The organism is Curvibacter sp. EU05-FHT14A10 (genome assembly GCF_058791075.1).
Genome location: NZ_JBYTDE010000003.1, coordinates 54,879 through 165,051, shown reverse-complemented (window position 1 = coordinate 165,051; position 110,173 = coordinate 54,879). Strand labels below are relative to the sequence as shown.

Annotated in this window: 100 protein-coding genes, 1 tRNA gene and 1 pseudogene (1 of these 102 running past the window's edge); 34 read left to right on the top strand and 68 right to left on the bottom strand. The window is 66.8% G+C overall.

What is annotated here, in order from left to right; translation table 11 throughout:
- The 6 genes from AC3WUT_RS06755 to AC3WUT_RS06730 form a co-directional block, all read right to left on the bottom strand.
- Positions 1 to 188: hypothetical protein (locus AC3WUT_RS06755; RefSeq protein ID WP_492346311.1), on the bottom strand; the 188-nt coding region annotated here is incomplete at its 3' end.
- On the bottom strand, positions 163 to 1,575 hold the full coding sequence (rimO, locus tag AC3WUT_RS06750; protein WP_492346310.1) for a 30S ribosomal protein S12 methylthiotransferase RimO: 1,413 nt from the start codon (positions 1,573 to 1,575) through the stop codon (positions 163 to 165). The genes AC3WUT_RS06755 and rimO, both read right to left, overlap by 26 nt.
- A 75-nt stretch (positions 1,576 to 1,650) precedes the next feature.
- Complete coding sequence (gene phaR, locus AC3WUT_RS06745; protein WP_492346309.1) at positions 1,651 to 2,181, bottom strand: polyhydroxyalkanoate synthesis repressor PhaR; 531 nt, start codon at positions 2,179 to 2,181, stop codon at positions 1,651 to 1,653.
- A gap of 311 nt (positions 2,182 to 2,492) precedes the next feature.
- Positions 2,493 to 2,569 (bottom strand) — tRNA-Val (locus AC3WUT_RS06740).
- Between the two features lie 84 nt (positions 2,570 to 2,653).
- Positions 2,654 to 4,867, bottom strand: a complete 2,214-nt coding sequence (locus AC3WUT_RS06735; protein ID WP_492346308.1) for a RelA/SpoT family protein — start codon at positions 4,865 to 4,867, stop codon at positions 2,654 to 2,656.
- A 5-nt stretch (positions 4,868 to 4,872) separates the two neighbouring features.
- Positions 4,873 to 5,793 (bottom strand): alpha/beta fold hydrolase, encoded by a 921-nt coding sequence (locus tag AC3WUT_RS06730; protein ID WP_492346307.1) that lies wholly within the window; start codon positions 5,791 to 5,793, stop codon positions 4,873 to 4,875.
- Positions 5,794 to 5,865: 72 nt separating this feature from the next.
- Between AC3WUT_RS06730 and AC3WUT_RS06725 the strand changes: the two genes are divergently transcribed.
- Positions 5,866 to 6,648 carry a 3-hydroxybutyrate dehydrogenase gene (locus tag AC3WUT_RS06725; RefSeq protein ID WP_492346306.1) on the top strand — a complete coding sequence of 261 codons (783 nt, stop codon included), beginning with the start codon at positions 5,866 to 5,868 and terminating at the stop codon, positions 6,646 to 6,648.
- Between the two features lie 77 nt (positions 6,649 to 6,725).
- On the opposite strand, the gene AC3WUT_RS06720 is transcribed toward AC3WUT_RS06725, so the two are convergent.
- Positions 6,726 to 7,439 (bottom strand): SIMPL domain-containing protein, encoded by a 714-nt coding sequence (locus AC3WUT_RS06720; protein WP_492346662.1) that lies wholly within the window; start codon positions 7,437 to 7,439, stop codon positions 6,726 to 6,728.
- A gap of 265 nt (positions 7,440 to 7,704) precedes the next feature.
- Between AC3WUT_RS06720 and ompR the strand changes: the two genes are divergently transcribed.
- Together ompR and AC3WUT_RS06710 are read left to right on the top strand one after the other, a co-directional pair.
- Entirely contained in the window at positions 7,705 to 8,436 is a 732-nt protein-coding gene (gene ompR, locus AC3WUT_RS06715; RefSeq protein ID WP_492346305.1) for an osmolarity response regulator transcription factor OmpR, read from the top strand.
- Positions 8,437 to 8,550: 114 nt separating this feature from the next.
- Complete coding sequence (locus tag AC3WUT_RS06710; protein WP_492346661.1) at positions 8,551 to 9,939, top strand: ATP-binding protein; 1,389 nt, start codon at positions 8,551 to 8,553, stop codon at positions 9,937 to 9,939.
- Between the two features lie 40 nt (positions 9,940 to 9,979).
- Here AC3WUT_RS06710 and ispF read toward each other — a convergent pair whose 3' ends face one another.
- Positions 9,980 to 10,456: a 2-C-methyl-D-erythritol 2,4-cyclodiphosphate synthase gene (ispF, locus tag AC3WUT_RS06705; RefSeq protein ID WP_492346304.1), complete on the bottom strand. Its 477-nt coding sequence runs from the start codon at positions 10,454 to 10,456 to the stop codon at positions 9,980 to 9,982.
- Complete coding sequence (gene ispD, locus AC3WUT_RS06700) at positions 10,453 to 11,139, bottom strand: 2-C-methyl-D-erythritol 4-phosphate cytidylyltransferase (RefSeq protein WP_492346303.1); 687 nt, start codon at positions 11,137 to 11,139, stop codon at positions 10,453 to 10,455. The genes ispF and ispD overlap by 4 nt, the downstream gene beginning before the upstream one ends.
- Before the next feature lie 161 nt (positions 11,140 to 11,300).
- Between ispD and mfd the strand changes: the two genes are divergently transcribed.
- The 4 genes from mfd (at position 11,301) to AC3WUT_RS06680 (ending at position 17,535) form a co-directional block, all read left to right on the top strand.
- Positions 11,301 to 14,792 carry a transcription-repair coupling factor gene (mfd, locus tag AC3WUT_RS06695; protein ID WP_492346302.1) on the top strand — a complete coding sequence of 1,164 codons (3,492 nt, stop codon included), beginning with the start codon at positions 11,301 to 11,303 and terminating at the stop codon, positions 14,790 to 14,792.
- Positions 14,793 to 14,807: 15 nt separating this feature from the next.
- Positions 14,808 to 15,449, top strand: coding sequence for a hypothetical protein (locus tag AC3WUT_RS06690; protein ID WP_492346301.1), 642 nt, complete (start codon positions 14,808 to 14,810; stop codon positions 15,447 to 15,449).
- Between the two features lie 70 nt (positions 15,450 to 15,519).
- Positions 15,520 to 16,236 carry a phosphoserine phosphatase SerB gene (gene serB / locus AC3WUT_RS06685; RefSeq protein WP_492346300.1) on the top strand — a complete coding sequence of 239 codons (717 nt, stop codon included), beginning with the start codon at positions 15,520 to 15,522 and terminating at the stop codon, positions 16,234 to 16,236.
- A 45-nt stretch (positions 16,237 to 16,281) separates the two neighbouring features.
- Positions 16,282 to 17,535 (top strand): MFS transporter, encoded by a 1,254-nt coding sequence (locus AC3WUT_RS06680; protein WP_492346299.1) that lies wholly within the window; start codon positions 16,282 to 16,284, stop codon positions 17,533 to 17,535.
- Between the two features lie 27 nt (positions 17,536 to 17,562).
- Here AC3WUT_RS06680 and trxC read toward each other — a convergent pair whose 3' ends face one another.
- The gene (gene trxC / locus AC3WUT_RS06675; protein ID WP_492346298.1) at positions 17,563 to 18,024 is read right to left on the bottom strand and encodes a thioredoxin TrxC; all 462 of its coding nucleotides are present in this window, start codon (positions 18,022 to 18,024) and stop codon (positions 17,563 to 17,565) included.
- Positions 18,021 to 18,389, bottom strand: coding sequence for a hypothetical protein (locus AC3WUT_RS06670; RefSeq protein WP_492346297.1), 369 nt, complete (start codon positions 18,387 to 18,389; stop codon positions 18,021 to 18,023). Before AC3WUT_RS06670 ends, trxC begins: the two co-directional genes overlap by 4 nt.
- Before the next feature lie 134 nt (positions 18,390 to 18,523).
- On the opposite strand from AC3WUT_RS06670, the gene AC3WUT_RS06665 reads away from it, so the two are divergent.
- On the top strand, positions 18,524 to 19,192 hold the full coding sequence (locus AC3WUT_RS06665) for a hypothetical protein (protein ID WP_492346296.1): 669 nt from the start codon (positions 18,524 to 18,526) through the stop codon (positions 19,190 to 19,192).
- Between the two features lie 11 nt (positions 19,193 to 19,203).
- On the opposite strand, the gene AC3WUT_RS06660 is transcribed toward AC3WUT_RS06665, so the two are convergent.
- Positions 19,204 to 20,046: a helix-turn-helix transcriptional regulator gene (locus tag AC3WUT_RS06660; protein WP_492346295.1), complete on the bottom strand. Its 843-nt coding sequence runs from the start codon at positions 20,044 to 20,046 to the stop codon at positions 19,204 to 19,206.
- Positions 20,047 to 20,243: 197 nt separating this feature from the next.
- Between AC3WUT_RS06660 and AC3WUT_RS06655 the strand changes: the two genes are divergently transcribed.
- Entirely contained in the window at positions 20,244 to 21,674 is a 1,431-nt protein-coding gene (locus AC3WUT_RS06655) for an aldehyde dehydrogenase family protein (RefSeq protein WP_492346294.1), read from the top strand.
- 51 nt (positions 21,675 to 21,725) lie between these two features.
- Here the strand turns inward: AC3WUT_RS06655 and AC3WUT_RS06650 are convergent, their stop codons facing one another.
- The gene (locus AC3WUT_RS06650; protein WP_492346293.1) at positions 21,726 to 22,727 is read right to left on the bottom strand and encodes an aldo/keto reductase; all 1,002 of its coding nucleotides are present in this window, start codon (positions 22,725 to 22,727) and stop codon (positions 21,726 to 21,728) included.
- Positions 22,728 to 22,903: 176 nt separating this feature from the next.
- Here AC3WUT_RS06650 and AC3WUT_RS06645 point away from each other — a divergent pair, with 176 nt between their 5' ends.
- Positions 22,904 to 24,181, top strand: a complete 1,278-nt coding sequence (locus AC3WUT_RS06645; protein WP_492346292.1) for a DEAD/DEAH box helicase — start codon at positions 22,904 to 22,906, stop codon at positions 24,179 to 24,181.
- On the opposite strand, the gene AC3WUT_RS06640 is transcribed toward AC3WUT_RS06645, so the two are convergent.
- The gene (locus tag AC3WUT_RS06640; RefSeq protein WP_492346660.1) at positions 24,182 to 25,372 is read right to left on the bottom strand and encodes an aminotransferase-like domain-containing protein; all 1,191 of its coding nucleotides are present in this window, start codon (positions 25,370 to 25,372) and stop codon (positions 24,182 to 24,184) included.
- Between the two features lie 197 nt (positions 25,373 to 25,569).
- Here AC3WUT_RS06640 and AC3WUT_RS06635 point away from each other — a divergent pair, with 197 nt between their 5' ends.
- The 3 genes from AC3WUT_RS06635 to AC3WUT_RS06625 all read left to right on the top strand — a co-directional run bounded on the left by AC3WUT_RS06635 (position 25,570) and on the right by AC3WUT_RS06625 (position 27,621).
- Entirely contained in the window at positions 25,570 to 26,397 is an 828-nt protein-coding gene (locus tag AC3WUT_RS06635; RefSeq protein WP_492346291.1) for an HDOD domain-containing protein, read from the top strand.
- Between the two features lie 95 nt (positions 26,398 to 26,492).
- The gene (nth, locus tag AC3WUT_RS06630; protein WP_492346290.1) at positions 26,493 to 27,131 is read left to right on the top strand and encodes an endonuclease III; all 639 of its coding nucleotides are present in this window, start codon (positions 26,493 to 26,495) and stop codon (positions 27,129 to 27,131) included.
- Between the two features lies 1 nt (position 27,132).
- Entirely contained in the window at positions 27,133 to 27,621 is a 489-nt protein-coding gene (locus AC3WUT_RS06625; RefSeq protein ID WP_492346289.1) for a DUF1294 domain-containing protein, read from the top strand.
- Here the strand turns inward: AC3WUT_RS06625 and AC3WUT_RS06620 are convergent.
- The 9 genes from AC3WUT_RS06620 to AC3WUT_RS06580 form a co-directional block, all read right to left on the bottom strand.
- On the bottom strand, positions 27,603 to 28,493 hold the full coding sequence (locus tag AC3WUT_RS06620) for a transglutaminase-like domain-containing protein (RefSeq protein WP_492346288.1): 891 nt from the start codon (positions 28,491 to 28,493) through the stop codon (positions 27,603 to 27,605). The genes AC3WUT_RS06625 and AC3WUT_RS06620 overlap by 19 nt on opposite strands.
- Positions 28,494 to 28,772: 279 nt before the next feature.
- The gene (locus AC3WUT_RS06615) at positions 28,773 to 29,735 is read right to left on the bottom strand and encodes a cation diffusion facilitator family transporter (RefSeq protein WP_492346287.1); all 963 of its coding nucleotides are present in this window, start codon (positions 29,733 to 29,735) and stop codon (positions 28,773 to 28,775) included.
- A gap of 39 nt (positions 29,736 to 29,774) precedes the next feature.
- A complete protein-coding gene (locus AC3WUT_RS06610) occupies positions 29,775 to 30,461 on the bottom strand; it encodes a class I SAM-dependent methyltransferase (protein WP_492346286.1) in 687 nt (228 codons plus the stop codon).
- Positions 30,462 to 30,576: 115 nt separating this feature from the next.
- Positions 30,577 to 31,581 carry a tripartite tricarboxylate transporter substrate binding protein BugD gene (locus tag AC3WUT_RS06605; RefSeq protein WP_492346285.1) on the bottom strand — a complete coding sequence of 335 codons (1,005 nt, stop codon included), beginning with the start codon at positions 31,579 to 31,581 and terminating at the stop codon, positions 30,577 to 30,579.
- Between the two features lie 185 nt (positions 31,582 to 31,766).
- Positions 31,767 to 32,642 (bottom strand): HpcH/HpaI aldolase/citrate lyase family protein, encoded by an 876-nt coding sequence (locus tag AC3WUT_RS06600; protein WP_492346284.1) that lies wholly within the window; start codon positions 32,640 to 32,642, stop codon positions 31,767 to 31,769.
- A complete protein-coding gene (locus AC3WUT_RS06595) occupies positions 32,639 to 34,042 on the bottom strand; it encodes an MmgE/PrpD family protein (protein WP_492346283.1) in 1,404 nt (467 codons plus the stop codon). Before AC3WUT_RS06595 ends, AC3WUT_RS06600 begins: the two co-directional genes overlap by 4 nt.
- A gap of 43 nt (positions 34,043 to 34,085) precedes the next feature.
- Positions 34,086 to 35,270 (bottom strand): CaiB/BaiF CoA transferase family protein, encoded by a 1,185-nt coding sequence (locus tag AC3WUT_RS06590; RefSeq protein WP_492346282.1) that lies wholly within the window; start codon positions 35,268 to 35,270, stop codon positions 34,086 to 34,088.
- A gap of 781 nt (positions 35,271 to 36,051) precedes the next feature.
- Positions 36,052 to 37,215 carry an acyl-CoA dehydrogenase family protein gene (locus AC3WUT_RS06585; RefSeq protein WP_492346281.1) on the bottom strand — a complete coding sequence of 388 codons (1,164 nt, stop codon included), beginning with the start codon at positions 37,213 to 37,215 and terminating at the stop codon, positions 36,052 to 36,054.
- Positions 37,216 to 37,267: 52 nt separating this feature from the next.
- Positions 37,268 to 38,155, bottom strand: coding sequence for an HTD2 family dehydratase (locus AC3WUT_RS06580; RefSeq protein ID WP_492346280.1), 888 nt, complete (start codon positions 38,153 to 38,155; stop codon positions 37,268 to 37,270).
- A 142-nt stretch (positions 38,156 to 38,297) separates the two neighbouring features.
- Here AC3WUT_RS06580 and AC3WUT_RS06575 point away from each other — a divergent pair, with 142 nt between their 5' ends.
- From AC3WUT_RS06575 to AC3WUT_RS06550, 6 genes are all read left to right on the top strand, one after another.
- The gene (locus tag AC3WUT_RS06575; RefSeq protein ID WP_492346279.1) at positions 38,298 to 39,191 is read left to right on the top strand and encodes a LysR family transcriptional regulator; all 894 of its coding nucleotides are present in this window, start codon (positions 38,298 to 38,300) and stop codon (positions 39,189 to 39,191) included.
- Between the two features lie 140 nt (positions 39,192 to 39,331).
- The gene (locus AC3WUT_RS06570) at positions 39,332 to 40,534 is read left to right on the top strand and encodes a multidrug effflux MFS transporter (RefSeq protein WP_492346278.1); all 1,203 of its coding nucleotides are present in this window, start codon (positions 39,332 to 39,334) and stop codon (positions 40,532 to 40,534) included.
- A 123-nt stretch (positions 40,535 to 40,657) separates the two neighbouring features.
- Entirely contained in the window at positions 40,658 to 41,152 is a 495-nt protein-coding gene (locus tag AC3WUT_RS06565) for a Spy/CpxP family protein refolding chaperone (protein ID WP_492346277.1), read from the top strand.
- A gap of 39 nt (positions 41,153 to 41,191) precedes the next feature.
- Positions 41,192 to 41,914 (top strand): response regulator transcription factor, encoded by a 723-nt coding sequence (locus AC3WUT_RS06560; RefSeq protein WP_492346276.1) that lies wholly within the window; start codon positions 41,192 to 41,194, stop codon positions 41,912 to 41,914.
- Positions 41,907 to 43,262 carry a sensor histidine kinase gene (locus tag AC3WUT_RS06555; protein ID WP_492346275.1) on the top strand — a complete coding sequence of 452 codons (1,356 nt, stop codon included), beginning with the start codon at positions 41,907 to 41,909 and terminating at the stop codon, positions 43,260 to 43,262. Before AC3WUT_RS06560 ends, AC3WUT_RS06555 begins: the two co-directional genes overlap by 8 nt.
- A 42-nt stretch (positions 43,263 to 43,304) precedes the next feature.
- A complete protein-coding gene (locus tag AC3WUT_RS06550) occupies positions 43,305 to 44,030 on the top strand; it encodes an SOS response-associated peptidase (RefSeq protein ID WP_492346274.1) in 726 nt (241 codons plus the stop codon).
- 16 nt (positions 44,031 to 44,046) lie between these two features.
- Here the strand turns inward: AC3WUT_RS06550 and AC3WUT_RS06545 are convergent, their stop codons facing one another.
- The 16 genes and pseudogenes from AC3WUT_RS06545 to AC3WUT_RS06470 all read right to left on the bottom strand — a co-directional run bounded on the left by AC3WUT_RS06545 (position 44,047) and on the right by AC3WUT_RS06470 (position 61,495).
- Entirely contained in the window at positions 44,047 to 45,069 is a 1,023-nt protein-coding gene (locus AC3WUT_RS06545; RefSeq protein ID WP_492346273.1) for a tRNA dihydrouridine synthase, read from the bottom strand.
- 158 nt (positions 45,070 to 45,227) lie between these two features.
- Entirely contained in the window at positions 45,228 to 46,304 is a 1,077-nt protein-coding gene (locus tag AC3WUT_RS06540; protein WP_492346272.1) for a Fic family protein, read from the bottom strand.
- On the bottom strand, positions 46,301 to 46,684 hold the full coding sequence (locus tag AC3WUT_RS06535; RefSeq protein ID WP_492346271.1) for a hypothetical protein: 384 nt from the start codon (positions 46,682 to 46,684) through the stop codon (positions 46,301 to 46,303). Before AC3WUT_RS06535 ends, AC3WUT_RS06540 begins: the two co-directional genes overlap by 4 nt.
- Before the next feature lie 367 nt (positions 46,685 to 47,051).
- Positions 47,052 to 48,182 (bottom strand): zinc-dependent alcohol dehydrogenase family protein, encoded by a 1,131-nt coding sequence (locus AC3WUT_RS06530; protein WP_492346270.1) that lies wholly within the window; start codon positions 48,180 to 48,182, stop codon positions 47,052 to 47,054.
- Positions 48,179 to 49,429 carry an ABC transporter substrate-binding protein gene (locus AC3WUT_RS06525; protein WP_492346269.1) on the bottom strand — a complete coding sequence of 417 codons (1,251 nt, stop codon included), beginning with the start codon at positions 49,427 to 49,429 and terminating at the stop codon, positions 48,179 to 48,181. The genes AC3WUT_RS06530 and AC3WUT_RS06525 overlap by 4 nt, the downstream gene beginning before the upstream one ends.
- A 74-nt stretch (positions 49,430 to 49,503) precedes the next feature.
- Positions 49,504 to 50,523: a tripartite tricarboxylate transporter substrate binding protein gene (locus AC3WUT_RS06520; RefSeq protein WP_492346268.1), complete on the bottom strand. Its 1,020-nt coding sequence runs from the start codon at positions 50,521 to 50,523 to the stop codon at positions 49,504 to 49,506.
- A 16-nt stretch (positions 50,524 to 50,539) separates the two neighbouring features.
- Positions 50,540 to 52,060: a class I adenylate-forming enzyme family protein gene (locus AC3WUT_RS06515; protein WP_492346267.1), complete on the bottom strand. Its 1,521-nt coding sequence runs from the start codon at positions 52,058 to 52,060 to the stop codon at positions 50,540 to 50,542.
- A gap of 6 nt (positions 52,061 to 52,066) precedes the next feature.
- Positions 52,067 to 53,047: a Bug family tripartite tricarboxylate transporter substrate binding protein gene (locus AC3WUT_RS06510; RefSeq protein WP_492346266.1), complete on the bottom strand. Its 981-nt coding sequence runs from the start codon at positions 53,045 to 53,047 to the stop codon at positions 52,067 to 52,069.
- A 27-nt stretch (positions 53,048 to 53,074) separates the two neighbouring features.
- Complete coding sequence (locus tag AC3WUT_RS06505; protein WP_492346265.1) at positions 53,075 to 53,548, bottom strand: PaaI family thioesterase; 474 nt, start codon at positions 53,546 to 53,548, stop codon at positions 53,075 to 53,077.
- Positions 53,545 to 54,711, bottom strand: a complete 1,167-nt coding sequence (locus AC3WUT_RS06500) for an acyl-CoA dehydrogenase family protein (protein ID WP_492346264.1) — start codon at positions 54,709 to 54,711, stop codon at positions 53,545 to 53,547. Before AC3WUT_RS06500 ends, AC3WUT_RS06505 begins: the two co-directional genes overlap by 4 nt.
- A gap of 22 nt (positions 54,712 to 54,733) precedes the next feature.
- Entirely contained in the window at positions 54,734 to 55,918 is a 1,185-nt protein-coding gene (locus AC3WUT_RS06495) for a thiolase family protein (protein ID WP_492346659.1), read from the bottom strand.
- Positions 55,919 to 56,044: 126 nt separating this feature from the next.
- A pseudogene (locus AC3WUT_RS06490) lies at positions 56,045 to 56,359 on the bottom strand (Zn-ribbon domain-containing OB-fold protein); the annotation flags it as partial.
- 27 nt (positions 56,360 to 56,386) lie between these two features.
- Entirely contained in the window at positions 56,387 to 57,292 is a 906-nt protein-coding gene (locus AC3WUT_RS06485; RefSeq protein WP_492346658.1) for an SDR family NAD(P)-dependent oxidoreductase, read from the bottom strand.
- Positions 57,293 to 57,359: 67 nt separating this feature from the next.
- A complete protein-coding gene (locus tag AC3WUT_RS06480) occupies positions 57,360 to 58,166 on the bottom strand; it encodes an enoyl-CoA hydratase/isomerase family protein (protein WP_492346263.1) in 807 nt (268 codons plus the stop codon).
- Positions 58,163 to 59,908: a long-chain-fatty-acid--CoA ligase gene (locus tag AC3WUT_RS06475; RefSeq protein ID WP_492346262.1), complete on the bottom strand. Its 1,746-nt coding sequence runs from the start codon at positions 59,906 to 59,908 to the stop codon at positions 58,163 to 58,165. The genes AC3WUT_RS06480 and AC3WUT_RS06475 overlap by 4 nt, the downstream gene beginning before the upstream one ends.
- A gap of 45 nt (positions 59,909 to 59,953) precedes the next feature.
- Positions 59,954 to 61,495, bottom strand: coding sequence for an AMP-binding protein (locus AC3WUT_RS06470; protein ID WP_492346261.1), 1,542 nt, complete (start codon positions 61,493 to 61,495; stop codon positions 59,954 to 59,956).
- A gap of 197 nt (positions 61,496 to 61,692) precedes the next feature.
- Here AC3WUT_RS06470 and AC3WUT_RS06465 point away from each other — a divergent pair, with 197 nt between their 5' ends.
- Positions 61,693 to 62,106 carry a DUF2306 domain-containing protein gene (locus AC3WUT_RS06465; protein ID WP_492346260.1) on the top strand — a complete coding sequence of 138 codons (414 nt, stop codon included), beginning with the start codon at positions 61,693 to 61,695 and terminating at the stop codon, positions 62,104 to 62,106.
- A 42-nt stretch (positions 62,107 to 62,148) separates the two neighbouring features.
- Here AC3WUT_RS06465 and AC3WUT_RS06460 read toward each other — a convergent pair whose 3' ends face one another.
- The 8 genes from AC3WUT_RS06460 to AC3WUT_RS06425 form a co-directional block, all read right to left on the bottom strand.
- The gene (locus AC3WUT_RS06460) at positions 62,149 to 63,306 is read right to left on the bottom strand and encodes an acyl-CoA dehydrogenase family protein (RefSeq protein ID WP_492346259.1); all 1,158 of its coding nucleotides are present in this window, start codon (positions 63,304 to 63,306) and stop codon (positions 62,149 to 62,151) included.
- 10 nt (positions 63,307 to 63,316) lie between these two features.
- Complete coding sequence (locus AC3WUT_RS06455; RefSeq protein ID WP_492346258.1) at positions 63,317 to 64,153, bottom strand: SDR family NAD(P)-dependent oxidoreductase; 837 nt, start codon at positions 64,151 to 64,153, stop codon at positions 63,317 to 63,319.
- 26 nt (positions 64,154 to 64,179) lie between these two features.
- Positions 64,180 to 64,602 carry a MaoC family dehydratase gene (locus AC3WUT_RS06450; RefSeq protein WP_492346257.1) on the bottom strand — a complete coding sequence of 141 codons (423 nt, stop codon included), beginning with the start codon at positions 64,600 to 64,602 and terminating at the stop codon, positions 64,180 to 64,182.
- A 1-nt stretch (position 64,603) separates the two neighbouring features.
- Positions 64,604 to 65,056, bottom strand: coding sequence for a MaoC family dehydratase N-terminal domain-containing protein (locus AC3WUT_RS06445; RefSeq protein ID WP_492346256.1), 453 nt, complete (start codon positions 65,054 to 65,056; stop codon positions 64,604 to 64,606).
- A gap of 13 nt (positions 65,057 to 65,069) precedes the next feature.
- Entirely contained in the window at positions 65,070 to 66,272 is a 1,203-nt protein-coding gene (locus AC3WUT_RS06440; RefSeq protein WP_492346255.1) for a lipid-transfer protein, read from the bottom strand.
- Between the two features lie 68 nt (positions 66,273 to 66,340).
- A complete protein-coding gene (locus AC3WUT_RS06435) occupies positions 66,341 to 67,318 on the bottom strand; it encodes a tripartite tricarboxylate transporter substrate binding protein (RefSeq protein ID WP_492346254.1) in 978 nt (325 codons plus the stop codon).
- A 120-nt stretch (positions 67,319 to 67,438) separates the two neighbouring features.
- Positions 67,439 to 68,461 carry a tripartite tricarboxylate transporter substrate-binding protein gene (locus AC3WUT_RS06430; protein ID WP_492346253.1) on the bottom strand — a complete coding sequence of 341 codons (1,023 nt, stop codon included), beginning with the start codon at positions 68,459 to 68,461 and terminating at the stop codon, positions 67,439 to 67,441.
- Between the two features lie 225 nt (positions 68,462 to 68,686).
- On the bottom strand, positions 68,687 to 70,567 hold the full coding sequence (locus AC3WUT_RS06425) for a methyl-accepting chemotaxis protein (protein WP_492346252.1): 1,881 nt from the start codon (positions 70,565 to 70,567) through the stop codon (positions 68,687 to 68,689).
- 302 nt (positions 70,568 to 70,869) lie between these two features.
- On the opposite strand from AC3WUT_RS06425, the gene AC3WUT_RS06420 reads away from it, so the two are divergent.
- The 3 genes from AC3WUT_RS06420 (at position 70,870) to AC3WUT_RS06410 (ending at position 74,574) form a co-directional block, all read left to right on the top strand.
- Positions 70,870 to 71,505 carry an NAD(P)H-dependent oxidoreductase gene (locus tag AC3WUT_RS06420; RefSeq protein WP_492346251.1) on the top strand — a complete coding sequence of 212 codons (636 nt, stop codon included), beginning with the start codon at positions 70,870 to 70,872 and terminating at the stop codon, positions 71,503 to 71,505.
- A 209-nt stretch (positions 71,506 to 71,714) separates the two neighbouring features.
- Positions 71,715 to 73,217 carry a Fic family protein gene (locus AC3WUT_RS06415; protein WP_492346250.1) on the top strand — a complete coding sequence of 501 codons (1,503 nt, stop codon included), beginning with the start codon at positions 71,715 to 71,717 and terminating at the stop codon, positions 73,215 to 73,217.
- Positions 73,218 to 73,269: 52 nt separating this feature from the next.
- Positions 73,270 to 74,574, top strand: a complete 1,305-nt coding sequence (locus tag AC3WUT_RS06410; RefSeq protein ID WP_492346249.1) for a serine hydrolase domain-containing protein — start codon at positions 73,270 to 73,272, stop codon at positions 74,572 to 74,574.
- A gap of 55 nt (positions 74,575 to 74,629) precedes the next feature.
- On the opposite strand, the gene AC3WUT_RS06405 is transcribed toward AC3WUT_RS06410, so the two are convergent.
- Positions 74,630 to 75,406, bottom strand: coding sequence for an IclR family transcriptional regulator (locus AC3WUT_RS06405; protein ID WP_492346248.1), 777 nt, complete (start codon positions 75,404 to 75,406; stop codon positions 74,630 to 74,632).
- 152 nt (positions 75,407 to 75,558) lie between these two features.
- Here AC3WUT_RS06405 and AC3WUT_RS06400 point away from each other — a divergent pair, with 152 nt between their 5' ends.
- Genes AC3WUT_RS06400 through AC3WUT_RS06390 form a run of 3 tightly spaced genes read left to right on the top strand, consistent with a single transcriptional unit; the run spans position 75,559 to position 78,571 of the window.
- Positions 75,559 to 76,662: a porin gene (locus AC3WUT_RS06400; protein ID WP_492346247.1), complete on the top strand. Its 1,104-nt coding sequence runs from the start codon at positions 75,559 to 75,561 to the stop codon at positions 76,660 to 76,662.
- Between the two features lie 14 nt (positions 76,663 to 76,676).
- Positions 76,677 to 77,594 (top strand): N-formylglutamate amidohydrolase, encoded by a 918-nt coding sequence (locus AC3WUT_RS06395; RefSeq protein ID WP_492346246.1) that lies wholly within the window; start codon positions 76,677 to 76,679, stop codon positions 77,592 to 77,594.
- On the top strand, positions 77,591 to 78,571 hold the full coding sequence (locus tag AC3WUT_RS06390; RefSeq protein WP_492346245.1) for a Bug family tripartite tricarboxylate transporter substrate binding protein: 981 nt from the start codon (positions 77,591 to 77,593) through the stop codon (positions 78,569 to 78,571). Before AC3WUT_RS06395 ends, AC3WUT_RS06390 begins: the two co-directional genes overlap by 4 nt.
- Positions 78,572 to 78,607: 36 nt before the next feature.
- On the opposite strand, the gene AC3WUT_RS06385 is transcribed toward AC3WUT_RS06390, so the two are convergent.
- The 3 genes from AC3WUT_RS06385 to AC3WUT_RS06375 are packed head-to-tail and all read right to left on the bottom strand — an operon-like array spanning position 78,608 to position 81,887.
- A complete protein-coding gene (locus AC3WUT_RS06385) occupies positions 78,608 to 79,681 on the bottom strand; it encodes an AraC family transcriptional regulator (RefSeq protein ID WP_492346244.1) in 1,074 nt (357 codons plus the stop codon).
- Positions 79,681 to 80,676, bottom strand: coding sequence for a tripartite tricarboxylate transporter substrate binding protein (locus AC3WUT_RS06380; RefSeq protein ID WP_492346243.1), 996 nt, complete (start codon positions 80,674 to 80,676; stop codon positions 79,681 to 79,683). The genes AC3WUT_RS06385 and AC3WUT_RS06380 overlap by 1 nt, the downstream gene beginning before the upstream one ends.
- 44 nt (positions 80,677 to 80,720) lie before the next feature.
- Complete coding sequence (locus AC3WUT_RS06375) at positions 80,721 to 81,887, bottom strand: CaiB/BaiF CoA transferase family protein (RefSeq protein ID WP_492346242.1); 1,167 nt, start codon at positions 81,885 to 81,887, stop codon at positions 80,721 to 80,723.
- Positions 81,888 to 82,152: 265 nt separating this feature from the next.
- Here AC3WUT_RS06375 and AC3WUT_RS06370 point away from each other — a divergent pair, with 265 nt between their 5' ends.
- On the top strand, positions 82,153 to 83,286 hold the full coding sequence (locus tag AC3WUT_RS06370) for a GGDEF domain-containing protein (RefSeq protein WP_492346241.1): 1,134 nt from the start codon (positions 82,153 to 82,155) through the stop codon (positions 83,284 to 83,286).
- 15 nt (positions 83,287 to 83,301) lie between these two features.
- On the opposite strand, the gene cobT is transcribed toward AC3WUT_RS06370, so the two are convergent.
- Positions 83,302 to 84,390: a nicotinate-nucleotide--dimethylbenzimidazole phosphoribosyltransferase gene (gene cobT, locus AC3WUT_RS06365; protein WP_492346240.1), complete on the bottom strand. Its 1,089-nt coding sequence runs from the start codon at positions 84,388 to 84,390 to the stop codon at positions 83,302 to 83,304.
- A gap of 85 nt (positions 84,391 to 84,475) precedes the next feature.
- Between cobT and AC3WUT_RS06360 the strand changes: the two genes are divergently transcribed.
- Complete coding sequence (locus AC3WUT_RS06360) at positions 84,476 to 87,034, top strand: DEAD/DEAH box helicase (protein ID WP_492346239.1); 2,559 nt, start codon at positions 84,476 to 84,478, stop codon at positions 87,032 to 87,034.
- Between the two features lie 15 nt (positions 87,035 to 87,049).
- Here AC3WUT_RS06360 and AC3WUT_RS06355 read toward each other — a convergent pair whose 3' ends face one another.
- A complete protein-coding gene (locus AC3WUT_RS06355; protein WP_492346238.1) occupies positions 87,050 to 88,426 on the bottom strand; it encodes a glycerophosphodiester phosphodiesterase family protein in 1,377 nt (458 codons plus the stop codon).
- 252 nt (positions 88,427 to 88,678) lie between these two features.
- Here AC3WUT_RS06355 and AC3WUT_RS06350 point away from each other — a divergent pair, with 252 nt between their 5' ends.
- The 4 genes from AC3WUT_RS06350 to AC3WUT_RS06335 all read left to right on the top strand — a co-directional run bounded on the left by AC3WUT_RS06350 (position 88,679) and on the right by AC3WUT_RS06335 (position 92,725).
- The gene (locus AC3WUT_RS06350; RefSeq protein WP_492346237.1) at positions 88,679 to 90,196 is read left to right on the top strand and encodes a class I adenylate-forming enzyme family protein; all 1,518 of its coding nucleotides are present in this window, start codon (positions 88,679 to 88,681) and stop codon (positions 90,194 to 90,196) included.
- Between the two features lie 156 nt (positions 90,197 to 90,352).
- Positions 90,353 to 91,654, top strand: a complete 1,302-nt coding sequence (locus AC3WUT_RS06345) for a UDP-N-acetylglucosamine 1-carboxyvinyltransferase (protein WP_492346236.1) — start codon at positions 90,353 to 90,355, stop codon at positions 91,652 to 91,654.
- Positions 91,655 to 91,766: 112 nt separating this feature from the next.
- On the top strand, positions 91,767 to 92,024 hold the full coding sequence (locus tag AC3WUT_RS06340) for a DUF3297 family protein (RefSeq protein WP_492346235.1): 258 nt from the start codon (positions 91,767 to 91,769) through the stop codon (positions 92,022 to 92,024).
- 17 nt (positions 92,025 to 92,041) lie between these two features.
- Positions 92,042 to 92,725 (top strand): GNAT family N-acetyltransferase, encoded by a 684-nt coding sequence (locus tag AC3WUT_RS06335; RefSeq protein WP_492346234.1) that lies wholly within the window; start codon positions 92,042 to 92,044, stop codon positions 92,723 to 92,725.
- Between the two features lie 63 nt (positions 92,726 to 92,788).
- On the opposite strand, the gene AC3WUT_RS06330 is transcribed toward AC3WUT_RS06335, so the two are convergent.
- From AC3WUT_RS06330 to AC3WUT_RS06275, 12 genes are all read right to left on the bottom strand, one after another.
- The gene (locus AC3WUT_RS06330) at positions 92,789 to 93,064 is read right to left on the bottom strand and encodes a type II toxin-antitoxin system Phd/YefM family antitoxin (protein ID WP_492346233.1); all 276 of its coding nucleotides are present in this window, start codon (positions 93,062 to 93,064) and stop codon (positions 92,789 to 92,791) included.
- A 99-nt stretch (positions 93,065 to 93,163) separates the two neighbouring features.
- Positions 93,164 to 94,096: an electron transfer flavoprotein subunit alpha/FixB family protein gene (locus tag AC3WUT_RS06325; RefSeq protein ID WP_492346232.1), complete on the bottom strand. Its 933-nt coding sequence runs from the start codon at positions 94,094 to 94,096 to the stop codon at positions 93,164 to 93,166.
- 2 nt (positions 94,097 to 94,098) lie between these two features.
- Positions 94,099 to 94,848 (bottom strand): electron transfer flavoprotein subunit beta/FixA family protein, encoded by a 750-nt coding sequence (locus tag AC3WUT_RS06320; RefSeq protein ID WP_492346231.1) that lies wholly within the window; start codon positions 94,846 to 94,848, stop codon positions 94,099 to 94,101.
- A 28-nt stretch (positions 94,849 to 94,876) separates the two neighbouring features.
- Positions 94,877 to 95,881 (bottom strand): Bug family tripartite tricarboxylate transporter substrate binding protein, encoded by a 1,005-nt coding sequence (locus tag AC3WUT_RS06315; protein WP_492346230.1) that lies wholly within the window; start codon positions 95,879 to 95,881, stop codon positions 94,877 to 94,879.
- A gap of 35 nt (positions 95,882 to 95,916) precedes the next feature.
- Entirely contained in the window at positions 95,917 to 97,836 is a 1,920-nt protein-coding gene (locus AC3WUT_RS06310; RefSeq protein WP_492346229.1) for an acyl-CoA synthetase, read from the bottom strand.
- A gap of 120 nt (positions 97,837 to 97,956) precedes the next feature.
- Positions 97,957 to 98,979 carry a Bug family tripartite tricarboxylate transporter substrate binding protein gene (locus AC3WUT_RS06305; protein WP_492346228.1) on the bottom strand — a complete coding sequence of 341 codons (1,023 nt, stop codon included), beginning with the start codon at positions 98,977 to 98,979 and terminating at the stop codon, positions 97,957 to 97,959.
- A gap of 80 nt (positions 98,980 to 99,059) precedes the next feature.
- The gene (locus AC3WUT_RS06300; protein WP_492346227.1) at positions 99,060 to 100,268 is read right to left on the bottom strand and encodes a CaiB/BaiF CoA transferase family protein; all 1,209 of its coding nucleotides are present in this window, start codon (positions 100,266 to 100,268) and stop codon (positions 99,060 to 99,062) included.
- Between the two features lie 28 nt (positions 100,269 to 100,296).
- Positions 100,297 to 101,106 carry an oxepin-CoA hydrolase, alternative type gene (locus AC3WUT_RS06295; protein WP_492346226.1) on the bottom strand — a complete coding sequence of 270 codons (810 nt, stop codon included), beginning with the start codon at positions 101,104 to 101,106 and terminating at the stop codon, positions 100,297 to 100,299.
- On the bottom strand, positions 101,103 to 102,239 hold the full coding sequence (locus tag AC3WUT_RS06290) for an acyl-CoA dehydrogenase family protein (RefSeq protein WP_492346225.1): 1,137 nt from the start codon (positions 102,237 to 102,239) through the stop codon (positions 101,103 to 101,105). Before AC3WUT_RS06290 ends, AC3WUT_RS06295 begins: the two co-directional genes overlap by 4 nt.
- A gap of 16 nt (positions 102,240 to 102,255) precedes the next feature.
- The gene (locus AC3WUT_RS06285; RefSeq protein WP_492346224.1) at positions 102,256 to 103,464 is read right to left on the bottom strand and encodes an acyl-CoA dehydrogenase family protein; all 1,209 of its coding nucleotides are present in this window, start codon (positions 103,462 to 103,464) and stop codon (positions 102,256 to 102,258) included.
- 13 nt (positions 103,465 to 103,477) lie between these two features.
- Positions 103,478 to 104,659, bottom strand: coding sequence for an acetyl-CoA C-acyltransferase (locus AC3WUT_RS06280; RefSeq protein WP_492346223.1), 1,182 nt, complete (start codon positions 104,657 to 104,659; stop codon positions 103,478 to 103,480).
- 22 nt (positions 104,660 to 104,681) lie between these two features.
- Positions 104,682 to 106,787, bottom strand: a complete 2,106-nt coding sequence (locus tag AC3WUT_RS06275) for a 3-hydroxyacyl-CoA dehydrogenase NAD-binding domain-containing protein (protein ID WP_492346222.1) — start codon at positions 106,785 to 106,787, stop codon at positions 104,682 to 104,684.
- 168 nt (positions 106,788 to 106,955) lie between these two features.
- On the opposite strand from AC3WUT_RS06275, the gene AC3WUT_RS06270 reads away from it, so the two are divergent.
- Entirely contained in the window at positions 106,956 to 107,876 is a 921-nt protein-coding gene (locus AC3WUT_RS06270; protein WP_492346657.1) for a LysR family transcriptional regulator, read from the top strand.
- Between the two features lie 3 nt (positions 107,877 to 107,879).
- On the opposite strand, the gene AC3WUT_RS06265 is transcribed toward AC3WUT_RS06270, so the two are convergent.
- The gene (locus AC3WUT_RS06265) at positions 107,880 to 108,254 is read right to left on the bottom strand and encodes a response regulator (protein ID WP_492346221.1); all 375 of its coding nucleotides are present in this window, start codon (positions 108,252 to 108,254) and stop codon (positions 107,880 to 107,882) included.
- 205 nt (positions 108,255 to 108,459) lie between these two features.
- On the opposite strand from AC3WUT_RS06265, the gene AC3WUT_RS06260 reads away from it, so the two are divergent.
- Positions 108,460 to 109,677 (top strand): patatin-like phospholipase family protein, encoded by a 1,218-nt coding sequence (locus AC3WUT_RS06260; RefSeq protein WP_492346220.1) that lies wholly within the window; start codon positions 108,460 to 108,462, stop codon positions 109,675 to 109,677.
- Between the two features lie 30 nt (positions 109,678 to 109,707).
- Here the strand turns inward: AC3WUT_RS06260 and AC3WUT_RS06255 are convergent, their stop codons facing one another.
- Both AC3WUT_RS06255 and AC3WUT_RS06250 read right to left on the bottom strand, forming a co-directional pair.
- Positions 109,708 to 110,133 (bottom strand): hypothetical protein, encoded by a 426-nt coding sequence (locus AC3WUT_RS06255; protein WP_492346219.1) that lies wholly within the window; start codon positions 110,131 to 110,133, stop codon positions 109,708 to 109,710.
- Positions 110,130 to 110,173, bottom strand: the end of a protein-coding gene (locus AC3WUT_RS06250; protein WP_492346218.1) for a DUF6172 family protein. 361 nt of this gene lie beyond the right edge of the window; the window shows 44 of its 405 coding nt (coding positions 362-405); the start codon falls outside the window, past its right edge — the gene reads right to left on this strand; it ends in the stop codon at positions 110,130 to 110,132. The genes AC3WUT_RS06255 and AC3WUT_RS06250 overlap by 4 nt, the downstream gene beginning before the upstream one ends.

Below are 110,173 nucleotides of genomic sequence, written 5' to 3'. Positions count from 1 at the left end.
TGGGCACCAGTCTTCGATAAATATAAGCAAAGAGCCGCTGTTTCAGCGGCTTTTTTGTTTTTCAGTTCAAAATCAAAAATAGTCGACCCACAAAAAAGCCCCGGGCACCATGCAATGCCCAGGGCGATACCATGAAGCCGAAAAGAGTTCGGCGTTTCGGCTTCAGATCGGCAGTGCGACCAGGTCATGCCCTTCGGCAGCCACAATGCGAGCCCGAGTGAACTCACCCACTTTCAGTGTCTTGCTGATCTTCTCGGGCGGCAACAGACGCACCACACCATCAATCTCGGGCGCGTCCGCATAACTGCGCCCCACCCCACCACGGCGCCCCATGGCCGGAGCAGAATCCACCAACACCTGCATGGTGGCCCCGACACGGCGCTGTAGGCGCTGGATCGATACCTCCTCAGCCACCGCCATGAACCGAGCACGACGCTCCTCCCTCACTTCAGGCGGCAACATCCCCGGGATATCGTTGGCTGCAGCACCCTCAACCGGGCTGTACGCAAAGCAACCAGCGCGATCAATCTGAGCTTCGCGAACAAAATCGAGCAGGTGCTGAAACTCTTCTTCCGTCTCGCCAGGAAAGCCAGCAATGAAAGTGCTGCGGATCACCAACTCCGGACAGATCTCGCGCCAACGCTGAATGCGCTCCAGGTTTTTTTCGCCACTGGCCGGACGCTTCATTCGCCTCAACACCTCCGGATGGCTGTGCTGGAACGGCACATCCAGATACGGCAACACCCGACCTGCCGCCATCAAAGGCAGGATCTCATCCACGCTGGGATAGGGATAGACATAGTGAAGACGAACCCAGGCGCCGTGCGGCTCAGCCAACTCACTCAAGGCCTGCACCAGCTCCAGCATGCGGGTCTTGACCGGCTTGCCATCCCAGAACCCAGTGCGGTACTTGACATCAACACCATAGGCAGACGTGTCTTGGCTGATCACCAGGAGTTCTTTCACCCCCCCCTCGAAAAGGGCGCGAGCCTCTTTCAACACATCACCGACAGGGCGCGAAACCAGATCGCCACGCATGGACGGAATGATGCAGAAAGTGCAACGGTGATTGCAGCCTTCGCTGATCTTCAAATACGCATAGTGACGCGGGGTCAGCTTGATGCCTGCCTCCCCAAAGGCATTGGGCACCAGATCAATGAAAGGATCGTGGGGTTTGGGCAGATGCTGATGCACTGCATCCATCACCTCCTGAGTGGCGTGAGGCCCCGTGACCGCCAGCACGCTCGGGTGCATTTGGCGCACCAGATTCTCCCCACCCTGAGCCTGCTTGGCCCCCAAGCAACCCGTGACGATCACCTTGCCGTTCTCAGCCAAAGCCTCGCCAATTGTGTCGAGACTCTCCTTGACGGCGTCATCGATGAATCCACAGGTATTGACGATGACGATATCGGCACCCTCAAAGGTTTTGGAGGTCTGATAACCCTCTGCACTGAGCTGGGTCAGGATCAATTCGGAGTCGGTCAACGCCTTGGGACACCCAAGACTGACGAACCCAACACGGGGGACTGGCTGGGCCGAACCGGCGGGAGAGGGGGGAACAAGAACTTCACTCATCGGCGTATTGTCCCAGTTCTTGCCGACAACAGGCCAGGGCCAGCGCAATACCCGCCACCCAGGCCTCGAAAAAACTCAGCGCTTCAGACCAAAAGCCCCCAGCATCTGCTCGGTCTGCTTCTGCATCTGCTCCTGCATCTGAGTGAGCAGAGATTTGGACTGCTCGGTGTACCCACCCATCATGCTCTGCAGCACGGGCGACTGCATGCTCATGAATTGCGCCCACATCTCCGGCGAAATACTCTTGGATTGAGCCGTCAACTGGGTCTGCATGTCAGAGAAGGCCTGGATGTTCTTTTCGATGTAAGAACCCATGAAGCCCTGCATGGCATGCCCATAGAAACGGATGATGCTGGACAACACCGCCTCCGTGAACATGGGGGCGCCACCCGCCTCCTCCTCGAGGATGATCTGCAAAAGGATGCTTCGCGTCAGATCATCATTCGTCTTCGCATCGCGAACCACAAACGATTCGCTGTCCATCACCAACTGACGCACCTCAGCCAAAGTGATGTAGGTGGAGGTGTCGGTATCGTACAGGCGCCGATTCGGGTACTTCTTGATGATCCGCTGAGACGGTTTGGCGGCTGCTTTCTTGCTTTGCACGTATGAGGCTCCTCGATCCTGGACAGACCGAAATATCGATGGGATCGTCACATTCTAGGGAGCACACCCGAGGCGACAGCCAAGGTTTACCCTGACCGTCTATTGTCAACCCGAACGCCACGAACAAAGACAATCTTTCCCGACCCAATGCTGCAGCACCGCCACAGCGCAACGCAGCGAGAATGCAGATCAAATCGAAAGCAGAAAAAGAAAAAGCCACCCATTGGGTGGCTTTTCAAGTTTGGAAGCTCTTGGGCTTCCGGGTCAGTTTACCGATGTTGCGAAGTCTGGTTATCTTCGCTCGGATAAACTGGTAGGCGCGATTGGACTCGAACCAACGACCCCCACCATGTCAAGGTGGTGCTCTAACCAGCTGAGCTACGCGCCTGTCTGTATTCGAGAATGTAGAGTATACAGCTGAAATTTCCTGTTTTTAGAAAAAACACAAAAAAGTTGAAATTCCCGCTTCAACTCAACGGCGCTTGGCCCACCTCACTCCTGGGACTGAAGCCACCAGCGACAACACCTTGCTCAGGCGCGCCGAATCCGAGACCTCCACCGTAAAAGTCATCCAGGCTGTTCCTTTGACGGACTGCGTCTGCACACCAATCACATTGGTCTTCTCGCGGGCGAAGACTTCTGAAATGTCGCGCAGCAACCCTTGTCGATCGGCCGCCTCGACGGCCACATCGACCGGATACCGAGCCAGGTCCTCGCCCTTGGCCCGCCCCCACTCCACCTCAATGACCCGCTCAGAACTGCGTGCAGCCATTTCACGGAAGTTGCTGCAATCAAGCCGATGCACACTGACGCCCTTGCCCCGGGTCACAAAGCCACCGATGGCATCCGGTGGTGCGGGCTTGCAGCACTTGGCCAGTTGGGTCATCAATGAATCAATCCCCACCACCAGCACACCGCCCTTGGGGGCCTTTTCAACGTTGCGCGATTTCTTCAGCAGCAGGTAATCATCGGGCTCCAGCACCGGTTCAGGCGGGCGCAGCAGGTTCTCGATGTTGCGCAGCGAGAACTCATCCTTGCCCACCACCTCGAACAAGGCATCGGCTGACTTGAACCCCAACTGCGACGCCAGGTCGACCAATTTGATCGCCGTCTTGCCTTCGCGCTGCAGCAGCTTCTCGACGGCTTCGCGCCCTCGGGCGATGGTCTCATGCGTGATCTGAGCGTTGAACCAGGCCCGCACCTTGGCGCGGGCGCGGTTGCTGTTCAAGAAGCCGAGTTCGGCATTCAACCAATCCCGCGACGGCCCGCCCTCCTTGGCAGCCACGATCTCAACCGTCTGACCGTTTTGCAACGAGGTGTTCAAGGGCACCATGGCGCCGTCGATGCGGGCGCCGCGACACCGGTGCCCCACGTCGGTGTGCACCGCGTAGGCAAAATCGACCGGCGTGCCCCCCTGGGGCAGCTCGACGATGGCGGCATTGGGTGTCAGCACATAGATGCGATCTTCAAACAGCCCACCACTGGGCTGGGTGCCCGACAGGTCGCGCTCCCAGGCCAGCAACTGCCGCAGCACGGCGATCTTGGCGTCGTACTCGCTGCTGGCCGACACCCCGGCATAGCCCTTGGTTCCGGCTTCTTTATAGGCCCAGTGAGCGGCCACGCCGTGCTCTGCGTGGTCGTGCATGGCCTGGGTTCGGATCTGGATCTCGATCGCCTTGCCAGCCTCATCGCGCACCACCGTGTGCAGGGACTGATAGCCGTTGGGCTTGGGCTTGGCGATGTAGTCATCAAACTCGGCATCAACGGGCGTGAAGCGGTCATGCACCCAGCCCAGCACGGTGTAGCAGTCCTTGATCGAGGACACGATCACACGCAGCGCCCGCAGATCGAACACCTGCTCGAACCCCAGGCCCTTGCCACGCATCTTCTTGACGATGCTATAGATGTGCTTGGGGCGACCCTGCACACTGGCCCGGATGCCCTGGGTCTGCAGCTCCGACTCGAGACTCAGGCGCAACGCGGCCATCGATGCCTCGCGCTCGGCACGCTTTTCATCCAGAAGGCGCGCCACCTCCCGGTAGGTATCGGGCTCGATGAACCGAAAGGCCAGGTCTTCCAGCTCCCACTTGATCTGCCAGATGCCCAGCCGGTTGGCCAGCGGGGCAAAAACGTGCAGCGACTCTCGGGCCAGGCTGGGCGGAATCGGCTGTTTCGAGGCAGCGTAGTACCGCAACGTCTGCAGGCGTGAGGCCAGGCGCAGCAGGACCACACGAAGATCCCGCGAGAAGGCGAGCAGCATCTTGCGCACGTTCTCATGCTGCACAGCAGGATCATCCAGCAGTTGCTGCGCCGCACGGGCCTGCTGCTGGATGCGGATCAACTGGGTGGTTTCAACGGCCAGCGTGGCGAACTGGTCACCAAACACCTTGCTCAGCACCTCCTGCGGCTTGTTCAGGTGCTCACAGGTGTAGACAAGGTAAGTGGCGGCCTGCATGGCCTCCGAGCCGCCGATCATGCGCAGGATGGCCGCCTCGGCGTCGGCATGAGCGAGGGTGCTCTCGCCCGAGACCAGCACCTGATCAACCAGAAAAGGTTCTGCAAACGCGCGGGCCCGGGCCAGGATGTCGGCCTGCCCCTGCAAATCTCGGGCGGTCGCTGCAATCAGCGGCGCCACCGGCTCAGAACGATAAGGCGAGCCCACAGGCTCCACCGGCGGAGGGGTCATCAGAATCAGGAAAGCGGTGCTTCAGCAGCAAAAATGAAGGCGACGAGCGTATCACGCTGATCCTCTGCAATCAGCGTCGGCGCGTGCCCGATGCCCGGTAGCTCCACCACCCGCGCACGGGGCCCGCGCTCGCCCATGGCCTGGGCGGTCATCGGTGACAGCAGATCGGACTGAGCCCCACGCAGCAACAGCGTCTGGGCCTGGATCTGGTCATACAGCTGCCACAGTGCCGCCTCGCCGCGCTGCGCGTCTTCTTCCTGCAAGGCGCGAAAGGGCACGGCAATTGCCGGGTCGTAGTGCAAACCCAGGCCACCGCCTGGCAACTCACGCAGCATGGGACGGGTCAGCGCGAGCCATTGTTCGGGCGTGTGGGGCCCGAAACCCGAGGAAATCAACCAAAGCGCCGCAGCCGCCTGCTTTTCATCGGCAAACTGCACGGGCTGCCCCAGGTACGCGCCGATGCGTTGCAAGGCACTCCATTGGATCACCGGCCCCACATCATTGAGCACCAGACGACGCACAGGCTGCGGCAGGGGCAAGCCAGGCTGCCCTGCCAAAACCATGCCGATCAGGCCGCCCATGCTGGTGCCGACCCAGTCCAGGATCGCGATCGGTGCCTGCTGCTGCAACTGCGCCAGCAAGGCCATCATGTCCGCCGCGTACTGCGGGATCTGGTAATGGGCCGGGTTGCTCAGCCGATCGCTGTGGCCACGGCCGACCACGTCAGGGCAGATCACCCGCACAGGGTGCCCGGCGCGGGCCACCAAATCCTGTGCCAGCACATCGAAGTCGCGCCCCTGTCTCGAAAGACCATGCACGCAAACAATCACGTGCGCGGCCTGTGCATCACCCCAAGCCCAATAGGCCATGCGGTGCCCGCCATCGGCGTCCGGACAGCTTACGTAGTTCAGCGTAGGATCATTCATGGTGCCTTCCAGGGCCAGTTCTCGGCTCGATAATCTTTGTTCACTGCATCCTAATTGATCTGGAGATTCCTCATGTTGAATGGCAAGACAGCTCTTGTGACCGGCTCCACCAGCGGCATCGGTCTGGGCATCGCGAAGGCGCTGGCCCGCCAGGGCGCCAACCTGATCCTGAATGGTTTTGGCGACGCCTCGGCGCCTCAGGCCGAAGTGGCAGAAGCCGGCAAAGCCCATGGCGTGCAGGTGGCCTTCCACGGCGCAGACATGAGCAAGCCTGCCGAGATCGCCGACATGATCGAATTCGCGAACACCCGTTTTGGCGGCGTCGACATCCTGGTCAACAACGCGGGCATTCAGCACGTGGCCCGGGTGGAGGATTTTCCCGTCGAGAAGTGGGACGCCATCCTGGCCATCAACCTGTCCAGCGCGTTCCATGCCACCCGCCTGGCCCTGCCCGGCATGAAAACCAAGAACTGGGGCCGCATCATCAACGTCGCCTCGGTGCACGGCCTGGTCGGCTCAGCCGAGAAATCGGCCTACGTGGCCGCCAAACATGGGGTCGTGGGTCTGACCAAGGTCACGGCCCTCGAAAACGCCACCAGCGGCATCACCTGCAATGCCATCTGCCCAGGCTGGGTGCTCACCCCGCTGGTGCAGAAGCAGGTCGATGCCAAGGCGGCCGCCAACCAATGGACCAACGAGCAGGCCACGCGCGCCCTGCTGGGTGAAAAAGAACCCTCGATGCAGTTCACCACGCCCGAGGAATTGGGTGAGCTGGCCGTGTTCTTCTGCTCCCCCGCCGGCAACAACGTGCGCGGCGTGGCCTGGAACATGGACGGCGGCTGGACAGCTCAGTAACCTGCATCAACCACTCCCTGGGATTGCCGGGAATGGCGGGGGCACCCGGGGGGTTGCCCCAGCCCGCATCAAACGCCTCAGTTCATCTGAATCGAACCCGACACGGTGACCGTCACCGTGCTGCGGCCGGCCTCGACCGGCAGGTCGGCCACGGCCATCGGCGAAGCCATCTTCGCCTCGGCCGCCATCAGGCGCGGGCGCGGCGAATACCCGCCATCGGATGAGCTCACATTCACTTCGCGCAATGAATAGCCGGCAAAGCCGAACTGCCGGGTCAGGTCGGCCGCGCGCACCTTGAAGCTCTGAATCGCGCGGCTCTGGGCTTCGGCCTCCAGTTGCTGGCGCTGCTCGCGGCTGAGCGAGAAATTCAGCTGGGTCACGTTCAAGCCCGCGATCCGGGAAGCTGCCGCAGTGAGGGCAGGAATGTCACGCCCCTCCAGAATCACTTCAGCGGAGCCTTGCCAGCCATTGATCTTGCCCTCGCGCCCATAACGCGGAAAAACAGAAAAAGCGCCGCTGCGCACTTCGACCTGGCCCGGCCTGGCCTGCTTTCGGGCCTCGTTCATGGCCGGCTCCAATACAGTTCGCAGCTGGGCCTGCACCTGCGCGGCGTCAGCACCCTCACGCACCACGCCCAGCGTCAGGCTCAGCCAATCCTGCACCACCTCCACCGAGCCCGAACTCTGCAGCTGCACCACGTTTTGAGGAGCGGCCATCGACAGGGTCTGGGCCTGCGCCCCCCATCCGCCCAAGGCCCACACCCCACCAGCCAAGACCAGACCTCGCAGAATAGAAGATTGAGACACGTGAAAACTCCTGATCATTGAAACACCAGGAAACCAGGGTAAACACCACTGATATCGGGCGAATCACGGCCAAAACGGCCTGAAAGAACCAATTTCCAACAAGACGAACGTCAAGTGCTGAACATCATGTAGGACACCGGCGGCTAGCTAACGAAAGCGCTGTAACAGTATGTGATATCGATCCCAAAACGCTGGCCTTTTGGTTGTTACAAGTCTCAAAATCGCACTTGTTACAAATCAGGTCAAAGCCATGAACACTTCCAATACCCGCACAGACAAGATTCTGGTCGTCGATGACGATGCCCGCATCCGCGATTTGCTCAGGCGCTACCTGAGCCAAGAAGGCTTTGAAGTCATGGTGGCCGAAGATGGCAAGGCGCTCAACCGCATCCTGCTGCGCGAATCGGTGGACCTCATCGTGCTCGACCTGATGATGCCCGGTGAAGACGGTCTGTCCATCTGCCGCCGCCTGCGTGCGGCCAACGACCGCACCCCCATCATCATGCTCACCGCCAAGGGCGAGGATGTGGACCGCATCGTGGGCCTGGAGGTGGGTGCCGACGACTACCTGGGCAAACCCTTCAACCCGCGTGAACTGCTGGCCCGCATCCATGCGGTACTGCGCCGCCGGCCACCGCAAGAGGCCCCTGGCGCGCCCTCGGGCGACAACGAACAGGTCACCTTTGGTCCTTTCACCTTCGATCTGGGCACCCGGGCCTTGCACCGCAACGGTGAGGAACTGCCCCTGACCACGGGTGAGTTCGCCATGTTGAAGGCGCTGGTCCGCCATCCACGCCAACCCCTGTCACGCGAAAAGCTGGCGCTGCTGGCGCGGGGCCGCGAATTCGAGCCCTTTGATCGCAGCCTTGACGTGCAGGTGTCGCGTCTTCGCAAACTGATCGAAGTGGATGCGGCCGCGCCGCGGTATATTCAAACCGTGTGGGGAGTCGGTTACGTGTTTGTGCCGGACGGTGGCAACTGAGCTGCCCCAGGTCAATCGACGGCGCCCATGGCGCCGTTTTTTCATGGTGCCGCCAAGCAGAACGACCGAGTCCAAGAAGACCCCGACGTGAGAAAAAAGAAAACCCATGTGCCGATGAATCAGGTTGATGCCACCAGTCCGGCACCCCTGGAGATGACCCAGCAAGCGCGCGGTGCGCGTGCTCGGGTCAGCCTGAATCTGTTCTGGCGCACCTTTTTCCTGCTGGCCATCCTGCTGATCGGCAGCATTCTGGCCTGGCTGCAAACCCTGCGAGCACTTGAGCTTGAACCCCGGGCCCTGCACACAGCCCAGCAAATCGCCTCGCTGGTCAACCTCAGCCGTGCCGCCCTGCTGCATGCCGACGGCATCGCACGGCTGTCCCTGATCAAGACCATGGCCGATCAGGAGGGCCTGCGCATCCTGCCGCGCGAGCCCAACGACCAGTTCGAAATGTTCGAAGCCGACAACGCCCTGGGCCAGCGGGTCACCGCTGAGGTCATCGAGCGCCTGGGCCCGGGTACCGTGGTCGCGCAGCGCGTCAACCACGAACCCGGCCTGTGGGTGGGCTTCGAGATCAATGGCGATTCCAATTGGCTGTTGATGGACCGTGCCCGCTTCAGCCCGGCCAGCGGCCGAACCTGGCTGATCTGGATGATCACGGCCGCCGTGCTGTCCCTGGCAGGTGCTGCCGCCATTGCCCGACTGATCAACAAACCCTTGCAGCAGTTGTCATTTGCGGCCAACCGGGTGCGTGACGGTGACTTTGACGCCAGCCACCTGGACGAACAGGTGGCCACCAGCGAGATCCGCGAGGTCAACATCGGCTTCAACCGCATGGCCGAAAAGTTGGCCAAGGTGGAGCAGGACCGAGCCATCATGCTGGCCGGCATCTCCCACGACCTGCGCACCCCCCTGGCTCGCCTGCGCCTGGAAACCGAAATGAGCGTTGCCGATACCGATGCACGCAACCACATGGTGGCCGACATCGTGCAGCTCGACGCCATCATCGACAAGTTCCTCGATTACGCCCGCCCCGATCACGTGGAGCTCAAGACGGTGCGGCTGGCCGATGTGGTCGACTCCTGCCTGTACGGGGTGCAGGACGACCCTGAGCTGAAGATCCATGTCTCGCTGCAGGACGACCCCCATGTGCTGGCCGACGAAGTTGAGCTGGCCCGAGTACTGTCCAACCTGATCGAGAACGCCCGCCGCTACGGCAAGACGCCCGGCACCGCCGTGTCGGTGATCGAAATCGCGGCCCGTGCACGCGAGGAATGGGTTCTGCTCAAGGTCCGCGACCATGGCCCTGGCGTGCCCCCGGACATCCTGGCCGACCTGGTCAAACCCTTTTTCCGGGGTGATTCGGCCCGTACCCACGCCACCGGCGCCGGGCTGGGCCTGTCCATCGTCAACAAGACCATCCAGCGCATGGGGGGCATGTTTGTGCTGGCCAACAGCAGCAGCGGCGGCCTGGCGGCCCACATCAAGCTGCAGCGGGCCTGAACCCAGGTGGCATGAGTCGCCTGGGGCCCAGGGGGCAGATTCAGGCCAGCAGCAGCACCACCGCCCGCGCTTCCATGCTCAGGCCCTGGCCCACTGGCCCCAGTTTCTCGGCCGTCTTGGCCTTCACGTTGACCTGCGACACCTCCAGGCCCAGCACCGCGGCAATCCGCTCGCACATGGCCGGGATGTGAGGCATCAGCTTGGGCGCTTGCGCGATCACTGTGCTGTCGATGTTGTTGATGCACCAGCCCTGTGCCTGCACGCGCCGCGCCGCCTCGGCGAGCAAAACCGTCGAATCAGCGCCTTTGAACCGAGCATCGGTGTCCGGAAAATGCCGCCCGATGTCCCCCAGGCCGGCCGCGCCCAACAAGGCATCGGTGATGGCATGCAAGAGCACATCGGCGTCGGAGTGGCCCAGCAAGCCCAAGGTGTGCGGCACCTCCACCCCCCCCAGAATCAGCTTGCGCCCGGGCACCAGCGCATGCACATCCCAGCCCTCGCCCACACGCAGCTTCATGGTGTCACCCCCAGCGCCGCCTGGCGGGCCTGCAACACGGCCGCGGCCAGCGCAAAGTCATCGGGGTAGGTGACCTTGAAATTGACCCCGGCCGCCGGCACCAGCAAAGGCGAAAAGCCCAGGGCCTCGACCGCCGCGGCCTCATCGGTCACGGCCAGCCCGCTGGCGCCCAGCGCCTGTTGCAACAGGCCCAGGCGGAACATCTGTGGCGTCTGGGCCAGCCATTTGTCCTGCCGGTCCAGGGTGCGGGCCACCCGTCCCGCGGCGCCACTTTTGAGCGTGTCGGCCAGCGGCTGGGCCAGCAATCCGCCCACCGGGTCGCTCCAGCAGGCATCAATCAGTGCGCGGACCTGGGTGGGAGTGATCAGGCAACGCGCCGCGTCATGCACCAGCACCCAGTCGTCGCCCACCGCGCCCAGGGTGCTGAGCACCCCCAGGCCGTTCAAAACGCTCTCGGCGCGCGAGGCCCCGCCGCAATCGGCCACATGGCAGCCCTCGGCCAGGCCGGCCTGCTCCAGGGTGCTGTCGCCCGGTGCCACCACCACCAGCACACCGGCCAGTCCTGGGGTGGCCGCAAAAGCCCCCAGGGTGTGGGCCACCAGAGGCTGCCCGGCCAGCGGCTCGTATTGTTTGGGGCCGGTCGAGCCCGCCCGCGAACCTGAGCCCGCGCACGGGACGAGCACCCAGCAGCGCGGCGAGGCGGAGGACGAAGCTGGGGATGAAGCCAGAACTGAAGGGGGGTTTTGAGGTGTGAGATCGGTCATAGCAAGTCACCCATTCTAAAATCCCCGGATGCACACCCCCCGTCATTGGTCACGGGGGGTGTTTGCCATTGCTGGACGCCATGGAACTGCCCAAACTCTCGCCCGGAAAACGTTTCGCCCTGCCCCGCCCCGTGGGTTCTGCCGATGCCTTGTTGCTGGCCCGCCTGGGCTTGCGCGAAAAAGCCGCCGGCCGGCCTACGGCCATCGTCACGGCAGACGCCAGCGATGCCCAGCGCCTGATCGACGAGATTGCCTTCTTCGCCCCAGGCCTGCGGTGTGCGCTGTTTCCCGACTGGGAAACCCTGCCCTACGACACCTTCTCGCCCCACCAGGACCTGATCTCCGAGCGCCTGGCCACCCTGTGGCGCATTCAGCAGCGCGACAAGGAAACCGGGGCCGACGTGGTCATCGTGCCCGCCACCACTGCGCTGTACCGGCTGGCACCGCCCTCGTTCCTGGCAGGCTATACCTTCCACTTCAAGGTCAAGCAAAAGCTCGACGAGGCCAAGCTCAAAGGCCAGCTCACCCTGGCCGGCTACAGCCACGTCACGCAGGTGGTCAGCCCTGGCGAGTACGCCGTGCGCGGCGGCCTGATCGACCTCTTTCCCATGGGCTCGGCCATGCCCTTCCGGGTGGACCTGTTCGATGACGAGATCGACTCCATCCGAACCTTCGACCCCGACAGCCAACGCAGCCTGTACCCCGTGCCCGAGGTGCGTCTGCTGCCCGGGCGCGAGTTCCCCATGGACGACGCGGCCCGCGCCAAGTTCCGCAGCCGCTGGCGTGAACTGCTGGAGGGCGACCCCACCAAGAGCCGGGTCTACAAGGACATGGGCAACGGCGTGGCCACAGCCGGCATTGAGTACTACCTGCCGCTGTTCTTCGACGACACGGCCACCGTGTTCGACTACCTGGGCACGGACGCCACGGTGGTACTGCATGGCGAGCTGGAGCCCGCCTTCCAGCGCTTCTGGCAAGACACCAAGGACCGCTTCCGCCTGATCCAGGGCGATCCTGACCGCCCCGCCCTGCCACCCGAGGCCCTGTTCCTGAGCATCGAGCAGTTCTACGGCCGGGCCAACGAGCACGCCCAGCTTTCCATCCGGCCCGCAAGCCCAGACCAGGTCGACGTCGACGACAGCGCCAATGTGCAGAAGCTGGGCGACCTGTCAGTGCTGCGCGGCACCGAAGACCCGCTGGCCCGCCTCAAGGCCCATCTGGCCAACCCGGGCACCCAACGCGTGCTGCTGCTGGCCGAGAGCGATGGCCGGCGTGAAAGCCTGCTCGACTTCCTGCGTGCGGGCGGCGTCAACCCGCCGGCCTTCGACTCACTGGCCGAGTTCGAGGCCGAGACCACCGAAGCCCTGGGCATCGCCACCGCGGCCCTCACCGTGGGCTTTCGCTGGCTGGCCCCCGGCATCGACTTCGTCACCGAGACCGAGCTGTTTGCCGCTGGTGCCACCACCCGTCGGCGCAAAAAGCAAGAGCAGGTCAGCGACGTTGAAGCCCTCATCAAGGACCTGGCCGAGCTCAACGTGGGCGACCCGGTGGTGCACGCCCAGCACGGCATCGGGCGCTACCGCGGCCTGGTCAACATGGATCTGGGCCAGGGCAAGAACCCCGATGGCACACCGGCCATGCAAGAGTTCCTGCACCTGGAGTACGCCGACAAGGCCGTGCTGTATGTGCCGGTCAGCCAGTTGCAGCAGATCAGCCGCTACACCGGCGTCAGTGCCGACGAGGCCCCGCTGCACAAGCTCGGCAGTGGCCAGTGGGACAAGGCCAAGCGCCGAGCCGCTGAACAGGTGCGCGATGCGGCGGCTGAACTGCTCAATATCTATGCCCGCCGCGCGGCCCGCGAAGGTCATGCCTTCCGCTACTCGCCGCAGGACTACGAGGTGTTTGCCAACGACTTCGGCTTCGAAGAAACCGCTGACCAGCGCGCCGCCATCCATGCCGTGATCCAGGACATGATCAGCCCCCGCCCCATGGACCGACTGGTCTGCGGCGACGTGGGCTTTGGCAAGACCGAGGTGGCCCTGCGGGCCGCCTTCGTGGCCGTGACCGGCGGACGCCAGGTGGCGTTTCTGGCCCCCACCACCCTGCTGGCCGAGCAGCACTACCAGACCCTGGTGGACCGCTTTGCCAAATGGCCTGTGAAGATCGCAGAGATGAGCCGCTTCCGCTCGGCCAAAGAGATCAGCGCGGCCGCCAAGGGCATTGCCGAAGGCACGGTCGACATCGTGGTCGGCACCCATAAGTTGCTCAGCGAAAGCGTCAAGTTCAAGAACCTGGGCCTGCTGATCATCGACGAGGAACACCGCTTCGGCGTGCGCCACAAAGAGGCCATGAAGGCCCTGCGTGCCGAGGTGGACGTGCTCACCCTCACCGCCACCCCGATTCCGCGCACCCTGGGCATGGCCCTGGAAGGCCTGCGCGACCTCAGCGTGATCGCCACGGCACCCCAGCGCCGCCTGGCCATCAAGACCTTTGTGCGCAACGAAGGCACCGGTGTCATCCGCGAGGCCGTGCTGCGCGAGCTCAAGCGGGGCGGCCAGGTCTACTTTCTGCACAACGAGGTCGAGACCATCGAGAACCGGCGCCAGAAGCTCGAAGAGATCCTGCCCGAGGCCCGCATCGCCATCGCCCATGGCCAGATGCCCGAACGCGAGCTGGAGCGCGTGATGCGCGACTTCGTGGCCCAGCGCTTCAACCTGCTGCTGTGCTCCACCATCATCGAGACCGGCATCGACGTGCCCAGCGCCAACACCATCGTCATGAGCCGGGCCGACAAGTTCGGCCTGGCCCAGTTGCACCAGTTGCGCGGTCGCGTGGGCCGCAGCCACCACCAAGCCTATGCCTACCTGATGGTGCCCGACATCGAGGGCCTGACCAAGCACGCCGCCCAGCGCCTGGAGGCCATCCAGGCCATGGAAGAACTGGGCAGCGGCTTCTACCTGGCCATGCACGACCTGGAGATCCGCGGCGCCGGCGAAGTGCTGGGCGAAAACCAGAGCGGCAACATGCTCGAAGTGGGCTTTCAGCTCTACAACGAGATGCTGTCCGAGGCCGTGCGCAGCCTGAAGGCCGGCAAAGAGCCAGACCTGCTGGCCCCGCTGTCGGTCACCACCGACATCAACCTGCACGCCCCGGCCCTGCTGCCCGACGACTATTGCGGCGATGTGCACCTGCGCCTGTCCTTCTACAAGAAGCTGGCCACGGCCCGCACACCGGATCAGATCGACACCTTGCTCGAAGAGATCGTCGACCGCTTCGGCAAACTGCCGGCCCAGGCCCAAACCCTGATCGACGTGCATCGCTTGCGCGTGCTGAGCGCGCCCTACGGCGTGGTCAAGGTCGATGCCGCCCCTGGCGTCATCACCATCACCTTCAAGTCCAACCCGCCGATCGACCCGATGCGCATCATCGAGCTGATCCAGAAGCACCGCCACATCAAACTGGCGGGCAACGAGAAGCTGCGCATCGAGCGCGAGGTCAAAGAGCCCAAGGACCGTGCCCAGGCTGTGCGTGACATCCTGCGCCAGTTGGGCCAACCCCTGGCCGTGGCCTGATCCATCGGGCCTGCCATGGACACTGCCCTGCCCTGGCTGCTGGACCTGGAGACCGGTCTGCTCGCCGCCGCCCTGCTGCTGGCCCTGTGGCTGCGCCCCTGGCGCCTGATGGCCGGCAGCGCCCTGCTGTCGCCCGTGCTGGGCTGCCTGGTGCTGCTGCCGGGCCTGTGGGCCCTGCCCTCGCTGCACGCCATGCCGTTGCAACTGCAGTGGTCAGGGGCGTGCCTGGCCTTGCTGATGCTCGGCTGGCCGCTGGCCGTGCCGGTGCTCACCGGTGTGGCCCTGCTGGCGGGCCTGCTGGCCGGCCTTACCCCATCGGCCATGATCGACATGGCGTTCTGGCAGGGCGTGCTGCCCGCCACCCTGGCCCTGCTGCTGGGGGCCGCCATCCGGCGCTGGATCGGGCCCCACCTCTTCGTCTACACCCTGGGCCGGGCCTTTCTGGGCACCGTGCTATGCAACTTCGCGGCCACCGTGCTGGGCCAGTGGCTGGGTCACGAACTGCCCGGTGTCGGCGGCGACCTGTCGATCATTGCCCACTGGCTCATGGCCTGGGCCGACGGTTTCATGACCGGCATGCTGGCCGCCATCTTCGTGGCCTTCCGCCCGCAATGGCTCGCCACCTGGTCGGATGGGCTGTACCTCAAACAACCCTGAAATGCCTGCCGCCCCGCACAGGCAAAATCACACTTCATTTCGCAGATCACACCAACTCAGCATGGCACCCATGAGCACCCAAGAATTCGCCCCCGGCCTTGTGATCCAGGGCTTCACGCCCCCGTTCGACCTCAGCAGCTACAAGCTGATTGCCTTCGACATGGACTCCACCCTGATCAACATCGAGTGCGTGGATGAGATTGCCGATGCCGCCGGCCGCAAGACCGAAGTGGCGGCCATCACCGAGGCCGCCATGCGCGGCGAGATCACCGACTACAAAGAGAGCCTGCGCCAGCGCGTGGCCCTGCTCAAAGGCGTGACCGAGGCACACATGCTTCAGGTGTACGAGCAACGGCTGCAACTCAACCCAGGCGCTGCCGAGCTGGTGGCGGCCTGCAAGGCGGCCGGCCTCAAGGTGTTGCTGGTCAGCGGCGGCTTCACCTTCTTCACCGACCGCATCCGGGCCCGCCTGGGCATCGACTTTGCGCGCTCCAACGTGCTGGAGGTGCAGGACGGCGTGCTGACGGGCCGCATGGTCGACCAACCCTGGGGCGACATCTGTGACGGTGCCGAAAAGCGCCGCACCCTGCTCGAGGTCAGCACCTTGATGGGCATCCCCGCCAGCCAGACCATCGCGATGGGCGACGGCGCCAACGACCTGCCCATGATGGCGGTGGCCGGCCTGTCGGTGGCCTACCACGCCAAGCCCCGCGTGCGCGCCGAAGCCATGGTGGCCATCAACCAGGGCGGGCTTGACCGCCTGCTGGAGCTCAGCCGCCGGGGCTGAACCCGGGTGACAGTGGGGTTGGGGCACTGCCGCCAGAATGGCGCGATGCCCGCCAAGCCCCCTCCGCCCCCCACCCAACCCGGTCCTTCGCTGCCTGGCCAGCAACGCCAGCGCTGGGTGATGCTGCTCACCCTGTGCCTGGGATTCACGCTCAGCCAGGCTTACCGCACGGTAGCCGCCATGATGGCCGCGCCGCTGCAGGCCGATTTTCAGCTGTCGACCAGCCAACTGGGCCTGTTTGCGGGCCTCTTTCACTTTGCCTTCGGGGCGCTGCAGATCTTCATGGGCATCAGCATCGACCTGTACGGCATCCGCCGCACGATCCTGCTGGCCATGCCGCTCACCGTGCTGGGATCCATCGTCTCGGCACTGGCCCCCGGCCTGGGCACGCTGCTGCTGGGTCAAGCCCTGATCGGGGCAGGCTGCGCACCGGCTTTTCTGGTGTGCACGGTGTACATTGCGCGCCGCTTCCCGATCGAGCGCTTTGCGGCGGTCTCCGGGCTGGTGATGGGCCTGGGCGGACTGGGCCTGCTGATCACGGGCACGCCCCTGGCCTGGCTGATCGAGATCAGTTCGTGGCGCGCTGGCTTCACGGTGCTGGGCGTGGCCACCGCCCTGGCCTGGTGTTGCGCCTGGGTGGGGGTGCGTGAGCCTGGGCAACCCTCAGGCACGCCAGCCGAATCGGTGCCGCAGGCCCTGCGCAGTGCGGCGCGCTTGCTCGCCCTGCCCCACACCTGGGGCATCCTGGCGCTGGCCTCCGTCACCTACGCCTCCTTCATCAGCCTGCGCGGTCTGTGGCTGGGCCCCATGCTGTTGCAACGCCACGGCTTCAGCCTGGTGCAGTGCGGCAACGTGGCGCTGGCCGTGTCCGTGGTGGGCCTGTTCGGGCCACCCTTGTTCGGGCGCCTGCAACTGGAGGGGGCGCAACGCCGGCGCTGGATCGTCGGCTTCAGTACCGTGCTGGCGCTGTTGTTCGGCCTGCTGGCCTGGTCGCCGCTGGCCTGGGTGAGCGTGCTGGCCAGCCTGGTGATCGGCTTTGGCAGCGGCTTCATCATTCTGCAGTACGCCGATGTTCGTGCGTCCTACCCGCCCGAACTCACGGGGCGGGCCCTGGCGGTCTACACGATGGCCATGTTCCTGGGGATCGCCCTCATGCAGTGGGTGACCGGCGCTGTGGCCGCCTGGGCACAGTCGCACCAGATCGAAACCTTTGTGGCCGTCAACAACACGATCATGGGCATGTTGCTGCTCGGCACCGCGGCCTTTCGCGGCTTGCCAGCCGCCCACGCAGTGCGCTGAGAGAGGCAGCGCTCAGGTGGTGCGATCTCAGGCAGGGCGATGCTGGTGCGCCCAGCGCACGATGTCGGCAGCCCCCATGGCACCGGGCTGGCGGGCGACCTCGCGCCCCCCGACAAACAGGGCCAAGGTCGGGATGCTGCGGATCTGATAGCGCTGGCCCAGGGCCGGCACCGCCTCGGTGTTGACCTTGGCCAGGCGAAAGTGCGGCTCCAGCTGCTGTGCGGCCTGCTCGAAGGCGGGCGCCATCATGCGGCAGGGGCCACACCAGGGTGCCCAGAAGTCAACCAGCACCGGCACCTGACTGCGTCCGATGTGTCGCTCAAACAAGGCCACATCGTCCAGTGCCAGCGAATGACCACCGAACAGGGGCTGCTTGCACTGCCCACAGTCAGGTGACTGCCCCATTTGAGCCATCTGCACGCGGTTGGTGGTGTGGCAATGGGGGCAGACGACATGCAGCGCCGTCGCCGCAGCAGCAGTGGGGCTCATGCCGGGGCTCCGGGCTCGCGGCTGGCCGACTGCGGGCCCAAATACCCCAGAGGGCCCAAGCGGCCCAGAAGTTGGCGCGTGGCCACCTCGGCCTCCACGGCCTGCGCCAGCGGTGCACGACACAGGCCGGCTTCGCCGTAGTGCAGGTTTTCGTACAGCAGGCTCAAGGCCGGGCTTTGGCGCAGCAAGGCCTGCAGGCCTTCCTGGGTTTCAGCCCGATCACTCAGATCGTGCAGCATCTGTGTGGCGCGCTGCGCCAGCAGCCGATATTGCAACGGATCTGCGGCTTTGGGGGAGATGTCGAGCCGGTCCAGCATTTGTGCCAGGACGGCCAGCGGAGTGAAGTCGGTTCGGATCGTGTTCATGTCTTGGCAATTGGGGATGGGTCGGCCCTTTGCAAGAGGGCTTTCTGGCGTACCCGCGCCGCCTCGGATGACCCTGGCAGCAACCCGGTGGAAGGGCGCCCCTACACTGGATCCACCCGGCAGCCAGGATTCCCATGCACACCTCAACACGCTCGCCCTCATCCTCTACCCCCCCCACACCCCGCCCCCCCGGAGCGCGGCGGCGCTTTCTGCTGGGCCTCGCCAGTTGGCCATTCGTGCCCTCATCCGGGTGGGCACAGACCGCCCCTTCGGACGTGCGACGGCTGCGCGGCACGCTGCAGCAGGTGGGGCCAGACCGCATCACCGTGCTCACCCGCGAGGGTGACACCGTGTCGCTGGCGCTGGGCGCGAAGCTCAGCGTGGCCGAGGTCTACCCCATCACCCTGGCGGAGGTGCAGGCCGGCAGCTTCATCGGCACGGCGGCTCGGCCCCAGGCCGATGGCAGCCTGCAGGCCATCGCAGTCACCGTGTTCCCCGAATCCGCCCGGGGCCTGGGCGAAGGGCACCGCCCCTTTGACCTGCAGGCCGACAGCACCATGACGAATGCGACGGTGGCCGATGTGGTCAGCGCGCCCGCCGGGCGCACCCTGCAATTGCGTTATGCGGGTGGACAGAAAACCCTTCAGGTCCCGGCCGGCACACCGGTGGTCACCTTCAGGCCCGCCGACCGCAGCCTGCTCGTGCCCGGGGCCAGTGTCTCCTTGAGCGCCCAGGTGCTGGATGGCGAAGCCACCGCGACCCGCATCAACGCCGGGCGCAACGGGTTCCGGCTGCCCTATTGATCAGAGCCTGTTCACAGGCCCTGGCCCGCCGGGGCGTTGAGCAGGCGCACCAGCCGCGCCGTCGAGGCCACCCCGGCCTTGCCTCGGATGCTGCGCAACTGGTGATCGACGGTGGACAACGAGCGCCCCAGGCGCCGCGCCACCTCCTTGTAACTCAGGCCCATGGCCACCAGTTCGGCCACCCGGCGTTCGGCCGGTGTCAACAGGGCCAGCACCGGATGAAGAGAGGCTGACCGCGGTGCAGATTCGGCTCGGTCTGACGCGTTGGCCTCGGTGGCCAAGGCCAGCAAGGGCCCGATCACCTGGCCCGCCAAGGCCGGCAGCTCGTCGCAGACCTCGCCCTGCCAAGGCGGCGTCTCGTGCTGCCAGTCGGCACAGATCAGGCCGACCGGCCCGCCGGCATGCAAGGGAAGCGCCATCTTGGCCGCCGCCCCTGAGCGCAGCAGGCGCTCGCGCAGGGGCTCAGCCATGCTGCGCTCCCGGGCCACACTGGGCACCGCCAGCCCGATGCGCCGACGCCAGACCTCGCGCACGCCCTGCTCGTCAGCCGCAAAGCGCTGGCCCAGCATGGAGGCCATGTCGCGGCCAGGCCGCCGGGTTTCGGCCAGCACCACATAGTCAAGCGGCCCCGTTCCCGCCAGCGCATAGCCGCCCAGACCGGCATCAACGCGGTCGGCACGCAGGGTCTCAAGCATCCAGTCGGTGGTGAGGCGCCAGCAGGCGGTCGGGTCGTCCAGGTAAAGCAGCAACTGGGCCGCCAGATCGCGCGCCGGGCGCCAGCGCAGAGCCTGCGGGCCTTCCAACAACTTCTGGCGCCAATGGCGTTGCTCACCCATGAGCAGCAAATCGGTCATGGCCGCCAATCTAAAGACGCGCAGCGGCTTGGCAATAGGGAGCATCCCGCAGGGCGAGGGGCGCTGGTTAACCCGAGTGCGAATCTTCGCGATGCCAAAGCGCACCGGCCTGCCCATACTGCCGAGACGCTGCCACCCATCGATTCACCGGGCTCAGCCCGTACCAGGTGCGGCCCAGCCCATTTTGATCACACGCCATGAAAACCTACCCTAACATTGTTGCCGGCCAACCCGTGCTGTCGTCCACCACGTTCGAATCCCGCAACCCGGCCACGGGCGAACTGCTGGGCCTGGTGCCGAAAAGCAGCCCCGAGCAGGTGGCCCAGGCGGTCGCTGCCGCCCAGGCCGCTCAGCCCGCCTGGGCCGCCCTGCCCGATGCCGAACGGCAGGCCGCCCTGGTGCGGGTGGCCGACATCCTGCACGCGCAACAGGAACACCTGGCCGAATGGATCACCCGTGAGCAGGGCAAGCCACTCGGCGGCGTGGGCCCCGACCAGGTACCCGGCGCCCGCTTCGAGGCCTACGCCTGCGAGGTCTGGACCCGCGTGCCCGCCAGCCTGGCACTGCCCGTTGAAGTGGCCTTTGAAGACGACACCCGGCGCGACGAGGTGCACCGCCAGCCCTACGGGGTGATCGCCGCCATCGCGCCCTGGAACTGGCCGCTGATGATCGCCATCTGGCAGATCATCCCGGCCTTGCGTGCCGGCAACACGGTGGTCATCAAGCCCTCTGAGCACACCTCCATCGGCACCCTGGAGATGGTCCGACTGATCAGTGCGGCCCTGCCCCCGGGCGTGCTCAACACCGTCACCGGTGCGGGCGACGTCGGCTCGACCCTGGTGAGCCAGCCCGCCGTGCGCAAGATTCTGTTCACCGGCTCCACCGCCACGGGCCGCCGCATCGCGGCCCTGGCCGGCGAGCGACTGAGCGCCTGCACCCTGGAGCTGGGCGGCAACGACGCCGCCATCGTGCTGCCCGATGCCGACCCGGCCGAGATCGCCATGGGGCTGTTCTGGGGGGCCTTTCTCAACATGGGCCAGACCTGCGCAGCCATCAAGCGCCTGTACGTACCCGCCGCCTTGCACGACGCCGTGGTTGGCGCGCTGCACGGCCTGGCCCAGGCCATGCCCATGGGCGACGGCCTGCAGCCCGGTATTGCCATGGGCCCGATCCAGAACCGCATGCAGTTTGACAAGGTGGTGTCGCTGGTGGAAAGCGCGAAGGCCGGCGGTGCCCGCATCGTGTGCGGCGGCGAGGCCCCGGGTGGACCTGGGCATTTCTTCCCGATCACGCTGGTCACCGACATCGACGACGGTGCCCCGCTGGTGGACCAGGAGCAGTTCGGCCCGGTGCTGCCCATCGTGCGCTACCGCGATCTGGACGACGCCGTGGCCCGCGCCAACCGGCTTGACGTGGGCCTGGGGGCCTCAGTTTGGGGTCGGGATGCCGAACAGGCCCGCGCCGTGGCCCTGCGCCTGCAGGCCGGCACGGTGTGGATCAACCAGCACGGGGCCGTGCACCCCATGGTGCCATTCGGCGGCCTCAAGGGCTCGGGGCTGGGGGTGGAATTTGGTCTGGAAGGCCTCAAGAGCGTCACCCAGACCCGGGTCATCAGCCTGAAGAAATGATGCCCAAAGGCCACGCTGGGGCCAGCCAATCCCGGCCCCTGGCGGCCTGCCTCAGCGCCGGCGCCCCGTGAGCGGGTAGGCCGGATCGGTGTAGCCCGGCGTGGACGGGTGGCCCGGCGCCACCAGCCCATCGACCAGGGCCTCGTCCTCGGGGGTGATCACCACATCGAGTGCCGGGCGGTAGTCCTGCCACTGCTTCAGGGTGCGTGGGCCCGCGATCACTGAGCTGATGCTGCGGTTGGCCAGCACCCAGGCGGTGGCAAACTGCGCCAGCGTGCAACCCTTGGCCTCGGCATGGGTCTTGAGTTGTTGGGCGATCACGAGCGACTCCTCACGGAACTCGGTCTCGGCGATGCGCTTGTCGCCCCGGGCCACGCGGCTGCCTTCTGCCGGCGGCTGGCCCGGCAGGTATTTGCCGGTCAGCACCCCGCGCGCAATCGGGCTGTAGGGCGTCACGCCGATGCCGTAATGGGCACAGGCCGGCAGGATCTCGACCTCGGGCATGCGATTGAGCAGGTTGTAATAGGGCTGGCACACCACCGGGCCCGGCATGCCCACCTGCTGCGCGAGTCGCACCAGTTCGGCAATGCGCCAGCCCCGGAAGTTCGACACCCCCCAGTAGCGGATCTTGCCTTGGCGCAGCAGTTGGTCCAGGGCACGCACCGTTTCTTCCAGGTCCATGTCCGGAAAGTCGCGGTGCAGGTACAGGATGTCGACATGGTCGGTCTGCAGACGCTGCAGGCTGGCCTCGGTCTCGCGCAACATCCAGCTGCGCGAGTAGTGGCTTTCGTTCACACGGCCTGACATCTTGTTGCCCAGCTTGGTGGCCAGCACCCAATCGTGGCGTTGCCCCTTGAGCAACTGACCGACCAGGGCTTCGGATGCACCTTGGGTGTACACATCGGCGGTGTCGATGTAGTTCACCCCCTGTTCACGGGCATCGGCCACGATGGCCGATGCCTCGTCCAGATCAGTCTGGTCGCCGAACATCATGGTGCCCAGGCACAGGGCAGAAACTTGCAGATTGCTCTTGCCGAGCGAACGGTATTGCATGGCGAACTCCTGTGAATGAAAGCGGCCCCGCACACCCTCTTCGATGGGCAGCGCCGCCGACAGCGGCCATACTATGCGCCCAAGGCCTCATCCGGCCTGAACGGGCCAGGACAAAACCCTGGTTTCCCATGACTTATTCCAGGCGCCCCCCAGCAGGGGCCGGTGCCCCCCCTGACATGCCCTTTTCATCTCTAGGCCTTACCCCCGAACTGGTCCACGCCGCCAGCACCCAAGGCTTCAGCGCGCCCACGCCGATTCAGGCCGAAGCCATTCCGGCCATCCTGCGCGGCGCCGACCTGCAGGGTCAAGCCCAGACCGGCTCGGGCAAGACTGCGGCCTATGCCCTGCCCCTGCTGCAACGCCTGCAAGCCCACAGTCCTGGCCGGGGCCGCCGCGTGCGCGCCCTGGTGCTGGTCCCCACGCGCGAGCTGGCCGCCCAAGTGGGCGAGGTGCTGCGCAGCCTGGGCAGCACCCTGCAGAACCCGCCCAAGGTGGCCGTGGTGTTCGGCGGGGTCTCGATCAACCCTCAGATGATGCGGCTGCGCGGCGGCGCCGATGTGCTGGTGGCCACCCCGGGCCGGTTGCTGGACCTGGTGGCGCACAACGCCATCCAGCTGGGTCAGATCGAGGTGCTGGTGCTGGATGAAGCCGACCGGCTGCTGGACCTGGGCTTTGCCGAAGAGCTGCAACGCGTGCTGGCCGAGTTGCCGGCCCAGCGGCAGAACCTGTTCTTCTCGGCCACCTTCGAGCCGGCGGTGCAGCAGTTGGCCGACGGCCTGCTGCGCGAACCCGTGCGCATTGCGGTGGCCGCCACCGAGGCCAACGAACCCGCCATCACCCAGCGGGTGATCCAGGTCGATGCCGGGCGCCGCACCGAGCTGCTGCGCCACCTCATCAAAACCCAGGGATGGGACCGGGTCCTGGTGTTCGTGGCCACCCAGTACGCCTGCCAACTGGTGGCCGGCAAGCTTTACAAGAACGGCATCTATGCCACGGTGTTCCATGGCGGGCTGAGCCAGGGGGCCCGCACCCAGGTGCTGCAGGAGTTCAAGGACGAGCGCTGGGATGTGGTGGTCACCACCGACCTGGCGGCGCGCGGCATCGACATCATGCAGTTGCCGGTGGTGGTCAACTACGACCTGCCTCGCTCTGCCACCGACTACGTGCACCGCATCGGCCGCACGGCACGGGCCGGCGAGGCTGGCACCGCAGTGAGCTTTGTCAGTGCCGACACCGAGGCCCACTTTGCCCTGATCGAAAAGCGCCAGCGCCTGAGCCTGCCGCGCGAACAGATCGAGGGCTTTGAGCCCCAGGAGGTGGCGGCTCCGCCACCGCCCGATCTGGCCCCGGTGCCTGGCACCGGCGGCGTCAAGGGCAAACGCCCGAGCAAGAAAGACAAGCTGCGCGCGGCGGCCGCCGCCGCCCAGGCCCAGGGCGGCGATCAAAAAGCCTGATCAGAGCGCCTGGGCCAGGCGGGCCACGCCCTCTTCGATCTTGGCCACGTCGGCGGTGGCAAAGCTCAGGCGCAGGGTGGCGTGGTCGGGGTTGGCGCAGAAGAACGGCGCCCCCGGCACAAAGGCCACTCCTTTTTCGATGGCGCGCTGGGCCAGCACATTGCCATCGGCCACCTTGCCGCCTGCGCCCGTCAGGCGGGCCCAGATGAACAGGCCGCCCTGCGGCTGGGTGAACTCGATGGCCTCGCCCAACTCGCGGCGCAGGGCCTGGCCCATGGCCTGGGCGCGTTCGGCATACACCGAGCGCACCTTGGCCAGCGTGGCCGGCATGCGCCCGGCCTTGAGGTACTGGGCGGCCGTGGCCTGGGCAAAGGTGCTGGTGTGGGCGTCGCTGAACTGCTTGCACATGGTGGCCTTGGCCAGCAACTCGGCCGGCGCGATCATCCAGCCCACGCGCAGGCCAGGCGACAGCACCTTGCTCAGCGAGCCGCAATGCACCAGCAACTCGCGGCTGCCCGGCACGCTGGCGCTCAGGTTCAGCAGGCTGGGCGGCGGCGCAGCGCCAAAGTACAGGTCGCCATAGGGGTCGTCTTCGATTACCAGGGTCTGGTATTTGACGGCCAGTTCCAGCACCTTCTTGCGTCGCTCCAGGTTCAGCGTGGCGCCGCTCGGATTGCCAAAGGTGGGGATCAGGTAGATGAACTTGGGGCGGTGCTCGGCGATCAAGGCCTCCAGTTCGTCCACTTTCACGCCCTCGCCATCGATGGGTGCGCTGACCAGTTCGGCACCATACAGGCGAAAGCACTGGATGGTGGCCAAAAAGGTGGGCCCCTCCACAAACACCTTGTCACCGGGGCTGATCAAGGCCTTGCCCAGCAAGTCCAGCGCCTGCTGGCTGCCGGTGGTGACGATCAGGTTCTCGGGGGCCACGTCGCTGGCCCCCTTGTCAGTCATGAAGCGGGCCAGTTGCTCACGCAAAGGGTTGTAGCCCTCGGTGGCGCCGTATTGCAGGGCACCGCCCGCCTCCTCGGTCAATGCGGTGTTGACGGCTTCGCGGATGCCGTCGACATCGAACATGGCGCTGTCGGGAAAGCCCCCGGCAAAGCTGATGATGCCGGGCTTGCCCAGCAGCTTGAAAAGTTCACGGATGGCAGAGGTTTCGACGTTGTCGAGGCGGTCGGCAAATTGCAATGGCATGGTGCATCTCACTTTCGGACGCACATTGTCGCCAATTCGCGTCCGCTCAACGTACACATGGCACCGCCAAGCCCCAGCTTGAGCCCGAATTGATGATGGACGGCAAACCAACATCGTGAAACATCCATATACAAATCAGGCGACGAAGGGCATAAATGAGGAACCTACCCAACTCTGACGAGGAATTGTCCATGCCCCAGCTTGAATCCTTTTTCCAGAGCGTCCAGTTGCCCACCATGCCCGAGGTGGCGCACACCCTGATCCGAACCCTGCACGACGATGACAGTTCCCCGCGCTCGGTGCGCGACATCCTGGCCCGCGACCCGGCCCTGACCGTGAAGCTGATCCGCCTGGCCAACTGCGCCCGCTTCGGCCTGCCGCGCACGGTGGCCAGTCTGGACGACGCGATCCTCATGACCGGCATGGAGCAAGTCCGTACCCTGGCGCTGTCGGCCTGCCTGAACGGGGCCTTCCCGATGATCACGGGGCTGAACCGCCAGGAGTTCTGGGAGCAAAGCATGGCCTGCGCCGGCTACGCCACGTGGCTGGCCCAGCGCCTGGAGGTCGACCCCCAGGCCGCGTGGCTGGCCGGGATGATGCTGCGCCTGGGCGAGCTGGTGATCGGCCAGCGCCTGCCGCAAGCCTTGTCCGAGATCGAACGCCAGCCCCACCTGCCCGGCGGGCGCTGGCAGCGCGAAACCCAGTTGCTGGGCTTCACCGAAAGCCAGGTCAGCGCCGAGATGGCACGGCGCTGGAACTTCCCGGAACTGATCGTGCGTGGGCTGGAACATGCCTCCGAGCCCATGGCCACCCGCCCCTTCTGCCGCATGGCCGGCCTGTTGCACCTGGCAGAACTGCTGGCCGAGACGGCACCCCATGCCGCCGATCCGGCCGAAGTTCAGCAAGCTGTGGCCAGCCTGCCCCAGGAGGTCATGCAGGCGCTGCAGCTGGATGCCGAGTGGATGGCCGCCCACCTGCCCCCGGTGGACAGCTTCATCGACATGAGCTCGCTGCAATGACAAAGCCCTGCCGGCACCGATCCCGGGCCAACAGGGCTTGGCTGCAAGCCCGCCCGGGACGCGACACAATGCGGTTCAGCCCACATTGAACCCGCATGAAGAAATCCGACATCGAACCCTTTTTTGCCACCCTCAAGGCGGCCAACCCCCAACCCAACACCGAGCTTGAATACACCACGGTGTTTGAGTTGCTGGCCGCCGTGCTGCTGTCAGCCCAGGCCACCGATGTGGGCGTGAACAAGGCCACCCGGCGTCTGTTCCCGGTGGCGGGTACGCCCGAGAAGATCCTGGCATTGGGCCTGGACGGGCTTGAAGACTTCATCAAAACCATCGGCCTGTACCACAGCAAGGCCCGCCACCTGCTGGAAACCTGCCGCATCCTGGTCGAGCAGCATGGCGGACAGGTGCCGCGCACGCGTGAAGCGCTCGAAGCCTTGCCGGGCGTGGGCCGCAAGACGGCCAACGTGGTGCTGAACGTGGCTTTTGGCGAGCCCACCATGGCAGTGGACACCCACATCTTCCGGGTCAGCAACCGCACCGGGCTGGCCCCGGGCAAGAACCCGCTGGAGGTAGAGAAGCAGTTGCTCAAGCGGGTGCCAGCCGCCTACGCAGTCGACTCTCACCATTGGCTGATCCTGCACGGGCGCTATGTGTGCCAGGCGCGCAAGCCCCAGTGCTGGCACTGCAGCGTGGCCGCCTGGTGCGATTTCAAGCCTAAGACCCCCAAGCCCTGACGTGACCGCTTCACGTCCCCCACGCCCCACCCACCGCACGGGGCACCCACCGCCCCGCCCCGGATCAGGCCCGCGCCAGCGCCCCCCGGTGCGCTGGCGCAGCAGCAGCGTGCTGGCGTTGTCGGCCTGGGTCGCCCTGTATGTGGCTGCCAGCCTGCGCTGGGAGGTGCCCTGGGGTGCCGGAGGGGTCTATGCCGTGATGAGCCTGGTCTGCTACCTGAGTTATGCCGCCGACAAATCGGCGGCCCGCCAGGGCCGGTGGCGCACCAGCGAACGCACCCTGCTGGCGCTGGGCCTGGCCTGTGGCTGGCCCGGCGCCATCCTGGCGCAGGAGCGCCTGCGCCACAAATCGGCCAAGCTGCGCTTTCGCGGCTGGTTCTGGCTGACCGTGGTGCTGAACCTGCTGGGCTTTGCCCTGCTGTTCACCCCGCTGGTGCCCGACTGGACACCAATCTACCCAGCCGCTCTGACTCAGCGCACCCAGTACTGAGGCAGGTTCTGCCCGTCGGTGGACACGCCTTCGCCGCGCCGGTAAGGCAGCATCGAGCCGGGCTGGGTGGTCAGCTGGGCCGCGATCTCGATGTGCGGGGCCTCTGAACTGACCGCCCCGAAGATGGTCGCGAACGAGGCATCCGCAGCATCATGCCCGGTGCCGATGCGCACAAAGCCCATCGGGATCGCCGTGCCGGAAGGGTCGAACAGGTACCAGTTGTGACCCAGGTAAGCCTCCACATAGGCATGGAAGTCGGTCGGGCCCAGGGTCGGGTCGGCCCCGAAATCAATGCCGGTGGTGAAGCGTGCCGGGATGTTGACGGCCCGGCACAGTGCAATCATCAGGTGGGCAAAGTCGCGGCACACGCCCACGCCGTCGCGCAGGGTGTCGATGGCCGAGGTCATCGAGTTGCTGCTGCTCGACTTGAACTGCACCCGCTGCTGCACCCACTGCTGGATCGCCTGCACCCGGGCATAGCCATGGGGCAAGGTGCCGAACTCGCTCATGGCCAGGGCGTTGAGCAGGTCCGACTGGCAGTAGCGGCTGGGGTACAGATAGGTCAGCACCTCGGGGGGCAACTGGGCCACCGGCACCTCGGGGATGGCAGCAGGCGGCAGTATCAGGTGGTCCAGGTCTGCCGTGGCGCGGTAGCTCACCTCCAGTGGCCCGGGCAGGGCGCTCAGGCGCAGGCTGCGCGCCTGGGTGGCCGGGTCGGTGTGCATCAGCAGGGGCAGGGGCTGGCTGACCAGCAGTTGCTCGTGCAGCACCCACTGGCGCCGGGTGTGGGCCAGTTGGATGTTGAAGATGAAGTCGGCCCCCGGGGCGGCCACCACGTAGCGCAAGGCAATCAGAAGTTCAAGGCGGACCATGGCTCAACCCGCCCCATGAAGAAGGCCGGCCCGGCCAGGGCAGAAAAACGAAGAGGGCATGGGGATCCAGACAATAAAAAGGAGAACGCACCGGGGACGTCAAGCGTCACCCGGGCTGGCCTGAAGATGCAGGCAAGAAGCAGGCCCGGTCACGGCGGCCGGGCGCTTGGGTCAGGGGGTTGGGCGGGATTTATGAGGGCCAGAGCGCAACAAATCCGCCCCATGGTACGCCCTGGCGGCCCCAGCCCAAGGCGCATGCCCATCCGAGCAGGGCGGGGATCAGCCGACAGACCCCGTCTGGGCCGGCAACTGGTGATCCAGATCGGGGCGCTTCCAGGGGTCGACGTGCGTCATCAGGTTGAGCACGCGGTGACGTGCCATCACGCGGTGCTGGGCGGCCACGGCGATGTCATGCCCGGCCTCCACGGTGAGCTGCGCATCCACCTCGATGTGGGCATCGACCACGATCATGTCGCCCATGCGCCGGGTGCGCACATCGTGCACACCGATCACACCGGGGGTCTCGACCAGGGTCTGGCGGATGGCGGCCACCTCTTCTTCGTCCACGGCCCGGTCCATCAGATCGTGCAAGGCATCCCAGCCAAACTGCCAGCCCATGCGGCCCACCATCAGGCCCACGATCAGGGCGGCAATCGGGTCGAGCAGCGGAAAACCGGCCAGATTGCCCGCAATGCCGGCCCCCACCACCAGCGATGAGGCCGCATCCGAGCGCGCATGCCAGGCGTTGGCCACCAGCAGACTGGATTTGACCCGCTTGGCGATCATCAGCATGTAGCGGAACAACAGCTCTTTGGACACCAGGGCGGCCCCGGCCACCCACAGGGCCACGCCGTGCACCTGGGGCACCGAATCGGGGCTTTGCAGCTTGAGCACGGCCGCCCAGAGCATGCCAGCGCCCACGGCCAGCAGAATCACCCCCAGCACCAGCGAGGCCGCAGTTTCGAAGCGCTGGTGGCCGTAGGGGTGGTCTTCATCGGCCTCTTTCTGGCTGTGGTGGTTGGCGAACAACACCACCGCGTCCGACACCAGATCCGACAGTGAATGAATGCCATCGGCCACCAGGCCCTGGGAATGGGTCAAGGCCCCGACGGCGATCTGGGTGGCACTGAGCGCCGTGTTCACCACCACACTGACCCAGGTGCTGCGGGATGCCGCGGCCGAGCGCTCGGCGCTGCTGTATTGGGTGTCTTCGTGGTCAGGTGGGGCGTCTTTGAATTGCATGCGGGAAATGGCGTCTGGCAGGAGCGCCGGAAAGCTCGGTCAGCCCCGATTGTGCCTGCCCGGCCGCGGCGCCGCTGAAACGGGCAGGCGGCCACTGGCCACGTACACGGTGTTACCCAGATGGGTCTGCAGCGACAGATCGATGCCTCGGTCGGCCAAGGGGCGCCAGGGCTGGTCCAACCCGTGCAGCGTGGTGACCGAATGCAGGGCGGCCAGCCAAACCAGGCCATTGAAGACCCCCCAGCCCGCCGGCGCCCATTGCAGCCCGGTGGCGACCACCCGGGCTCCGGGGCGCAGATGGCCCAGCACATGATCCACTGCGGCGGGCGTCTGAAGAATGTCGTGGGTGAAATGGAACAGGGCGGCATCCGCCCCGGACGGCAAGGCCGCCTGCTCGATCGGGGCACAGGCCAGGCTCACGTTGCGCCAGCCATGGCGCTGCACCCGGCGGCGCGCCTCGTCCACCATTTCGGGGCATTGGTCCACCGCCACCACCTGGCCTTGCGGGCCCACGGCGGCTTGCAGCAGTTCCAGGCTCATGCCGGTGCCGCAGCCCAGGTCCAGCACCGTCTGCCCAGGCTGCAATTGCAAGGTGGCAATGGCCTCGGCCCGGATCGCGTCGTACGGCGCCAATTGCAAGTCGTAAATGCCCGCGCGCCAGCGGTAAAGGCCCTGCGACGCCGCAGTATCAGGGGCGGGTTGGCGTTCTTCGGTTGCGCGGGACATGGCGGGCCTCCGTGAAGTGGACAGCCCACTCTAACCCGGCAGCGCCTTGGCGTCCATGCGCTGACGCAGGGCCGCCCTACCCCGCTGAACCCACGCCCAGCCCCCAGCGTCGCGCTCAGTCGGCGTAGATGCCAGCCTTGCGGATCACCGGCCCCCAGCGGTTGATTTCGGCTTCAAGGTGGGTCTTGAGGCCGTTGGGGGTGATCTTGTCGATCGGGGGAACGTCCGAGCTCAGATCGGCCAGGCGCTTGGTGACCAGGGGATCCTGCAGTGCCGTGCGCAGCGCGGCATTCAGCTTGTTGATCACCTCGGTTGGCGTGCCCTTGGGGGCATACATGCCGTGCCAGACCTTGACGTCAAAGCCCTTCAGGCCCTGTTCGTCGAGGGTGGGCACATTGGGCAGGGCCGAAAGCCGGTTCAGCGTGGTCACCCCGAACACCTTGATGCGCCCCTCCTTGATCATGGGCACCGTCTGGGTGGTCTGGTCACACAGCAAATCGACCTGCCCGCCCAGCAAGTCGTTCATGGCCGGGCCGGTGCCCTTGTAGGGGATGGTGTTCAGGTCGATGCCGATGGAGCTCATGAAGATCAGCCCGCACAGGTGCGATACCGCACCCAGGCCGGCATTGGCCAGGGTGACCTTCTCCTTGTTGGCCTTGATGTAACTCAGCGCCTCCTGCAGGTTGTTGGCCGGGAAGTCCTTGCGGGCCAGCAGGGTCATGGGCACGTCGACCACCTGGCCGATGTATTCAAAGTCCTTGAGTGGGTCGAAGCTGAGCTTCTTGTACAGCGCCGGTGCCGTGGACATGCCCATGTGGTGCAGAAAGATGGTGTAGCCATTGGGTGCAGCGCGCGCCGTCTTGGTGGCGGCAATGGTGCCACCCGCGCCCACGGCGTTTTCGATCAGCACGGTCTGCCCCAGGGCCTTGCCCATGGGGATGGCGATCAGGCGCGCCACCACATCGGTCGGGCCGCCGGCCGCAAACGGCACCAGCATGGTGATGGGCCGGTCAGGGAACACCTCGGCACGGGCCGGGCCGGCGCCCACCAGGGTGGCTACGGCCAGCGCAGCCAAGCCGGTGCGCATCAGGGTTTTGAAAGGGTTGACGTTGAATGTCATGGTTCTTGTCTCTCGGTTCTGTGGATCTCATCAAGGCCGGCACGGTCTGCGCCCGCCCTTTGCTTCACTGCTCTCACACCGCAGTGCCAGGCGCTCTCCCTGTGATGTCGTTCTCGTTCTGAACACATGGTGCGCCGCCTCGTGGCCGAGCGGCACTAGGCCTAACCCCGGGGCGCGCGAAGGTTTCAGGGCCCGCCTGGGCGATGCTCCAGGCCCAGCCAGCGCCGCGCCAGCGCCAGCACCGGGGCGTCGACCATGCGGCCATCCACCCGCAGGGCACCCGCCCCCAAGGCATCGCCTGCGGCCTCGGCAGCCGCCAACACACGGCGCGCCCAGTCGCACTCCGCCACGCTGGGCGCCAGGCCCTGGTGCACGGCCGCAATCTGGCTGGGGTGAATGCACAGCTTGGCGCCAAAGCCCAGGCGACGGGCACGGCGGGCGTCGTTCAAGGTCTGCTCGGGCTCATCCAGCGCCACGGTCACGCCATCGATCGGCGCCACCCGGCCTGCACCGCGCGAGGCCAGCACCAATTGCCAGCGGGCAGGCAGCAGCTCGGCCTCGTCCGGCCCGCAGGCCACGCCCAGGTCGGCCTGCAGGTCGATGTGGCCCAGCACCAGGCGCAGCACCTGGGGCGCCTCCGCAAGGGCCTGCAACTGCAACAGCCCCTGGGCACTTTCGATCAGGGGCAGCAGGGGCAGGCCTGGCAGGCGGCGGGCCAGCGCCTGCAATTGGGCGGCACTCTCGGCCTTGGCCAACATCACGCCGGCCAAGCCAGGCAGGGCTTCAAGCAAGGCCAGATCGTCGCCATGCCAGGGCGTGGGCACGGCGTTCACCCGCACCAGCAGGCGCTGCCGCTCGGCCGGCCCCAGGCCGGGCCAGCACTGGGCCAGGGCCGCCCGGGCGGCCGGTTTGGCAGCCGGGGCGACGGCGTCTTCCAGGTCCAGGATCACGGCGTCGGCCGCACTGGCCAGGGCCTTGGCCAGCCGCTCGGGGCGGTCGCCAGGCACAAACAGAAAGCTGCGCGCCTCGTGCAGCGGGCGCACCTGGGGGGCCATGCTCATGCGCACCCCGGCAGCAACCGGCCCACCACCGGCCATTGGCCGACCTGCCACAGGTGCTCGACCGCCTGGGCCATCTCTGCGGCCTGGGCCCCGCCGCTGAAGGCGGCCAGGCGCAGGGCCTTGGCCGTGATCTCGTCACGGCTCAAAGTGTTGCCAGGGTCACCCTTGGGCTCATCCACCCGGCCCTGGAACACCCGCCCGTCGGTGGTGTGCACCGTGACCTTGCCGATCCAGCGGCGTGGATAGGCGCCATCGACCTCGGCGTCCAGGCTCATGCTGACGCGATCGCGCAGCTGGCGTGTCGTCTCGCTGAGAAAGTGCTCATCAAACTCGGCCAGCCCCGCATGCCCGAACTGGGCCACCAAGGCCAGCACCGTGCCCATCGAGAACTTGCTCTGATGCACCGTGCTGGGCGACACCACCGGGCCCAGCACGTCGATCGCACCTTGGTGCACATGGGTCTGCACGGCGGCCAGGTCTTCGGGCTTCAGCGCATGCTCGCGCATCACCAGCAGCAGTGCATCGGCGGCCGGATGGGTGTGGCGGCAACTGGCGTGGTATTTGAACGAGGTCTCGGCGGTGACCCAGCGCGCGCCCAGGCCATCGACCAGGCGTGCCGGGTCGGCGTCGCTGGACATGCCGGCGGCCATGCCCTGGGGGCCGTCAAAGATGTCGGCCGCACCGGTGAAGCCATCCTTGGCCAGGTAGGCCGACATCAGGCCCGCCGCCGCCGCATGCGCGGTGTGCAGCTGCTTGGAGTCGGCCGCGGTGCGCAGAAACTCCCACAGACCGGCCGACTGGGTGCCGGCCGAGCCGAAGGCGTGCTGCATCTGCTGCGCGTCCAATTCCAGCAGGTGGCCCACGGCAGCCGCCGCCGCCAGGGTACCGGCCGTGCCCGTGGTGTGGAACACGCGGTAATGCGAACGCCCCAAAAACTCACCCACGCGGATGCCCACCTCGTAGCCCACCACCGAGGCCGCCAGCAGATCGCGCCCGCTGCGCCCCAGGGCCTGGGCCACGGCCACGGCCGGCGGAAACACCACCGTGGCGGGGTGGAACACCGAACCGTTGTGCACATCGTCCTGCTCAGCCACATGAGAGGCGGCGGCATTGGCCATCGCGGCCAGGTAGGGGCTGTTCAGTTGCCGCTTGATCAGCACCTCGGCCCCGCCCTGTCCCAGCCTGGGCGAGCCCGCCCCCCCCGTACCACCAGCCCAGCCCATCTGCCCCGCAAAGCGGGTGATGCTTTCGACCGGACGCGAGCCATGGCCGGCCACCGCCGAGCCGAACCAGTCGACCAGCAGGTCTTCCGTCTTGCGCACCACGGTATCGGGAATGTCGTCGTAGCGCAGGCCGGCGGCGAATTGAGCCAAGGCGGCGGTGGGGGTGAGGGATGTCATGTTGTCTTGTCTCCGGAATGTTCTGGTTTCGTTGTGTGGCGGTTCAGATTGCGCCGCGCGCGCGCAGCGCCGCAACGTCGGCCTCGCTGCGACCCAGGCTGTGCAGGATTGCCTCGGTGTGCTGGCCCACGGCGGGCACGGCCTCCATGCGGTAGTCAAAGCTGCTGTGGCGCCCGGGCGGCAGCAGGGCCGGGATGGTGCCCGCAGGCGAGTCCACGTCGCGCCAGCGCTCGCGCGCCTGCAGCTGCGGGTGGGCCCACAGGCCAGCCATGTCGTTCATGCGGGCGTTGGCGATCTGGGCCTCGTCCAGCCGGGCCAGTACCTCGGCGCTGCTGAGGGCCCCGAAGGCCGTCAGGATGAGGGCCTTGAGGGCTTCGCGGTGCTCGTTGCGGCGGGCATTGCTGTCAAAGCGCGGGTCCGTGGCCAGCGCGGCATCGCGCAGCACCACGGCGCAAAACACCTTCCACTCGCGCTCGTTCTGCAGGCCCAGCATCACGGTGCCGCCATCGCCGGCCTTGAAGGGCCCATACGGGTAGATGGTGGCGTGGGCAGCAGCGCTGCGGGGTGGCGGCATGGCGCCCTGGTAGGCGTAGTACATGGGGTAACCCATCCACTCGCCCAGGGCTTCGAGCATGGACACATCGATGTGCCCCCCCTGCCCCGTGCGGCCACGCTGCAACAAGGCCGCCAGCACGCTGCTGTAGGCATACATGCCAGCAGCAATGTCGGCCACCGAGTTGCCGGCCTTGCAGGGGTCGTCCGGCGTGCCGGTGACCGACAGAAAGCCGGCCTCGCTCTGGATCAGCAGGTCATAGGCCTTCTTGTCGCGGTAGGGCCCGTCCTCGCCGTAGCCGGAGATGTCGCACACGATCAGGCGCGGGTGGCTGTCTTTCAGGCTGTCGTAGCCCAGCCCCATGCGCGCCGCCGCACCCGGGGCCAGGTTCTGCACCAGCACGTCGGCGTCTTTCAGCAGCTCTTGCAGCACTTGCAAGGCCTCGGGCTGCTTGAGGTCCAGGGTGAGGCTTTCCTTGGAGCGGTTGACCCACACGAAGTGCGAGGCCTCGCCGTTGACCCGCTGGTCATAGGCCCGGGCAAAGTCGCCCGCGCCGGGGCGCTCGATCTTGATGACGCGGGCACCCAGGTCGGCGAGTTGGCGCGTGCAGAAGGGAGCTGCGATGGCGTGTTCTAGGGAGATGACGGTGATGCCGTCGAGGGGGCGTTGGGTCATGGTGTGACTCACTGGGTGATGGGGCGCTGGTGGTACAAATGGGACGTTTGCCTTGTCCCTTGCGCCGTGGCGATGTTTCGCCGCTGCGCTCTGGTGGTTCTGCTCTTTGTTTCAGGGCGGAGGCCGGGGTTGCGGCCCGGCGGCCGCCTCACTTTCTTTGCTTCGCCAAAGAAAGTAAGCAAAGAAAGGCGACCCGAAGTCAGGGCCACTTCGTGGTTCCCTGCGCTGCTCGCGCCAGGGGGGTCCCCGCTAAACTCGCTGCGCTCAAACAGACGCGGGGCCTGATCCCCCTGTCACTGCGCTGCTCGGCCCTGCCCCACGGGAAAGTCGGGATCGGATGCGGGCGAGCTTGCGAAGGCACTGACGAAATCAGTCGCGCCTGGGCATCCAGCGGCGCTGGTGTATCGGTGTTGGTTGTGTAGGGCAGAGCGCCAGTGCGCACCCGCGCTGCGAAGCAGCCGCGCCTTCTGATTGAAACAAAGCGGCGCCGCTGCGCAGCAGCAGCCGTCGGTTCCCGATCCCCACCTCCCGTCGGGCACGGCGAGCAGCGCAGACTTGGGCGGATAAGGGCTCGCGTCTGTTTGAGCGCAGCGAGTTTAGCGAGACCCCGCCCAAGTTGAGCAGCGCAGCGGACCCTGCGCAGCAGGGCGTGCACGTCGGGTCGCCTTTCTTTGCTTACTTTCTTTGGCGAAGCAAAAAAAGTGAGGCGCCCGCCGGGGCGCAATCCCGGCCTCCGACCTACAACAAGTAGCAGAAGCATGAGCAGTTCCAAGAACAAAACTCAGAACGACCTCGGTAACCCGAGCAAATGCTCCGCCACATACGAATAAATCAAATTCGTCGAAATCGGCGCCACCTGATACAGCCGCGTCTCCCGAAACTTGCGCTCCACGTCGTACTCGTGGGCAAAGCCAAAGCCCCCATGGAACTGGATGCAGGCATTGGCAGCCTCCCAACTGGCCTTGGCCGCCAAATATTTGGCCATGTTGGCCTGCGCGCCACAGGGCAGGTTGGCGTCGAACAGCTCGCAGGCCTTGTAGCGCATCAGGTTGGCCGCTTCCACCTCGATGTAGGCGTCGGCAATCGGAAACTGCACGCCCTGGTTCTGACCGATGGGGCGGCCGAAGACCACGCGCTCGCTGACGTACTTCGTCACGCGGTCGAGGAACCAGTAGCCGTCGCCGATGCATTCGGCCGCAATCAGCGTGCGCTCGGCATTGAGGCCATCGAGGATGTACTTGAAGCCCTTGCCTTCTTCGCCGATCAGGTTCTCGGCCGGGATCTCCAGGTTGTCGAAGAACAGCTCATTGGTCTCGTGGTTGACCATGTTCTGGATCGGCCGCACGGTCATGCCTTTTTTCTCGGCCTCGCGCAGGTCGACCATGAAGATCGACATGCCCTCGCTCTTCTTGCTCACCTCGGCCAGCGGCGTGGTGCGGGCCAGCAGAATCATCCACTCGCTGTGCTGCACCCGGCTGATCCAGACCTTCTGACCGTTGACCACATAACGGTCGCCCTTCTTGACGGCCGAGGTCTTGATCTTGGTGGTGTCGGTGCCCGTGGTGGGCTCGGTCACCCCCATCGACTGCAGGCGCCACTCGCCGCTGGCGATCTTGGGCAGGTACAGCTCTTTCTGCGCCTTCGAGCCATGGCGCAGCAGCGTGCCCATGTTGTACATCTGGCCGTGGCACGCGCCCGAGTTGCCGCCGCTTCGGTTGATCTCTTCCATGATCACCGAGGCCTCGGCCAGACCCAGGCCCGAGCCGCCATACTCGGCCGGGATCAGAGCGGCCAACCAGCCGGCCTTCGTCAGGGCATCGACAAAGGCTTCGGGGTAGGCGCGATCGTGGTCGATCTGGCGGTGGTATTCGTCAGGGAACTCAGCGCACAGGGCGCGCACTGCGTCACGGATTTCCTGGTACTGGTCGGGGGCTTGCTTGATCATGGTGTCTCTTGTTGGAAGGGTGTCGGGCAGGCGTGGCGTGGCGTGACGCGGCTCAGAACAATTCGGCCGTGGCCTGTAGGGTCAGCCAGCCCTCGTGGTCGTTGGCCCACAGGCGCACGGTCTTGCCATCGGCCTCAGGCCGGCCATTGACGGCAAAGGGGTTCAGGTCGAAGGTGGGGCGCACGGCCTTGAAGGCGAAACGCTTGAAACGGGCCCCAGGCTGCTGGCGACGCACCAGATCGACCAGCAAGGTGGCGATCAGCGGGCCATGCACGATCAGGCCCGGGTAGCCTTCCACCCCGGTCACGTAGCGACGGTCGTAATGGATGCGGTGGCCGTTGAAGGTGAGCGCCGAGTAGCGGAACAGCAGCACATCGTCGGGCACGATCTCGCGCTGCCAGGGGGCGCCGGTTTCGGCCGCCACCGGGGCCGGTACCGGGTCACCGGGCTGGGCGGCGGCGCGGTAGACAATGTCATGTTCTTCGGTCAGGGCCAGACCCAGGTCGTTGTGCACTTCGTGCTTGACCAGCACAAACACCAGATCGCCGGTGCGGCCGGCCTTGTGCGTGACCGACTCGATGCGCGACACGCGCCGCACCGCCTGCCCCACCTGCAGGGGGTTGCCCTCTTCCCAACGAAGCCGGCCACCGGCCCACATGCGCCGTGGCAAGGGCACCGGGGGCAGAAAGCCGCCGCGCTCAGGGTGACCATCCGGCCCCAGCCCGCTTTGCCGCACCTGGGGCAGAAAATAAAGCCAGTGCCACAGCGGCGGCAGGGGCGTGCCGGGCTGCGGCGCCGGGTCGTCGCGGTCCAGCGTGGCCGACAGACCGCTGACGGGCGCGGCGCTCAGGCTGTCGTGCAGGGTTTCGGTGCGACCCTGCCAGGTCTGCAGGTGGGCCAGCAGGCTGGCGTCGACGTTGCGGAGAGGGTGTTCGCTCATGGATCGGTGGCTGGAAGGATGAAACAGACAGCCCGCATCGTCGGCCCAGCCAGGCGCACGCGCAATCATTGATTTCAAGACCAAGCCTTCGGTTTTGCCTGAGGCTGGCGCCCGACAGCGCCGTTTGGGCTAGCATGCGGTCATGCAGTTCGACCTGACCGACCTGCGCCTTTACGTGCAGACGGCCGAGGCGCTCAACCTGACCCGTGCCGCCGCCACACAGCACCTGTCGCTGGCGGCGGCCAGTGCCCGCATCAAGGCGCTGGAAGCGCATGCCGGCCTGCCCCTGTTCTACCGCGAAGCCCGGGGCGTTCGCCTGACACCGGCCGGCGAGGCCTTCTTGCACCACGCCCGCGGCGTGCTGCGCCAGACCGAGCAACTGCGCCTGGACCTGCAGGAATACACAGGCGGCCTGCGCGGCCACCTGCGGGTGTTGGCCAACACCACGGCGGTGACCGACTTCATGCCCGAGATCCTGCCGCCGTTTCTGGCCGCCAACCCGCGCATCAACGTGGACCTTCAGGAAAAACCGAATGCTGAGATTGCCCGCGGCGTGCTCGACGGGCGGGCCGATCTGGGCATCGTGGCCGGGCAGATCGACACCCTGGGGCTACAGGCCATCCATTTCAGCACCGACCGCCTGGTGCTGGTGACGGCACGCGGACACCGTTTTGCACGGCGCAAAAGCATCGCCTTTGCAGAAACCCTCGACGAAGACGCCGTGGGCATGCAGCGCGGCAGCACCATCCAGGCTTTTCTGGCCCAGGTGACCGAGCGCCTGGGCAAGCCGCTGCGCCTGCGCATCCAACTGGCCAGTTTTGACGCCATGTGCCGCATGATCGGAGCCGGCGTGGGCATCGGGGTGGTGCCGGTGAGCGCGGCGCGGCGCAACCAGCAGACCATGAAACTGGCCCTGATTGAGCTGACCGACGCCTGGGCCGTGCGCGAACGCTATGTGCTGGTGCGCGACCAGACCGCCCTGCCCCCCTACGCCCAAGCCTTGGTAGACACACTGGTGGCGCATTACAAGGGTTGAACGGTCGATTTCCAGCCCAGCCAAGGGTTAACCCCCAATTCATCGGCACCCCGTGGTCGCATTGGCTATGCTGGCGCTCCTTTTCTCCATCAGCGCATGAACGGTAGCCGCAACCTGCCGACCGGGCCTGCGCCTTCTCCATGAAATCCAACTTTTTCAAGACCGCGCTGGTGCTCGGTCTGCTTTCGGCGATCGGGCCTTTCGCCATCGACATGTACCTGCCGGCCCTGCCCTCCATCGGCCAAAGCCTGGGCGCCTCGATGGGTGCGGTGCAGGCCAGCCTGATGGCCTTCTTCATCTCGCTGGGCATCGGCCAGATCATTTATGGCCCGGTGTCCGACATGGTGGGGCGCAAGCCACCGCTGTACTTTGGCCTGGCCCTGTTTGCGCTGGGCAGCGTGGGCTGCGCGCTCGCCCCCGACATCCACAGCCTGATTGCCCTGCGCTTTGTGCAGGGCCTGGGTGCCTGTGCCGGCATGGTGGTGCCACGTGCCGTGGTGCGCGACCTGCACACCGGCCACGATGCCGCCCGGCTGATGTCGCTGCTGATGCTGGTGTTCAGCGTGTCACCCATCCTGGCGCCCCTGAGCGGCAGCCTGATCATCGAATGGGCCGGCTGGCGCGGCGTGTTCTGGGCCGTGACGGTGGCCGCCCTGGCCGGCCTGGGCTTGCTGGCCAGCAGCCTGCCTGAAACCCGGCTGCCCGAGCAACGCGCCGACAGCAGCGTGGGCGGTGCCCTGCGCGCCTATGGCCTGTTGCTGCGCGACCGCCACTTCATGGGCCTGGTGATGATCGGAGCCTTTGGCATTTCGAGCTTTTTTGCCTACCTGGCCAACTCGTCCTTCGTGCTGATCGACCACTACGGCCTGAGCCCGCGCCAGTACAGCATCGCCTTTGCCGTGAACGCGGCCTCATTCATCGGTGTCTCGCAGTTCACCGGTCAGCTCACCCGGCGCTTCGGGCTGGTGCCTTTGGTGCGTGTGGCGGTGCTGGGCTATGCCCTGACCATGGCCGCCTTGCTGGGCCTGAACCTGCTGGGCTTTGACAGCCTGGCCCTGATGATTGCCATGCTGCTGCTGGGCTACGGCTTTCTGGGCCTGGTGGTGCCCACCACCGCCGTGCTGGCCCTGGAGGAACACGGCGCCCTGGCCGGCACCGCCTCGGCCCTGATGGGCACCCTGCAGTTCGTGGCCGGCGCCACGGTGATGGCCGTGGTGGGCCTGTTTGTCGACGGCACGGCCCGCCCCATGGTGGCGGGCATCGCGGGCTCGGCCCTGATGGCGCTGGCGTTTTCGCTGGTCACGCTGGCGGGCCAGCGGGACCGGACCTCGATCGCCCGCTGAGCCGATACCCCCGGCGTTGACATAAAACGAAACAAACCGAAACCGCAGCGACAGGACCCGGTCGAGCCCCGAAGGCACCATTCAGGACATGTTCTTCAACCTCTGTCCTTGAAAAGGCCTGCCATGCGATTCATCCGCCTCCGCTTCCTCAACAAACGTGTTCTGTTCGGTGCCCTGGGCGCCACCTTGCTGGCCGGCAGCCTCAGTGCCTGCGGCCACATGGGCGACGGCCCCCGCATGGGCATGGGGCCCATGAGCGAGACCGATGCCGCCCAGTTTCGCGGCAAGATGGTCGAGCGCATCGCCAGCAAGCTCGATCTGGATGCCCCCCAGAAACAGCTGTTGAGCGCCCTGGGCGACAAGCTGCACGCCCAGCGCAAGGCCCTGATGGGCAACAGCGTCGACCCGCGCACCGAACTGCAGGCCCTGGTGGCCGGCAACAAATTTGACCGCAGCCGCGCCCAGGCCTTGGTCAACGACAAGACCGACATCGTGCGCAACCAGAGCCCCGAGGTGATTGCCGCCTTCGGTGATTTCTACGACAGCCTGCGCCCCGAGCAGCAACAGAAGGTGCGCGACTTCATGCAGAAGCGCCACGGCCACCGCTGGGGCGGTTGAGAATCTGTTCACGATCTCGCATCGGCCACAATCCGCACCATGCCACGCATCCTGCTGATCGACGACGACACCGGCCTGGGGCCGCCCCTGGCGGCGTACTTTGCCCGCTTCGAATTGCAACTGGAGCAGGCCTTGCGCCCCAGCGAGGGCCTGGCCCGCCTGGCCCACCCGCCGGTGGGGGGCTATGACGCCGCCATCCTCGACGTCATGCTGCCCGAGATGGACGGCTTTGCCCTGTGCCGAGAGATCCGCAAGACCAGCGACCTGCCCATCCTGATGCTGACCGCCCGTGGTGACGTGATGGACCGCGTGGTGGGCCTGGAGCTGGGTGCCGACGACTACCTGCCCAAGCCCTTCGAGCCGCGCGAACTGGTGGCCCGGGTGCAGACCGTGCTGCGCCGGCGCCAGCCGGCCCGCCCAGCCCATCCTGCCCCTGGCGGCCCCCTGCAGTTTGATGGCCTGATGGTCGACCCCGTGACCCGCCAGGTGCAGCGCAGCGGCCAGGCCCTGGACCTGACCAGCACCGAGTTCGACCTGCTGCACCTGTTGGCGCGCGAGCCCGGCAAGGTCTTCAGCCGGGACGACATCCTCAACCAGCTGCGCGGCCACGAGGCCGAGCTGTACACCCGCGCGGTCGACATCGTGGTGAGCCGGCTGCGCAAAAAGCTGGAGCCGCTGGACTGCATCAAGACCGTGCGCAACGCGGGCTACTCCCTGGGGCTGGCCCCGCTGATTCCCCATGCCCCGGCCAGCCATGCCTGAGACCCGCCCCCACCGTCGGCATCAGTTGCACAGGCTGCACCGCGCCCACCACGCGCTGCGGCACTCGTGGCGGCATTCATTGCGCCTGCGCCTGATCGTGCTGTTCCTGGTGCTGGCCGTGGCCCTGACCCTGACCTTCATCGGCGGCATGCAGCGCGCCATGAGCCTGGGCTGGCGCGACGCGGCCCGCCCCCTGGTGGTGGACTACGTGGACCACTTGGTGGCCGACCTGGGCAGCCCGCCCGAGGTGGACAAGGCCCAGGCCCTGGTGCGCCGACTGCCCATCACGCTGCGCATCAGCGGACCGCAGGTGAATTGGGTCTCCGACCCGGCACCCCATGCCGAACACGGATGGCGCCGGCGCCCCTCAAGCACCGAAAGCGATGGTGACGCCCCCCTGCTGCAACGCGACACCGCTGACGGACACCACATCGAGATCGGGCTGAACCTGAACCGCGGCCAGTACCAGCCCCGTCGCATCGGCTGGTTCACGCTGGGGGTGCTGCTGCTGCTGACGGCCGGCACCTACCTCTACCTGCGGCGCCTGCTGCGCCCGCTGGACGACATCCGCGCCGGCGCCCGACGCTTCGGCCAGGGCGACTTCGCCCGGCCCATTGCGCAGCGGGGCCACCGCGAGCTGGCGGCCCTGGCGGCCGATGTGAACGCCATGGCACACAGCCTGCACGGCATGCTGGAGGCCAAGCGCAGCCTGTTGCTGGCCATCAGCCACGAACTGCGCAGCCCCCTGACCCGGGCCCGCCTGAACACCGAGCTGCTGCCCGACAGCGGCGAGGCCCAGCCCCTGCGCGAGGCCCTGACCCGCGACCTGGCCCTGATGCGCGACCTGATCAGCGATCTGCTGGAAAGCGAACGCCTGGGCCAGGGCCATGCCGCCCTGCACCTGGAGCCCACCAACCTGCCTGCGCTCATCGACGAGGTGCTGGGCCAGTTGGAGGGCGCCGGCGCCGTCGAGCGACAACTGCCGGCCCACATGCCCCCGCTGAGCCTGGACCCCAGCCGCCTGCGCCTGCTGGTGCGCAATCTGCTGGACAACGCCCTGCGCCACAGCACCCAGGCGCCCCGCCCCCCCGTGATCACCCTGATGGCCGACGGGCCCCACTGGATACTGAGCGTGCGCGACTTCGGCCCCGGCGTGCCCGACGAGGTGCTGCCCCACCTGGCCGAACCCTTTTACCGCCCCGATGCGGCCCGCGAGCGCAGCAGCGGCGGCGTGGGCCTGGGCCTGTACCTGTGCCGGCTGGTAGCGCTGGCGCACGGTGGCGAGTGGCAGGTGCGCAATGCCGGCCCCGGGCTGGAAGTGCGTGTGACGTTGCCGCAGCGGATCTGAAGGCACGGATCGCGGGCCACGGGCCGCGGTTAGCATCGCAGCATGCCCACCCACTACCAGAGCCTGACCCAGGACAGCCTTTACAGCGACGCCTTCCGCGTCGCGGCCCCCGATCCCCTGCCCGGCAACGACATCGTGCCGCGCCGGCTGGCCGCCTTCATCCGCAAAGCGGACGGCATGCCGTCCGAGGCCGTGACCGCCCCCGTCGCCGATCCTGCCGCCGACCCCGCCACATGTCCCGCCCCCCTCGCAGGCCGCGAACTCGCCGTCGGCCAGTTCGGCCTGGTGCCGGCCTGGGTCAAATCGGCTTCGGACGCCAAGCTGCGCTCGGTCAAGCTGGTCAATGCACGCTCAGAAACCCTCACCACCTCCACCCCGTTTCGCGATGCCTGGCTGGCCTCGCAACGCTGCATCGTGCCCATGATGGCGTTCTTTGAAGACGATCTGCGCAGCGGCAAGCCCGTGCCCACCCGCATCGCCCGGGTGGATGGCAAGCCCCTGGGCGTGGCCGGCCTGTGGGAGCGCTGGACCGGTGCCGAAGGCGAAGAGATCATCAGCTTCACCCTGCTCACCGTGAACGCCAACAGCCACGCGCTGATGCGGCGCTACCAGCACGACGGCACCGAAAAACGCATGCCCCTGATCCTCAACGAGGGCTCTTACGACGCCTGGCTCAACACCACGCCCGAGAAGGCGCGCGATTTCATGCGCGCCTACCCCGCCCAGTCGCTGCTGGCCAACCCGGTCGAAGGCAAAAAAGCCCGATAAGCGCCCAGCCCTGGGCTTATCCCAGGCAGGCCTCGGCCATCAACTCGCCCTCAGCCATCGGTTCTGCCTGCACCAGCTCAGGGGGGGCGGCCAGGTGCTCGGCCATCCAGGCCTCGACCAGGCGCGAATCATTGATCAAACGCAGCCCCTGGTAGGCCTGCTCGGCCTCGGGGTAGCGCCGGCGCAGGTAATTGAGCCACTGCTTGAGCCGCCCCGCCCGGTTGCGCGACTCCACCCGCAGCTTGACACGGGCCCAGAACAGGTGGAACAGCGGCTGCAGATCGGCCCACTGCGGGGCCTCGCCCTGCCCAGTTGCGCCATCCGCCGCCAGGATGTCCCAGGCCAGCCCGGGGTCAGACACCATGCCCCGGCCCAGCATCAAATCCTGGCAGCCCGATTCGGCGCGGCAGCGCTGCGCATCGGCCACCGTCCAGATCTCGCCATTGGCCACCACCGGGATATTGACCACGCGGCGCACATCGGCAATGCGCGCCCAATACGCTGGCGGCTTGTAGCCCTGGGCCCGGGTGCGGCCATGCACCACCAACTGGTTGGCACCGCCATCGGCAATCGCCCGGGCACAGTCCTCGGCCGCCTGGTCGTCGTCAAAACCCAGGCGCATCTTGGCCGACACCGGCACCTCGGCCGGCACCGCGCGTCGCACCGCCGACACGATGCGGTGCAGCAGCTCCGGGTCTTGCAGCAGCGCCGCCCCGCCGCCATGCCGGTTCACCACCTTGGCCGGGCAGCCAAAATTCAGGTCGATCCCCGCCGGTCCCAGCCCCGCCAGCCGCGCCGCGTTCTCGGCCAGGCACTGTGGATCCGACCCCATCAACTGCGCCCGCACCGCCACCCCCGCCGCCGTGCGCCCGCCGTTGTCCAGCTCGGGCACGATGCGCCGGAAAGCCCGCTCAGGCAGCAGCGTGCCCGTCACCCGGATGAACTCGGACACGCACAGATCCACCCCACCCACGCGGGTCAGCACATCGCGCAACACGCAATCGAGCAGGCCCTCCATGGGCGCCAGAAGAATAGCCATGGCAAAAACGAGAAGAGAGAAAAGAACAAGATGGAAGGGATCGTGCCGCTGAAGAGAGCGCCGCTCCAGCGGCCAGGCCGATCAATGACCAAGCCTGGAAGGTGGGGGATTTTCGCCGACTTCGGATCAGAGGCCCGGCACTCGCCCAAAGCCCCGCTTCAGTCTGGGTGTGCGGCCCGCCAAGTGTTGAATTCGGAAGGTCGCAAGCCGTAACGAGCGAGCACGCCCACATGCAGGCGTCTCAGCTCTTCAATCAGCAAGGCCTGCACGTTGTCACGCTCAGGCTCAGGAACAGCCTGGGCAGTCGCCTTTCGGATGCTTTTGAGGGGGTCTTCGTCTGGGTTCTGCACCACCTCACGGAGGATCTGTCGGATGAAATCCCGCCAGGACAAGCGCAGAGGGTCAGGTTCAGCCAGTTCCTGCCTGAGTGCCAGGTATTCGTGGCAGAAACGCTCGTACACCCATACATAAAGATCACGCAGCAATTCGATCCGGGTCATTTCGTACACGCCCAGCATCGCGCAGCTGTAGGCCTGTTCAGGCACATCCAGAAAGGTCAAGGGACAAAGATTGGCCCGAAACAAAGGCAGGTTGGCTGCCAGGCGTGATGTGCGCTTGTTGATGTCGGCGAAGGGCTGAAGGTAAGGCAAATGCACCATCAGAAAAAACGACTGCTCGAACGAGTCACCGATCTGGTTCACCTTGTGCAGCAGGGTGTCGAGCATTTCGTCAATGAGTTGCGGCGTCGACAGGGGGCGGTACACGCTCTGACTGATGTCCACCGCATGACGGCGCAGGCGCCCTTCATCCGCTGGGTTCGGCAACAGATTTTCAGCCAGAGCACTGTGCAGGTTCATCAAGGTATAGCGATCCAAAGCCGCTTGGTCAGCGTTGTTCACCAGCATCTCGATCGCCGTTTTGTGATTCAGGATCATCTGCGTCTCGATGGCCGCCTTGCCTTGGGCCACCTTGCCACGCTCGATCAAGTCCCGGGTATCCAACCTGGAATAGGTATTGCCCTCCAGGTGGCTGGATGCCCAGGACAGATCAATCAACAAGCGATTCAAAATAGCGCGGCTGCAAGTGCCGGCGGGGGCCGCAACGGCCCAGGTGCGCCCCATCTGATGCAACTGACGGCGCAACGAATCCGACACAACGAATCCGACAAATACCAACTCTTGTTGGGCTGGTACGACTCCAGGAAATCGCGCTGGTAGCCCACCGGCCGGCGTCACTCAAGCGGCTGGTCGACATAGGCCCGTACATCGCGGCTGTCTGCGGACAGTGCCAGGCCGCGCAAAAAGCGCTCGCCAACGGCCCCGTCAGGGCCTGCCAACCCCATCAGCGCCCCCCGGCCTTCAGAAGGCCCCGCCCCGTAACGGCGAGCGCGCCCCTGGCCCTGAGCAGCAATGCGCCCCTGGGCAAGCCAGCTGTTCAGAACGCGCTGCGCCGAGCGCCGAGCCCATTGCGGATGCAACACCAGCAAATCGGCCAGACCGAGGCCATGCGGCGCTGCCAGAATGCTTTGCAGCAAAGCATCTGCCTTGGCATTGCGATTGGCGGCAGGGGTGAGCGGGCTGGGAGAGGACGTGGCGCGATTTTGGCGCAGTTTCAACACCCTAGGTCTCGCCCCGCTGAAAAGCCCAAGGGGAAAGCTCGCAGCCCGCCAAAGTCCAGAACGCCCAACTCAAGCCGATGGGCCCTTGCGCTGCCGAGCTCGATCTGCAGGCCCGTCGACTGGGCCTGGTGCTCCGCGATGGACGCCGATGTGTCAACGGCCCCCCCGGAATGATGGCAACAGGGCGTAAGCGGCCAGGGATTCGAGGGAGGAACGATGTTCGGTGAACATGGTGGTGATCTCCTGAAAGCCCGCGGTCACCGTGCCATCGATCGCAGCCACCGCAGGACGAGCGAATTCGCACTGCGTTTGACGACGTTTGATTTCATGGCACACAGCGGCTTCGACCAAGCCCCCCCTGCCCTCACCCTTCCATCATGATCACCTGCCGGATCGCCTCGCCCCGGGCCAGGCGGTCGAAGCCCAGGTTGATCTGGTCCAGGCTGAGGCGGCCGGTGAGCAACTGGTCGACCGGGAGTTTGCCCTGGCGGTACAGGGCCACGAAGCGGCCGATGTCGCGCCGGGGCACGCAACTGCCCAGGTAGCTGCCTTTGAGGGTGCGCTCTTCGGCCACCAGGTGCCACACGGGGGTGCTGAGGTTCTGGCTGGACGCGGGCAGGCCGACGGTCACGGTGGTGCCGCCGCGGCGGGTCACGCGGTAAGCCAACTCGAGGGCACGAGCCGAGCCCACCATCTCCAGGGCGTGGTCCACGCCGCCGCCGGTCAGCTCGCGCAGTTGCTCCACCGCGTTGTCGGCGCCGGCATTGACGACGTCGGTGGCGCCCAGGCGGCGGGCAAAGGCCAGTTTGTCGTCGGCCAAGTCCACGGCCACCACCCGGCCTGCGCCGGCGGCCAGGGCGCCCATCACGGCCGACAGGCCCACGCCGCCCAGGCCGATCACGGCCACGCTCTGGCCGGGGCGCACCTGCGAGGTGTTGACCACCGCGCCCACCCCGGTCATGACGGCACAGCCGAACAGGGCCGCGATCTCCAGCGGCAGTTCGCGGTCGATCTTCTGCACGCCGCGGCGCGACAGCACCGCATGCTGGGCAAAGGCCGACACGCCCACAAAGTGGTCCATGGGCTGGCCTTGCCAGGACAGGCGGCGCTCGCCGCCCAGCAGCGTGCCCGCCACATTGGCGGCGCCCGCGGGCTCGCACAGCACGGGGCGCCCCTCCGAACAGGGAGCACAGTGGCCGCAACTGGGCACAAAGACCAGGATCACGTGGTCACCGGGCACCAGGTCGGTCACGCCCTCGCCCAGGGCCTCGACCACGCCAGCGGCCTCGTGCCCCAACACGATGGGGGTGCGGCGCGGGCGGTCCCCGTTGATGATGGACAGGTCAGAGTGGCACAGGCCGGCGGCCACCACGCGCACCAGCACTTCGCCCGGGCCGGGCGGGGCCAGGTCGACCTCAGTGACTTCCAGGGGACGGCTTTCGACATAAGGGGCCGGCGCGCCGATGCGCGTGAGGACAGCAGCACGGGTTTTCATGGGTTCTTCACCAGAGAGCACTTGGACTTGGACAGCGGCTGGAAGGCCTGCTCGCCCGGGAGGGTGGCCAGCACCTTGTAGTAATCCCAGGGCATCTGGGATTCGGCCGGCTTCTTGACTTGCACCAGGTACATGTCGTGCACCATGCGGCCATCGACGCGCACCCGACCGCCCTGGGCAAAGAAGTCGTTGATGGGCAGGGCCTGCATCTTGCGAGCCACGCTCAGGCCTTCATCGCCGCCAGCGGCCTGGATGGCCTTGAGGTAGCTGGTCACGGCCGAGTAGGTGCCGGCCTGGATCATCGAGGGCATCTTCTTCATGCGCTCGAAATAGCGCCGCGACCAGGCCCGGGTCTCGGGTGTGCGGTCCCAGTAGAAGCCGGTGGCAAAGGTCATGTCCTGGGCTTCTTTCAAACCCAGCGAATGCACATCGTTGATGAACATCAACAAGGGCACCACGGCCTGGCTTTTGCTCAGGCCGAATTCGCGCGTGGCCTTGATGGCGTTGACCGTGTCACTGGTGGCATTGGCCAGGGCAATGGCGTCGGCCTTGGAGGCCTGGGCCTGCAGCACGAACGACGAGAAATCGCTGGCATTGAGCGGATGGAACACGCTGCCCACCACCTTGCCGCCGCTGGCCGTCACAAACTCGGTGATGTTGCCTGCCATGGCTTTGCCAAAGGCGTAGTCGGTGCCGATCACAAACCAGCTGCGGGCCCCCTTGGCCAGCATGCCCTGCGCCGCCCCGTTGACCAGGGCATAGGTGTCGTACACATAGTGGATGCTGGTGGGGCCGCAGTTCTCGTTGGTCATGGCCACCGAGGCCGTGCCGGTCAGCAACAGCATCTTGTTGCGCTCGCGGGCCAGGTTGCCCACCGCCACGGCCACGGCCGAGTTGTTCACATCGACGATGGCATCAACCCCCTCGCGGTCGTACCAGGCCCGGGCCAGCGAGGCACCGATGTCGGCCTTGTTCTGGTGGTCGCCACCGATCACCTCGATGGGCTTGCCCAGCACCTGGCCACCAAAGTCTTCGACTGCCATGCGGGCCGCCTCCAGCGAGCCCTTGCCGGCAGTATCGGCATACAGGCCCGACATGTCGGACAGCACGCCGATGCGCACCTTGTCGTCCGACAGCTTCTGCGCTGCTGCGGGGGCGCTCAGGCCGGCACCGCACAAGGCGGCGGCCAAGGCCAGCCAGATCGGCGCGCGCCGTCGCAAACAGCGGGCTTTCACACAGGGGTTCATGGTTTGTCTCCTTCTTGGTTTCAGCGTTGTGCACAACAAAAAGGCCCTCTGCGGGGCCCTGGATCACGTCAACTTCAATCCATGCGGATGTTCGCGGCCTTCACCACCTGGGCCCACTTCAGGCGCTCGGCGTGCAGCAGCTGGGCGAAGGCCTCGGGGCTGCCGGGGGCGGGCTCGGCGCCGGCGTCCTGCAGGCGCTGGCGCACCTCGGGCTGGGCCAGGGCGCGACCGATGTCGGCACTCAGGCGGGTGACCAGCTCGCGCGGGGTGGCGGCCGGGGTCAGCACGCCGGCCCAGGAATAGGCCTCGTAACCCGGCAGACCGGTCTCGGCCACGGTGGGCAAATCGGGCAACAGGCTGGAGCGCTGCACGCTGGCCACGGCCAGGGCGCGCACCTTGCCGGCACGGATCTGGGGCAACGCGGTGGGGGCATCGCTGAACATGATGGGCACCTGGTTGCCCAGCAGGTCGGTCATGGCGGGGGCACTGCCCTTGTAGGGAACGTGCTGCAGCTTGGTACCGGCCAGCATGTTGAACAGCTCGCCCGCCAGGTGGGTGCCGCCGCCATTGCCGGCCGAGGCAAAGGCCAGGGTGCCGGGGCGGGCCTTGTCGAGGGCAATCAGCTCGGCCACGCTCTTGGCCGGCAGGCTGGGGTGCACCACCAGCACCACCGGAAATCGCGCCGCAAAGCTGACCGCGGCAAAGTCGCGCTCGATGTCGTAGCTCATGCGGGGGTTCAGCGCCGGCAGCACGGTGTGGTGGATGCTGCAGACGAACAGGTTGTGCCCGTCGGCCGGAGCGCGGGCCGCCAGCTCGGCGCCCACCATGCCACCGGCGCCGGCGCGGTTGTCCACCACGGCGGGCTGGCCCCAGAGTTCGGCCAGCTTCTGGGCCAGGGCCCGGCCTGTGATGTCCACCGGGCCACCGGCCGGAAAGGGCACGATGAATTTCACCGGGCGGGCCGGGTAGGCCGGGGCTTGCGCCCAGGCCGGTAGCGTCAGCCCCGCCAGGGCCGTGGCCAGCCATTGGCGGCGGTCGATGCGGGAGATGCGGGCGATGCGGTCGGTGGAGCGCTCAAGCAGGGTGGTGAACATGGCATTCTCCTGGGGTTCAGACGGGGGCGGGTTGGTCCAGCAGGGCGCGCTTGAGCACCTTGCCGCTGTGCGTCATCGGCAAGGCCTCGATGGCGGTGATGCTGGCGGGGCGCTTGTAGGGGGCCAGCTGGTCCCGGATCAAGGCCAGCAGGCTGGCGTGGTCGGCCTCGCTCAGGGGCTGCCCGCCCACGGTCTCGACAAAGGCCAGCACGGTCTCGTTGCCGTCGGCCTCTTTGCGGCCCACCACGGCCGAGCGCTGCACGCTGGGGTGCTGGTTGAGCACGTTCTCGACCTCGCCCGGGTACACATTGAAGCCCGAGCGGATGATCATCTCCTTGAGCCGCCCCACCACATGCAGCGCACCGTCAGGCCCGATGCGACCCAGGTCGCCGGTGGCGTACCAGCCGCCCTCGCGCATCACCTGGGCGGTGGCCCCCGGGTCGCGAAAATAACCCGGCATCAGGCCCACGCCGCGCAACCAGATCTCGCCGGTCTCGCCCGCCGGCAGCTCGCGCCCGGCGTCGTCCACGATGCGGCACTCGGCCCCTTCCACCGGCACGCCGGCGGCGGTGTCTTCGCGCCACTGGCCTCGGCGCACCAGGCAGGCCGCCCCCGCGTACTCCGACAGGCCATAGCCGTGGTGCAGCGGCTGGCCAAAGCGGTCCTGCACCGCGTTCTTCAGCGGCAGGTCCAGCGGTGCGGCCCCGGTGTAGACATAGCGCAGCGCGGGCGATGGGGGCATGCCCACCAGGCCCTGCTCGTCGAGGTAGGCGAGCAGCCGCGTGAACAGGGCCGGCGGGCCCTGCAGGTTGGACACCTGGTGCAAGGCCAGCGCCTGCAAGGCATCGGCCGGATCAAAGCGGCTGCGCATGACCAGGGCGGCACCCGCATGCAGCGAAGCCGCCAGCACCGTGCCCAGACCGAAGATGTGGGTCATGGGCACACAGGCGTACGAACGATCCGCCGGCGTCAAGGCCCGCGACTCGGCCGACACGCGGGCAAACTGCAACAGCCCGGCATGCGACACCAGCACGCCCTTGGGCGCCCCGGTGGTGCCCGAGGTGAAGATGATGGCCGCCACCTGCTCGGCCAGCGGAGCCGGTTCGGGGGTGGCCTGGTCGCGCCGGGGCGTGCGGCTCAGGCCCGCCAGGGCCGAGGGCTGGGCGCCCAGGTGCTCGCCGTGCTCGCGGGCGGCGCTGCCCACCTCGCGGGTGAAGTAGACCAGCCGCGGATCGGCCTTGGCCACAAAAGCCTCGATCTCGCCGCGCGCCATGCGGGCGTTGACGCCGCAGGACCAGGCGCCCACGCGGCTGCAGGCCAGCACCAGGGCCACGTGCTCGGGGCAGTTCTCGGCGACCGCCAGCACGCGGTCGCCGGGCTGTACGCCCTGGGCCAGCAACTCGGCCTGCAGGGTGTCCACCATCGTGCCCAGTTGGGCATAGCTCAGCGTGTGGTCGGGCAGGTGCAGGAACACCGCCTCAGGCGTGGCCGCCAGGCGTTGGTCAAACAGGTGATGAAGTCGAGAGGGTGTCGTCATGGCCACTCATTCCACCTGGATGCCCTTGGCCACCGTGCCCCACAGGGCCAGATCGCGGGCCGCACGCTCGGCCAGCAGCTGCGGGTTGCCGGTCCACAGGTCGTAGCCCTGCTCGATCAGCTTGGCCTTGAGCTCGTCCTGGGCCAGGGCCCGGCGGGTGGCCTCATTGAGGCGGGTCACCAGCTCGGGCGCCATGCGGGCCGGGCCGTAGAGGCCGTACCAGCCACCCACGTCGTAGTCGGCGATGCCCGACTCGACCATGGTGGGCACCTCGGGCAGCGAGGGATTGCGCTCGCGCGAAGTGACGGCCAGCGGCCGCACGCGCTGGGTGCTGATGTAGTTGCGGGCGCTGCCGATGATGTCGAACATCATGCTGAGCTGGCCCCCGATCACATCGGTCATGGCGGGCGCATTGCCCTTGTAGGGCACGTGGGTCAGCTTGATGCCGGCGCGCAGGGCGAACAGCTCGCCGCTGAGGTGGTTCGACGCCCCCATGCCGGCCGAACCATAAGCCAGCTTGCCCGGATGGGCCCGGGCGTAGGCCACCAGTTCGGGCAAGGTCTTGAAGGGCTGGTCCTTGTTGATCACCAGCACGTTGGTGTAGCTCACCAGGGGTGCGATGGCCGTCAGGTCCTTGCTCACGTCAAAGGGCATGGACTTGAGGATGTGCGGGCTGATGGTCAGCGTGGGGCTGGCGCCAAAGTACAGCAGCAGCCCGTTCGGGGCCGCCTTGGCCACGGCATCGCCGCCCATGCTGCCGGCGGCGCCGGGGCGGTTTTCTACCACCACGGGCTGGCCCAGCTCTTTGGACAGCGCGGGCGCGAACAGCCGCGCCGTGGCGTCCACCGGGCCGCCCGCCGCATAGCCCACCACCAGGCGGATGGGCTGCCCACCGCCCTGTGCCTGCACTGGCGTGCTCAGCAACAGGGGGCTCAGGCTGCCCAGCGCCAGCAGCCAGCGCCGCGACCTTGAGAAGAATGTCGGCATGTCTTGTCTCCGTTGTATTTCTTGAATTCAGACCCGCACGTAGCGGAAGGTGCCCATGGCGCGGGCCACCACCTGGCCGCTGGCGTCTTCCACCCGGGCCTCGCAGAAGCACACCGAGCGCCCCCCGCCTTGGCAAGTGGCGTGGGCCAGCAGGCGGCCACGCCCGGGGCGGTGAAAGCTGGTGCTCATGTCGATCGTGACCACCGCCTTCTGAAAGCCCGTGGCCGATAGCGCTGCACTCGACATGGCGCTGTCCATCAGCGACATCAGCACGCCGCCATGCACCACCCCGAAGTTGTTGGTCAGCTCGGGGCGCAGATCAAGCGACAGCCGGGCCACCCCACCCTCGGCGAACTCGCGCTGCAGGCCCAGCAGGTGGTTGAACGCCACCCGGGCGAACAACGCGCGGGTGTCGGTGGCGATGTCGATGGCCGCCTCGGGGCTGCCGGGCTGCGGGCCGGTGTCGCCCGGGCCAGAGCGCTCAGCCAGCCCGGACTTCATGCGCGGGCCTCGCGCACCATGTTGCGGGCGATCACGATCTGCTGGATCTGGCTGGTGCCCTCGTACAGGCGGAACAGGCGCACGTCGCGGTAGAAGCGCTCGATGCCGTACTCGGCCAGGTAACCGGCCCCGCCCAGGATCTGCACCGCACGATCGGCCACGCGGCCACACATCTCGCTGGCAAACAATTTGCAGCAGGCAGCCTCGGTGGACACGTTGCGGCCTTCGTCACGGCGTCGCGCCGCGTCGATCACCATGCACTCGGCGGCGTACAGCTCGGTCTGGCTATCGGCCAGCATGGCCTGCACCAATTGAAACTCGGCGATCGGCTGGCCGAACTGCTGGCGCTCGACCGCGTAGCGCAGGGCATCGGCCAGGATGCGCCGGGCCACGCCCACGCACACGGCCGCCAGGTGGATGCGGCCCTTGTCGAGCACTTTCATGGCGGTCTTGAAGCCCCGCCCCTCCACCCCACCGATCAACTGGCGGGCCGGCACGCGCACGTTGTCAAAGATCACATCGCAGGTGTGGGCGCCCTTCTGGCCCATCTTGCGGTCGATCCGGCCCAGGCTGATGCCCGGCGAGTGGGCATCGACGATGAAGGCCGACACCCCGCCCGCGCCCTTGTCGGCCGGGTTGGTGCGCGCCATCAGCGTGAAGATGCCGGCCTGCGGGGCATTGGTGATGTAGCGCTTGCTGCCGTTGACGAGGTAGTGCTCGCCTTCGCTGTCTACCCCTTTGATCGCGGTGGTGCGCAGCGAGGCGGCATCGCTGCCGGCATCGGGCTCGGTCAGCGCGAACGAGGCCATCAGCTCGCCGGTGGCCAGGCGCGGCAGGTACTCGGCCTGCTGCTCGGGCGTGCCATCCATCAGGATGCCCTGCGAACCGATGCCCACGGTGGTGCCGATCACCGACCGGAAGGCCGGCGAGGTCTGGCACAGCTCGAAGAGCACGCGCACCTCTTCCTCCATGGTCAGCTCCAGGCCGCCATAGGCCTCGGGGATGGTCAGGCCGAACAGGCCCATCTCGCGCATCTCTTGCACGATGGCAGGGGGGATGGCATCGGTTTCGGCCACTTCGTTCTCGGCCGGCACCAGGCGCTCACGGGTGAAGCGGGTGACGGAATCGAGCAGGGCCTGGAAGGTTTGGGGGTCTCGGATCATGGGGTGGTTCTTTCGTTGCAGATCACAGCGCGTCGGCCGTGCCCAGGATGGCGGTGGCCTGGCTCGACAAGGTGCCGCCATTGCCATGGGCCAGGGCGGTGGCCACGCCGGGCACCTGGCGGGCGCCGGCATCGCCACGCAATTGCCGCACGGCCTCGATGAGGGTGAAGATGCCGTACATGCCCGGGTGCACGCACGACAGGCCGCCCCCGTTGGTGTTGACCGGCAGGCGCCCGCCCGGGGCGATGGCGCCGTCCTGCACAAAGCGCCCGCCTTCGCCCTTGGGGCAGAAGCCCAGGTCTTCGAGGAACAGCAAGGTGTTGATGGTGAAGGCGTCGTACAGCTGCAGCACGCCCATGTCCTTCGGCGTCAGGCCGGCCATGGCAAAGGCCTCGCGGCCCGACTGGCTGGCTGCCGTCACCGTCAGGTCGTGCATGGACGAGATCTGGCGGTTCCAGTTGGCGGTGGCATTGCCCAGCACATAGACGGGCTTGCGGGGCAGGCTCGCGGCCCGGTCGGCGCGGGTCAGCACGAAAGCCCCACCACCGTCGGTGACCAGGCAGCAGTCGCGCACCGAGAGGGGATCGGACACCCTGCGGGCCTTGAGCACGTCGTCGATGCTCAGCGGGTCGCGCATGAAGGCCTCGGGGTTGAGCTGCGCCCAGGCCCGGGCCGCCACCGCCACCTCGGCCAGGTCTCGGCGGGTGGTGCCGTACTGGTGCATGTGGCGCCGCGCCGCCAGCGCATAGGCCGACAGCGGCTGCATGGGCTCGTAAGGCGCTTCAAAGGGCTGCGGGTCCATCACGCGGCGGGCCTTGGCAATCTCGCTGCGGCCAAAGGTGGCCGTGCGCTGGGTGCTGCCGTAGCAGACCAGCACCGCGTTGCACTGGCCGGCCTGCAAGGCCATCATGGCGGGCAGCAGGTGGGCCACGAAGCTGGAGCCCCCCACCATGGTGCCGTTGATGTAGCGCGGGTTCAGGCCCAGGTACTCGGTCACGGGCATGGGCCACATGGTGGACAACACGCTGGCCGTGCACAGGCCGTCGATGTCGCGCATCGTCAGCCCGGCATCGGCCACGGCGGCGCGGGCGGCGTGGGCCAGCACCTCCATCTCGGTGAAGCCGGTGGCCTCACCACAGCCAAACGTGGCCACCCCGGCGATGACGGCACTGCCACGCAAGGCCCTCAAGGCCGGCGGCGTGTGCACGGTCGGAGCGGAAGGCCTGGCAGGTCCGATCGGCACCGGGACAGGCGTTGTCGCAGCCGGCTCTTCGATCGGGTCGAACACCACGATGCCGCCCTGCCCCTCAGCCTGCAGAACACGGGCCTTCACCCGCTGGCCCACCTGCACCGAGTCCGCAGGCTGCCGCTCGACGCGGCTCATCAGACGCACGCCTTCATCGAGGTCGATCAGGCAGACGTTGTAGTCCCCACCGGCCTCGGGCTTGCGGCGCACCACCGTGGCGGAATACACCGTGCCCTGGCCGGAGGGCGCCACCCACTCGGGGTCGGCGGCGCCGCAATGCGGGCAGACTTCGCGCGGAAAGTACACATGCTGGCCGCAGGCGGCGCAGCGCTGGATCATGAAACGGCCCTGGTCCAGCCAGGCCTGATGCCGGGCCTGAACGCCCTGGCGTTGCTCACTCATGTTGGGCTCCTTGCAAGGGTGGGGGCTTCAGATCGGGTCCCAGGTGAACACGTCACCCGAACGGTCCAGGGGGTAGAACATGGCCTTCAGGGCGGGCAGTGCGTGGCTGGCCACGCTCTCGGGCGTCCAGCCCTCGCTGCGGTGCACCGAGCGCACGGGCCGCGGCTGGCTGATCAGGAAGATCTCGTTGTTGCGCACGGCAAAGATCTGGCCATTGGCATACGAGGATTCATCGCTGGCCAGGCACACGGCCAGTGGCGCGATCTTGGCCGGCGTCATCTGCTTGATGCGCTCCACCCGGGCCTTTTCGGCGTCGGTCTCGGTGGGGATGCTGCCGATCATGCGGCTCCAGGCAAAGGGCGCGATGCAGTTGCTGCGCACATTGAACTTCTGCATGTCGAGCGCGATGGACTTGGACAGCGCCGCGATGCCCAGCTTGGCGGCCGAGTAGTTGGCCTGGCCAAAATTGCCGATCAGCCCCGAGGTGGAGGTCATGTGGATGTAGTTGCCCGAACCCTGCTCCTTGAAGTGGGTGGAGGCCGCGCGGCTCACGTAGTAGGCGCCGTACAGATGCACCTTGATGACGGCGTCCCACTCATCCAGGCTCATCTTGTGGAAGAAGCGGTCGCGCAGGATGCCGGCGTTGTTGACCACCACGTCGATGCGACCAAAGCTATCGAGCGCCGCCTGCACGATGCGACCGGCGCTGGTCGCATCGCTCACGCTGTCGGTGCTGGCCACCGCCTCGCCGCCCAGGGCGCGGATCTCGTCCACCACCTTCTGGGCAGGGCCGGCGTCGTTGCCCTCGCCTGCAACCGAGGCACCGATGTCGTTGACCACCACGCGGGCCCCTTCACGGGCCATGGCCAGGGCGATGTCGCGGCCAATGCCGCCCCCTGCGCCAGTGACCACCACCACTTTGCCTTCGACCATGCGGGACGGGTTGTTTGGATTCATGTTGTTCTCCTTGGGTTGCTGGGATGTCAGTCAAAAAATAGGATCAGGACGCCGCCTGTGCCGGCCACTGGAACAGCGCCGGCTGCTTGTCGAGAAAGCGCTGCACCGCCACGCGATGCGCCTCGGTGCCCATGGCCAGGGCCTGGGCGTTGGCCTCCATCTCCAGCAGGGTGGGCAGGTCGTGCCCGGGCGCGGCCAGGGTGCGCTTGACCAGGGCCACCGCCATGGGCGAGGCCTGCACAAAGCTGGCCGCCAGGGCCTGGGCCCGGGCCTGCAGCTGCTCGGGCGGCTGCAGCTCCATGGCAATGCCCAGGCGCAGGGCCTCGGCCGCATCGACCTCGCGGGCCGACAGCATCAGCTCGCGGGCGCGCTGCACGCCCACGATGCGGGGCAAGGTGTAGAAGGCCGCGCAGTCGGGCACCAGGCCCACGCGCATGAACGACATGCAAAAGCGCGCCCGGGGGGTTGCAATCACAAAGTCGGCCAGCAGGGCCAAGCTGAAGCCAGCGCCATAGGCGGCCCCATCGACCGCGGCAATCACGGGGCGGTCGAGCGTGATCAGTTCCTTGAGCCAGTCGTGCAGGCTTTGCAGGCGGGCGCGCCAGCCGGCGTTGTCCAGGCCCACGGTGGCGATGTTGCGCAGATCACCGCCGGCACAGAAGTGGTCACCGGCCCCGATCAGCACCAGGACGCGGATGCCGGGCTCGGCGCGCAGATGAGCCACCACCTGGCGCATCTCCTCGCGCATGGCGGGGTCGAAGGCATTGCGCCGCTCGGGGTTGTGCAGCGTGAGCGTGGCCACCTGATCGCGCACGGCAAAGCGGATGCGCTCGAAGTTGTCGGGGTTCATGGGGTCTCCTGAAGTTCTGCCTGGGATGGGGCCGGCTTGGCGCCGACGCTGTGCCGGTGCGCCTCTTGCAATTCGCGCCACAAAATCTTGCCGGTGCCCGACTTGGGCAGGGCCGGCACAAACTCGACCAGGCGCGGCACCTTGTAGGCCGACATGCGCTCGCGTGCCCAGGCCGTGAGCTGCTCGACGCTCAGGGCGGCCTCATGACCGGGTCGCAGCACCACCAGGGCCTTGACGGTCTCGCCGCGCTTGGGGTCGTCCACGGCGATCACGCAGGCTTCGAAGATGGCAGGGTGCTCGTACAGCGCGCTTTCCACCTCGGCCGGCCAGACCTTGAAGCCCGAGGCATTGATCATGCGTTTGAGGCGGTCGCGCATGAAGTAGTACCCGTCTTCGTCCACGCTGGCCAGGTCGCCGGTGCGGAAGAAGCGCAGGCCGTCGCGCTCAAAAAAAGCGGCCTCGGTGGCTGCTGCATTGCGCCAGTAACCCAGCATCAGCTGCGGGCCGCTGGTGACCAGCTCACCCACCTCGCCCGCGGGCAGGTCCTGGCCCGTGGCCGGGTCGACGATGCGCGACACCACCCCCTGCGTGGGCACGCCCAGGCATTGGCGCTTGCCGCGGTGCAGCGGGTTGGCATGCAGAAAGGCCGCGGTCTCGGACAGGCCGTAGGCCTCGTTGTAGGCCAGCCCGAAGCGATCGGCCAGCAGGGTGGCCACGGCCTCGGGCATGGCGGCGCCGCCGCCTGAGAGCAGGCTCAGGCTGCTGAGGTCGCGGGCCATCACGTCGGGCTGGGCGAAGAACTCGATCACCATGCTGGGCGGCGCGGTCCAGACCGAGACGCGGTGTTGCTCGATCAGGCGCGCGGCGCTGGGCGCGTGCCAGCGCGGCATCATGACCAGGGTGGCACCCAGGGTGAGCGGCATGTTCATGCCGTTTTGCATGCCCAGCATGTGGAACAGCGGGGCCACGCTCAAAAACACCGAATCGGCATGCAGGCTGCGCCACACCTGGGAGGCCAGGTTGGACGCCAGCACCGTGCCATGGGTATGCATGCAGCCCTTGGGGTGGCCGGTGGTGCCCGAGGTGTAGGGCAGCACCGCCAGGGCCTCGGGGCCGGGGTGCAGCCAATCCGGCTGCCAGCCCTGCGCCACTGCCTCGCTCAGGGCTTCCTCCAGTCCGTACAGGCCCAGGCCCTGCAGGGCCTGGCGCGGCTGGTGGAAGGGCTCGGGCCAGGGCGAGCCCGGGGCCCCCACCTCGGCCGGGTGCATGGCATCGGCATAGGCATGGACCACGGCAGCGTCAATGGCGCCTGCCTGCAGCAGGGGCTGCAGACGGGGCAGCAGCTCTTGCGCCAACAGGGTCACGCGGGCGCCGGTGTCCTGTTGAAACCATTGCAACTCAGAGGGGGTGCTCATGGGGTTGACCGGCACCACCACGGCCCCCAGGCGCAACACGGCGTGGTAAGCCAGCACGTACTGGGGGCAGTTCTGGCTCATCAGCAGCACCCGGTCGCCAGGCTGCACGCCCAACCGGCGGTTCAGCCAGGCAGCCAGGGCGTTCACCCGCCGATGCAGCGCACCGTAGGAGAGGCTCTGTCCACAGAACAGCAGCGCAGGCTTGTCCGGGTAGCGCTGGGCGGCCACCTCCAGGTAGTGGCTGAGGCCCACGGCGCTGGGGCGAAATGCGTGCGGCACGCCGGGCGGCCAATGCCGGAGGTGGGGTGCTGGGATCGGTGCATTCAAGACAGGGTCTCCTGGAGGTCGTGCGCTCTGGGTGCGGCGGCGGGCTCAGACCAGCCGGTTGGCATGGCCGGCCCAGTAGCGATCGCGCAGCAGGCGCTTGTAGAGCTTGCCGGTGGGGTGGCGCGGCAACTCGGCCTCGAAGTCGACCGAGCGCGGGCACTTGACGTGCGACAGGTGCTGCTGGCAAAAGGCGATCAGCTCGGCGGCCAGGGCGGGGCCGGCCTGGGCCATGTCGCGGGGTTGAACCACCGCCTTGACCTCTTCGCCAAACTCCTCGTTGGGCACGCCCAGCACGGCCACATCCATAACCAGGGGATGGGTGACCAAGAGGTTCTCGACCTCTTGCGGGTAGATGTTGACCCCGCCCGAGATGATCATGTAGGCCTTGCGATCGGTCAGGTACAGATAGCCTTCGGCATCGACGTGGCCCACATCGCCCAAGGTGGTCCAGCCGCGGGCGTTGGTCGATTCAGCGGTCTTGGCCGGGTCGTTGTGGTACGCAAAGGGCTTGCCCTCGGCAAAGTACACGGTGCCAGTCTCGCCCGTGGGTACCGGCTCGCCCAACTCGTCGCAGATGCGCAACTGGCCAATCACGGCGCGGCCCACCGTGCCGGGGTGGGTCAGCCAGTCGGCCGAGCCGACCAGGGTCATGCCATTGCCTTCTGTGCCGGCGTAGTACTCCCACAGCACCGGCCCCCACCAGGCAATCATCTGCTGCTTGACGGGAATGGGGCACGGCGCGGCCGCATGGATGGCCACGCGCAGCGAAGACACATCAAAGGCCTGGCGCTGCGCCTCGCTGAGCTTGAGCAGGCGCACGAACATGGTGGGCACCACCTGGGTGTGCGTGATTCGGTGCTGCTGCACCGCGGCCAGGTAGCGCTCGGGGTCGAAGTGCTCCATCACCACCACGGTGCCGCCCAGGCGCATCACGCTCATGCAAAAGCGCATCGGAGCCGCGTGGTACAGCGGCGCAGGCGACAGGTAGACGGTGTCGCCCGCCATGCCGAACACGCGCTGGCAGATGCCGGTGAGGGCCGGCACGGCCTCGACCTCGGGCGAATCGGGCGGCACGAACACGCCCTTGGGGTAGCCGGTGGTGCCCGAGGAGTACAGCATGTCGCCACCTGCGCTCTCGTCGGCAATCGGAGTGACCGGCTGGGCCGCCAGCGCCGCCTCGTATGGCTCGAAGCCCGGTACGGTGCCATCGATCATCAGCCGGGTGCTCACCCCCGGCATGTGCGCAAGCAATTCGCCAGCCTGCGCGGACAGGGCCTGCGAGCTGACCAGCAGACGGGCCTGGCAGTTGTCGAGGATGTAGGCCGCCTCGGCCACCTTGAGCCGGGTGCTCATCGCGGTGTAGATGATGCCGGCGCGCTGTGCGCCCCAGCACAACTCGAAGAAGCTCAATTGGTTCTCCAGCAGCAGGGCGATGTGGTCACCCGCCTTCAGACCCCGGGCGCGCAGCAGGTGGGCCACCTGGTTGGCGCGGGCGTCCAGTTCGGCATAGCTCAGGCGCTGGCCGCTGTCGGCCATCACCAGGGCGGCTTTATCGGGCTGGGTGCGGGCATGGATTCGGGGATGCATCAAAGGACCTCCTGAAAGTTGAGTCGCGCGTCAGGCGTGCTGCCCAGGCGCTCGGTCACCGGCTTGAAATTCAGACGTTTGGCGCTGCCATCCAGGCATCTGGCGAAGCGCAAAGGCAAGTGGTCGAAAAGCAGATGCCAGCGGCGCAACAGCCCCGCACACTGCGGGCCATCTGCTGTTGAAACCCCTGATCTGCCATGCAACTCACACCCACCATCGCCATCCACCTGAGTGCCGCCCTGGGCGCCCTGGCCCTGGGCCCGGTCGCGCTGTGGGCCCGTCAAGGCCACACGCAACGCCCCTGGCTGCACCGCGCCGCGGGCTATGCCTGGGTCACGCTGATGCTGATCACGGCCAGCTCGGCCCTGTTCATCCGCGATTTCAGCCTGCCCAATCTGGCCGGCTACACCCCCATCCACCTGCTGGTGCCGGTGTGTTTCTCGGGCCTGTTCGGGGCCTTCTGGTTTCTGGCCCGGCGCAACATCAGCGGCCACCGGCGCTGCATGCAGTCGCTGTACTGGATGGCCTGCGTGGGCGCCGGTGTGTTCACGCTGTTGCCCCAGCGCTACCTGGGCCAGCAGGTGTGGGGCCAGTGGCTGGGCCTGCTGTGAGGATCGAGCGCGCCTGGGCTTGAACATGGCGATGTTCCAGGTTCAGAGCGTGCGCGAGATCAGCTCTTTCATGACCTCGCTGGTGCCGCCGTAGATGCGGTTGACGCGCGAGTCCACGTAGGCCCGGCAGATGGGGTACTCCATCATGTATCCGTAGCCGCCATACAGCTGCAGCAACTCATCGAGGCAGCGGCCCAGCTCTTCGGTGCTGAACAGCTTGGCGATGGCGGCCTCTTGCAGGCTGAGCTTGCGCCGCAGGTGCTCGGCCAGGTACTGGTCGACCATCATGCGCACCGCCGTGGCGCGGGCCTTGATCTCGGCCAGCTTGAAGCGGGTGTTCTGAAAATCGAACAGGGGTTTGCCAAACACCATGCGCTCCTTGGTGTAGCGGATGGTCTCGGCCAGCATGGCCTCCAGCTTGGCGGCGGCGCCGATGGCGATGATCAGGCGCTCCTGGGCCAGCTCGGTCATCAGGTAGCTGAAGCCCTTGCCCTCTTCGCCCAGCAGGTTGCTCACCGGCACCCGCACGTCGTCAAAGAACAGCTCGGCGGTGTCGGCAGCCTTCAAGCCCATCTTGTCGAGCTTGCGGCCCTTGCGAAAGCCGGGCCGGTCGGCCTCGACCAGGATCAGCGAGGTGCCCTTGGCGCCCAGCTCGGGCTGGGTCTTGGCGACCAGCACCACCAGGTCGCAGTTGAGGCCATTGCTGATGAAGGTCTTGGCCCCGCTGATCACATACTCGTCGCCCTCGCGGCGGGCCGTGGTGCGGATGGCCTTGAGGTCACTGCCGGCGCCGGGCTCGCTCATGGCGATGGCCAGGATGGTCTCGCCGCTGGCGCAGCGCGGCAACCATTGCTGCTTCTGGGCCTCGGTGCCCAGGCGCTCGATGTAGGGCGCGATGATGTCGGAGTGCAGGTGAAAGCCGGGGCCGCTGGCACCCGCACGGGCCACTTCCTCGACCAGCACGGCGCAGTGGCCGAAATCACCACCGGCGCCACCGTAGTCGGGGCTGATCGCGGTGCACAGCAGGCCTTCGCGGCCGGCCTTGAGCCAGGTCTCGCGGTCGACCCGGCCGGCCTCGTCCCACTCGGCCTGGCGCGGCAGGCACTCGCGGGCCACGAAGCGGCGCACCGTCTCGCGGTAGGCCTCGTGGTCGTCGCGGAACAGGGTGCGCGGAAAACTCAAGACGCTTTGCTCATCCATGGTGGGCTCCTCAGGGCCGGCCGCCGCCGCACACCAGCACCTGGCCGCTGACGTAGTTCGACTCGGGAATGCAGAACAGGTACACCGCACCGGCGGCCTCTTCGGGGGTGCCGCCGCGGCCCAGGGGGATCAGGGCCTCGGCGTTCTTGAGGATCTGCGGGTTCACGCCCACCTTGATCTGCTGGCCGGCGATGTCGATGCTGGCGCCGGCGGTGGCATCGGCCTCGGTCAGGCGGGTCTTGATCAGGCCAAAGGCCACGCTGTTGACGTTGACCTTGTAGCGCCCCCACTCCTTGGCCATGGCCTTGGTCAGGCCATTGATGCCCGCCTTGGCGGCCGCGTAATTGGCCTGGCCGGCGTTGCCGTACACGCCCGAGGTCGAGGAGATGTTGACCACCTTGCGGAACACGTCCCGCCCCTCTTCGCTTTCACGCCGGTTCGCTTCACGGATGAAGCCCGAGGCGGCGCGCAGGATGCGGAAGGGGGCCGTCAAGTGCACGGCCAACATGGCGTCCCACTGCTCGTCGCTCATCTTCTGAACCACGCTGTCCCAGGTGTAGCCGGCGTTGTTGACGATGATGTCCAACCCGCCATAGGTGTCGACCGCCGCCGCGACAAAGCGCTCGGCAAAGCCGGCCTCGGTGACGCTGCCCACGCAGGCCAGGGCCCGCCCACCTGCAGCCTCGATCTCGGCCACGGTCTGGTGGGCCGGGGCCTCGTCCAGGTCGTTGATGACCACGGCGGCGCCTTCACGGGCCAGCTTGAGGGCGATCTCGCGTCCGATGCCGCGGCCCGAGCCGGAGACCAGGGCCACCTTGCCCACCAGTTTGTTCAGTGCATTGCTCATGAGGGGGTCTTTCAAGGGTTCAGATGTCAGGGCAAGGCGATCACGGCCTCACCGGCCAGCTTGATCACGCCCTCGGGGTTGGTGGTGCTGAGGGCCAGGCGCACGCAGCGCTCACCCCGGCGTTCGAACTTCTCGGTGATGTGGCCCGCGCAGCGGATGCGCTCGCCCACCTGGGTCATGGCGGCAAAGCGCACGCTGTACTCGCGCAAGGCGCTCTGCGGCACCCAGTTCGTGAGCACGCGGGCCAGCCAGGCCATGGACAACATGCCGTGGGCGATCACATCCGGCATGCCGGCGGCCTTGGCAAAGTCGATGTCGACATGGATCGGGTTGTGGTCACCCGAGGCGCCGCAGTACAAGGCCAGCGTGTGGCGCGTCAGGGGCGGGGTTTCGAATTCAGGCAGGGCATCGCCCACGTTCACCTCGTCATAGCGTGCAAGCAGACTCATCTCAGGCTCCTACCGGGTTGCGGATCACGGTCACGGCGCGCAGCTCGGCCACCAGCTCGTCGCGTTGGTTGCTCACGCGGGTGCCGCGCACCACGAACTCCAGCGCCCCGCCTTTCTTGTCGTAGATGTCTTCGATGCGCTGCTCAAAGGTCAGCGTGTCGCCCGCATAGGCCATGCGGTGGTAGTGGAAGCCCTGCTCACCGTGCAGCAGGGTGCGGTAGTCCATGCCCAGCAGGTCACGGATGGCGGCCGGGTCGGGCGACTCCATTTCGAGGCAGAACAAAAAGGTGGGCGGCACCGGCAGGCCAGGGTGACCAGCGACATGCGCCGCGGCCTCGTCGCTGTAGATCGGATCGGTCTGGCCGGTGGCCTTGGCAAAGAAGCGCAGTCGGCCGGCCTCGACCAGGGCGCTGAAGCGGGGCATCACATGCCCGATGAATTGCTTGTCGATCATGGTGGGTGCCCCTTCAAACCGCCTGGTACAGGGTGACCACGCAGGCCCCGCCCAGGCCCAGGTTGTGCTGCAGCGCCAGGCGGGCGCCTTCGACCTGGCGCTGCTCGGCCTGGCCACGCAGCTGCCACACCAGCTCGGTGCATTGCGCCAGACCGGTGGCCCCCAGCGGATGGCCCTTGGACAGCAGACCGCCCGAGGGGTTGGTGACAATGCGCCCGCCATAGGTGTTGTCGCCGTCCAGGATGAACTTCTCGGCCGTGCCTTCGGGGGTCAGGCCCAGGGCCTCGTAGGTGATCAGCTCATTGGCCGTGAAGCAGTCGTGCAGCTCCACCACGTCCAGGTCTTCCGGGCCGATGCCCGCCGCTTCGTACACCTGGCGGGCCGCCGCCGCACTCATGTCGTAGCCCACGACCTTGCGCATGTCGTCGCTGTCAAAGGTGCTGCCGGTGTCGGTGGTCATGGCCTGGGCGGCGATCACCACACGCTGGTCCAGCCCGTGCCGCTTGGCAAAATCGGCCGAGCACACCACGGCCGCCGCGGCCCCGCAGGTGGGCGGGCAGCACTGAAAACGCGTGAGCGGATCGAACACCGTGGCCGAGGCCATCACCTCGTCCAAGGTCAAAGGTTGGCGAAACAGGGCCAGCGGGTTGCGTGCCGCATGCTGGCGGGCTTTGACCGAGATGCGACCAAAGGTGTCAGCCCGGGCACCGTACTGGCGCATGTAGTCGCGCCCGGCACCGCCAAAGAACTGGGCGGCGCGCGGGGTTTGGGGTTCGTAGCCCTGGTGCGCATCCATGGCCTCGGCAAAGCGGGCCATCGGCGATGGGCGATCGTCCCAGGCGCCCTTGAGCGCGCCGGGCTGCATCTGCTCGAAACCCAGGGCAATGGCACATTCGACCATGCCGCTGGCCACCGCCTGGCGCGCCAGGAACAGCGCGCTGGAACCCGTGGAGCAGTTGTTGTTCAGGTTGAACACCGGGATGCCGCTCAGGCCCACGCCATAGAGGGCCGCCTGCCCGGCCGTCGAGTCGCCGTACACATAGCCCACATAGGCCTGCTGCACCTTGGCGTAATCAACACCGGCATCGTCCAGGGCCAGGCGCGCAGCGCGCGCGCCCATCACGGTGTAGGGCTCGCTGGCACCGGGTTTGGTGAAGGGGATCATGCCCACGCCCACCACATGGACGGCACGTTGCGAAGCTTGAACAGCACTCATGAAGGTCTCCTATGGGCCCGCCACGGGCCCTGGGTTCGGGGAAACAGAAAAGAAGCGGGCGCGCGCGGCTACTCGATGACGATGCGGGCGTCGCGCACGATGCGCTCCCACTTGGGCAGGTCGTTGTTCAACACGGCCTGCAGCTGTTCGGGCGTGCCGCCCACCGGGGTCAGGCCCATGGCCTTGAGGCGGCCATTGAGTTCGGCGCCAGCCACGATGCGCTGCACCTCGGCCGACAGCTTGTCGACGATGGGGCGCGGCGTGCCGCCCGGCAGAAAGACCCCAAACCAGCCGTTGGACTCGAAACCCTTGAGGCCCTGCTCACCCAGGGTGGCCACCTCGGGCAGGGCCGGGTGCCGCTGGGTGCCGGTGATGGCCAGCACGCGGATGCGGTCCGAGCGCAGGTGCGGGGTGATCGAGGTGACGTCGACAAAGGCCGAATCCAGCTGGCCGCCGAGCAGGTCGTTCACCTCGGGCCCGGCGCCCTTGTAGGGCACCGGAATCAGCTGGAGGCCGGCCGCCATCTTGAGCAGCTCGCCGTGCATGTGCGACGAGGTGCCGTTGCCATAGGTGCCATAGTTGAGCTTGCCGGGCCGCGCCTTGGCCAGGGCGATGAATTCGGCCAGTGTCTTGGCCGGTGAACTGGCCGGCACGATGAACAGGTCGGACGAGGTCGCCAGTTGCGACACGGGGGCGAAATCGCGCAGCACGTCGTAGGGCACCTTGGCATAAAGTGCCGGCGACTGGATCATCGCCGTGATGCCGACCAGCACGGTGTAGCCGTCGGGTGCGGCCTTGGCCACGATGTCGTTGCCCAGCATCCCACTGGCCCCGGGCTTGTTGTCGACCAGTACCGGCTGGCCCCAGCTTTGCGCCAGCTGGGTGGCCAGGATGCGGGCCAGGATGTCGGTCCCCCCGCCTGCCGGATAGGGCACCACCAGACGGATTGGCTTGGCCGGGTAGGCTTGGGCCAAGGCCCCGGAACCGCCTGCGGCCAGCCCCAGGCCAAGGACTGCCGCAACGGCAGATCGACGAGAAATACGCATGACTTGTCTCCTGGATTTGACGATCCGACCCGCCTCTTCGAGCAGATTCAGGCCTTCAGTTTGCGCATTTCAGGAGGACAGGCCAATCGCCGATTGAGCCAATTTGATTGGCAGAAAAGATCAGTGCAGGCTGACGTTGGCCGCTCGGGCCACCTGCGCCCAATGTGCGGAATCGCTGCGCAGCGTGGCCGCCAGTTCGGCCGGGGTACTGCCCACCGATTGAATACCCAGGGTGCTCAGGCGTGCAGCGAGATTGGGGGCCAGGATCACACGTCTCAGATCGGCCGCCCAGGCCTCGGCTCGCTCGGCGGCGCTCGCCTTGGGCAAGAACACAGCGTACCAACCGCTCGCATCGAAGCCCGGGTAACCGCACTCGGCCAGCGTGGGCACTTGAGGCAAGGCCGGGTCGCGCTCGCGCCCGGTGATGGCCAGGGCCTGCAGACGCCCGCTCGTGACGTGGGGCAGGCAGGTGGTCACATCGATGAAGCCCCCCACCACCACGCCCCCCAGCAGGTCTTGCAACAAGGGGCCCGCCCCCTTGTAGGCCACAGCCACCAGATCGAGGTGGGTCGCCAACTTGAACTGCTCGGCCAGCAGGTGCGAGGTGGTGCCAGCGCCGAAATTGCCATAGCTGTCACGGCCGCGCCGGCCCTGCGCCCAATTCACGAAGCCCGCCAGAGTGGGCACGACGTCGGGTCGAGGCAGAGTCACCCACACCAGGGGGGTACGCCCCACCAGAGACACCGGGGTCAGATCACGCTCAATGTCGAAGGGCAGTTTGGGGTAAAGCGCTGGCAGGATGCTCAGAGAGGCGATGGCCATCACGGCGGTATGCCCATCTGGCAATGCCTTGCTGGCCGCATCAAGCCCCAGAATGCCGCTGGCACCGGGGCGGTTGTCCACCATCACGGGACTTTGCCAAAGCGCTGACAATTGCGGGCCCAGGCTTCGGGCCAGGTTATCTGCGCCTCCACCGGGCGCAAACGGCACGATCAGGCGCACGGGCTTGCCCGGGACGGCCAGGGGACTCCGCCTTGCGTCGGAACGGGCCGTGACGGTCTCAGCCGCGCGGGCCTGCAACCCGACTGGCGCAGCAGACAAGGCCAGCATGCGCAGCAGCGCGCGACGATGGGAAAAAGACATGGGGTGCTCTCCTGCGTGAAACGCAGCTGGTGTGGCACCGCCGGGCATCGGCGGTCGTCAATCAGCCACGCCGGGCCAGCTTAGAAAGCCACCGTGCAGCGGTACTGCCCGAGTGTCAAAGACAGCCGAAGCTGGGGTCCTGAATCGACCGAAGGCCTGACAAGCGTGCCAAGGCCCACCCAGGCGCCGCCCATGAGCACCGCAACCTGATGCCAGGAGCCCCCGTCAGCGCAGCCTGGGCGTCTGGTGGGCGTCGCGTGCCAGCGCCGGTGCGGACGCCCGGCCCGCCCCGGCGTAGGGTCGGGCCCCGCCGTCGTCCAGCACAAAACCAGCCACCGCATCGGCCAGCTCAACCGCCTGCTGCTGCAAGGACTGCGCGGCGGCGGTGGCCTGCTCGACCAGGGCTGCGTTCTGCTGGGTCGCCTGATCCATCAGGGTGATGGCGCTGCCGATCTCGGCGATGCCGGTGCTCTGCTCCTGGCTGGCCAGGGTGATCTCGCCCACGATGGAGGTCACGCGCTGCACGCTCTTGACCACATCGTCCATGGTGGCCCCAGCCTGCTGAACCAGCCGGCTGCCCTTGTCGACCTGCGACACGGATTCACCGATCAATTCCTTGATCTCCTTGGCAGCGGTGGCACTGCGCTGGGCCAGGGTGCGGACCTCGGACGCCACGACCGCAAAGCCGCGCCCCTGTTCGCCCGCCCGGGCGGCTTCAACCGCCGCGTTCAACGCCAGGATGTTGGTCTGGAACGCGATGCCATCGATCACGCCAATGATGTCGGAAATCTTGCGGGCCGAATGCTCGATGCCCTGCATCGTGTTCACGACCTCACCCACCACCGAGCTGGCCCGAGAAGCCACCTCGGACGCGCCGCTGGCAAGCACATTGGCCTGTTGGGCGTTCTCGGCGTTCTGCTGCACGGTGGCGGTGAGCTGCTCCATGGCTGCCGCCGTCTCTTCCAAGGAACCCGCCTGCTGTTCGGTGCGCGCCGACAGGTCATGGTTGCCACTGGCGATCTCACGGGTGGCCACCCGCACGGATTCCGATGAATCGCGGATGCGCAACAACACATGGGCAATCTTGTCGACGAATTGATTGAAGGACCGGCCGATGTTGGCCAGTTCATCGTCACCCTCGGCCGCCAGGCGCCGGGTCAGATCGCCCTCGCCCGACGCGATGTCCCGCAAGGCCCCCTCGACCAGGCCCAGCCGGCGCAACAGGCGCTGGACCGCGCCGGTCAACAAGGCGATCGACACCAGCACACACAACAAGGCCATGCCGGCGGCCACCATGATCAGGTTACGCACCGGGCGGGTGGCGTCAGCCTGGTCGATGGCGATGGCGAGCAACCAGGGGGTGTCCTTGACCTTGGCGGCGTAAAGCATCTGGCTGGCGCCATTGATCTCCACCACGCTGTGGCCCCCCTGATCACTCAGGGCCGAGAGCATCGGCAGCTCCAGACCCGCAGCGATGGCCGACGCCGGCTTGAGGATGGTGTCGGGTTTGGAGTACGCCAGCACCTTGCCCTCGCCATCGAGCAAGAATGCAAAGCTGTTGGGGATGGGGTGGATCTCCATGATCTTGCGGGCCACGGTGTCCAGGTGCATGTCGGTCCCCACCACGGCAAGCGGTTTGCCCTTGGGGCCCACCGGTTCGACAAAACTGATCGTGAGTTTGCCGGTGCTCACATCGACATAGGCCGGTGTCAAGGCCGGCCCACCCACCTGCACCGCCTGCTTGTACCAGGGCCGTGCCGTGCCATCGTAGGTGTCGGGCATCGGGTGGGCGAACACATTTCGCTTGTCGTCGTAAACGAAGTAGGTGTCATCAAAAGCACCCGCCTGTTTGGCAGCCAACAGAAACGGCACAGGCTCGGCCTGCCCAACCGCGGTTTTGAGAGAGCCGGTGATGCGCTGCTTTTCTCTCACCCATTCGGTCAACTCGTTGGCATGGGTCTGGGTCAGTTGATGCAGGCGATCGTCCAGACTGGCCCCTGTGTCACGCTGAACCACCAACAAGGTCGCCAGTGTCAAGACCAGCAAGGAGACCACGGTGATCGCCACGCAGATGGCAATCAAACGGGCACGAAGGGTTTTGAGCATGGCATCACCTCTAATTTGTGAGTTTTCGTGACATACGTACGGCTGCTGATGACAATAACGTACATCGCCTGCCGACTCAATCGGGATTCGCGGCCCATCGCTCTGGGGGCTGTTCACGACGCAGAAGCTCGCGAGATCACCCGGTCACTTAGGTGACTAAACACAACAAGTAGCCTTCGATTACCGAAAATATTGCGTTCTAAGCAAGAAATTTCGGCGGGTGGCAGAATGCAACGCACGCCCGGCGCCGGTGACGGACCGCCGGGTCAAAACACCTCCCAACCTTTCTCTGAGTCAACACCATGAACCTGAACGATTTGCTCAAGTGGCGCTATGCCACCAAGAAGATGAACCCGCAAAAGGCCGTCCCCCAGGACAAGGTCGACAGCATCATCGAAGCCGTGCGCCTGACCGCCACCTCCAGTGGCCTGCAGCCCTACGAGCTGATCGTGGTGACCAACCCCGAAGTGCGCGAGAAGATCAAGGCCATTGCCTGGAACCAGGGCCAGGTCACCGACGGCTCGCACCTGATCGTGTTTGCGGCCTGGGACAACTACACGGCTGAGCGCATCAACCACATGTTCGACCTGACCAATGACGAACGTGGCTTCAAGAACGAAGGCTGGGAAGCCTACCGTGCCAAGCTGCTGGCCATGTACCCCGGCCGTGACGCCGAAACCAACTACCAGCACGCCGCCCGCCAGGCCTACATCGGCCTGGGCACCGCGCTGATCGCCGCCGCCGCCGAAGGTGTGGACGCCACCCCCATGGAAGGCTTCGACCCCGCCGCGCTCGACGAGATCCTGGGCCTGCGCGCCAAGGGCCTGCGCAGCGTGATCATTCTGCCCCTGGGCTACCGCGAAGAGGACAAGGACTGGCTGGTCAACCTGAAGAAGGTGCGCCGCCCGAACCCCCAGTTCGTGAGCGAAGTGAAGTAAGCACCGCGTCCCGCCTGTGAGCCAACGGCCCGTGCCCGCCCCTGTGGTGGTCACGGGCCGTTGGCTTTGGGGCTCGGCTTCTAATCAAAAAATTGGCTTTCACTCCAAAAGTAATCAGAATCTCAAAGATTTAATCGATTTTTGGGTGAACGCCCGATTTTTATATGCCAGACGTGATGGGCTACGGTTGGTTGGCAGAGCGGTATGGCGTGAAAACGGTCCAGCCCCTGCGCACGGTCAGCGTGATTGCCAAGTCGCGGTCGACCGTGCGCGAAGGCGGCTTCGTTCACGAACAATACCCCGCCAGCGCCCGCCCGGCCGAGACCCTGGCTGGACACCTCACCTTTGCTTTCAAACATGAGGGCTTGCATCTGGAGTTTCTGGCACGTCTGTTCCAGCGCCTGCCAGCGACCGATCTCGAAGCCTGGATTGCCCTCGAACCGACGGGGCAGTATGCGCGCCGTGCCGGCTTCTTCTACGAGCTCCTGACCGGCCGGACACTTGATTTTTCAGGCGTGACCGTGGGCAACTATGTCACCGCGATGGACGAATCGCAGTACCTGACCTCCACATCAGCGACCAACAACATGCGGTGGCGCGTGCGTGACAACTTGCCCGGCACACGTCACTTCTGCCCTCTGGTACGGCGCACAGCCGCCGTTCAGCAAGCAGAAAGCTACCCCTGCGCCAAGCGCCTGGACGAACTGGAGATGGCGTTTGGCGCTGACCTTCTGCAACGCAGTGCCGTCTGGCTCACCATCAAGGAAAGCCGGGCCAGTTTTGCGATCGAACACGAAGAACAGCATGTCGATCGCGTGCGACGCTTTGCTGCCGCCATGGAGCGCTGGTGCGGCCAGTATGAGGACCCTCTGTCAGAGACCTCCCTGACTGCGCTGCAGTCCGAAATCCTCGGGCCGCGTGCAACACGCTACGGTTTACGACGATCGGCGGTGTTTGTGGGCGAGGTTGATGGCTTTCACGAGCTTGTTCACTACATCGCCCCCCACTGGGAGGCCGCTCCCCAACTGCTGTGCGGCTTGCGCGACTGCGCTACCCGCACCCTCGGCGCGGGCGCGCTGGTGCGGGCGGCGGTGCTGTCTTTCGGCTTCGTCTACATCCATCCCATGTCGGATGGCAATGGCCGCATATCGCGCTTTCTGATCAATGACGTGTTGCGACGCGATGGCGCCATACCCGCCCCCTTCATTCTTCCGGTTTCCGCCACGATCAACAGCTCAGTGATCAAACGCCGGGGTTACGACCAGGTCCTTGAGGTGTTCTCGCGCCCCTTCATGCGCCGCTATGGCGAAGCCTGGCAGTTGAGTCGCGAACAGCAGGCCGAAGACGGCGTCCGCTACAACCTGGAATTCGAGGCCTATGAGGATGCCCTGAGCGCCTGGCGCTACCCCGACCTCACCGACCACGTCGAATACCTGGCAGACATCGTGCGCACCACCCTGGAGGTGGAAATGCACAAGGAGGCCGGCCATCTGCGTCAGCTCAGGCTGGCCCGGGACCAAGTGAAACAGGTGATCGAAGGCCCTGACGCCGACATCGACCGGATCATCCGCTCGGTGCGTGACAACGCTGGCAAGGTCTCTCATAAACTCGCCAAGGAATTCCCCGCTCTGGCCGATGAGACCACCGCCGATGCACTGGTTGCTGCACTCCTGCCCGTGCTGCGCAGCACGCCCCCGGGAAGCCTCCCCTGAAGCGAGACAGGACAGGCCTTGACAATGAAATACGCCCTGAAGGATTCCGCCCATGCCCGAATTTGCCGCGCCTTTGACCATACCGACCAACCCCACGACCCCGTCCCCCCCGCCACCCCCGTGGCCCGACGCCCACGCCAGCGACCCGCGCACCCTGGGCTGGATGCAGGGCTCACCACCGCCGGCCGACAAGATGGTCCGTTTTGACGACGGCAGCTTTCTCCGCTTTCCGGAACTGCGCTGGAGCCTGAACCACCTGCGCGAGTTGGTGCCCACCGTGGCCATCGATCGGACGCCAGGGGCCCCCAGCGCGCTGCCGCTGGCGCTGCGCGACGACCTGCATGACTTGCGCTTCAGCTCGATGCACGGCGAATCGATGAGTTGGCGCGACGCCCTGCTGCGCACCTACTACGACGGCATCCTGGTGCTGCACCAGGGCCGCGTGGTGCAGGAGGATTACTTTGGCGAGGGCGCGCCGGAGCGTGGCCACGCGCTGTTCTCGGTCACCAAATCCTTTGTCGGCACGCTGGCCGCCCTGGCCGTCCACCACGGCCGGCTCGACCCCCAACAACCCGTGGCCGAACTGCTGCCCGAACTGCGCGCCAGTGCCTACGGCAGCGCCAGCGTGCGCCAGGTCATGGACATGCTGACCGGGCTGGCCTATTCCGAAGACTATGCCGACCCGAAGGCCGGCATCTGGGACTTCTCGCGCGCCGGCGGCCTGCTGCCGCGGCCCGAAGGCTATGCCGGCCCGCGCAGCTATGGCGAGTTCCTGGCCACCCTGCGCCAGCAGGGCGAGCACGGCACGGCCTTTGCCTACAAGACCGTCAACACCCAGGTGCTGGGCTGGCTGCTGGAGCGCCTGCAGGGTCAACGCCTGGCCGAGCAGATCTCGCAACAGCTGTGGCAGCCGCTGGGCACGGCGCACGATGCGGCCATCTCGCTGGACGCCACCGGTGCGGCCTTTGGCGGCGGAGGCATGTGTGCCACCGTGCGCGACCTGGCCCGCTTTGGCGAGATGATGCGCCTGCGGGGTCGCTTCAACGGCCACCAGGTGCTGCCCGAGGCGGTGGTGGCCGACATCGAGGCCGGCGGCCAGCGCAGCCACTTTGCCCAGGCCGAGGGCTATCGCGCCACGCTGCCGGGCTGGTCTTACCGCAGCATGTGGTGGGTCAGCCACAACGCCCATGGCGCCTACATGGCGCGCGGCGTGCACGGTCAATGCATCTACATCGACCCGAGGGCCGAGATGGTGATCGTGCGCACCGGCTCGCACCCGGTGGCCAGCGGCGTGGGCAACGACCCGATCACCCTGCCCGCCTTTGCAGCGGTGGCCGAGGCCTTGATGCGCACCTGAACCGCCCCCTGAACCGACACCGGCCCCAAGACGTGGCGGTGCCCACGCCACACCCTCAGGCAGCTGCCCCGGGCCCGGCCTCGCCCGCCAGGGCAAGCGACATGCGCCGTGCCGCACCGCACAACTGGGCCACCAACTGCGCCTGGCCGGCCTGCAGGCGCTCGGCAGGTCCGGTGATGCTCAGGGCGGCCAGAACCTGGCCGCTCTTGCCCCGAACCGGGGCAGCCAAGGCCCCGAAGCCAGGGGTTATTTCACCCATCGAAACACTATAGCCCTCGGCATGGATGCGACTGATCTCCTGGGTCAGCCGGCTGCGGTGGGTCAGGGTCTGGGGGGTGTAGCGCGGCAGCTCGCTTGAAAACAAGGCCTGCCGCACCTCGTCCGGCGCATAGGCCAGCAGCAGCTTGCACGAGGCACCGGCATGCAGCCGGCGCCGACTGCCGGCCTGGCTTCGAATGGGCTGATCACAGGCCCGCTGCCAGCGGTCGATGCACACCGAGTCCAGCCCGTCACGCACCCGCAGCTGCACGTTCTCGCCACACTCACCGCCCAGCGCCAGCAGGTGGGGCCGGGTCAGCCCCACCAGGTCGATCTGCTCCTGGGCGGCCACGCCCAGGTACAGGGCCTGCACATCCAGGTGGTAGGTGGGGCTTTTGCCCAGGCGGGTGACCAGGCGCCGTTGCTCCAGGGTGAACAGCAGACGAAAGGTGCGAGCCTTGGTGTTGCCCGAGCGCTGGGCCAGTTCGCTCACGCCCAGCCCCGGGTTCTGGGCCACCAGCAGCAGCAAGGCCACCGCTTCGTCAACAGCAGAGACGGTGTAGTCAGTTGTCATGGCGCCTGCCTGCCTTCGTTCATATGTTTCACTGGTTGAAAAACTATCCGGCAATCTATCACCAAACGGGATTTATCTCTGTATTCATGGCCATCTAAAACATAGGATATCCATCGCCGGCACATCATTTCAACCAACGAAACAAACACCCCATGAAGAACCCTTCTTCCCATCTGCTGACCCTGGCTGGCGCCGCTGCGTGGCTGGTGCTGGGCTCAGCGGCCTGTGCCGCCGACGACACCCCGGAGACCGACAGCCCCCGCCCCCGCAGCAGCCTGAGCCTGTACGGGCGCATGGACCTGAGTGTGGAGACCGTGCAGGCCGGCGCCAAGTCGAATGTGGGCTACGGCACGGCCGGCGCCCACCGCACCCAGATGTCTGACAACACCTCACGGCTGGGCTTTCGGGGGGTGGAAGACCTGGGCGCGGGCCAGCAAGCGGTGTTTGGCATCGAATTCGGCATCAACGCGCCCAACGGAAGCCTGGTGTCGCCACCGATGCGCAACGCCTACGTGGGTCTGCGCGGGCCCTGGGGCACATTGAACATGGGTCGGCTCGACTCGGACACCCCCACCGGCTCGCCGCTGTACTCGCAGGCGGCGCGCAACCTGCGCTGGATCGTGCACGACGCCGGGGTGGTGGCCATCGGCACGCGGATCCTGAACGGCAACAACCGGGTGTCCAACGCGATCACCTACAAGACGCCCGATGCCAGCGGCTTCCATGCGGTGGCGCGGGTCAACCTGGCAGGGCCCGATGCCACCAACCCCACGACCAACCCGGCTCTGAAATCGCCTGATGATTTCAAGCAATACCAGGTTGCGCTCAACTACAAGAATGGCCCCTGGGGACTGGGCACGGGCTACGGCTGGGATGAGAAAAAGGGGGGCTTCCTGGCCAACGATTTCAAGAACAAGACCCAGGCCGTGGCCAGCTACGAAGCCCCGAGCTTCAAGACCTATGCGCTGTTGAGCCAAGAGCAGTTCAATGCCGCGCCGGGCGCCCGCTCGGCCGTCAAGGTGTGGCTGATCGGGGCCACCGTGCCCTTTGGGGTGCATCGGGTCACGGCCAACCTCATGCAGCGCGACGTGCAGACCGACCCGGCCGGCAAACTCAGGAAGTTCCAGGCCGACTACAGCCACAGCCTGAGTGCGCGCAGCACCCTGTATGTGTTTGTTGACCGCGACGTGAGCAACAGCCATCTGCCCAACAGCCAGGCCACCGGCATTGGCGTGGGCATGCTGCATCGTTTCTGAAGCCGGAGCTGAACTTGAACCTGCTGCCCCTGAAATCGGGCCCGTCGCCGGCCTGCGATCTGCTGCCAGCGCGGCCCGACGCGCCGCACCTGCCCTTGGTGATCGACTCTCCGCACAGCTGGCCCCACTGGCCGGCGGAGGTCGCGACCCTGGCCCCCTGGGCCGCCATCCGGACCTCCTGGGACGCCCACGTGGACGCCCTCTGGGCCCAGGCGGTGAATGGGCGGGCGCCCGTGCTGTCAGCTCGCTTTCACCGCTCGCTGATCGATGCCAATCGAGCCCGCGACGACATCGACCCCGCGATGCTGGACGCCCCCTGGCCCGGCCCGCTGGCACCCAGCGACAAGTCCGAGCGCGGGTTTGGCCTGATCCGCCGCCTGGCCCTGCCCGGGGTGCCGATGTACCACCAGGCCCTGGCCGTGAGCGAGGTCGAACGACGGATCAGCACCTGCTACGACCCCTACCATGCCACCCTGGCGGCGCTGATCGACGACACGCGCCAGCGCTTTGGCCATTGCCTGCATCTGGATTGCCACTCCATGAAATCGGTGGGCAACGCGATGAACCACGACGCCGGGCGGGCCCGGCCCGATGTGGTGGTGAGCGACCTGCACGGCCACAGCGCCGCGCCCGCAGTGACCCAGGCCGTGGCGGCAGGCCTGCGTGCCCAAGGCCTCTGCGTGTCCATCAACGACCCCTACGAAGGGGCCGAACTGATCCGCCGCCATGGCCAGCCCGCCCGGCACTGCCACAGCCTGCAGATCGAACTCAACCGGGCCCTCTACATGGACGAGACCCTGTGCACCCTCACGCCGGGCCATGGCCTGCTGGTGCAGGCCTTGCGCCACATGCTGGACAGCCTGTCCGGTGAACTGAATGACCTGCTGCAAACCCCGCTGAAGCCCACAAGCGCTCCCACGGAGACCCCATGAAAAAAGCCATCCGCCCCCTTCTGAACCGCCTGCACGCCCTGGCCTGTGGCCTGGCCCTGAGCCTGGTCGGCACCGGTGCCCTGGCCGCCTACCCCGACAAGCCGGTGCACATCGTGCTGCCCTTTCCGGCCGGGGCGGCGGCTGACACGGCCATGCGCGTGATCGCCACCCGGCTGGCCGAGCAATGGAAGCAGCCCGTCATCATCGACAACAAGCCCGGCGCACCGGGCTTTCAGTCGGTGGCTTCGGCCCCGGCCGATGGCTACACCCTGATCCTGGGAGCGGGCTCGCACATCGTGACCGAGCCCATGATCAAGACCCGCCTGGCCTACCAACCCGAGCGCGACCTCACCCCGGTGGGCATGGTGCTGACCAACACCCCGGTGTTCACCGCCACACCCTCGCTGGGGGTGAAGTCATTGGGTGATCTGCTGAGCCTTCTGAAGCGCAAGCCCGACGAGCTCAACTACAGCTCGGGCGGCGTGGGCAGCCCCAACCACCTCGCCATGGAGGCTTTTCAGCAGGCCACCGGGACGCGGCTGGTCAACATTCCCTACAAGGGCGGCGCGCCCTCGGTCAACGACCTGGTCGCGGGTCATGTGCAGGTGGGCATCAACGCCATTCCCAGCGTGATCCAGTACATCCAGGTGGGCAAGTTGCAGCCGCTGGCCGTGGCCGCACCGCGGCGCCATGCCAGCCTGCCGCAGGTGCCCACCTTCACCGAGCTGGGCGTGAACGGGCTCGACTACGAGATCTGGTACGGGCTGTTCGCGCCCGCCAAGACCCCCAAGGCGCTGGTCCAACAGATCAACCAGGCCTTGCAGGCCAGCCTGAGCGACCCCGGGGTGGCGCGTCAGCTGAAATCCCAGGGGGCCGAGCCCAGCCCGGGCAGCGCCGAGTCGCTGGCGGCCTACATCCGGCGCGATGCCGAGAAATGGCGCGAGGTGATCCGTCGCAGCGGCATCCGCCCCGAGTGAAGCCTGGGGCCCGACTCAGCGCTGCCGGCTGAGCCCTCAGTGCGGCAGGGCCGTCATGGCGGTGCCCAGGGCCACTGCCGGGGGAGGCGGTCGCAACAGGGTCTGCCGGTAGACGCCCGGAGCCAGACCGGTCCAGCCCTTGAAGGCGCGGTGAAAGGTACTGGCCTCCGAAAAGCCAAGGCGGTTGGCAATGTCCAGCAGGGTCAGCTCGGGCTGGCCCAGGTACTCGATGGCCGCATCGCGGCGCAGGTCGTCCTTGATGGCCTGGTAGCCCAACCCCTCGTCGCGCAGCCGCCGGCGCAGGGTCTGCGGGGTCATGGCCAGGTAATCGGAGACAAACTCGAGCGAGGGCATCTCGCCCGCCAGATGGCGCCGCAACAGGCGGCGGATGCGCTCGCTCAGGCTGGTCTGGTCGCGGTAGCGGATCAGCAGGCTGGCGGGCGCCTGGTGCAAGAACTCCTGCAGGCTTTGCGGCGTCTGCACCACCGGCAGGTCCAGCCAGCGGGCTTCGAAGCAAAAACCCACCCAGGGGTGGTCGTACACCACCGGGGCTTGAAACAATCGCCCGGCATCGCTGCTGTAACCCTGGTCGATGGGCCGGTACATGACCTCCAGCACCGGGATGCGGCGCGCCACCAGCCACGAGGCCAGCCCATAGGTGAAGAAGCAGAAGGTTCGATCAGCGTAACCGCGCTCGACCGCCCGTTCGCAGCGCCCCACCAGGCGCATCTGGGCCTGGCCCTCGTGCACCACCAGGCGGGGCACGAAGTCGGGCAGCACGCGGTGGTAGTAGGCCAAGCCGGCGCGCAAGGCCTCACCGAGCGTTCGGCACTGCACCAGCAGGCGGCACATCTGGGCAAAGTGTCCCAGCGGCACCGCCTGGCTGCACAGGCCCCACAGTTCATCGCGGGTGTGGCGGCTCAGCAGTTTGATCAGTGCCGCGTACTGGGCCTGGGTGACACGCGACAGCGGTGAATCGAGCAGCGCCGGCACAATGCCGGCGCGGCGAAGCAGGGCCTGCACATCGACACCGCGGCCGCGCACCCCCTGCAGGATCTGGCTCACCTGCAGGATGGCAATGGTGTGTCGGGTCACCTCGGTCGATGGCATCAGTCGAGTTTAAGGCCCAGTTCCTGCACAAACACCTTCTCGCGGGCCGTCTGCTCGGCCGCGTAGCGGCTGTAATCCTCGGCACTCAGGTACAGCGGCACCTGGTCGTTCTGCTCCAGGGCGCGGTTGAAAGCCGGGTCGGCCATGGCCTTGCGAAAAGCGTCGTGCAGCACCTTGACCACCTTCGGGTCCATGCCCTTGGGCCCGGCCAGGCCAATCGGTGAATTGACCACCAGGTCAAAGCCCAACTCGCGCAAGGTCGGCACCTCGGGCCAACGCTTGAGGCGTGCCTCGCCCAGCGTGGCCAGCACCCGGGCCTTGCCCGACTCAGCCAGTGCGCCCCAGCCCGGGTCCGAGATGACCATCAGATGACCGCCCAACAGGGCCGCGGTCTCTTCGGCCATGCCTTTGTAGGGAATGAAATTGAACTGCACCCCGGCGGCCCGGGCCAGGCGCTCCATCGCGATGTGGCCGCTGCTGCCACGCCCCGTGCTGCCAAAGCTGATGGCGCCGGGCTGCTTGCGCGCATCGGCCAGCAGATCCTGCACGGTCTTCCAGGGCGCGTCCTGGCGCACCAGCAGGCCGTTGGTGTAGCCGGTCAGGCAGATCAGGTAGCTGAAATCGGCCACCGGGTCGTAGCTGACCTTCATGAGGTGGGGCAGGCGGAACAGCGTGGCCGCGATCAACGAAATGGTGTAGCCATCGGGTGCCGCGCTCTGGGCCATGGCAGCCGGCCCCAGGGTGCCGCCCACGCCGGGGCGGTTGACGATGACGATGGGCTGGCCCAGCTCGCGCTGGGCGGCCAAGGCCAGCGCCCGCAACTGCACGTCCGTGGCCCCGCCGGGCGGAAAGGGCAGGATCAGCGTGATGGGCTTGGTGGGAAAGGCCTCGGCCGCCTGCAGCGTCGGGGCCACGGCCAACGACATCAGCAGGGCCAGGCCCGCCCCCAGGCACGCCCATGGGCGCGCCAGCGCTTTCCAGAATCCTGTCTTCATGGTTTTGTCTCCTTGGTTTTGATCATGAGCATCCGTGAGCAGGCTCAGGCCACCGCCCGCCGGGCCCGCAGGGCCTGGATTTCGTCCGCGTTGTAGCCGGCCTGCGCCAGCACCGGGTCGGTGTGCTCGCCGGGCCGGGGGGCCGGCTGCCTCAGGGCAAATTCGAAGCCGCTCATGCGCACCGGGCAGGCCAGTTGGCGCTGCCCATCGGCTAGCTGCAGCACCATGCCGCGGGCCTGGAACTGCGGGTGCTCCAGCGCCTCCTCCAGTTTCAGGATGGGGGTGACGCAGCAATCCACGCCCGCCAGGTGGTCGGCCCACCAGGCCAGGGGCTGGGCGCCGATCACGGCCTGCAACTCGGCCCGCATCTGCGCGCAACCGGCCGGCGTGTCCGGCTGGTGGCGGGCCTGCCAGTCAGGCCGGCCGATGTGCTGGCAGAACCGGTCCCAGAACTTCTTTTCAAGGGCCGCCACGGCCAGGTAGCCGCCACAGCCCGCTGTGTACACCGCGTAGCAGGGCAAGGCCCCGGTCAGCTTGCCCTGCCCCACCGGACTGGTGTGCCCCTGGGTGTTGACCGCCGCCAGCGGCAACACGGCATGGGCCAGCACCCCATCAGCAACGGCGATGTCGACATGACGCCCCAAGCCCGTGCGCTGGGCATCGAACAGGGCCGCCAGGATGCCCATGACCGCCGTCATGCTGCCCCCGAGCAGATCAGCCACCGGCACGTTGGACAAAGCGGGTGGCTGCCCCGCTTGCCCGATCTGGTCGGCCACGCCGCTCAGGCCGGCATAGTTGAGGTCATGGCCTGCTGCATCGCGCAGCGGGCCCGTCTGGCCATAGCCGGTCACACTGCAGTAGACCAGGCGCGGGTTGATGGCGGCCAGCACCGCGTAGCCAGCGCCCAGGCGCTCCATCACCCCCGGGCGAAAGCCCTCGACCAGCACATCGGCCTCACGCACCAGGCGCAGCAACACGGCCAGGCCGGCGGGCTGTTTCAAGTCCAGACACAGGCCCTGCTTGTTGCGATTGACGAGATCGCGCACGGCCCGCGCTGCATAGTCGCCCGCCCCGGTGTCTTCGATCTTGATCACCTCGGCACCCAGATCGGCCAGATGCTGGGTGCACAGAGGCCCAGGCAACAGGCGGGTCAGGTCGAGCACGCGCACGCCCGCCAAGGGGGCAGCCTGGGCCGGGCTGGCAGAGGTCACGGGAGGAGCATGGGTCGGAGTCATGGCGGCGGGTGGGTGAAGGACCGGGCCAGTCTAGGCAGCCCTGCCTGCCCCCCGCAATGGCCGGCAAGATCAAAGCCATTGGCCGGAATGTTCAGTGCGCCAACCAAGCGACAAAGCCGGGAAAACCAGCAGATTTGAACCCCGCCACCCGTGTAAAGGCTTCGTATACTGAGATGCGAACCGCCTGTCGCCCAAGGGCTTGACCGGGCGCCACACCCTTGATCTGCCAGAAAGCCACCCTTTGTCTGCACTCGACGCCCGGTCGATCATGATGCTGTCGGGCCTGCTGGCCCTGCTGATGTCGCTGGTGCTGATCTTCATGCGCCGCAGCTACCCACGCCACCTGCGACGAGGGCTGGGCCTGCTGGCCAGTGCCCCCCTGCTGTGGTGTGGCAGCACCGTGCTGTTCGGCCTGCGGGGTCACCTGCCGGAGTTGTTCACGGTGGTGCTGGCCAACGAGATGCTGATGGGCGGCGTGCTGGCCTACCACGTGGGCAATCAGTTTTTCTTCACCGGCGAGGCCCGCTGGAAAGGCTGGACCCTGACGGTGCTGGCCTGCCTGCCGCTGATGATCTGGTTCACCTGGGTGACCCCCTCGTACGACGTGCGCCTGGCCCTGTTCACCAGCGTGATGGGGGCCCTGTTCCTGACCCAGATGCGCTTCATGATGCGCCAGCCCGTCAGCTTCAGCCAGACCGTGGTGGTGCTGGTGCTGGGCCTGCAAAGCGCCATTCTGGGGGCTCGCCTGATCAGCGTCTTTCTGGGGCACGCGGGAGAAGGCCTGATGGAGCCCGGCCTGATGCAACTGGCCTACTTGTCGGGCAATGCGGTGTCCATCCTGATGCTGACCGTGGGCTCGGTGCTGTGTGCCACCGAGCGTCTGCGCATCGAGTTCGAACACCTGGCCAGCCACGACACCCTGACCCAGACATTGACCCGGCGCGCCGTGCTGCAACGCGCCGAAGAGGCGCTGGCCCGGCTGCGTCGCCATGGCGACCCGGTCTCGCTGATGATGCTGGACCTGGATCATTTCAAGGCCATCAACGACCAGTTTGGTCACCAGCAAGGCGACGCTGCCTTGGTCGATTTCACGGCCCGCACCCGGCGCATGCTGCGCCAGACCGACCTGCTGGGCCGCTACGGTGGCGAAGAGTTTCTGGTGCTGCTGCCCGGCACTGACGCGGCCACCGCGCTGGCGGTGGCCGAACGGGTGCGCCAGGCCCAGCCGGCACCGCCCGCGCTGGGCTGCACCGTGAGCATCGGGGTGGCCACGGCCGTCGAGCCCGGCGAATCCATCGACGCTTTGCTGGCCCGTGCCGACAAGGCGCTGTACCAGGCCAAGAACGAAGGCCGCAACGGCGTGCGCCAGGGTTGACCGGGCGGGCCGAGATCAGCCCTGCTGTTGCGACACGCCGGCCGACTCAAAACTGGCCATTTCGGCCAGCACCCGGCAGGCCGAATCCAGCAGCGGCCAGGCCAGGGCCGCGCCCGAACCCTCGCCCAGACGCAGGCCCAGGCTCAGCAAGGGTTCGGCTTTCAATTGCTGCAGCATCAGGGCATGGCCGCGTTCACCCGATTGATGGGCGAACACGCAACGCTGGCGCACGGCGGGGGCCAATTCGCAGGCCAGCAGCACCGCGGCGGTGGTGATGAAACCGTCGACCACCACCACCCGGCGCTCGGCCGCCGCCTGAAGCACGGCGCCGACCAGGGTCACCACCTCGAAGCCACCGAAAGCAGCCAGGGCCCGCAGGGGTTCATGGCGGCCGATGTCGGCATGGCGCGCCATCACCTGCTCCAGCACGGCCACCTTGCGGGCCACGCCGGGCTCGTCCAGCCCGGTGCCACGGCCTGTGCATTCGGCGACGGGCCGGCCCGTGGCCCAGGCCAGCAGCAAAGAGGCCGACGAGGTGTTGCCAATGCCCATCTCGCCCAGCAGCAAGGTGTTGCCGGGCAGGCCCGCCAGCACCTCACGGCCCTGGCGCAGCGCCTGTTCGCATTGGGCGGCGGTCATGGCAGGCCCCTCGACCGCGTCGGCCGTGCCCGGCGCCACCTTGCGCAGCAGCAGGCGCGGCGCCCCGGCAGCCGGCTCGGGCCGGGGCGCGAAATCGCGGCACACGCCGCAATCGACCACGGTCAGGTCCAGGCCATGCTGGCGGGCCAGCACGCTGACGGCCGCGCCGCCGGCCAGAAAATTCTCGACCATCTGCCAGGTCACGTCCGCCGGGTAGGCCGAGACGCCACGCGCCGCCAGGCCGTGGTCGCCCGCACACACCAGCATCTGGGGCTGGCGCAGGGCCGGGGCCTCACTGCCCAGGATCTGGCCCAATTGCAAGGCCAGTGACTCCAGCTGTCCCAGGGCACCCAGGGGCTTGGTCTTGTGATCGATCAGGTGCTGCAGGCGTGCGCTGAGGACGGCATCGTGCAGATCGGGCACAGCAGGAATCAGGGGCAAGGTCGAGGGTGAGGCCAGGGACATGGATCAACTCAAAATGGCGAAAACCCGCATTGTCCTCCGCCGGCAGACCGGGGTCGGCGGTCCGACAAGGCGACAATCGGCGGCCATGCCCGCGCTGCCGCCCTCATTTTCTGCCTTGCCCACCTCCGCGATCCCGCGCCGCCCCGGCCTGCGCACCGTGCAGGGCCGGCTCACGCCCTGCCTCACGCTGCAGACCCTGGGCCGCGGCGACGGCCTGCTGGGCTTGTGCCGCGACGGCGTGTTCGGGCCTCGTGGCGAACAGGTCACGGTGGCCTGGGTCGACTGGCTGTACCTGGTGAATGACCAGGTTCTTTGGCAGACCACAGCCCCGCGCAGCGTGCTGGGCCAGCGCCCCCTGCCCACCGAACGCCTGAGCGACGCCAGCGGTCAGGCCGTGCTGCTGCACCGCGATCTGGCGGCCGAAGCCCAGGCCACCGATCGCCTGCGCACGCTGGGCCTGCACCCCTTGAAGGCCGAGCAACTGCAATGGCGTTCACCCGAGGCCGAGGCACAGGCCTGGACGGATGAGCGCGCCCAGGGCCTGTGGTCACTGCCGCAGGAGGAGGCCTTTGGCGACTTCTGGGCCGACGAGGTGCCCCGGCTGCAAGCCGCTGGCTGGCGCATCGTGGTGAAACCCGGCTTTGCCCACCAGAGCGTGCCGGTGGAAGCCTGGCGCCTGCTGATCGAACCCGACACCGGCGAGCTGCTGGGCCGCGAGGTGGCCGGCCGCCTGGGCCCCCGGGCACCTGAGTCCGCCCCCCTGGGGCTGCCGGCGCGCAGCGGGGCCTGGTTCATGACCCTGGGCGTGGTGATCGAAGGCCAGACCCTGGATCTGGGGCCCATCCTGGCCGACCTGTTGCGCCGTGATGCCCGCTGGCTGAGCACCGAGCGCCTGCGCGGCATCGATGACCTGAGCGTGGTGGCCCTGCGTGCGCCCGGCGGCAAGCGCCTGGAAGCCCCTGCCAGCACCCTCAAGCCCATCGTGGCCGCCCTGCTCGACCTGCTGAGCGACCCGCGCCAGGCGGCCGGCCCCTGGCGCCTGCAGGCGTGGGACCTGCCCCGCCTGGAACAGCTGCGGGCCCCCCTGGAGGCCAGCGGCGCCGCACCGGCGACCGCCCCCGTGCCCTGGCATGTGCAGGGTGAAGACACCCTGGGCCCCTGGGTGCAGCGCCTGCGCCAGGCCGGCAGCCCGCCACCGGTGGCCGCGCCCGCGGGCTGGCCCCTGTCCTTGCGCCCCTACCAGTTGCAAGGCCTGGCCTGGCTGCAGTACCTGCGCGAGCAGGGCCTGCATGGCGTGCTGGCTGACGACATGGGCCTGGGCAAGACGGCCCAGACCATCGCCCACCTGCTGCTGGAGTACCAGGCCGGCCGCCTGCAACGCCCCGCCCTGGTGGTGCTGCCGGCGTCGCTGATCTTCAACTGGCAGCTCGAACTGCAGCGCCTGGCCCCGGCGTTACGCGTGCTGACCCTGCACGGCAGCGAGCGCACCGAGCACTTTGCCCACCTGGGCCAGTACCAGGTGGTGCTGACCAGCTATGCCCTGGCCTGGCGCGATGTGCGGGCCTTGCGTGAGCAACCCTGGCAGTGGGTGGTCCTGGACGAGGCTCAGATGGTCAAGAACGCCGACAGCCGCAGCGCCAGGGCCTTGCGCCAATTGCAGGCAGAACACCGCCTGTGCCTGACCGGCACCCCGCTGGAAAACCACCTGGGCGAACTGTGGTCGCTGTTCGACTTTCTGATGCCGGGCTTTCTGGGCACGGCCCGGCATTTTCAGCAGCACTGGCGCAAGCCCATCGAAGTCAACGGCGAGACCCTGCGCGCCCGCCTGCTGGCTGCGCGCGTGCGGCCCTTCATCCTGCGCCGACGCAAGGACCAGGTGGCCACCGAACTGCCCCCCAAGATCGAGATCACCCGCAACGTGACGCTGCAGGGCGTGCAGCGCGAGCTTTACGAAAGCGTGCGCGTGGCGGCCGACCACCTGCTGCAGCGGGTGCTGCAGCGCCAGGGCTTTGCCAGCTCGCAGATCACCCTCCTGGATGCCCTGCTCAAGCTGCGCCAGGTGTGCTGCGACCCGCACCTGGTGCCCGGCCTGCCCGTGCCCGCCGACCTGCTGGGCGCCAAACTGGAAGACCTGCAGACCCTGCTGCCCGGGCTGGTGGATGAAGGCCGGCGGGTGCTGGTGTTTTCACAGTTCACCGGTTTGCTGGCCCGGGTGGGTGACTTGCTGGACGCCCAGGGCATCGGCTGGCTGCGCCTGACCGGGGACACCCCGGTGAGCGAGCGGGGGAGCCTGGTCCAGGCCTTCCAGGCCCAGCAGGCGCCGGTGTTTCTGATCAGCCTCAAAGCCGGCGGCACCGGCCTGAACCTGACCGCCGCCGACACCGTGATCCACCTCGACCCCTGGTGGAACCCCGCTGTCGAGCAGCAGGCCACCGACCGGGCCCACCGCATCGGCCAGACCCAGAGCGTGTTCGTCTACCGCCTGGTGGTGCAGGGCAGCATCGAAGAACGCATGCTGATCCTGCAGCAGCGCAAGGCCCAACTGGCCGAAAGCCTGCTGGGCAGCGACCCGGCCGAGGCCGGCAAGTTCAGCGTGACGGAGCTGGAAGGCTTGCTGGCGCCGCTCGAGGATTCAGCCGGCTGAACGCCGGCCCGGCCCTCACAAGCCGCGTTCCTTGCGGAACGCTGTGCGCGCGGCAAAGGCCGTGTTGGCAAAGTCGGAGAACACGCCGTCCACGCCAGCACGGTAGAAGGTCAGGTACTCGGCGGTCGGGTCGCCCTTGTAGAAGCCGGCCAGGTACTTCTGCTCGTTGCGGAAGGTGTAGACGTGCACGAACAGGCCTGCCGAGTGGGCGTCGTTGATCAGGCTGGTCGGGGTGACCGAATTCACATCGGCCAGCGAGCCGGTGTAGCCCGTGGTGGTCGGGAAAGGGGACACCTTGAGGGCCATGACCTGGGGCTTCCAGGGGCCGATGCCATCGGCATAGGTCTTGATCTCGGCCAGGCCGGCGGGGGTCAGCATGCTGCCGAAGTAGCGGCCATCGCCGTTGACGGTCCAGCTGTAGGGGCGGCCGTCGACAAAGTTGTACTCGTCGTTGGTCTGATAGATCATCTCGCCCGTCTTGTAATTGACGTCGTTGCCGTCGATCAACTGCACGACCCGGGTGTTCAGGCCGATCGAGCGCATGTACTTGAGGCTGGCCGGGTCAAACGACTGCACGAAGATCGGGGCGGTCTTGCTGTTCAGGTTGTTGTCCTTGATCAGCTTGACGATGGCGTCTTCAAACGGGTGGGTGCCGGTGCCGCAGCCATTGGCCATGGCCTGGGCATTGTTCCAGTAGGGGTTCTTGGCCTCGGGATAGACCGTGAGGGTGCGGCCCGTGCTGGCACTCTTCGCCTTGGCGATGTCGATGATCTCCTGCATGGTCAGGACGGGGTACTTGCCATTGAGGGCGGTGGGGCGCTCGTTGCGGGCATCGTAGGTGGTGCCGCCGATCCACTGCTTGAGTTCGGCCACCGTGAAATCGGTGATTGACCAGTCGCCGGTGTGGTCCTCGCCATCCACCACCAGGGACTTCAGCACCGACTTCGGGTCGCTGCTGGTGCGGTCGCTCAGGTAGGTGGCGGGGCCGCCGTACTGAGCCAGCGAATAGGTCACGGGCACCTGCACACCGGGCACGGTGCGCTTGCGCGCGGCCACCACGGCATTGGTCTGGGCCACGGTGCTGATGTTGGTGTTGTCGCTCAGCCAGGGATTGTGGCGCGCCACCAGCACGCAGTCCTTGGTGAGGTGCAGGTCTTCTTCCAGCGAGTCGGCCCCCGCGTCGGCGGCCCCTTCGTAGGCGGGCTGGGTTTCTTCGGGGTACAGGCCGGGCAGGCCGCGGTGGCCGATCACCAGGGGCTGCGTGCCATCGAGGGTGGTGTAGACGTGCAGGTCGCTGCCACCGCCGCAGGCCGACAGGCCCATCAAGCCAACCAACAGGCTCAAGGTGAAGCCGGTTCGCACGCGGCGTGTCTGAAGGGATGCATTTTTCATGGTGTTTTCCTCGCTCCGTGGACAAAACACCATGCTGGAGCCGAGCTGTGACAGGGCGATGTAAAGCCCCGGTCAACAGCGTGTGAAAAATTGGCTGCAAACCTGAACAGCCCGGGCAGGCCATCCAGCCGCCCTCCCCGACAAACCAGACCCCGCCACCGATGATCGCGGCCGAACTGGATCCGGACACCTCGGAGTGGCGCGAAACCTAGACTGGATCGCTTTCAAAGCCCCACCCGACGGAGACACACCATGGACCTGATCACCCTGCTGCACGCCACGGCGCGCAGCTTTCCCGGGCACGCTGCCATCCGCTACCAGCATCGCGGCACGCCTTACTCGGACTTTGTGCAACAGACACGCCAGGCGGCCCGTGTTCTGAAGGACCTGGGCGTGCAGCCGGGTGACTGCGTCGCCCTGATGTGCCGCAACACGCCGGGCTTTCTGCAGGCGGCCTACGGCGCCTGGCGCCTGGGGGCCAGCGTGGTGCCTGTCAACCACAAGCTGGCCGCGCCCGAACTGGCCCACATCCTGGGGCACTGCCAGGCGCGCCTGTGCCTCATCGATGGCAGCCTGGCCGGCGTGCTGGAGCGGTTGGACCAACCGGTCATGGCCCTGAGCACCGACACCCCCCACCCCGGCCTGCCCTGCTTCGACACCCTGCTGGCCGCCGCCCAGCCACTGCCCGATGCCGACAACGCCCCCCTGTCGGGCGACCACCTGGCCGAGATCCTGTACACCTCGGGCACCACCGGCAAGCCCAAAGGTTGCCTGCACACCCACCACACCGTGTTCCAGCAGGCGCTGGCCTGCGCGGCCAGCATCGGCATCGGCAACGACACCCGCATGCTGGTGGCGATGCCGATCTGGCATGCCTCGCCGCTCAACAACTGGACCCTGGGCACCCTGGCCGTGGGCGGCACCGTGGTGCTGCTGCGCGAGTACCAGCCCCAGGCCTTCATCGAGGCCATTGAAGCCGAGAAGATCACCATGACCTTTGCCGCCCCGGTGGCCCTGCTGGCACCTTTGAATGGGGTGCCGGATCTGCGCGCCCGCGACCTGTCCAGCATGCGCCGCTGGATCTACGGCGGTGGGCCCCTGGGGCGGGACATGGCCTTGCGCCTGATCGAGGCCTATGGCACCGAGAATTTCGTGCAGGTGTATGGCATGACCGAGACCGGCCCGTTGGGCACCGCCCTGTACCCCGAACACGCCCTGGCCAAGGCCGGCTCGATCGGTCGTGCCACCACCACCGGGGTGCAGATGCGCCTGGTGGACCTGGACGGCCAGCCCGTGCCCACCGGCGGTGTGGGCGAGATCCAGTTCCGCACCGAAGCCATGATGAAAGGCTATCTGAACGACCCGGAGGCCAGCGTGCAGGCCTTCACGCCGGACGGCTGGTACCGCACAGGCGACCTGGCGCGGGCCGATGAGGACGGCTTTCTGTTCATCGCCGACCGAGCCAAGGACATGATCATCACCGGAGGCGAAAACGTTTACTCCAAGGAGGTCGAAGACGCCCTGGGGCCCCACCCGGCGCTGCTGGACGTGGCCGTCATCGGTCGGCCCCACCCTGAATGGGGCGAAACGGTGTGCGCCGTGCTGGTGCTGCGCGAGGGCTTGCAGGCCAGCGCCGAAGAACTCAGCACCTTCCTCGCCCCCCGGCTGGCCCGTTACAAAATCCCACGATATTACGAATTCAGGCCCGAACTGCCCCGCACGCCCACGGGCAAAATCATGAAGCACCTGCTCAGAAGCCCGATTCACTGAGGTCAGCGGGACTGGGCTGAGCGTGCAAACCATCACGACAACCCCGGTCAGGACCCGGCGTTTCAGGCCACCAGCGGCAGCCAGGGGGCTGCGGCTGGTACATTGCCAGGGCTTTGCAACGCCAATGGGCGTATTTCGCTTCAGTTTCCCCAGACCATGTCCAATCTCATCGTGCACGGCGGCACCCCCCTTCGCGGCCGCATCATCCCCTCTGCCAACAAGAACGCCGTGCTGCCGGTGCTGTGCGCCACCCTGCTCAGCGACCAACCCCTGAAGTTGCTGGGGGTGCCCGACATCACCGACGTGCGCAAGATCCTGGACATCTTCCGCACCCTGGGCAGCGAAGTGAGCATGGACCACGCGAGTGGTGTGCTGGAACTGCACCACCAGAACACCTGTTTCGACCCGACGCGCCATCACCTGCCCGAGGAAATGCGCTCGTCCATCATGCTGGTGCCGCCCCTGCTGGCACGCTTTGGCGTGGCCCGACTCGAAGACAACGTGAAGGGTTGCACCCTGGGCGTGCGCGAGATCGACCCCCATGTCGAGGTGTTCCAGCAGTTTGGCGGCCGGGTCGAGCGGGCCGAAGGCTCGCTGCTGGTGCACAGCCCGGGCCGGCTGCGGCCGACCCAGCACTGGCTGGATTACGCGTCGGTCACCACCACCGAGAACTTCGTGCTGTGCGCTGCGGTGGCCGAGGGCACCTCGACCCTGACCAATGCGGCCTCCGAGCCCCATGTGCAGGAGTTCTGCCGGTTCATGCAGATGCTGGGCGTGCCGATCGAAGGCCTGGGTACCTCACGCATCACGGTGCATGGCGGCGCCCGCCTGGGCGGTGGCGAGTTCCGCTTTGACGAAGACTTTCACGAGATCACCACCTTCCTGGCCCTGGGGGCGATCACCGGCGGCGACGTGGTGGTACGCAACAGCGCGCCGGACAACTTTCCGCTGATCGACCGCACCTTTGCCAAGTTTGGCGTCAAGATCACGCACGAAGACGGCTGGTCACGCGCCAGCGTGCCCGGTGAGTTGCGCGTGCAGACCCCGTTCACCAGCAATGTGCTGACCAAGGTCGAGGCCGCGCCCTGGCCTTACTTTCCGGTCGATCTGCTGCCCATCTTCATTGCCCTGGGCGTGCGAGCCCAGGGAAACACCATGTTCTGGAACAAGGTCTACGACGGGGCCCTGGGCTGGACCGGCGAGCTGTCCAAGTTCGGCGCCCATGTGTTTTCGTCCGATCCGCACCGCCTGATCACCTTTGGGGGCAAACCCCTGAGCCCGGCGGTGGTCGAAAGCCCCTACATCATCCGGGTGGCGATTGCCCTGTTCATGGTGGCGGCCAGCATCGAGGGCCGCTCGGAGATCCGCAACGCCACCCCGATCCGCCGCGCCCACCCGCATTTTGTGGAAAACCTGCGCAGCCTGGGGGTGCAGGTGGACTGGCAGAACGAAGAGTGACCGCGGCTGGCGACCCAGCCGCCCCTTGAGCACGGCCCACAGCCCTGTCCGAAGGGGCGGTCCAAATGCGGGACAATTGCCACTTTACGCATTGAACCGTCCGAGACCTTCCATGAGCGACACAGCCCCGCAACGCCCTGAACTGCCCGACCACCTGTCCATCGACCCGCGCAGCCCGCACCACCTGGCCGCGGTGTTCGAACACGACATCGGCATCCACTTCAATGACAAGGAGCGCTTCGACGTCGAGGAATACTGTGTCAGCGAGGGCTGGATCAAAGTGCCCGCCGGCAAGACCCGCGACCGCAAGGGCCGCCCGCTGCTGATCACCCTCAAGGGCAAGGTCGAAGCCTTCTACAAGTCAATCTGACGCCGGCCACGCCCACCATGGACCTCACTGCACTGGACAACCCTTTCTGGAGCAGCCTGAACGGGCCCCATGCAGCGTGGTCGCAGGGTTCGGCCCGAGCCCGACGCTATGCCCCGGGCTTCACGCCCTTGCTGGGGTTTGAGCGGCCCGATGCCCCCGATTTTTCGGACCTCACCCCGCTGTGCGAGCTGGGTGAGCGCTTTTACTGCAAGGCCTGGGCTGGCGAAGCGCCCCCCGATTGGCAGGTGCTGGTCGAGGCGCCGGCTCTGCAGATGGTGTGGACCGCCGAGCCCCCTTCGAACCCACCCCCGGTCGATGCCAGGCGGCTGGGCCCTGCCGACCAGGCGGCCATCGAGGCCCTGGTGAAAGTCACCCAACCCGGCCCTTTTGGACCGCGCACACGCGAAATGGGTGAGTACTGGGGGGTGTTTGAAGCAGATCGCCTGATCGCCATGACCGGCGAACGCCTGCACCTGGGCCACCTGCGCGAGGTCAGTGGCGTGTGCAGCGCGCCCGAAGCCCAAGGCCGGGGCCTGGCCAGGGCTCTGATCGAAACCGTGGTGTCGGCCCAGTTGCAGCGCGGGCAGACCCCGTTCCTGCATGTGATGGCAAGCAATCAGCGGGCGGTGCGGCTGTATGAGCACATGGGTTTCAGAACCCACCAGACGGTGCTGCTGCGGGTGGTGGCCCGGCAGGGCTGAACTGGCGCCACATTGACGCCATCAAGGGCGACGCTTCAAAGACTTCGGAACCGGAACGACTCATCAGACCGGAGCAGACTTGGACCTCAGGCGAGCCAGCACTTGCGCCGCAGGCTTCAACCAGCCCTCCGCCACATCCTGATTGCCCAGGGCCAAAATCTTCAGCAGCGCCAATGATTCCTGGGTCTCCTCATAGGAGGCCACGTCCTGCAAGACCGCTTTGGCTTCTCCATTTTGAGTGATGAGCAAGGGCTCACGGCTTTCGGTCAGTGGCAAAAGAACCTCCGCAGCATGGGCCTTGAGGTAGCTGATGGGTTTGACCTGAGATGAAAAGCGCACGGCAAACCACCGAACTTTAACCGGACTGAATATAGTCTCTTAAGTGACCAAAAAAAAAGCCCCATGTCCGAAGACATGGGGCCATCATCGCGTCAACGATCAGAGCTGGCCGATCAACTCAGGCACAGCCACAAACAGATCGGCCTCCAGGCCATAGTCGGCCACGCTGAAGATCGGTGCCTCCGGGTCCTTGTTGATCGCCACAATCACCTTGCTGTCCTTCATCCCCGCCAGGTGCTGGATCGCGCCACTGATGCCGCAGGCCACGTACAGGCTCGGCGCCACGATCTTGCCCGTCTGGCCCACCTGCCAGTCGTTGGGCGCGTAGCCCGCGTCCACCGCCGCACGGCTGGCGCCGAGTGCCGCGCCCAGCTTGTCGGCCAGCGGGGTCAGCACTTCGTTGAACTTCTCGCTGCTGCCCAAGGCACGGCCACCCGACACAATGATCTTGGCCGCCGTCAGCTCGGGGCGGTCGCTCTTGGCGATCTCGCTGCCCACGAAGGCGCTCTTGCCGCTGTCGGCCTGGGCTGCGATGGTTTCCACCGCAGCGCTGCCGCCGGTGGCCGCCGCCGCGTCAAAGCCCGTGGTGCGCACGGTGATGACTTTGGTGGCGTCGGCGCTTTGCACGGTGGCGATGGCGTTGCCCGCGTAGATCGGGCGCTCGAAGGTGTCGGCGCTGATGACCTTGCTGATTTCGCTGATCTGCGCCACATCGAGCTTGGCCGCCACGCGCGGGGCCGCGTTCTTGCCACCGGCGGTGGCAGGGAACACGATGTGGCTGTAGTTGGCTGCCATGGCCAGCACTTGGGCGGCCACGTTCTCGGCCAGGCCGTGGGCCAGGGCTTCGCTGTCGGCGTGGATGACTTTGCTGACACCGGCGATCTGCGCAGCAGCTGCAGCGGCAGCGCCTGCGTTGTGGCCCGCCACCAGCACGTGCACGTCGCCACCGGCTTGCAGCGCGGCGGTCACGGTGTTCAGGGTGGCGCCCTTGATGCTTTGGTTGTCGTGTTCGGCAATAACAAGTGCGGTCATGTTCAGATCACCTTGGCTTCAGTTTTCAGTTTGTTCACCAGGGCGGCCACGTCGGCCACCTTCACGCCCGCACCTCGCTTGGGCGGCTCGCTGACCTTCAGGGTCTTCAGGCGCGGGCTCACGTCCACACCCAGGTCTTCGGGCTTGACGGTCTCCAGCGGCTTTTTCTTGGCCTTCATGATGTTGGGCAGCGTCACATAGCGCGGCTCGTTCAGGCGCAGGTCGGTGGTGATCACGGCCGGGATCGACAGGCTCAGGGTTTCCAGGCCGCCGTCGATTTCACGCGTGACGTTGACCTTGTCGCCCGCCACTTCAACCTTGCTGGCGAAGGTGGCCTGGGGCAGGTCGGCCAAAGCGGCCAGCATCTGGCCGGTCTGGTTGGCATCGTCGTCAATGGCTTGCTTGCCCAGAATGATCAGGCCCGGCTGCTCTTTGGCCACCAGGGCGTTCAAGAGCTTGGCCACCGCCAGGGGCTGCAGTTCTGCATCGGTTTCGACCAGAATCGCCCGGTCGGCGCCGATGGCCATGGCCGTGCGCAGGGTCTCCTGGCATTGGGCCACGCCGCAGCTCACCGCGATCACCTCGGTGGCCACGCCTTTTTCCTTCAGGCGCACCGCTTCTTCGACGGCAATCTCGTCAAAGGGGTTCATGCTCATCTTCACGTTGGCAATGTCCACACCCGTGTTGTCCGACTTCACCCGGACCTTCACGTTGTAGTCCACCACGCGTTTGACGGGGACGAGAATCTTCATGTTGCTTCCTCTTCAATGAATGCTGTGTTCAGTCGAGCTGGGCGCCAGACTGCTTGACCAGACGCTCCCAGACGGGAAATTCGCGTTTGTAGAATGTACCGAATTGTTCAGGGGTGTTGCCTACCGCCATGAAACCCATGGACGCTATGCGCTCCTTCACGTCGGGTAACGCGCAGACTGCGCGCACCTCGGCCGAAATCTTTTGCACGATGTCCACCGGGGTTTTGGCCGGTGCTGCCATGCCCACCCAGCCCGAGGTGCGGTACACCTCGTCCTTGAATCCCTGTTCCGGGAGTGTGGGCACGTTGGGCAGCACGGTCATGCGCTGCTCTCCTGTGACGCCGATGGCCTTGAGCTTACCCGTTTCAATGTGGGGTTTGGCGCCCAGGGCACTGGCAAAAGCCAATTGAATCTGCCCGCCAATCAAATCCTGCAGCATCGGGGCCTCACCCTTGTAGGCCACATGCGACATGTCGGCGTCCTGGGTCTGGCTCATGTAGGCCCCGGCCAGGTGGGCCTGAGACCCCACCCCCCAGGAACCGTAGGACAGCTTGCCCTTGTTCTTGGCCATGTAGGCCATCAACTCGGCACCGTTGCTCACCGGCAGGCCCGCATTGACCACCAGCACCGTGGGCGCATTGGCGATCAGGGACACCAGGGCCAGGTCCCGCTGGGCGTTGTAGGGCATCTTGGTGTACAGGAACTGATTGATCAGCAGCGAGGTGCTCAGCGACAGCACCAGGGTGTAGCCATCCGGCGCCGACTTGGCCACCGCATCGGTGCCCAGGATGCCCGCGGCACCGCCGCGGTTGTCGATCAGCACAGGTTGGCCCAGGCGTTGCGACAACTTCTCACCAATCACGCGGGCCACCGTGTCGGTGGCCCCGCCGGCGTTGAAGGGAACAATGATCTTGACCGGCTTGGTCGGCCAGGGTTCGGCGGCGCGCACGGGCATGGCCCCGGCCAACAGCCATCCGGCGGCGCCGGCCTGCGCCAGCCAGTGGCGGCGGGTGGTGTGGTTCACGTCTTTCATGGTGTCTCCTTTTTTGAATTCTTGCGGCGAAGGCTTCAGGCGGCGTGCCAGCGCACTTTGACGGGCAGGCGCTCCAGCGAGGCGGCCAGGGCGAGGGCCCAGGCCTCCGGGGCCACGCCATCCGCAGAGGCCACCCGCCAGCCATCGGCCGAGGGCTCGATGCGCAGCGCGGGCGCCTGGGCCAGGCCGGCCTCGGTCGCACATTGGCGCGCCAGGTCCTCGATCACGCTGTGGGTCGCCAGGGCCCGCAGGTCGGGCTTGAAGATCTTGCCCACATTGGTCATGGGCATGTGCTCCAGCACCGTGATGTGGCGGGGCCGGGCCGGGGCTTCGTCCACGCGGCCTGCGGCAAAGGCCAGCAGCTCCTGCTCGGTGACGCTCTGGCCGGGCACCAGCGTGACGTACACCACCGGCAATTCGCCGGCATAGGCATCGGGGGCCCCCACGGCGGCACTGAGCTGCACGGCTGGGTGGGCTGCGACCGCATCCTCGATCACCTTGGGATCGATGTTGTGGCCGCCGCGGATGATCAGGTCTTTGGAGCGCCCCGAGATGTGCAGACGCCCCAGCTCGTCCACAAAACCGACATCGCCGGTGGCCAGCCAGCCATCGGGGGTGAAGGCCTTGGCGGTGTCGGACGGGTCCAGAAAGCCCGAGAACAGGTTGGGCGACTTGAACAGGATCATGCCCGCTTGCCCGACCGGCATCTCTTCGTCGCTGGCATTGCCCTGGGCATCCAGGCGCACGATGCGCATCTGAACAAAGGGCAGCGCGAAGCCGACACAGCCGGCAGGCCCCACCACCCCGGGCGGGGTGATGGTGGAAATGCCCGCCATTTCGGTCATGCCCAGCGACTCATGGATCTGGATGCCGAACAGCTGCACGAATCGCGCGGCCAGCTCGGGCGGCAGGGGTGCCGCCCCGGTGCGACCGTAGCGCAGCGAGGAGATGTCGGCCCCCGCGAGCGGCACGTTGGCCAAGGCGGCCAGCACGGTCGGCACGGCCGACAGCACCGTGGTGCGGTAGGCCTCGACCAGCTTCCAGTAGTTCTGGATCACCGCCTTGTTGCGCATCAGGGTGGTGGTGGGAATGATGGTTTCAGCGCCGGCCGAGCAGGCGGTGAGCGCACCGGCCAACACGCCGGCGACATGGAACAGCGGATAGCCGTTGATCGTCACGTCGGAGGGCCCCATGCCCTGGACCTGGATGCTGGCCCAGGCCGAGAACACCTGGGCGCCATGGCTGTGACGGGCGAGCTTGGGGGCACCGGTGGTGCCCCCGGTGTGAAAGTAGGCGGCGATGTCGCCAGGCTCGATCTCGCGTCCGCTCACCAGGCGGTCCTCGGGCTGCGCCTCGATGCAGCGCCGGAAGCACTGCACACCGGCCGGCAGATCAGGGGTCTGCGATTCGTCATGCGGTGGCACCCGCAGCACGGTCTGCAGGCCAGGCAATCGGGCCAGCAGGTGCTGGGCCTTGGTCCAGTAGCCCGAGTCGCCATCGACCCCATAGGCGATCAGCACGCGGGCCTGGGAGGCCTGCAGCAGAGAGACCAGCTTGTCGTCGCTGAGCAGCGGGTTCAGGGGCTGGACGATGCCTGCCGCACCACCGCCCCACAGGGCCAGGTGGTACTCCAGGCAACCGGGCAGCAGCACGGCCACCGCATCGGCGGGCTGCAGGCCCAGGCTGTGCAGGGCGTTGGCTGTCTGGTGGATGCCGGCCAGCAATTGGCGGTAGCTCCAGCGGATCGGGGGCTGGCTGGGGTCCGCTGGGTCAGCGGTGCGCAGAAAGGTCAGGGCGGTCTTGTCGCCAAAGGCCGCCGCCGAGTTGCAGAAAATCTCGTAGGTGCTGCGCACGGGCAGCGCCTCGGCCAGCGGACGGGCCTGCTCGATGCGCAGGATGTCGGCCCGGCTTTGGACCGGATGGGCTTGGGAGAAAGGCGGATGGATCAGGGGCATGGGAACGGGCGAAAAGAGGGTGACAGGGGGAGCAGCAAGACCGCACCCGGCAAGTTACGGCCGGACGCGTCAACCGTCAGTCGTCTGCGAGACCCCGTTCACAACGGGGTGCTGCCAGGCTCATTCGAGGGCGATGCCTTTGTCCCGAATCACCTTGCCCCATTTGGTGTCGTCCTGCTGGACCCGCTGCGCCATCTGGTCCGGAGCCTGGAAGCGGGCAAACGTGCCAGCCTGCAGCAGCTTGTCCTGGGTTTCCTTCTCGGCCAGGATGGCCTTGACCTCGTCGGCCAGGCGGTTCACCACCTCTTTGGGGGTGCCGCCCGGGGCCATCAGCCCACCCCAGGACACCGCGTCAAAGCCGCTGATGCCCTGCTCGGCCACGGTCTTCACATCGGGCAGCATGCTCACACGCTGAGGCGACCCCACCGCGATGGCGCGCAGCTTGCCCGATCGGATGTGCGGCAAGGCCGCCACCAAGTCGGCATACATCATCGGCACCTGGCCGCCCAGCAAGTCGGTGATGGCCGGCACGCCGCCCTTGTAAGGCACATGCTGCATGTCGAAACCGCCAAGCTGCTTGAGCAGTTCCATGCTCAGGTGGCCGAAGCTGCCGGCGCCCGAGCTGGTGTAGTTGATCTGACCCGGTTGAGCCTTGGCCTTGGCGATCAGTTGCGCCAAGGTGCTCACATCGGGCAGCACCGTGGGGTTGACCACCATCACGATGGGCAGGTCGTACACGGTGGCCACGGGGCTGAAATCCTTCACGATGTCGTAGCCGGCCTTCTTGTAGAGGTGCGGCGCCAGCAACGTGGGGGTGGCCAGCATCATCAGGGTGTAGCCGTCCGCGGGGCTCTTGGCCACGGCCGCAGCGGCAATCGAGCCCGACGCGCCGGCGCGGTTCTCGACCACCACAGGCTGCTTCAGGCGCTCGGCCAGGCGCTGACCGACGATGCGCGAAGCGGTGTCGGTGGGCCCGCCGGGGGGGAAGGGCACGATCAGCTTGATCGGGCGGCTCGGAAAGCTTTGCGCCAGGGCCACAGCCCCCAGGGTATGGGCAGCCAGCAGCCCGCTCAACAGGCCCAGTGCCCAACGACGGCCCAGGGTCAGGCCCGCGCCCGAAGCGCCAGCAGAAATTTTGCTCATCAAACAGTCTCCGTCGACAGGCTGGGGCCCCATGGGCCCCGCCCGCCTTTGTTGCAATCAGAAATGGACCGGCGCAGGGCTCAAAGCACGCCGCGGGCCTTGAGATCGGCCACGCGGGCTGCATCCAGCCCCAGCAGCTCGCTCAGCACGTCCTGCGTGCCCTCGCCCAGCACGGGCGGGGGGCGACGCACCGGCAGGCGTTCACCATCCAGCCGGTACGGGGGCGCCAGCACCGCCATGCTGCCCACCACGGGGTGGGGCTGCTCGGTCACCAGGCCGCCACGCACCGCGCGCTCGGAGGTCAGGGCCTCGTGCAGGCCCAGCACCTCGCCGCAGGGAATGCCCACCGCAGCCAGGCGCTCCAGCAGCAGCTTGCGCGGACGGGCCTTCAGCTCGGCCAGGAGCTGGGGTACCAACTCGTCGCGGTTGGAACCACGGCCCAGGTTGGTCTTGAAGCGCTCGTCGCTGGCGATGTCGGGGCGGTCAATCACGTCGCGGGCAAAGCGCTCAAACTGCGCGTTGTTGCCGACGGCGATCACCAGCGGGCCGTCGGCTGCGTCGAACACACCATAGGGCACGATCGAGGGATGGGCATTGCCAAAGCGCGGCGGGTCTTTCTGCTGCAGCAGGGCCTCCAGCCCGTAGTAGGCGGTGATCATCAGGCCGCTGTCGAACAAGGCCATCTCGATGTGCCGGCCCTGCCCCGTGCGCTGGCGCTCGAACAGGGCCGCCAGCACGGCCTGGGCCGAGTACATGCCCGTGAACATGTCAACCACGGCCACGCCGAACTTCAGCGGCGGCTGGGTGGCCTCGCCGTTCAGGGCCATCAGGCCGGCCTCGCCCTGCACGAGCAGGTCGTAGCCGGGACGGGCCGCCTCGGGGCCGGTGCGGTCATAGCCTGATACCGAGCAGTAGATGAGATCGGGCTTGAGGGCCTTGAGCTGCTCATAGCCCAGGCCCATGGTCTCAACATCGCCGTACTTGAAGTTCTGGATCACCACATCGCATTGCAAGGCCAGATCGCGCACGATCTGCTGGCCTTCGGGGGTCTTGAGGTCGACCGTGACCGAGCGCTTGTTGCGGTTCACGCTGTTGAAATAGGCTGTCTCGGTCTCGCCAATGCGCAGGCCCCAGTCGCGGGTGTCATCGCCCCGCTTGGGGTGCTCGACCTTGATCACCTCGGCGCCGAAATCACCCAGCACCATGCCGCACCAGGGGCCGGCCAGCACGCGGGAAAGATCGAGCACACGGACGCCGGCCAGCGGCAGTCCAGAGGGGGAAGCGGTCATGGGTCTTGTCTCCGTCAAATCGTTGAGGTCAGCCGGGCTGGCGCAGTTTCACGAAGTCGGGTTTGCGCTTGTCGAGAAAGGCACCGATGCCCTCCAGCGATTCTGCGCCACCCTGGGCCCGCACCATGTGCTGGGCCTCCAAATCGAGCTGCTGCTCCAGCGTGGCCTGGGGGGCGGAGCGGCAAAGCGCCTTGATCGCGGCATTGGCCTGCAGGGGGCCGTCTGCCACCTGACGGGCCAGGTGCACGGCCTGGGCCAGCGCATCACCCGCGTCGGTCAGGCGGTTGACCGCACCCAGGGCGTGCAGGCGCTCACCCGTGATGCGCTCGCCGGTCAGGCACAGCTCGGTCAGCACCTGGCGCGACACGAACTCGGCCAGGAAGGCGGTGGCGCCGCCATCCGGCGTGAGACCCACCTTGACATAGGCCACCGAGTAGATGGCGTCGCGCGCGCTGACCAGCAGATCGCAGGCCAGGGCGATGGACAGGCCCGCGCCGGCGGCTGCGCCTTCGACCGCGGCGACCACGGGCTTGGGGCAGTCGCGCAGGGTGCGGATCAGGTCATGCAGCCCCTCCAGGCGCTGCCGGCGCTCGGCCTCGGGCAACTCGCGGCGCTTGATCAGTTGGCGCAGATCGCCGCCCGAGCAGAACATGCCGCCAGCGCCCGTCAGCACCACGGCGCCCACCGAATCATCGGCGGCCGCCTGCTGGAGCGCCGCGGTGAGGGCGGCATAGAACTCGGGCGACAGCGCGTTGCGCACCGCCGGGTTGTTGTGCGTGAGCACCAGCACAGCGCCCTCGCGCTGCTGCAGCAGGATGGGACCGGTGGCGGCGCTCATGCCACGCTCCGGCCCAGCGCGATGTAGCGCTGCAGGTGGTGGTCCTCGTCGCCCAATTGATGGTCGATCATGACCAGGCGCTTGGCATAGTGGGCCAGGGGCAGTTCCCAGGTCATGCCGATGCCGCCGTGCATTTGCACAGCCTCTTCGGCCACCCGGGCACCAATGCGCCCGATGCTGAACTTGGCCGCCGACAGCGCGCGCTCGCGCGTCACGCGATCTGCCTCCATGGCTGCGGCAGCGTTGATCACGGCCGAGCGGGCCTGCTCGATCTCCAGCAGCACATCGGCCATGCGGTGTTGCAGCGCCTGAAAGCTGCCGATCGGCACGCCGAACTGCTTGCGCGTCTGCAGGTACTCCAGCGTGTACTGCTTGGCCACGTCCATAGCCCCCACGGCCTCGGCGCACAAGGCCAGCAGGCCCCAGCCGATGGCCAGCTCGAGCGTGGCAAAGCCCTGCCCTGCGGCACCCAGCAAGGCGTCGGCGCCCACTTGCACCCCTTGCAAGGTCAGCTCGGCGGCCCGCCCGCCATCAATGCGGCCATAGCCGCGCAGCTGCACGCCAGCCGCGTCGGCCGGCACCAGGAACAGCGAGATACCGTCTTCGGACTCGATATCGCCCGACACCCGGGCGCTGATCAGCAGCAACTGCGCCGCCTGAGCCTGCAGCACGACCGCCTTGGCGCCGTCCAGCTGCCAACCGGTGGCCGTGGCCGTGGCACGCGTGGCGACGCGCGACAGTTCATAGTGGTTGCCCGGCTCATCATGGGCCAGCGCAGCCACGGTGCTGCCATCGATCAGGCCGGCCAGCGCCGCCTGCTGGGCCGGGCTGCCGGCCGCAGCCAGGGCGCGGCCCACGATCAGGGTGCCCAGAAAGGGTTCGACCACCAGGCCGCGGCCCAGGCTCTCGAACACCACGCTGACGTCAAAGCCGGCGCCGCCAAAGCCGCCCACGGATTCAGGAAAGAGCGCGCCCAGGGCGCCGATCTCGGCCAGTTGCTGCCAGACGGAGGTGCTCAGGCCCTGCTCGCTGGCCGCCACCTGATTGCGCACCTCGAAGGGGTACTGCTCGGTGATGAAGCGGTTCAGGGTGTCCGCCAGCATGCGGCGGTCTTCGGTGTGTTCAAAGTTCATCGCGGTGTCCCTCGCTTCACAGGCCCAGGATCATCTTGGAGATGATGTTCTTCTGGATCTCGTTGGAGCCGCCGAAGATCGACAGCTTGCGGTTGTTGAAGTAGATGGCGGCCGCCTGGGCCGCCTCGGCCGGGCCCACGGGCTCGTCGGCATAGCCTTCGTACATGGCCTCTTCGATGAAGGGCAAGGCGTAGGGGCCCATGGCCCGGCGGGTGAGCGAGGTCAGCTCCTGGCGGATCTCGGTGCCACGGATCTTCAACATCGAGCTCTCGGCCCCTGGCACACCGCCACCAGCCACGGCAGCGATCACGCGCAGGTTGGTGGTCTTCATGTTCTCGAGATCGATCTCGACCTTGGCCAGGCGGGTGGCAAAGGACGGGTCTTCGATCAGCGGACGACCCTGGCGCTGCACCTTGGCCGCAATGCGCTTGAGGCGCTCGAGTGCCGCCACACTGAAGCCCACGCCGGCGATGTTGGTGCGCTCGTAGGTCAGCAGGTACTTGGCGTAGGTCCAGCCCTTGTTCTCCTCGCCCACCAGGTTGGCGACCGGCACCTTGACGTCGGTGAAGAAGACTTCATTGACCTCATGCTCGCCGTCCAGCGTGATGATGGGGCGCACCTCCACACCGGGGCTGTTCATGTCGACCAGCAGGAAGCTGATGCCCGACTGCTGCTTGGCGTCGCGGTCGGTGCGCACCAGGCAGAAGATCATGTTGGCGTGGTGGCCGAGCGTGGTCCAGGTCTTCTGGCCGTTGACGATGTAGTGATCGCCCGTTTCGTCCTTGGCTCGCACCGCCGTGGTCTTGACCGAGGCCAGATCCGACCCCGAGCCGGGCTCCGAATAGCCCTGGCACCACCAATCGTCACCGTTCAGGATGCGCGGCAGCCAGTACTGCTTCTGGGCCTCGCTGCCGTACTTGATCAGCACCGGGCCCAGCATGTTGACGCCGAAGGGCACGATGCGCGGCGCACCGCCCACGGCACATTCGTGCTCGAAGATGAACTTCTGAACGGCGCTCCAGCCTGGGCCGCCATACTGCGTGGGCCAGTGATTGGCCAGCCAGCCACGCTCATTGAGCAGGGTGTGCCACTCCACCGAGTCAGCCCGGGTCAGGCGCAGGCCGGCCTTGACCTTGTCGCGCAGGCGCGCCGGCAGCTTGTCGTTCAGAAAGCCCTGCACCTCGGCACGGAAGGCTTCTTCTTCAGGGGTGAAATTCAGGTCCATGGGGGCTCCGGGATCAGAAGATTTCGAACAGGCCGGCGGCACCCATGCCACCGGCGATGCACATGGTGACCACGGCCCACTTGGCCTTGCGGCGACGACCTTCCAGCAGCACGTGGCCGGTCAGGCGGGCACCGGTCATGCCGAAGGGGTGGCCGATGGAAATGGCGCCACCGTTGACGTTGAGTCGCTCGTCCGGGATGCCGAGCTTCTGCTGGCAGTAGATGGATTGCGAGGCAAAGGCTTCGTTGAGCTCCCACAGGTCGATGTCTTCGACCTTGAGGCCATGGCGGGCCAGCAGCTTGGGCACGGCAAACACGGGGCCGATGCCCATCTCGTCGGGCTCACAGCCGGCAATGGCCAGGCCTCGGAAAGCCCCCAGGGGCTGCAGGCCCAGGCGCTCGGCCTCGGCGGCTTCCATCAGCACGCAGGCCGAAGCGCCATCGGACAGCTGCGAGGCGTTGCCCGCGGTGACGAACTTGTCGGGGCCATTGACTGGCGCCAGCTTGGCCAGGGCCTCGTAGGTGGTGCCGCGGCGGTTGCAGTTGTCAGCAGTGGCGGTCACCTCTTGCTTCGTGACTTCCTTGGTCTCTTTGTTGACCACGGCCATGGTGGTGGTGCAAGGCACGATCTCTTCGGCGTAGCGGCCGGCCAGTTGGGCCTCTTCGGTCTTGCGCTGGCTTTCGGCCGAGAAGCGGTCCTGCGCCTCGCGGCTGATGCCGTAGCGCTGGGCCACGATGTCGGCGGTCTCGATCATCGACAGGTAGAGCTCGGGCTTGTGCTCGACGATCCAGGGGTCGAGTGTGAGTTGGGCATCGTCGCGGCTCTTGATGCCCGAGATGCTTTCCACGCCACCCGCGATCATCGCCGGCACGCCTTCGGTCACGATGCGACCCGCCGCCATGGCGATGGCTTGCAGGCCCGAAGCACAGAAACGGTTGACGGTGGTGCCGCCGATGGACAAGGGCAGGCCCGCGCGAATGACGGCCTGCCGGCCGATGTTGCGACCGGTGATGCCCTCGGGGTAGCCGCAGCCCAGGATGGCGTCTTCGATCAGGGCTGGGTCGATGCCCGAGCGCTCCACGGCGGCCTTGACGGCGAAGGCGGCCAGCGTGGGGCCGGGGGTGATGTTGAACTCGCCGCGGTGCGACTTGGTGAGCGGGGTGCGGGCGGTGGAAACAATGACGGCTTGGCGCATGGTGTGTCTCTTTTGAAAAGGTTTATTCGGACTTGTTGAGCGAGTCGAAATTGGCGCCCTTGGCGACCAGTTCCACCAGCAGGGGCGAGGGTTTCCAGAACAGCGGGTCTTCCTTGGCGAACGATTCGATGTCCGCCAGGATCTGCGGCAGGCCCACCATGTCGGCGTACTTCATGGGGCCGCCGCGGAAGCGCGGAAAGCCGTAGCCGTAGACAAAGGTCACGTCCACATCGAGCGGGCGCAGCGCGATGCCCTGATGCACCACGTTGGCCCCTTCGTTGACCATGGCGGCCATGTAGCGGCGCATGATTTCTTCGTTATTGAAGGCGCGCGGCGTGATGCCGGCGCGCGCGCGCTCGGCGTCCACAATGGCCAGCACCTCGGGGTCGGGGCTGCCCACGCGGGCCCCATTGGGGTACAGGTAGTAGCCCCGCGCAGTCTTCTGGCCGAACCAGCCACGCTCGCAGATGCGGTCGGCAATCTGCACGTAGCGGGCCTTCGGGTCGCGGGTGGCGGCGCGGCGTTTGCGCGTGGCCCAGCCGATGTCGCCACCGGCCAGATCAGACACCTGGAACGGACCCATCGGGTAGCCGAAATCGCGCACGGCCTGGTCGATCTGGTAGGGCGAGGCCCCATCTTCCATCATGTGATCGGCCGCCGTACGGTACACCGCCAGGATGCGGTTGCCGATGAAGCCGTCGCACACGCCGGCGCGCACCGGCACCTTCTTGAGTTTTTGCGCCAGCGCGAAGGCGGTGGAAACTACATCAGCACTGACCCGGGCCGGCACCACGATCTCAAGCAGCTTCATGATGTTGGCCGGCGAGAAGAAGTGCAGACCCACCACGTCCTGCGGGCGGCTGACGCTGCCCGCGATCTCGTCGATGTCGAGGTAGGAGGTGTTGGTGGCCAGCACGGCGCCAGGTTTGCAGACACGATCCAACTCGGCAAACACGGCCTTCTTGACACCCATCTCCTCGAACACGGCCTCGATCACCAGGTCGACCTGGGCCAGCGCGTCGTAGGTGGTGCTGCCTGTGAAGCGCGCCATCACCGCGGCCTTGGCGTCAGGGCTCATGCGGCCCTTGGCGATCAGGCCGTCGTACACCTTCTCGACATTGGCACGGCCACGCGCAATCGATTCGGCATCGCGTTCGACCATGGTGACCGGCAGACCGGCATCGAGCACCGACACCGCAATGCCCGCACCCATGGTGCCGCCCCCCACCACCCCGATGGTGTTGAAGGGGCGCGGCTGGGCGGCCTTGGCCTCGGGCACTTTGACCACTTCGCGCTCGGCGAAAAAGGCATGGATCAAGCCCGCACGTTGCGGGCTGTCAATGCACTGCAGGAACAGCTCGCGCTCGTGCTTCATGCCTTCGTCAAAGGGCAGGTCGAGGGCGCCCTGCACGGCTTCGATGATCTTGAGGGGGGAGAACAGGCCCTTGCTCTTTTTGGCGGTGTCGGCTTTCAAGGCGTCGAGCTGGGCCTGGGCGGTGGCCTTGTCGGCCAGGGCCGGTGCGTCGCAGCTGCGGCGCACGGGAGCCTGGCGGGCCAGCAGTTCGCTGGCGTAGGCCATGCCTTCGGCCAGGGCATCGGCCGCCGTGCCCACACGGTCGACCAGGCCCAGCTTGACGGCCTCATCGGCGCCGATGTGGCGCCCGCTGAGCATCAGCTCGACCGAGGCCTGGACACCGGCCAGGCGCGGCGCACGCTGGGTGCCCCCCGAACCGGGGATCAGGCCCAGCTGAACCTCGGGCAGGCCGAGCTTGCTGCCGGGCATGGCCACGCGGTAGTGCGCGGACAGGGCGATTTCGAGCCCGCCCCCCAGGGCCGGGCCGTGGATGGCGGCCACCACCGGCTTGCTGCACAGCTCGATGGTGCGGCACACCTCGGGCAGCGAAGGCGCCTGCGGCGGCTTGCCGAACTCGCGGATGTCGGCGCCGGCGATGAAGGCACGGCCCGCCCCCACGATCAGCACGGCCTGCACGGCGGGATCGGCTTCGGCGGCCTCGATGGCGGCCTTGAGGCCGGCACGCACCGCCACGCCCAGGGCGTTGACGGGGGGGTTGTCCACAGTGGCCACCAGCACAGCGCCGCTGCGGGTGGTCTTGACGGCTTCGGTCATGGTTTTTGTCTCCGGAGGCAATGAATGGCAAGCAGACGGCTGGCAGAACTCAAGCAGTTGAATTCGCCACAGCCAGCGATTGTTGTGGCGACAGTCATTCTTGACAATCCCATGAACCATTGACAGACTGTCAAACCATTTTTGACAACCACTCATCCGATGCACAGCCTGGACCTTGGCTCCCTCACCCTGCTGGTCGAGATCATTGACTCAGGCAACCTCAGCCAGGCGGCGCGCAAGCTCAAGATGAGCCGCGCCAATGTGAGCTACCACCTGAGTCAGCTGGAAAAATCGGTGGGGGTGCAACTGGTTCGGCGCACCACGCGCCGGGTGGAGCCCACCGAAGTGGGCATGCGGCTGTACGAGCATGGTCGCAGCATCGTCAACGAATTGCTGGCCGCTCGCGAAACCATCAACACCCTGGGTCAGGGTCTGCAGGGCCGCGTGGGCCTGAGCGTGCCCAGCGGCTACGGGCAGATGGTGATGTCGCCCTGGCTGATCGAATTCAAGCGCCTGTACCCCGGCATCGTGCTGGACGTGATGTTTGAGAACCGGGTGGACGACCTGGTGCGCGACGGCGTGGACATCGCCATCCGCGTCATGCCCGAGCCCCCCCCTCAGTTGGTGGCCCGCGACCTGGGCCCGGTGCGCTACCTGGCCTGCGCTTCCCGCAGTTGGCTGCAGGCACACGACCGGCCGCTTTCGCTGGAGCAGTTGCGCACCGCCCCATTGATCACCTCAGGGGTGGTCGGCCGGCAATTGCGCCTGCGGGCCTATCTGGAGGGGGTACGCGAAGAGGTCACGCTGGAGCCAACGCTGATTTCCGAGCATTTTCCATTCCTGCGTGACGCCATCCTGGCCGGGCTGGGGGTGGGCCTGGTGCCCGATTACGTGGTGCAGGACGCGGTGGACAGTGGCGAGGTGCAGACCCTGTTCGACGAATACCGACTGAGCATCTTCGGCACCGGCATGTACCTGCTGTACATGCCCAACCGGCACCAGACGCGGGCAGTGCGCACCTGCATCGATTTCATCCTGGGCAAGGCCATGCCGGGCCACAGCCCGCAAGAAGCGGTGGGCGGGCTCTGAAGCTCAGGCACCGACCAGGTGGCGCACGGCGTGCATCAGTTCAGTCGGAGAGAAGGGCTTGGTCAGGTAGCCGCGGGCCCCGGCATCACGGGCCTGGTCCACATCCACCTTTTTGTCGAGGGCCGACAGCATCAGCACCGGGATGCCGGTGAGCTCCGGGTCCATGGTCACGGCCTGGCAGACCTCGTGCCCTGACATGCCGGGCATCATCACGTCGCAGATGATCATGTCGGGGCGACGCAGGTGGGCCATCTCCAGACCCTCGGCTCCATGGCTGGCTTCGACCACGTCGAAATCCTCGAACTCGAGCGTCATGCGCAGCAGGCGTCGGATGTCTTCGTTGTCATCAATGATCAGCACCACTTTGCTGAGGCTCATGCTCGGGCTTCCGGTTGAATGTCTGGGACCGAACTGAATCGGGCTGCGGGATTTTAAGGCCGCTTGGCCGCCAGCTCCCGCGCGCGACCCGCAATACAGGGCAAGTCCCGAGGCAGGGCTGCCACCCTCCTCACAGCCAGATAACTGGGCTATTCTGCAGGTCGAGAGGTGCCAATGGGGTGCCTGCCCCCGAAAAACACACCGAATGATCGACCCCAGCCGAACGGCCCTTGTGCTCAGCGGAGGTGGCGCGCGTGCTGCCTACCAGGTGGGCGTGCTCAAGACCCTGGCCGCCCTGCGCCGCGAGGCCGTGGGCGAGGCGGACAGCCGGGTCAACCCCTTCGGCATCATCGTCGGCACCTCGGCCGGTGCCATCAACAGCGCCGCCCTGGCCTGCCACGCCGACGACTTCAACGGTGCCGTGGCCCGCATCACCGAGGTGTGGGAGCACTTTCATGCCGAAGACGTGTACCGCGCCGACATGCTCGGCGTGGCCCGCAACGGGGCCCAATGGCTGACCATGCTGTCGATCGGCTGGGCACTGGCGCGCTGGCGGCGCTTTCGGCCGCGCTCGCTGCTCGACAACAGCCCTCTGGTCGGCCTGCTGCAGCGCGTGGTGCCCATGAACCGCCTGCCCGCCATGCTGGCCCGCCGCCATGTGCAGGCCCTGGCCGTGACCGCGTCCAGCTACAGCACGGGCGAGCACGTCACGTTCTATAACTCGACCCAGCCCATTGAGCCCTGGGTGCGCTCGCAGCGCCTGGCCGTGCCCACGGCGCTGTCGCACGAACACCTGCTGGCCTCGGCGGCGATTCCGTTCGTGTTTCCGGCCCAGCGCCTGTTCAGCGAAGGCCGCTCGGCCTGGTATGGCGATGGCACCATGCGCCAGACCGCACCGCTGTCACCGGCCATCCACCTGGGGGCGCAGCGCATGCTGGTCATCGGCGCCGGCCGCATGCACGAACCCGCAGCCCAGCGCCTGCCCGACCGGCGCTACCCCAGCCTGGCCCAGATCGCCGGGCACGCCATGTCGAGCATCTTCCTGGACGCCATGGCGGTGGACATCGAGCGCCTGGCGCGCATCAACCGCACCCTGTCGCTGCTGCCGGCGCAGGCCCTGGAGAGCACGCCGCTGCGCCCGGTGGAATGTCTGGTGATCGCGCCCAGCCAGCGCCTGGACGACATCGCCGCCCGCCACCTGGACGCCCTGCCGGGGCCGGTGCGCACCTTGCTGCATGGAGCGGGGGTCAGCAAGGCCGGCCCGCAGGCCCAAGGCTCGGCCCTGGCCAGCTACCTGCTGTTCGAGGCGCCCTACACCCACGCCCTGATGGCACTGGGCGAGGCCGACACGCTGGCGCGGCACGAGGAGGTGGCCCGGTTTTTCGGCTGGCCCCAAGCGCGGCTGGCCCAGCCGATTGTCTGAGCGCACAGCCTGAATGGGCCGCGTGAGAGATCAGGCCTCTTCTTCGGGGGGGGCGTCCCACAACGCGATCTGGGCGCGCAGGCCGGCCGACACGGGGTGCGCCCGATCCACCGCCTTGACGCGGCGCTCGAAATCCGAACCCGCAGCAATGCAGCTGCGTGGCACCTTCTTGCCCGGAAAGCTGTCGGGGTAGACGCCATCGGCCAGCGGGCGCACGCGCAGTCGCAGCCCGCGCTTGACCATGAGCTCGCGGGCATACAGCTCGGCCAGCTGATCCAGCGTGACCCAGCCCGAACGCACCTTGTCTTCACCCGAGCCGCGCAGGCTCAGCATCACCTCGAACAGGCCGGCATGTTCACCGTCCGGCTCGGCAAAGGGGTGCACCGTGAAAGTGGCCGGCTCGGTGACCTTGCGGCCCTTGTAGACGTGTTCGATGGCAATGTCGGTGAGGATCATGGCTGTTGCTCCTGCTCGGTGTCGTCGGCGTCATCTTCGC

Coding starts and splice junctions, on each gene's coding strand:
- AC3WUT_RS06480 (WP_492346263.1), bottom strand. CDS start 58,166: ATGAACCCCGACAACTTCGAGCGCATCCGCTTTGCCGTGCGCGATCAG.
- AC3WUT_RS06710 (WP_492346661.1), top strand. CDS start 8,551: ATGAATCAGGTTGATGCCACCAGTCCGGCACCCCTGGAGATGACCCAG.
- AC3WUT_RS06485 (WP_492346658.1), bottom strand. CDS start 57,292: ATGGTCGAAGGCAAAGTGGTGGTGGTCACTGGCGCAGGGGGCGGCATT.
- AC3WUT_RS06690 (WP_492346301.1), top strand. CDS start 14,808: ATGGACACTGCCCTGCCCTGGCTGCTGGACCTGGAGACCGGTCTGCTC.
- AC3WUT_RS06615 (WP_492346287.1), bottom strand. CDS start 29,735: ATGCAATTCAAAGACGCCCCACCTGACCACGAAGACACCCAATACAGC.
- AC3WUT_RS06650 (WP_492346293.1), bottom strand. CDS start 22,727: ATGCAATACCGTTCGCTCGGCAAGAGCAATCTGCAAGTTTCTGCCCTG.
- AC3WUT_RS06280 (WP_492346223.1), bottom strand. CDS start 104,659: ATGCGCCAAGCCGTCATTGTTTCCACCGCCCGCACCCCGCTCACCAAG.
- AC3WUT_RS06660 (WP_492346295.1), bottom strand. CDS start 20,046: ATGACCGATTTGCTGCTCATGGGTGAGCAACGCCATTGGCGCCAGAAG.
- AC3WUT_RS06455 (WP_492346258.1), bottom strand. CDS start 64,153: ATGAGCAATGCACTGAACAAACTGGTGGGCAAGGTGGCCCTGGTCTCC.
- AC3WUT_RS06655 (WP_492346294.1), top strand. CDS start 20,244: ATGAAAACCTACCCTAACATTGTTGCCGGCCAACCCGTGCTGTCGTCC.
- trxC (WP_492346298.1), bottom strand. CDS start 18,024: ATGAGCCCCACTGCTGCTGCGGCGACGGCGCTGCATGTCGTCTGCCCC.
- AC3WUT_RS06470 (WP_492346261.1), bottom strand. CDS start 61,495: ATGCATCCCCGAATCCATGCCCGCACCCAGCCCGATAAAGCCGCCCTG.
- AC3WUT_RS06275 (WP_492346222.1), bottom strand. CDS start 106,787: ATGACCGAAGCCGTCAAGACCACCCGCAGCGGCGCTGTGCTGGTGGCC.
- ompR (WP_492346305.1), top strand. CDS start 7,705: ATGAACACTTCCAATACCCGCACAGACAAGATTCTGGTCGTCGATGAC.
- AC3WUT_RS06725 (WP_492346306.1), top strand. CDS start 5,866: ATGTTGAATGGCAAGACAGCTCTTGTGACCGGCTCCACCAGCGGCATC.
- AC3WUT_RS06590 (WP_492346282.1), bottom strand. CDS start 35,270: ATGACCCAACGCCCCCTCGACGGCATCACCGTCATCTCCCTAGAACAC.
- AC3WUT_RS06580 (WP_492346280.1), bottom strand. CDS start 38,155: ATGAGCGAACACCCTCTCCGCAACGTCGACGCCAGCCTGCTGGCCCAC.
- AC3WUT_RS06730 (WP_492346307.1), bottom strand. CDS start 5,793: ATGAATGATCCTACGCTGAACTACGTAAGCTGTCCGGACGCCGATGGC.
- AC3WUT_RS06600 (WP_492346284.1), bottom strand. CDS start 32,642: ATGAGCATGGCCCCCCAGGTGCGCCCGCTGCACGAGGCGCGCAGCTTT.
- AC3WUT_RS06545 (WP_492346273.1), bottom strand. CDS start 45,069: ATGGCTATTCTTCTGGCGCCCATGGAGGGCCTGCTCGATTGCGTGTTG.
- AC3WUT_RS06265 (WP_492346221.1), bottom strand. CDS start 108,254: ATGAGCCTCAGCAAAGTGGTGCTGATCATTGATGACAACGAAGACATC.
- AC3WUT_RS06445 (WP_492346256.1), bottom strand. CDS start 65,056: ATGATCGACAAGCAATTCATCGGGCATGTGATGCCCCGCTTCAGCGCC.
- AC3WUT_RS06285 (WP_492346224.1), bottom strand. CDS start 103,464: ATGGACCTGAATTTCACCCCTGAAGAAGAAGCCTTCCGTGCCGAGGTG.
- AC3WUT_RS06450 (WP_492346257.1), bottom strand. CDS start 64,602: ATGAGTCTGCTTGCACGCTATGACGAGGTGAACGTGGGCGATGCCCTG.
- AC3WUT_RS06290 (WP_492346225.1), bottom strand. CDS start 102,239: ATGAACTTTGAACACACCGAAGACCGCCGCATGCTGGCGGACACCCTG.
- AC3WUT_RS06380 (WP_492346243.1), bottom strand. CDS start 80,676: ATGAAGACAGGATTCTGGAAAGCGCTGGCGCGCCCATGGGCGTGCCTG.
- AC3WUT_RS06520 (WP_492346268.1), bottom strand. CDS start 50,523: ATGTTCACCACCCTGCTTGAGCGCTCCACCGACCGCATCGCCCGCATC.
- AC3WUT_RS06400 (WP_492346247.1), top strand. CDS start 75,559: ATGAAGAACCCTTCTTCCCATCTGCTGACCCTGGCTGGCGCCGCTGCG.
- AC3WUT_RS06420 (WP_492346251.1), top strand. CDS start 70,870: ATGAACCTGAACGATTTGCTCAAGTGGCGCTATGCCACCAAGAAGATG.
- AC3WUT_RS06325 (WP_492346232.1), bottom strand. CDS start 94,096: ATGACCGCACTTGTTATTGCCGAACACGACAACCAAAGCATCAAGGGC.
- AC3WUT_RS06310 (WP_492346229.1), bottom strand. CDS start 97,836: ATGCCCCTGATCCATCCGCCTTTCTCCCAAGCCCATCCGGTCCAAAGC.
- AC3WUT_RS06315 (WP_492346230.1), bottom strand. CDS start 95,881: ATGAAAGACGTGAACCACACCACCCGCCGCCACTGGCTGGCGCAGGCC.
- AC3WUT_RS06585 (WP_492346281.1), bottom strand. CDS start 37,215: ATGATCAAGCAAGCCCCCGACCAGTACCAGGAAATCCGTGACGCAGTG.
- AC3WUT_RS06255 (WP_492346219.1), bottom strand. CDS start 110,133: ATGATCCTCACCGACATTGCCATCGAACACGTCTACAAGGGCCGCAAG.
- AC3WUT_RS06355 (WP_492346238.1), bottom strand. CDS start 88,426: ATGAAAAATGCATCCCTTCAGACACGCCGCGTGCGAACCGGCTTCACC.
- AC3WUT_RS06635 (WP_492346291.1), top strand. CDS start 25,570: ATGCCCCAGCTTGAATCCTTTTTCCAGAGCGTCCAGTTGCCCACCATG.
- AC3WUT_RS06680 (WP_492346299.1), top strand. CDS start 16,282: ATGCCCGCCAAGCCCCCTCCGCCCCCCACCCAACCCGGTCCTTCGCTG.
- mfd (WP_492346302.1), top strand. CDS start 11,301: ATGGAACTGCCCAAACTCTCGCCCGGAAAACGTTTCGCCCTGCCCCGC.
- AC3WUT_RS06560 (WP_492346276.1), top strand. CDS start 41,192: ATGCCACGCATCCTGCTGATCGACGACGACACCGGCCTGGGGCCGCCC.
- AC3WUT_RS06360 (WP_492346239.1), top strand. CDS start 84,476: ATGCCCGCGCTGCCGCCCTCATTTTCTGCCTTGCCCACCTCCGCGATC.
- AC3WUT_RS06515 (WP_492346267.1), bottom strand. CDS start 52,060: ATGACGACACCCTCTCGACTTCATCACCTGTTTGACCAACGCCTGGCG.
- AC3WUT_RS06645 (WP_492346292.1), top strand. CDS start 22,904: ATGCCCTTTTCATCTCTAGGCCTTACCCCCGAACTGGTCCACGCCGCC.
- AC3WUT_RS06425 (WP_492346252.1), bottom strand. CDS start 70,567: ATGCTCAAAACCCTTCGTGCCCGTTTGATTGCCATCTGCGTGGCGATC.
- AC3WUT_RS06345 (WP_492346236.1), top strand. CDS start 90,353: ATGTCCAATCTCATCGTGCACGGCGGCACCCCCCTTCGCGGCCGCATC.
- AC3WUT_RS06665 (WP_492346296.1), top strand. CDS start 18,524: ATGCACACCTCAACACGCTCGCCCTCATCCTCTACCCCCCCCACACCC.
- AC3WUT_RS06260 (WP_492346220.1), top strand. CDS start 108,460: ATGATCGACCCCAGCCGAACGGCCCTTGTGCTCAGCGGAGGTGGCGCG.
- AC3WUT_RS06295 (WP_492346226.1), bottom strand. CDS start 101,106: ATGAGCGCCGCCACCGGTCCCATCCTGCTGCAGCAGCGCGAGGGCGCT.
- AC3WUT_RS06305 (WP_492346228.1), bottom strand. CDS start 98,979: ATGAGCAAAATTTCTGCTGGCGCTTCGGGCGCGGGCCTGACCCTGGGC.
- AC3WUT_RS06555 (WP_492346275.1), top strand. CDS start 41,907: ATGCCTGAGACCCGCCCCCACCGTCGGCATCAGTTGCACAGGCTGCAC.
- AC3WUT_RS06565 (WP_492346277.1), top strand. CDS start 40,658: ATGCGATTCATCCGCCTCCGCTTCCTCAACAAACGTGTTCTGTTCGGT.
- AC3WUT_RS06460 (WP_492346259.1), bottom strand. CDS start 63,306: ATGGATGAGCAAAGCGTCTTGAGTTTTCCGCGCACCCTGTTCCGCGAC.
- nth (WP_492346290.1), top strand. CDS start 26,493: ATGAAGAAATCCGACATCGAACCCTTTTTTGCCACCCTCAAGGCGGCC.
- AC3WUT_RS06505 (WP_492346265.1), bottom strand. CDS start 53,548: ATGAAGTCCGGGCTGGCTGAGCGCTCTGGCCCGGGCGACACCGGCCCG.
- AC3WUT_RS06510 (WP_492346266.1), bottom strand. CDS start 53,047: ATGCCGACATTCTTCTCAAGGTCGCGGCGCTGGCTGCTGGCGCTGGGC.
- AC3WUT_RS06500 (WP_492346264.1), bottom strand. CDS start 54,711: ATGATCCGAGACCCCCAAACCTTCCAGGCCCTGCTCGATTCCGTCACC.
- AC3WUT_RS06350 (WP_492346237.1), top strand. CDS start 88,679: ATGGACCTGATCACCCTGCTGCACGCCACGGCGCGCAGCTTTCCCGGG.
- AC3WUT_RS06525 (WP_492346269.1), bottom strand. CDS start 49,429: ATGAACCCCTGTGTGAAAGCCCGCTGTTTGCGACGGCGCGCGCCGATC.
- AC3WUT_RS06405 (WP_492346248.1), bottom strand. CDS start 75,406: ATGACAACTGACTACACCGTCTCTGCTGTTGACGAAGCGGTGGCCTTG.
- ispF (WP_492346304.1), bottom strand. CDS start 10,456: ATGAAGCTGCGTGTGGGCGAGGGCTGGGATGTGCATGCGCTGGTGCCC.
- AC3WUT_RS06530 (WP_492346270.1), bottom strand. CDS start 48,182: ATGAAAACCCGTGCTGCTGTCCTCACGCGCATCGGCGCGCCGGCCCCT.
- AC3WUT_RS06390 (WP_492346245.1), top strand. CDS start 77,591: ATGAAAAAAGCCATCCGCCCCCTTCTGAACCGCCTGCACGCCCTGGCC.
- AC3WUT_RS06300 (WP_492346227.1), bottom strand. CDS start 100,268: ATGACCGCTTCCCCCTCTGGACTGCCGCTGGCCGGCGTCCGTGTGCTC.
- AC3WUT_RS06610 (WP_492346286.1), bottom strand. CDS start 30,461: ATGTCCCGCGCAACCGAAGAACGCCAACCCGCCCCTGATACTGCGGCG.
- AC3WUT_RS06435 (WP_492346254.1), bottom strand. CDS start 67,318: ATGCGTATTTCTCGTCGATCTGCCGTTGCGGCAGTCCTTGGCCTGGGG.
- AC3WUT_RS06575 (WP_492346279.1), top strand. CDS start 38,298: ATGCAGTTCGACCTGACCGACCTGCGCCTTTACGTGCAGACGGCCGAG.
- AC3WUT_RS06430 (WP_492346253.1), bottom strand. CDS start 68,461: ATGTCTTTTTCCCATCGTCGCGCGCTGCTGCGCATGCTGGCCTTGTCT.
- AC3WUT_RS06335 (WP_492346234.1), top strand. CDS start 92,042: ATGGACCTCACTGCACTGGACAACCCTTTCTGGAGCAGCCTGAACGGG.
- AC3WUT_RS06620 (WP_492346288.1), bottom strand. CDS start 28,493: ATGGTCCGCCTTGAACTTCTGATTGCCTTGCGCTACGTGGTGGCCGCC.
- serB (WP_492346300.1), top strand. CDS start 15,520: ATGAGCACCCAAGAATTCGCCCCCGGCCTTGTGATCCAGGGCTTCACG.
- AC3WUT_RS06410 (WP_492346249.1), top strand. CDS start 73,270: ATGCCCGAATTTGCCGCGCCTTTGACCATACCGACCAACCCCACGACC.
- AC3WUT_RS06440 (WP_492346255.1), bottom strand. CDS start 66,272: ATGAGTGCTGTTCAAGCTTCGCAACGTGCCGTCCATGTGGTGGGCGTG.
- AC3WUT_RS06340 (WP_492346235.1), top strand. CDS start 91,767: ATGAGCGACACAGCCCCGCAACGCCCTGAACTGCCCGACCACCTGTCC.
- rimO (WP_492346310.1), bottom strand. CDS start 1,575: ATGAGTGAAGTTCTTGTTCCCCCCTCTCCCGCCGGTTCGGCCCAGCCA.
- AC3WUT_RS06595 (WP_492346283.1), bottom strand. CDS start 34,042: ATGACATCCCTCACCCCCACCGCCGCCTTGGCTCAATTCGCCGCCGGC.
- AC3WUT_RS06385 (WP_492346244.1), bottom strand. CDS start 79,681: ATGCCATCGACCGAGGTGACCCGACACACCATTGCCATCCTGCAGGTG.
- AC3WUT_RS06670 (WP_492346297.1), bottom strand. CDS start 18,389: ATGAACACGATCCGAACCGACTTCACTCCGCTGGCCGTCCTGGCACAA.
- AC3WUT_RS06735 (WP_492346308.1), bottom strand. CDS start 4,867: ATGACCCCTCCGCCGGTGGAGCCTGTGGGCTCGCCTTATCGTTCTGAG.
- AC3WUT_RS06605 (WP_492346285.1), bottom strand. CDS start 31,581: ATGACATTCAACGTCAACCCTTTCAAAACCCTGATGCGCACCGGCTTG.
- AC3WUT_RS06570 (WP_492346278.1), top strand. CDS start 39,332: ATGAAATCCAACTTTTTCAAGACCGCGCTGGTGCTCGGTCTGCTTTCG.
- AC3WUT_RS06550 (WP_492346274.1), top strand. CDS start 43,305: ATGCCCACCCACTACCAGAGCCTGACCCAGGACAGCCTTTACAGCGAC.
- cobT (WP_492346240.1), bottom strand. CDS start 84,390: ATGTCCCTGGCCTCACCCTCGACCTTGCCCCTGATTCCTGCTGTGCCC.
- AC3WUT_RS06465 (WP_492346260.1), top strand. CDS start 61,693: ATGCAACTCACACCCACCATCGCCATCCACCTGAGTGCCGCCCTGGGC.
- AC3WUT_RS06320 (WP_492346231.1), bottom strand. CDS start 94,848: ATGAAGATTCTCGTCCCCGTCAAACGCGTGGTGGACTACAACGTGAAG.